The sequence below is a fragment of the Leeia aquatica genome, assembly GCF_012641365.1.
GTDB classification, from domain to species: Bacteria; Pseudomonadota; Gammaproteobacteria; order Burkholderiales; family Leeiaceae; genus Leeia; species Leeia aquatica.
The window spans coordinates 55700-168293 of sequence record NZ_JABAIM010000004.1; the positions used below are offsets into that span (position 1 = coordinate 55700).

Consider the following 112594-nt stretch of genomic DNA (forward strand, 5'->3'; position numbering starts at 1 on the left):
GGGCTGACATTGAAGCCGTACGCAGCCGTGACCCGGCTTGCAAGGATTTCTCCACGCCGCTGCTGTTCTTCAAGGGTTTCCAGGCCTTGCAGTGCTACCGCATTGGCAACTGGCTGTGGCGGCAGGGGCGGCACGCGCTGGCCATGCACATCCAGAACCGCATTTCGGAAGTGTTTGCGGTGGAAATCCACCCGGCGGCACGCATCGGTAAAGGCATACTGCTCGATCATGGTACCGGCTTCGTGGTCGGCGAAACGGCAGTAATCGAAGACGACGTGTCCATCTTGCAGGAAGTGACACTTGGCGGCACCGGCAAGGAATCCGGTGACCGCCACCCCAAGATTCGGCAGGGGGTGCTGATCGGGGCTGGCGCCAAAATTCTTGGCAATATCGAAGTGGGCAAAGGTGCCAAGGTCGGAGCCGGCAGCGTGGTGCTGAAAGCTGTGCCGCCGCACGTTACCGTGGCAGGGGTACCGGCACGGGTGGTGGGTGTCTGTGAAAACGACAGCCCGGCTGAGCAAATGGATCACCGCATTCAGGAACCGCTGGCATGATGCAGGCTTTGGGATTCATCCTCGATACCATTATTGGCTTTTTCATTCTGGTGCTGCTGCTGCGGTTTTCACTGCAGTGCGCCCGCGCCTCGTTCAATAACCCGCTGTCGCAGTTCTGCATCAGCTTCACCAACTGGCTGGTACGCCCGCTGCGGCGAGTCATCCCCGGCCTGTTCGGGCTGGATCTGGCCACGCTGGTGGCCGCCTTGCTGGTGGCCTGGGTGCTGAGTCTGCTCAGTGCCTGGATTCTGCAAAGCACAGGCTTTACCTTGCCCTTGAGTGTGTTGCTGCCCTTTACGCTGGGACTGGCAGTCATCAAGGTCATGCAGGTCGAGCTGTATCTGCTGATCGGCAGCGCCTTTGTATTGTGCATCCTCAGCTGGACCCGGGCCTACCATCACCCGATGGCCGGTTTGCTTAACGCTTTGGTCGCCCCGTTGTTGCGCCCGTTGCAACGGGTGATCCCACCAGTGTCCGGCTTTGACCTCTCCCCGCTGGTGCTGATCCTGGTCCTGCAAGTGATCCTGTATTTTGCGCTGCCCTCCTTGCAGCAAAGCCTGCTGCGAGCCGTGCTGCTTTGAACGCCAGCTGGCTGCGACAGGCCGCCCCGGGGGAATGGATACTCACCCTGCACATCCAGCCCGGCGCCAAACGCAGTGAGGTGGTTGGGGTGCATGGCGAGGCGCTGAAAATCCGCCTCGCCGCCCCACCGGTTGACGGCAAGGCCAATGCGGCCCTGTTGGCCTTTCTGGCGACGCAACTGAACATCCCGCAACGCCAGCTTGAACTGCTCAGCGGTGAGACCAGCCGCAGCAAGCGGGTGAAGGTATCCGGCCCGGACGAGACGCTCCGCCCTCGTCTGCAGGCCTTGGTGGCCGCCCTGGGCTGATTGCCCTTAATCCATGCGGCGAAACTCGCCTTCCAGCACATCCGGGTCAGCAGGCTGAGCGGCGGGCCCCTGCGAGGGGCTGACACTGGCTTGCCAGCGCTGCGGCATCGGCCACGGCAACAGCAGCAGCAAGGCCAGTACATCGGTGAACATGCCGGGGATGATCAGCAGCACCCCGGCCAGACCCTGCCGCAAGGCATACAGCAAGCCCCATACCGGCAATTGTTGCTGACGTGCAGACTGCAACATGACCCAGGCTGCCGTCAGGCGTACACTCTTCAGCAAGCCCCACCCCAGCAGCATAGCAACCAGCATATACAGCCAGACCCAGCTACCGATCTGCTGACCCAGCCAGACCAGACCCAAGACTTCCAGTACCGGCAGGGCCAGCACACATAACAGGGCAATACGCAACATGACAACACTTTCGACTGAAGGACTTCTGGTCCTGTGCAATATTCCGGCCAATGCCGACCCGGCAGGCATAGCCCAGCTTCTGGTGGAAGAGCAACTGGCGGCCTGCATCAACCTGCTGCCACCCGTTCGCTCGGTCTACCGCTGGCAAGCACAGGTGGTGCAGGATGAAGAAACGCCCTTGCTGATCAAAACCACCCACCAGGCCTACCCGGCGCTGGAAAAACGCTTGCAGGCCTTGCATCCGTATGAACTTCCGGAGATCATCGCAGTCCCTATATGCAAAGGGCTGCCGACTTACCTTGCTTGGATGGTCGATAGTGTCAAAGCGTTCCCTGAATAAAGTGAAACATGATAGCGCGTCTTTGCCTGTTACTGCTGATGCTGTCCTGCCTGCTGCGGCCGGCACAGGCCGAATTGCGGCCACCGGAGCAGGTATTCATTCCGCAGCTGCGCTTTGAACACCCGCAGCAACTGCGGCTGCAGATCCGCATCGAACCCGGCTATTACCTGTACCGCGACCGCTTCGCGGCCACGCTGGATGGGCAACCCGTCAGCCTGACCCTGCCCGCTGGCGAAACCAAGGATGATCCCAGCTTTGGACGGGTGCAGGTCTATCACAAGTCGGTCGACATCCTGCTGCCCCTGAGCCAGCCACTCACCGGTCCTGCCCAGTTGCAGATTCGTTCACAGGGCTGCTCGGAAACCTACAAGGTCTGCTTCCCGCCACACACCCGGAAATGGCAGCTTCGCCCCGGCGGCATCGTCCAGCCACTGGACAGCAAACTGCCCGGCCTGCTGGGGGCCCATACCAACGCCGCGCCCAGCGCGGCGTTGTCTTTCCCGAGCGCACAACATCCGGTGAGCCTGTGGCTAACCCTGGGCGGCTTCTTCCTGGCCGGGTTGCTGATGGCGGCCACCGTCTGCATGTACCCGCTGATTCCCATTGTTTCGGCCCTCATCATCGGCCAGCATGGGGAAACCACACGCCGCGCCCGCAGCTTCTGGCTCAGCATGGCCTATGTACAGGGCTTGGCCATCAGTTACACGCTGGCAGGGCTTGCCGCAGGCTCACTGGGGCTGCCGCTGACGCTGTGGCTGCAGCAGCCGTGGGTCATTGCCAGCTTTGCGCTGCTGATGGTGTTGCTGGCGTTGTCCCTGTTCGGCTTGTATGAATTGCAGCTGCCGTCGGGCTGGCAAACGCGATTCAATGCCTGGAGCAACCGCATGCCGGGCGGGCGTTTCCTGCCGGTACTGGTGATGGGGGCCTTGTCGGCCCTGATTGTCGGCCCTTGCGCCACGCCGGCGCTGGCGGCGGCCTTACTGTTCATCGCCAAGAGCGGCGATTTGTGGCTGGGCGGTCTGGCCTTGTATGCCATGGCGCTCGGCGTCGGCACGCCGCTGTTGCTGATCGGCGTATTTGGTGGCCATATTTTGCCGAAGACCGGGGCATGGATGCTGGCGGTGAAGCAGCTGTTCGGTACCCTGATGCTGCTGGTGGCCCTGTGGATGGCGTCGCCCATCCTGCCCCCCCGGCTGCTGATGCTGCTGCTGGCCACCTTGCTGATCGTATCCGCCATCTACCTGTCCGCGCTCGACCCCCTGCCCACGCACAACGCTTCAGGCTGGCGCAAGCTGTGGAAAGGCCTGGGGGTGGTGCTGCTGGTGATCGGCATCACGCAGCTGCTGGGAGCAGCCAATGGCGCCGATGATTTCCGCAAGCCACTGGGGGGGCTGTTCCGCAGTGCGCAGGCCGCGCCCGCGCCGACCTTGAGCTTCCGCCAGGTGCAATCCCCGGCGGAACTGGACCAGCTGCGACAGCAGCACCCCGGGCAGCCCGTACTGCTGGATTTCTATGCCGACTGGTGCAGCAGCTGCATCGAAATGGAGCATGAGACCTTCTCTGATCCGGCGGTGCAAAGGAAACTGCAAGGCGTGTTGCTGGTACGTGCCGATGTCACCGCCAACCTGCCGGGACACCGCGCGCTACTGGCCCGTTTCGGTCTGTTCGGTCCGCCCGGCATCATTCTGTATGACCGCAGCGGGCAGGCTCAGCCGCCCTTGATCGGCTTCATGCCGCCGGAAGTCTTCATTGCGGCACTCCGCCCGCTGGAGGCGTGATGCAGGCCAGCCGACGACAATGGTTGTGGGGTATCGGGGTGGGCATGGTCGCTGCCGGTGCGGGTTTCGCCCTGCGTCTGTGGCAAACCTCGCCGCATGTCCCGGCCGCATCCACTGCAAGCACGCCCCTCCCGGCCCCCACCCCGGCGGCCGGTCCTGGGCAGCAATTGTGGCAACGGCGCTGGCCCGACTTGCAAGGGGTAGTGCAGCCTTTGTCGCAATGGCGTGGCAAGGTGCTGGTGGTGAATTTCTGGGCCACCTGGTGCGCGCCGTGTCGTGAGGAAATACCCGCCTTCGTCCGCATCCAGAGCGATTTTGCGCTGCAAGGGGTGCAATTTGTCGGCATCGCGCTGGATCAGGCGGATCTGGTCGAATCGTTTGCGCATGAGCTGAACATCAACTACCCCTTGCTGCTGACCGGCGAAGAAGGGCTGAAACTGCTGCCTGAGCTCGGCAACCCGACCGGCGGTTTACCGTTTACCCTGGTCTATGACACGGATGGCCGCCTGCTGCACACCCATCTTGGCCCGATTGCCGAGGATGTGCTGCGTCAGGTGCTGGAACCGCTGTTGCCACGACCTTGAGGCCAACGGCACCCATCTTGCAGCAAACGCCGGTGTTTGCTGGCTCCATAAGGTAAACATACGTTCACTTGCCGCAAACTTGCGCGAATTGCTGGACAATTTCCGACATCTTGCGGCAAACTTGCGCCCATGCAAAAAACGACCCGTCCTGCAGATGAGGCCCGGTTGCCGACACACAGCGCCCGTATTCTGGTGCTGCATGGCCCGAACCTCAATCTGCTTGGTACCCGTGAACCGCAGCATTATGGCCATGCCACGCTGGCGGACATCAACGCCAGGCTGGCGGCCCGTGCCGCACAGGCTGGTGTGGTACTGGATGCCTTGCAGAGCAATGCCGAGCATGTGCTGATCGAGCGCATTCATCAGGCCCGCGAGGACGGGACCCGTTTCATCATCATCAACCCGGCAGCCTTCACCCATACCAGCGTCGCCCTGCGTGACGCCCTGTCTGCGGTGGACCTGCCCTTCATCGAAGTACATCTGTCCAACGTCCACGCCCGCGAACCGTTCCGCCAGCACTCGTATTTTTCCGACAAGGCGGTCGGCGTCATTTGCGGGTTGGGGCCGGATGGCTACCTGTACGCGCTGGATCAGGCGCTGACGCGCGTCACGTCCTGACCAGCTGCCCATACGGAGAACAAGACCCATGGATCTGCGCAAGCTGAAAAAGCTGATTGACCTCGTTCAGGAATCGGGTATCGCCGAACTGGAAGTGACCGAAGGCGAAGAAAAAGTCCGCATCACCCGCACTGTGAATGCCCCGGTCAACTACGTGCAGGCCCCAGCCTACGCAGCCGCACCGGCTGCTGCACCGGCACCGGCTGCTGCACCGGCGGTCGCCGCCGCCAGCGAAACCAGCGCCGCCCCGCAATGGGCAGACAGCAGCCTGGTGAAGTCACCCATGGTGGGCACCTTCTACCGCGCGGGTGCACCGGGTGCCAAGCCGTTTGTGGAAGTAGGCAGCAGTGTCGCCGTCGGCGACCGTCTGTGCATCATCGAAGCCATGAAGCTGATGAACGAAATCGAAGCCGACCGCGCAGGCGTGGTCAAGGCCATCCTGATGGAAAATGGTCAGCCGGTAGAATACGGCGAACCGCTGTTCGTGATCGAGTGAGGCCGGCCCTGCCGCGCAGGGCTGACTCGACGCCCATCATTCAGTCACAGGTGTCCTGACCATGTTTGAAAAAATCCTCATCGCCAACCGTGGCGAAATTGCCCTGCGTATCCAGCGCGCTTGCCGCGAAATGGGCATCAAGACGGTGGTGGTCCACTCCGAAGTGGACCGCGAGGCCAAGTACGTCAAGCTGGCCGATGAATCGGTCTGCATTGGCCCGGCCCCCAGCAACCAGAGCTATCTGAACGTCCCCGCCATCATTTCCGCGGCGGAAGTCACCGACGCGCAGGCCATTCACCCAGGTTACGGCTTCCTGTCCGAAAACGCGGACTTCGCCGAACGGGTGGAGCAAAGTGGTTTTGTGTTCATCGGCCCGCGCCCGGACACCATTCGCCTGATGGGCGACAAGGTGTCCGCCAAGCAGGCGATGATCGAAGCCGGGGTACCGTGCGTACCGGGTTCCGGCGGTGCTTTGCCGGACGACCCGAAAGAGATCGCCAAAATTGCCAAGCAGATTGGCTACCCGGTGATCATCAAGGCTGCCGGTGGCGGCGGTGGCCGTGGCATGCGGGTGGTACACACCGAAGGTGCGCTGATCAACTCGGTGCAGATGACACGTACCGAAGCCGGTGCCGCTTTTGGCAACCCGACCGTCTACATGGAGAAGTTCCTCGAGAACCCTCGCCACATTGAAATCCAGGTGATGGCCGACGAATACGGCAATGCCATCTATCTGGGCGAGCGGGATTGCTCCATGCAGCGCCGCCACCAGAAGGTGGTGGAAGAGGCTCCGGCTCCGGGCATCACCCCGGCACAGCGCAAGAAGATTGGTGAAGCATGTACCGCGGCCTGCCGTCGCATCGGCTACCGTGGGGCAGGCACCTTTGAATTCCTGTTTGAAAACGGCGAGTTCTACTTCATCGAGATGAACACCCGTGTGCAGGTGGAGCATCCGGTGACCGAGATGATCACTGGTATCGACATCGTGCAGGAGCAGATCCGGGTGGCGGCAGGCGAAAAACTGCGGCACCAGCAAAAGGATGTGCATCTGGTCGGCCATGCCATGGAGTGCCGCATCAACGCCGAGGACCCGTTCAACTTCATCCCGTCACCCGGCCTGATCACCAGCTACCATGCACCGGGCGGCCCTGGCATCCGGGTGGATTCGCACATCTATCAGGGCTACCGCGTGCCGTCGAACTACGACTCGATGATCGCCAAGCTGATTGCCTACGGTAAAACCCGTGAGCAGGCGATGGCCAAGATGCGCATTGCCCTGTCAGAAATGTCGATTGGCGGCATCAAGACCAATATCCCGCTGCATCAGGAGCTGATGCTGGACGCCGCCTTCGGCAAAGGCGGCACCAGCATCCACTATCTGGAGCACCGACTGGAAGAGCTGAAAAAGGGCAGCTAAGCCCGCAGCAGCAAACCGTACTGGCCGCAACCGGCACAACTGTGCCTGTTGCGGCTTTGCTTTGTCGGTTACGCTGCAACCATTCTACTGTCGGGCCCGACCATGACGCAGCGCCACCCGTTTACCTTGCCGGTTCTGCTGGCCCTGTTTGCCGTCTACATCATCTGGGGCTCCACTTACCTCGGCATTGCGCTGGCCATTGATGGCATCCCGCCCTTGCTGATGGCAGGCACCCGCTTCTGGAGCGCCGGGCTGTTGATGCTGCTGTGGCTGAAGTACCGTGGCCACGCCATGCCTACCTTGCGCCAGTGGGGCAATGCCTTGCTGATCGGCAGCTTGATGCTGGGGGTGGGCAATGGTGCGGTCACCATTGCCGAGCAGTGGGTCGCAACGGGTCTGGCGGCCGTCATGATTGCCACGGTGCCGCTGTTTTCCATCCTGTGCGCCCATTGGCTGCTGGGCCAGCGCGCCCATGGCGTGGAATGGCTGGGGCTGGCGGTGGGATTTGGCGGCATCCTGCTGCTCAACAGTGATCAGCGCCTGTCAGGTCAACCCTTGGGCGCCTTCCTGCTACTGGCAGCAGCGTTCTGCTGGGCACTGGGTTCGGCCCTCAGCCGGCGTATCAATATGCCCACCGGCCCCATGTCCACTGCTGCGCAGATGCTGTGTGCCGGGGTGTGCATGAGCCTGGCCGGCTTGCTGCATGGCGAGCGCATCCACCACATCCCGCCCACTAAAGCCATGCTGGCAACAGCCTATCTGGCCGTGTTTGGCTCGCTGATAGCCTATTCAGCCTACCAGTACCTGCTGAAGACCGTGCGGCCTGCCCTGGCCACCAGCTACGCGTATGTCAATCCACTGGTGGCAGTGGGCCTGGGTACCCTGTTCCTGAGCGAACCGGTGACCCCGCGCATGGTGCTGGCGATGACCATCATCCTCAGCGCCGTCCTGTTGGTGATGCTGGCACAGTGGCAACGGAGCCGTCAGCAGCGCTGACATGCCTTCCGCTTCCTGCCGGTGCATGGCATGATGTCGCCTGCATGGGGTGACCCCCTTTGGAATCACTGGAACAGGATGTGGCATGAGCTGGATTTCGCTGGCCCTGATGTCGTCAAGTCAGGAAGCTGAGGCGCTGTCGGATGCGCTGTTTGAACTGGGTGCCTTGTCGGTGTCGATCGAGGACGCCCACGCCGGCACCGACAAGGAACAACCCTTGTTCAACGAACCGGGTGAGGCGGTAGACAGCCTGTGGCATGATAGCCGGGTGCTGGCACTGCTCGGTGAAGACAGCGATGTTGAGGCGCTGCTGGCCCAGCTGCAGGCCCATTTCGATTGGCCCAAGCTGCCGCCCTATGAGGCCATTGAAGTCGCCGAGCAGGACTGGGTGCGGCTGACGCAAAGCCAGTTCGACCCGATCCGTATCTCCGACCGCCTGTGGATCACCCCCACCTGGCACGAAGCCCCACAGGATGGCAGCATCAACCTGTGGCTGGACCCGGGCCTGGCCTTTGGTACCGGCAGCCACCCGACCACGCGCCTGTGCCTGGAGTGGCTGGATCGCCACCTGCCGGTCGGCAGCAGCGTACTGGATTATGGTTGCGGCTCCGGCATTCTGGCGCTGGCCGCTCGCAAGCTGGGTGCTGCCCACGTGGTGGGCGTCGACATCGACCCGCAAGCGATCCAGGCCAGCCATGACAATGCCAGCCAGAATCAGGTCAGCATCGACTTCTACCTGCCGGATGCGTCACCCAACGGGCAGTACGACGTGGTGGTGGCCAACATCCTGACCAATCCCTTGCGTACACTGGCCCCGCTGCTGGCTGGCCATGTCCGCAGCGGCGGCCAACTGGTGCTGTCCGGCATTCTGGTCGAACAGGTGGCGCTGGTGCAAGAAGCCTACGCGCCATGGTTTGCGCTGCAACTGGCTGACCAGCGTGAAGGCTGGGCCTGCCTGTCCGGCGTCAAGCAAGGCTGAGCCGTGCGCTACGCCACCCGCTGCCCCAATTGCCGCACCGCCTTCCGCGTCCACAGCGACCAGCTGGCGGCGGTGAACGGCAAAGTGCGCTGCGGGCGCTGCGCGCATGTTTTCAATGCACTGGATCACCTGCTCCCTGAGCCTGAATCTGTAGCTGCACCTGCACCTGCACCTGCACCTGCACCTGCACCTGCACCTGCACCTGCACCTGCACCTGCACCTGCACCTGCACCTGCACCTGCACCTGCACCTGCACCTGCACCTGCACCTGCACCTGCACCTGCAGAAGAGGATAGCCCGGTGCCTGACGAGGTCAAGGCTGAACCTGAACCACATGAGGCACCTGAATCCGTGGCGGAGACCCACCCGGAGGACGAAGCGCCAACGGCTGAAGCCGAGGCCGAGGTTGTCCCTGAAGCCGTGGTCACCACGCCGCCGGTGGACTTGTTGAACCTGCTGGACCCGCAGCGCCCGCGTGACCGCTGGCGACCACTGTGGGCCTTGCTCAGCCTGTTGGCCTTAACGGGGCTGATCGGTCAGGCAGGATGGCTGTACCGCGAGCCGTTGTACAAGGCACTGCCGTTCACCCGCAGCATCTGGCCGCCGCTGTGCGCGCAATTGGGCTGCAAACCGCCCCTGCTGCGGGACGCCGACGTCCTGCGCATCGACAATGTGGTGCTGGAGGCACAACCCGGCCGGCCGGATCTGGTGCATTGGTCGCTGGAGCTCTCCAACAAGGCGGATTACCCGGTCGCCATGCCGTTGCTGGAGCTGAGCTTGACCAATACGCAGAATGAAGTGGTGGCGCGCCGTGTCCTCACGCCACAGCAGTACGCACCACAGCTGCCGGGGCATGCCACCCTGTCAGCGGGCAGCGCCATGGCCATTCAGCAGTGGCTGAAGCTCGATGGGGTAACCGCAACCGGTTACAAGGTGGATGTGGCCTACCAGCAGCCATGACATCGGGCTTGCCAAGGGACGTTTTCTGTCCCATCCTTACAAGATATGACCCCGCTGCCTGGCAAGCAGCCCGACTGAGGAGAGACGGACCATGGCAACCGTGATGCTGAAAGGCGAACCGGTCAATGTAGGCGGCACCTTCCCCCGTGAAGGCGACACCGCCAAGAGCTTCATGCTGGTGGACAAGAACCTGAACGATGTCTCTCTGTCGATGTATTACGGCAAGCGCAAGGTACTGAACATTGTGCCCAGCCTGGATACGTCGACCTGCATCGCCTCGGCGCGCCGCTTCAATGAGTTGGCTTCCAGCCTGCCCAACACCGTGGTGCTGGTGATTTCGGCGGACACCCCCTTTGCCCAGGCGCGTGCCTGCGCCACCGAGGGGCTGGACAACGTGGTCACCCTCTCCTCCATGCGGGGTCGCGATTTCTTCAAGGACTACGGTGTGATGATCACCGATGTACCCTTGTCGGGCCTGATGGCGCGTGCGGTGGTCGTGCTGGATGAAGAGGACAAGGTGCTGCACGCCGAACTGGTGAGCGACATCACCAGCGAACCCAACTACGCCGCCGCACTGCAGGTGCTGCTCCCCAAAGCTGAAGCCTGAGCCCACCTCCGGCCCGCCATGGCGGGCCGACCTGCTGTTTACCGCACCTTGGTCTACGCCCTTGTCCGCTTGGCAAGGCAGTGTGTCACGCTGCCAAGACTGGCCGGGGCTGGACTGGCTCAACCATCACGCCATGCTGCAAGACTTGCGTAATCAGCGTGGCATTCCACTGCGCTTTGTACAGCAAGATGCGCCACTGTCCGCGCTGGCCTTCGAGCAGCAGATCAACCAGTGCGGTACCATCCCTTGCCGCACCCGCCACTGGCATGACTGGTTCAATGCCCTGATCTGGCTACGCTTCCCACTGAGCAAAGCCATACTGAACCAGCTGCACATCCAGGCGGGAGATAGCGCCCGGCAGCGAGGCCGCCTGCGTGATGCGCTGACCCTGTTTGACGAATGTGGCATCATCATCCGCTACCGTGACCCGATCCTGGCCCGGGCGCTGCAACAACATCAATGGCATGAAGTGTGGTGGCAGCAACGCCAACAGGCGTCCACCCAGCTGGACTACACCCTGTTCGGTCACGCCGAATACGAGAAAGGGCTGGCCCCGTTCCGGGGCTGGACGGCCAAGGCACTCTACCTGCCAGACAGTCCGCTTCCGCTGGATCAGCAGCTTGCCGCAGCCTTGCGCGACGGCGCACTAAGCTCCCCGCGTGATCTGAAACCCTTGCCGGTCCTCGGGGTGCCGGGCTGGCACGCAGGGCAAGATGAGGCTTTTTACCAAGACCAAGACTACTTCCGGCCACTGCGCCAGCCACATCCTGCACCCGATGCTCGTCTTGGTCTGAAAACGAAACAGGCGGCCACAGCCGCCTGAATGTGCCAATCGACTTATTGTGGTGAACCCGGTGCCGGTGGCTGTACTGGCGCAGGTGTCCCGGAGCTTCCCGACTTAGCCGGCGTACCCGAACCGCCTCCCGCGGGCGCATTGCCGCCACTGCTTGAGGAGCCGCCTCCGGTTCCGCCTGCAGCCGGGGTTCCCGCCTTGCCCGGCTGCGGTGCCGCGGCGGGAGGGGGTGTTGCAGCCTTGGGCTGAGTACCCGGCAGACCCTTCATGCTGGTGCGGGGATAGCCCGCAGCATCCAGCGCCGCATTCCAGGATGCTTCATCAAAACCCTTGAGCACTTTCTCGCCCACCAGCAATACCGGCACCTCTTGCGAACCGATGCGCTTCTTCAGTTCAGCCGAGGCTGCTGCGTCACTCTCCGGATTCTTGCGGCTGTGCGGGATGCCTCGCTTTTCCAGCAATTGCTGGCCCTGCTTGCAGATATCGCAAGCATTGGCATACAGCGTGACCGGGTTACGCTTGACGGCATCCTGCACCGAAAATGGCAGCTCGCTGGTGGACACCACATTGGGCTTGTAGTCCTTGCTGGTTGCATTTTTGACATTCGGCGGCGGCGGCTGATCGGAATAGATCTTCTTGCCCGTCGCCGGGTCAATCCAGGAATACACCTGGGCCTGGGCCAGTCCACCGCATAGCAGGGCCAAAAGGCCAGCGGCAATATGTTTGCGACTAAATGCGTAAACCATGCAATTTCTTTCTGTAACGATGTTCCAGCCAGAGGATACCCAATAGCACCCCCAGCACGAATGCGCCCAATACCAGCACCAGCCAGACAATCGGGTTCAGTTGCACGGGCAACGGGTCCATCACCAGCGTCGACGCCGGTTTGGCCGGCGTCTGGCTGGCTTGCACCTGCAATCGCCGTATCTCCTGCTGCGCAAGCTTCAGTTGCTGCTGTACCGTCTGCAGCTCGGTCACCGTCGTCGGGGGCGCCACACTTGCCACCACCGGCGCAGATGCCGCGCTGGTCGGGGCGGCCGCATCAAGCTTCAGCAGGCGGTTCAACACCCAGCCCGTGGTACCATCCGGGGCCTTGATCTGGGTAAAACTGTCGCCCGTTTGCAACACTTCCAGCACGGTACCTGGCGGCAAGGACCGGATAATGCGGGCATGCTCGGAACTACCACTCCGGACATTGGCATTCACCGCCCCTTGCACCACTGCGCCTGCAGCCGCGGCTGCGCCACACAGGCAGGCCATGAGCAGGCTCATGCCAACGTACCATACGCGCTTGCTTGCTCGCATGCGTTCCTTCCACGCTGTCCGGAAATGCCGTTGTAATACAGGCAGGGGGGGCTTGGCAAGCGCTGTGTCAGTGCGGCTGCAGGCCGTTGTGCCTGAGCAAGGCATCCACTTGCGGCGCCCGCCCCCGAAAGGCCACGAACGACGCCATCGCCGGGCGACTGCCGCCCACCGCCAGAATCTGGTCACGGAAACGCTGCCCGGTCACCGGGTTGAGCACCCCCTCCTCCTCAAAGGCCGCAAATGCATCAGCAGACAGCACCTCGGCCCATTTATAACTGTAATACCCCGCCGCATATCCGCCACCAAAAATGTGGGAAAAGCTGTTGGGGAAGCGGTTATAAGCCGGCGGGATGGCAACCGCCACTTCCTGCCGCACCTGATCCAGCAGCGATTGTACCGACTGGCCAGCGCTGGGCAGAAAGCCTTCATGGATGGCCATGTCAAACAGCGAAAACTCCAGCTGCCGCACCATCTGCATGCCGCTCTGGAAATTGCGTGCGGCCACCATGCGGTCAAACAAGGCACGCGGCAGCGATTCGCCAGTGTCAACGTGACGGGTCATCGGCTGCAATACCTGCCATTCCCAACAAAAGTTTTCCATGAACTGGCTGGGCAACTCCACCGCATCCCACTCCACACCATGGATGCCGGACACCCCACGCACCGACACCTGCGTGAGCAGGTGATGCAAGCCGTGGCCGCACTCATGGAACAGGGTGGTCACTTCATCAAAGCTGAAGCAGGCGGGCTCATCCCCCACCGGCGCCGGGAAATTGCACACCAGATACGCTACTGGCGTCTGCAGTTTGCCGTCACGCTCGCTACGGCTACGGGCATCGTCCATCCACGCGCCACCTTGCTTGGCATTGCGGGCATACAGGTCCAGGTAGAACTGCCCCACCTGCTCGCCAGCATGGTTGCGCAAGGTAAAGAAACGGACGCTGGGGTGCCAGACCTCGGCCTCGGCAGGCTCTACCCGAATGGCGAACAGGCGGTCGATCAAGCCAAACAGCCCCTCCAGCACATTGTGCTCGGGCAGGTAGCGGCGCACCTCTTGCTCGGAGAAGGCATAGCGGTCCTGCCGCAGCTTTTCCGACACATAGGGCACATCCCACATCTGCAGGTCATGCAGATCCAGGCGCTCGGCAGCAAACTGGCGCAGCTCCACCATGTCCTGCGCGGCGAATGGCTTGGCGCGCTGTGCCAGATCACGCAGGAAATGCGCCACTTCCGCCGGGCTCTCGGCCATCTTGGTGGCCAGCGACAACTCGGCATAGTGCGCAAACCCCAGCAGCTGGGCCTCTTCTTGCCGCAACTGCAGCAAGCGGTCGATCAGCGGCTGGTTATCCCATTCGGCCGGGCCGAATTCCGAGGCACGGGTGACATAGGCTTGGTAGACCGACTCACGCAACGCACGATTATCGGCATACTGCATCACCGGCAGGTAGAACGGCATCTGCAAGGTCAGCCGGTAGCCGGTCTGCCCTTCGGCTTCCGCCGCGTGCTGAAACATGGCCAGCACCTCAGGCGGAATCCCGGCCAGTTCCTCCACATCGGTAATCAGGCGGCTCCAGGCGTCGGTAGCGTCCAGCAGGTGGTTGGAAAACTGGTTGGAGAGTTCGGCCAGTTCTTCCTGAATGGCCGCAAAGCGTTGCTTCTCCGTGTCCGGCAGCTCGGCCCCGGACAAGCGGAAATCCCGCAGCTCGTGCTCAATCAGGCGCTGCTGGGCCGGGCTCAGGCTGGCGTACTCATCAGACGTCGCCAGCGCCTTGTAGCGCTCGAACAGTGCCAGATTCTGCCCCAAAGCGGTATAGAACTGGGTCAGCCGTGGCAGGTTATGCTCATAGACCTCACGCAACTCCGGTGTATTCATCACACTGTTCAGGTGGCCGACCACGCCCCAAGCGCGCGACAGCGGCTCCAGTGCGGCGTCGAGCGGCTCGACGAAGGCCTGCCAGCCCTGGGCCTGCGGGTCTGCCAGCAGCTGGTCCACCGTGCGCTGGGCATCCGCCAGCAAGGTATCCATGGCGGGCGTCACGTGCTCGGGGCGAATGGCGGTAAAACGGGGCAGGTCGGCAAAATCCAGCAAGGGGTTCATCTCGGCTCTCATAGGCGATTCACAATAAAGACGATTATACTGCGGCACCCGTACTCTGCCCGGAAACCTGTCATGCCGATCGCCCCTTTTCAGCAACACTTGCCGCAACTGGCCGAGGGCTGTTACCTGCACGACAGCAGTCAGCTGATCGGTGATGTCCAGCTGGGCGAGCACAGCTCAGTCTGGTGCAACGCGGTACTGCGTGGCGACGTGAACCGGATCCGCGTCGGCCGCAACAGCAATATCCAGGACCTGGCCATGTGCCATGTCTCTCATAAGACGCCGGACAAGCCCGAGGGTTCACCGCTGGTCATTGGCGACCATGTCACCGTGGGCCACAGTGTCATCCTGCATGGCTGCCGCATTGGCAACGATGTACTGGTGGGGATGGGCAGCATCGTGATGGACGATGCGGTGGTGGAAGATCAAGTGATGATTGGCGCCGGCAGCCTGGTACCGCCGGGCAAGACCTTGCGCAGCGGCTGGCTGTATATCGGACGCCCGGTGCAGGCGGTACGCGAGCTGACCACGCAGGAGATCGCCTACCTGCGTTATTCGGCCGAACACTATGTGCGTGTGAAAAATCAGTATCTGGCGCAGGCGGAACAGCCGAAATAAAAAACCCCGGCCAGTGGCCGGGGTAAAAAGACCTTGATTGAGCAAGGTACCCGCTCAGGGAGGGAAGCGGGGAGCGCCGCAGCACTCACAAACTGAGAGTGGGGCTGTCACTAAAAAGTTCACGCCTCCGCTGAATTTTCCATCTCGTCGTCATACAACCAGCTCAGGATCTGCTTCTCCGCCTCGTCCACCCCCAGCTTTTTCAAGCTGGAGAACAGCTGCACACTGATCATGGGGCGGTCTTCCACCGCGGCCTTGACCATGGCCAATTGCTTGGCGGCTTCCAGCTTGGTGAGCTTGTCGTACTTGGTGAGCAGGATATGGATCGGCTTGCCGGTCACCGCAAACCAGTCCAGCATCTGCCAGTCCAGCTCCTTCAGCGGGTGGCGCGAATCCATGATCACCACCAGCCCGCGCAGAGTCTCCCGCGTCTGCAGATACTGGCTGAGCAGCACCTCCCAGTGCCGCCGCACGGCGGTTGGCACCTGCGCATAGCCATATCCGGGCAAATCCACTACAAATCGGTTGTCACTCACCTCAAAATAGTTGATATGCTGCGTACGGCCTGGCGTTTTACTGGTAAAGGCCAGCCGGGTATGCCGCGCCAGCGTGTTGATGGCGCTGGATTTACCCGCGTTGGATCGGCCGGCAAAGGCAACCTCGGCCACGGTTTGTGGCAAAGAGCGCAAATCATTGACGGTGGTGAAGAAATGGAGTTGTTGCAAACTGGGCATGGCCGTGGCGCCGCGAGGAAAAGGCGTTTAGAATAACGGGTTTAGAATAGAGGCGGAAGCCCGCAGCCTTCCGCAACCTGCCGATTGTCCGTTTTTTGTGTGCGAATCGCACCGGTCACGGCAGGCGCAGCATGACAAAACCACAAGGAGTTTCTGCATGAAACACACTCGTCTCGTGGCGCTTCTGTTGGCCACTGTGCTGGCTACCGCCGCCAGCGCCGAAGCCAGCAAGGCAGATCCGGCCAAAGGCCAGAAGATCGCCAGCACCGTCTGTGCCGCCTGTCATGCGGCAGACGGCAACAGCACCGTGCCGGCCAACCCGCGTCTGGCCGGGCAACCTGCTGATTATCTGGTCAAGCAGCTGCAAGCCTTCAAGGCACCGGTAGACCCGAAGAAGCCGGAAAGCTACCGCGACAATGCCACCATGCGTGGCATGGTGGCCAACCTGTCCGAAGAAGACATGCGCAATGTGGCCGCCTACTTCGAGTCACAGAAAGCCAAGTTTGGTGTGACCGATACCAAGCTGCGCGCGCAGGGCGAGAAAATTTACCGGGGTGGCATCGCCAGCAAGGGCGTACCGGCCTGTATGGCCTGTCATGGCCCGACCGGTGCCGGCATGCCGTCGCAGTTCCCGCGTCTGGGTGGTCAGCACCCGGCCTATGTGGAAGCGCAAATGAAGGCCTTCCGTGACGGCAAACGCGCCAACGACCCGGCCAAGATGATGCGCAGCGTGGCTGCCAAGCTGTCGGACGATGACATCAAGGCAGTAGCCGCCTTCGTGGCAGGCCTGCACTAAGCGCCTCACCGTACCGCCAGGTCGGTACGGACAGGCTGATGCAAGAGGCGGGCGTCCCGATGGGTCGCCCGTTTTGCTGTACGGGGCCAGGCTGCGACAAAAGGTCGCAGCAGCCCCGGTTGATTTGCAACAAGGTGAGCATCTGCGGCTTGCGGCATGCTGCAACCTGCCCGATGTTTGCCCTGAAATGAGTATTGCCCGTGCGTAAACCCTCCCTGTTGCGTGACGCCTATGACACCCTGAGCTCGATGCGTTTTGCCATCAGCCTGCTGGTGATCCTGGCGCTGGCAGCCATCATCGGCACGGTACTCAAGCAGAACGAATCCTATACCGGCTATCTGGTTGAGCTTGGCCCTTACTGGTTTGAGGCCTTCCGCCGCCTGGGCCTGTACGATGTCTATGGCAGTGGCTGGTTCATGACCATCCTCGGCTTTCTGGTGGTATCGACCACCCTGTGCATCTATCGTCATACCCCGCAATTTGTGCAGGACATGCGCAGCTTCCGCGAACACACCACCCTGAAGTCGTTACGCCTGTTCAAGCACCACACCCCACTGGACACGCCGCTGACCGAGGCCGAGCAGCAGCCGCTGCTGCAGCGCTACCTGCAAGGCAAGGGCTACCGCTTCAGGGTGGCCGACAACCGCCACACCCAGGAACCGCATACCCTGCTGGCTGCCAAGACGGGCACCTGGCAACGCGCAGGCTATTTTGCGGCGCATCTGGCCATTGTGATGATCTGTCTGGCCGCGCTGATGGACGGCAGCCTGTCGCTGCGACTGCAGCAATGGTTTAACGGCAAACAAGCGGAAACCCGTGATTTGCCGGTCAGCCAATTGTCTGCCGCCAGCCGCCTGGATGACAGTAACCGCTCCTTCCGCGGCAATGTCAGTATCGCGGAAGGCGAACAAACCGACGTGGTGTTCCTCACCCAGGACAACGGCTTCTATGCCCAGACCCTGCCGTTCACGCTGGAGCTGAAGCGCTTTCAGGTCGAGCATTACCCCACCGGGCAGCCCAAGTTGTTTGCCAGCGATATCGTGGTGACCCGCAAGGACACCGGCGAAAAAATCATCGGCCGCACCGAAGTAAACAAGCCGGTGATCGTGGATGGTGTGGCCATCTATCAGGCCAGCTTCAGCGACGGTGGCTCGGCACTGGACTTCCAGCTGTGGCCGCTGGCGCAGCCCGGCGCACCGGTCCTCAAAGGCAAGGGCACCTCCTTGCGCAGCCAGCAGCTGACCATCGCCGGCAAGCCCTATACGCTGGAATTCCAGGAATTCCGCCTGTTCAACATCGAGGATTTCAGCAACAGCCAGACCAAGCCCAAAGCCAAAACCACGGCAGACCAGCTGCAGGCCGAGATGGCCGATGCCCTGAAGGAAACCCGCGACCGTGCCTTGCGCAACGTGGGGCCCAGCATCACCTTCCGCCTGCGAGATGCCGCCGGCCAGGCGCGGGAATTCCAGAACTACATGCAGCCGATCCAGCTCGAAGGCGCCAGTTACTTCATCAGCGCCATGCGTACGGATGTCGGCGGTGCCCAGCAGTTTTTCCGCTTCCCGGCCGATACCGACGGCACGCTCACCGGCTATATGACACTGCGGCAGCGCCTGCTGGACCCGGCCAACCGTGATGCCCTGACCGAGCGGGTAGCGCGTGCCACGCTGGGCAATGGCGTACAGACCAGCCCGGCTCAGCAGCAATTTCAGGCCGCGACCCAGCGCATGCTGGAGAGCTTTGCCCGTAGCGGCTTTGCCGGTATGGATGAGCAGCTGCGCAAGAGCGTGCCGGAAGCCAAGCGAAGCGAAGTGGCCCAGCTTTATCTGCGCATCATGCGGGCTGCCGCCATGGAGGCCTTCTTGCAGGACAAACCGGAAGGCTACACCCCCACAGAGACCGATGGCCGCTTTGTCATCGACAGCATGGTGTCCATCAGCATCAGCAAGGACTACGGCATGCCCTACCTGCTGCAGCTGGAAGGCTTCCAGCAGCGGCAGGCCAGTGGTTTCCAGATTGCACGCGCGCCATTCCGCCCATTGGTGTATCTGGGCTGCCTGCTGCTGGTACTGGGCGTATTCGCCATGTTCTACCTGAGCGAGCGCCGCATCTGGCTGGTGTGTCGGGATGGCAAGGTAGAATTCAGCATGGCGGGCAATCGCCAGACCCTGCAGTTTGAAGCAGAATATCGGCAACACCAGACTGCGCTTGCCACCCTGTTGCGCAGCCCTACGCAAGGAGCCTGAACATGGAACTCAGCCGTGAACTGCCGCTGACGCCTCCCAGCCGCTGGCTGGACTGGAGCGGCATTGTATTTGCCCTGCTGGTGCTGGCAGGGGCAGGCTTGGTGTGGGCACGCTTTCCGATGGACAACTACGATCTGGGCATCCTGCTGCTGGTCACGCCGCTGTTGATGGCGTTTGGCCTGTACTGGCGTGCCATGCGCTGGGTGCTGCCGCTGGTGGGCGCGCTGAGCATGCTGTCGATCAGCCTGTATCAAGGCCAGGTGGCGCGGGCCGAAAACGTCTTCCTGCTCAAATACGTCCTGGCCAGCCAGAGCGGCATCATGTGGATGTGCACGCTGTTCATGTTCGCGCTGGTCATCGGTCTGGCCAGCCTGCCCTTGCGCTCGGCCTTTGCTGCCTCCTTCGCGCGCGGCCTGACCTGGGCTGCCGTGGTGATGGGCTTGACCGGCCTCTTGGTGCGCTGGCATGTCAGCTACCTGCTGCTGCCGGGCAATGGGCATATCCCGGTCAGCAACCTGTATGAAGTCTTCGTGCTGTTCTGCCTGATCGCGGCACTGGTGGCCTTGTTCTACTGCGAACGCTACCGCAGCCCGCAACTGCTGCCGCTCGCCTTGCTGGTGGTCAATGCCGCTGTGGCCTTCATCTTCTGGTACATCTTCAGCCGTGGTGCGCATGACATCCAGCCGCTGATCCCGGCCTTGCAGTCCTACTGGATGAAAATCCACGTCCCGGCCAACTTCATTGGCTATGGCGCCTTCTCGCTGGCCGCCATGTGCGGGCTGGCCATCTTGCTGAAAGAGCCCACCCAAACCAACGCCTGGCTGCCGGATGCCGAGGTGCTGGACGAAATCATGTACAAGGCCAACGCCATCGGCTTCTTCTTCTTCACCATCGCCACCATTTTGGGCGCGCTGTGGGCGGCAGAAGCCTGGGGTGGCTACTGGTCGTGGGACCCGAAGGAAACCTGGGCACTGATCGTATGGCTGAATTACGCCGCCTGGCTGCACATGCGGCTGGTGAAAGGCCTGCGTGGCCCAATCCTGGCCTGGTGGTCTTTGGTCGGTTTGCTGGTGGTGACCTTTGCCTTTGTCGGCGTCAACACCTACCTGAGCGGCCTGCATTCTTACGGCAAGCTGTAGCCGCCTGCAGAATACCTGTGCAGCAGCTACACTGTCTGATGAAGCAACTGTTTTCTGTTCACCCTGGAGTGTTGTCATGAAACGTTTTGCACTGCTGTTGGCGTCCTGTCTGGCCTTGAGCGCACTGAACGCGCAAGCCAGCATGGATCTGGCCAAGAAGCATAACTGCATGGCCTGTCACGCGATCGACAAGAAAGTGGTCGGTCCGGCATTCAAGGATGTGGCTGCCAAGTACAAGGGTGTCAAGGACGCGGAAACCACCCTGATCAACAAGGTGAAGAAGGGCGGCTCCGGCGTCTGGGGTCCGGTACCGATGCCGGCCAATTCGCCGCAGGTGTCGGATGCCGACATCAAGGCCCTGGTCAAATGGGTACTGACCCAGAAATAAGTCCAGCACACGGGCTGCCACTTGGCGGCCCGTGTACTTTCGGACCCTGTACCTTCGCGCTGCCAACAGATTGTCATGTTGGTCTTGCATCATCCGTGGCTTGTCCGTTACCCTCTCTTATTCACTTCGTTGCCAACCGACGGTAAAAGATCATGGAAAACCGCGCTCTGACTGAAGAAGACATCCGCAACGACAATGGCGACGACTACATGAACGCGCGCCATCTCGAGTTCTTTAAAGGCTACCTGCAGAAAATGAAACAGCAGCTGCTGGAAAATGCCAACGCCACCAGCCAGCACCTGCAGGAGCAGGAAGCCACGCCCGATCCGGCAGACCGCGCCACACTGGAAGAAGAGTACGCACTGGAGCTGCGCACCCGTGACCGTGAGCGCAAGTTGCTGATCAAGATCGACCAGGCGATTGCCCGCATTGATGCCAATGATTACGGCTATTGTGAAGACACCGGCGAGCCCATCGGCCTCAAGCGCCTGCTGGCCCGGCCGACCGCCACGCTGTCGATCGAGGCGCAAGAGCGCCGCGAGCGGATGAAGAAACAATACGCAGACTGATCCGCGTGTCTGCTGATCTGGATGCCGAGTCCCTGCTGCGGCGAACCGGGGAGCGGGTTACCCCCGCCCGACGCCGCATTCTGGCCTTGCTGCTGGCCTCGCCCACAGCGTTAAGTCAGCAGGAATTGTTGCATGCCCTGGCGGATGGCCCCGCCATTGACCGGGTCACCGTCTATCGTGTGCTGGAGTGGTTATCCGAAAAGGGGCTGGCCCACAAGATCGCTGGTGAAGACCGCATCTGGCGCTTCAATGCCGCCAGCCACCGCATTCACCAGCACGCCCACTTCCAGTGCCAGCGCTGCCAGCGCGTCTATTGCCTGGAGCATATCCAGATTGACTGGCAGCCCCAGCTGCCAGATGGCTTCCGCCTGCATCATGCCGACATCACCCTGAAAGGCGATTGTCCGTCCTGCTCTCGCTGATTCTTTTCGACTGAATCCGGAAATCATGCGCTTTAATGCAATCCGGTTGCATTTGAAAGGACTCGCATGATTTAATGCAACAAAGTTGCATAAGGATAGACCATGCCCATTCCTGTTACCGTGCTGTCCGGTTTTCTGGGGGCCGGCAAAACCACCCTGCTCAACCACATCCTCTCCAACACCCAGGGGATGCGCGTCGCCGTTATCGTCAACGACATGTCGCAGGTCAATATCGACGCCGCGCTGGTGGCCCAGCACCCGGACATGGTGACCCGCACCGATGCCCGCATGGTCGAGCTCAGCAATGGCTGCATCTGCTGCACCCTGCGTGAGGACCTGCTGATTGAAGTCCGCAAGCTGGCCGAAACCGGTCGCTTCGATTATCTGGTGATAGAGTCAACCGGCATTGCAGAACCCTTGCCGATTGCTGAGACCTTCACCTTTACCGATGAAGATGGTTGCAGCCTGTCGCAGTTTGCCCGGCTGGATACCCTGGTCACCGTGGTGGATGGCTTCAATTTCCTGCGTGACTATGCCGACGATGCGCTGTTGCGGGAGCGTCTGGATACCCCCGAGGACGATGATCGGGCGCTGGTCGAACTGCTGATTGAGCAGATCGAATTCTGCGATGTCCTGGTACTCAACAAGACGGACCTGATCAGCGAGGACGAACTGGCGCGCCTGCACCACATCCTGCAGCGCCTCAACCCGCGCGCGCAGCTGATCACCTCCCGCTTTGGGCGCATCCCGCTGGATACCATCCTCAATACCGGCCGCTTTGATTTTGACGCCGCTGCTGAAGCACCAGGGTGGATGGCCACCTTGCGCGGCGAGCTGCACCCGGAAACCGAGCGTTACGCGATCGGCAGCTTTGTATGGCAGGCACGGCGGCCGCTGCATCCACAACGCTTCTGGAACCTGCTGCATGGCGAATGGGCGGGTGTACTGCGCTCCAAAGGCTTCTTCTGGCTGGCCAGCCGTCCGCACCTGGCTGGTAGCTGGTCACAAGCTGGCGGGGCATGCCGCCATGGACCCGCTGGCTACTGGTGGGCTGATGTGCCTGAAGACCACTGGCCACAGGATGATTCTGCACGTGCCCACATTGCAGCCCGCATGGAAGCGGAAACCGGCGACCGGCGGCAGGAGCTGGTCTTTATCGGCATGGACATGGACGAAGCAGCCATCCGCACGGCACTGGACGACTGCCTGCTGACCGAGCCGGAATGGCAGGCCGGACCAGCGGCATGGCGCAGCTTGCCTGACCCGTTCCCGGTCTGGGAGCAGGATCTCACCCCTGAGGAAAGTCATGCTTGAGATTCGACAACTGCGTTACGCTTATCCAGGCCGGCCTGTGCTGCAGTGGCCCGACTTCGCTCTGGCCCGCGGTGAACAAGCCTTGCTGCTGGGCCCCAGCGGCAGCGGTAAAACCACCTTGCTGCATTTGCTGGCCGGCATGCTGACCCCGAGCGGGGGTGACATCCGTGTGGCAGACACCCTGCTCAACACCTTGTCCGGTTCAGCGCTGGATACCTTCCGGGGTCAACGCATTGGCGTGCTGCCCCAGCGGGTGAGCATGCTGGATAGCCTCAGCGTGCTGGATAATCTGCTGTTTGCACAATACTTTGCCGGTCAGCGTACGCAACCTTCACGCGCCCTGCACCTGCTGGAACAGCTGGACTTGCCCGAAGTGGCACCGCGCCTGCCAGCCCAGCTGAGCCAAGGCCAGCTGCAACGCGTGGCGCTGGCACGGGCGCTGATCAACCAACCCGCTGTACTGCTGGCGGATGAGCCTACCGCCAGCCTGGACGACACACGCGCAGCGCAGGTGGCCAACCTGCTGGCTGAGCATGGCCAGCAGCAAGGCTGCAGCTTGCTGATTGCCACACACGATGCCCGCCTTAAAGCCCGCTTCACGCGCCACCTGACACTGACAGAACCCATCCGGGGGCAAGCATGAAGCTGCTACATCTGAGCTGGCGCAATCTGTGGCACCGCCCCTTGCCCACCTTGTTGAGCCTGTTCTTGCTGGCCAGCGGTATCGCCACCCTGGTCGTGCTCTGGCTGGCCAGCCAGCAGCTAGGGGCGCGGCTGCAGCAAGAAGCCAAAGGCATTGATCTGGTGGTGGGGGCCAAGGGCAGCCCGCTGCAACTGGTACTCTCCAGTGTTTACCATCTGGATATTCCGACCGGCAATATCAGCCAGCAGGATGCTCAGCGCTGGATGCATCATCCCATGGTGGCACGCGCCATTCCGCTGGCACTGGGGGACAATCTGGGCGGCTTCCGCATTGTCGGCACCGACCCCGGCTATCTCGCTCTGTATCAAGGCCAGCTGGCCGCCGGACGACACTGGCAGCAGCCCATGGAGGTGGTGGTAGGGGCCGAAGTGGCCCGTGTCAAGCATATCCAGCTGGGCGATACCCTGGTGGGTAGCCACGGGCTGGAAGCCGGTGGTGAACTGCACAGCCATTCACCGTATCGGGTCGTCGGCATCCTGCAAGCCAATGGCAGCGTGCTGGATCGACTGATCCTGACGCCTGTTGCCAGCGTCTGGCAAGTGCACGCTCACGAGGCGGAAGAAGAGCGCGAACATGAGGCGGACGGGGAGCACGAGCATGAGGCGGAGGCTTCCCATGCCCAGGAGGCCGAAGCCAGCCATGCTGATGAACACCATCAGGAGACCCATACCCCGGCAGCTTCGCCCGCTTCCGAGCGAGAATTGACCGCACTGCTGCTGCAATTCCGCAGCCCGCTGGCGGTCGCCACCCTGCCGCGGGAGATCAACCGGCAGTCTGCGCTACAAGCGGCCTCCCCGGTCATGGAGGCTGCACGCCTGCAGCAACTGACCGCGCAGCTGTTGCAAGCGGTGCAGGCCATTGCCGGCTTGCTGGTGGTGGCCGCCCTGCTGAGCCTGTTTGCGACCTTGTATCAAGCCCTGGAGCAACGCCGTGGCCAATGGGCGCTGATGCGCATGCTGGGTGCCAGCCGCAGCAAACTGTTTGGCAGCATGGTGCTGGAAGGGGCTTTGCTGTCGACCTTGGGGACACTGCTGGGCCTGCTGCTGGCGCACGGTTTGCTGTGGGGGCTGTCGCTGTGGCTGGCAAGTACGCGCCATGTGCCGCTGCCCCTGTCAGCGTTTCATCCCGCCGAGCTATACTTGCTGGCATTGGCGCCTGCTGCGGGCATAGTGACAGCCCTGCTCCCGGCGTGGCGCGCCAGCCGTACGTCGGTGGCGCTGACCCTGACACAAGGATAAACCGTATGCGCATCCTGGTCTTGACGCTACTGATGCTGGGTCTGGCAGCACAAGCCGCCCCCGCCAGCAAACCGGCCCCCGCGTCCCCGCCTGCCCAGTCGGCCGTGGACCCCGGCCCCACCTTGCCAGCGCGCAGTGATGTGGTGTCGTGGTCCATCCTGAAGCGTATACAGGTGGTACAGCAAAACCGGGTGATGGTGCCTCGTTTTGACCCGGTGATCCTGGCGCTGGAGGGCAAGGTGGTCAAGGTGCAGGGCTTCATGCTGCCGCTGGACATGACCGAGCAGCAAAAACACTTCATTCTGTCTTCCGTCTCCCCCAGCTGCCCATACTGCCTGCCCGCCGGGCCGGAAGGGTTGATGGAGGTGGTCAGCCCCAGTGCGATCCGCTTCAGCCAGGATCCCGTGGTGGTAGAAGGCAAGCTGGTGCTGTTGCACAAGAATGAAAACGGCCTGCTGTACAAGCTGGTGGATGGCAAAGCGACGCGCTGAACCTAGCCCTTGGCCAGCTGCTTCAGTGCCAGACGGATACCATCCTCCACCTTGCAATCCGTTGGCAAGGCTTTGACCGCCAGTGCGGCCTCCTTCTCGCTATAACCCAGTGCCAGCAACGCTTGCAGCACATCATCACCGGTCGAGGCGGGCGGGGCAAACAGGCCGCCCACCGCGACACCGCCCGGGTTGAACTTGCCGCCCAGCTCCAGCAGCAGACGTTCGGCCGTCTTCTTGCCAATGCCTGGCGTCTTGGCCAGCCGTGCCGCGTCTCCATTGGCAATCACCAGCGTCAGCTCGTTCACCGACAAACCCGACAACACCGCCAGCGCCAGCTTGGGGCCTACACCGCTGACCTTGACCAACTGACGAAAGGCATCGCGTTCTGCCCGCGTCAGAAAACCATACAGCTGCTGCGCATCCTCACGCACCACCAGATGGGTAAACAGGCGAACTTCGCCACCGGTCGGCGGCAGGTCGTAGAAGGTGCTCATCGGCACATCCAGTTCATAACCCACTTGCCCTGCCAGCAGCAGGACGGCAGGCGGGGTCTTTTCCAGCACGGTGCCTTGTAGCAGACCAATCATGACGGTGACTTCCTTTCAGCAGTAAATACGGGGTTCATACCAGCCGACCACCGCGCACGCGGAAGCCTTGGGTGGAGAGGCGGCCCAGATGCCCGGCGTGGGCATGGCAGATGGCAGCGGCCAGCGCATCCGCCGCATCGGCTTGTGGACTGGCGGGCAGGCTCAGCAGACGCTTCACCATCTCCTGTACCTGCTCCTTGGCGGCGTGGCCATTGCCCACCACCGACTGCTTGACCTGCAGCGCAGTATATTCGGCCACCGTGATGTTCTGCGACACCAGCGCGCTGATGGCGGCGCCGCGCGCCTGCCCCAGCAGCAGGGTGGACTGCGGGTTAACGTTGACGAAAACCTTTTCCACCACCGCCACGTCCGGGCGCACCTGCTGCACAATCTGCACAATGCTGTCGAACAGTACCTTCAACCGTGCGGGCAGCAGCCCCTCGCCACTCTTGATGCAGCCACTGGTCACGTAGCTCAGCTGTTGCCCCTGCTGGTCCAGCACGCCAAAGCCGGTTACCCGCAGGCCAGGGTCGATACCGAGGATACGCATTACCAGCCCACCTGGGCGACCCAATCACGCGCGGCTTCCAGCCGCTCCGGCGTGCCGACATCCAGCCACTGCCCGGTATGCACCTCACCGCCCAACTGACCCGCATCCGCCGCCGCATGCAGCAGCGGCGCCAGTTTGGCCACTTGATGAGGGGGCGTGTCACGGAACATCGCCGGGTGATACACGCCGATCCCGGCATAGGTGTGGCGGTTCACCTCAGCCCGCCCCAGCAGGCCGTCCACCAGCGAGAAATCGCCGCTGGGGTGATGCGGCGGATTCGGCACCATCACCAGCCAGGCCAGCCGCTGCGCCAGCTGGGCCTGCGCCCGTTGCAGCAAGGCGGGTAAATGGATATCGGTCAGCACATCACCATTGAGCAGCAGGAAGGGCTGCTCACCCAGCAAGGGCAGGGCGGTGGCAATGCCGCCCGCGGTTTCCAGCGCGGTCCCCTCGTGCGAATAACGGATACGTACCCCATACACCGCCCCCTCGCCCAGCGCCGCTTCAATCTGTGCGCCCAGATGCGCCAGATTGATGACCACCTCGCGAATGCCCGCTGCCGCCAGATGACGCAGGTGCCAGCCGATCAGCGGCTCGCGTCCAACCTGCAGCAGCGGTTTCGGGGTATGGTCGGTCAGGGGACGCATGCGTTCGCCGCGCCCAGCAGCCAGGATCATGGCGCGGGTGATCAAAAGGTGTACCCCACTTGTTCCTGTTTGCCCTGCAGCTCATCGAGCAGGCGAGCGAGCGGCGTCAGCGCGGCATAGCGGCGGCAGGCACGCCCCAGGTAATCCAGTACCCGCGGCAGGTCATTCAGGTAAGCCGACTTGCCATCACGATGGTGCAGGCGAGCAAACAGGCCCACCACCTTGAGGTGACGCTGCACCCCGGCCCACTCGACATCCCGATAGAAGGTGTCGATATCGTCCGGCACCGCTACCCCGGCCTTGCGGGCGGCACTCCAGTAACGCACCACCCAGTCCAGCACCGCCTCTTCCGGCCAGTCGATGTACGCATCTTTCAGCAAGGAGGCGAGATCGTAAGCGACCGGCCCCCGCATGGCGCCCTGAAAGTCGATGATGCCCAAGCTACCATCGGCCAGCAGCATCAGGTTGCGGCAATGATAATCCCGGTGCATGAAGCATTGTGTCTGCGCGGTGAGGTTGTCCACCAGCGCCTGCTTGCACACCTGCAGCCGTTCCTGCCAGCGTGCATCCAGCGTCGCCCGCAGATGCTGGCCCAGATACCACTCGTCAAAAATGGCCATCTCGCGCAGCATCATGGCGGCATCAAACGGCGGCAAGCTGACAGGGTCTACCTGCTGCTGCATGCGGACCAGGCTGTCCATCGCCATGCGGTACAAGGCTGGGGCCTGCTCCGGCGTCAAGACATCCTGATAATGGGTACTGCCAAAATCCTCCAGCAGCATGAAGCCCTGCTCAAGGTCTACCTGATGGCGTAGCGGTACCCGTACCCCCGCCTGCTGCAGCAAGTCTGCCACCTGCACGAAGGGACGGCTGTCTTCCAGCTCAGGCGGCGCGTCCATGGCGACATAATGGCGGCCATCGCTCAACGTCAGCCGGAAGTAGCGGCGGAAGCTGGCATCACTGGAGGCAGGTGCCCAGTCAAATGAGGTGCCTGGCAAACAATGCTGCAGCCAGCTTTTCAAAGCCTGTTCGCGTATCGTATTGGACAAGATCCATCCCGTCTTCAGGGGCTGACATGTTGTCGACCCCCTAATCATGTTAAAGTGCTGCGATTCTACATCAGGTCGCCCTGCGGTTTTCATGCTACGCCTCACACCCATCGCCTGTGCCTTGTTGACGCTGTATGCCAGCCCACTGTGGGCTGCAGGTTCCGTGACGCCACAACCCGCCTCCAGTCAGGATGAGGGGCCGACGACCATCCAGGCAGGCCAGGTCAATGGCGTCTATGGGCAAACGCTGGAAGCGGATGGCCAGGTCGAGATGAAGCGCCCCGGCCAGACCATCGTGGCAGACTGGCTGCGCTACCAGCAAGTGACCGAGGACCTGTACGCCAAAGGCCACATCCGCTTGCTGCAGCATGGCGACGATGTACGAGGCGACGAACTCAAGCTCAACCTGAATAGCCGCATCGGCAACATCACCCAGACCGAGTACACCCTGGCCAACGGCAGTGCCCGGGGCAGGGCGGATGTGCTGGAGTTTGCCGGGCGTGACCGTTACCGCCTGAAGAATGCCACTTATACCTCCTGCGTCAACCCGGAGGCCGGTTGGTATCTGATCGCCAGCGACCTGTCGCTGGACTATACCCGCAACCTGGGCGAAGCCGAATCTGCCCGGCTGGTGTTCCAAGGGGTGCCGCTGGCTTATTTACCCTGGATTGATTTTTCACTCAATGGCGAGCGCAAGAGTGGCTGGCTGACCCCATCTATCGGTTCCAGCAACAAAGGCGGCGCCGAGCTGTCCACGCCCTACTACTGGAACATTGCCCCCAACCGCGACGCCACCTTCACACCACGCCTGATGGTGAAACGTGGCTTGCAATTGAAGGGCGAGTTCCGCTATCTGGAGCCTAGCTATGCCGGCGAGGTAACAGCCGAATGGCTGTCGGACCGCAAGAGTGACCGTAACCGCTCCGGCCTGAAATGGCTGCACCAGCAACGCTTTGGTGCCTGGAACAGCGGTGTACGCATTGAGCGGGTGTCGGATGACACTTACTTTGAGGATCTGGGCGACAAACTGGCGGTCAGCTCCACCGTCAACCTGCCACGCGAAGCCTGGATCTCGCGCAGTGAAAACGGCCTGTCTTTCTCGGCCCGTTTCCTCAAATACCAGACCCTGCAGCCTAACCCCAACAGCCTGGTAGATACGCCATACGCCAAGCTGCCGCAGCTGACATTGAACTGGCTGAAACCCAATCTGGGCGGTGGCAACCTCGATCTTGACCTGCAGAGTGAATTCACCGCCTTCCGCCACCCGACCAAGGTAGACGGGACCCGGCTGGTGACTTACCCCAGCGTCAGCTGGTTGCTCAGCAGCCAGTCTGCCTACTTCAAGCCGAAAGTCGGCGTGCACGTCACCCACTACAACATCAATGCGGGCAACAACCGTACGGGCTTGACCAGCTCGACCCGCACCTTGCCCATTCTCAGTGTGGATAGCGGCCTGTTCTTCGACCGCGAAACCACCCTGGGCGGACAAAACTACACACAGACGCTGGAGCCGCGTCTTTACTACGTCAATATCCCCTACCGCGACCAAAGCAAGCTGCCGAACTTCGACAGCGGCCTGGCCGACTTCAGCTTCTCCCAACTGTTCAGCGAGAACCGCTATACCGGCAGTGATCGTATCAATGAAGCCAATCAGATCACGGCCGCGGTCACCAGCCGGTTGATTGACGATGATACCGGGGTGGAACGTTTGCGGGGCAGTATTGGTCAACGCTATTACCTGCGCAAAACCCAGCGGGTGGCACTGGATGGCAGTACCACGCCACGCAATGAGCGGAGCTCGGACATTCTGGCCAGCCTGGAAGGCCAGTTGGGGAAGAACTGGCATTTGAGCAGCAGCTGGCAGTTCAACACCAGCAGCCCACGTTCGCAGAAAGCGTCGCTGGACCTGCAATACAGCCCAGCCCCCGGCAAAGTGCTGAACTTTGGCTACCGCATGGACCGCACACCTGCAGCGGACAAGGATAGACTCAAGCAATTCGACATCTCCGGCCAGTGGCCGATTGCTCCGGGGTGGTACGGCGTTGCCCGCTGGAACTACTCGATCAAGGACAAAAAACCACTGGAAGTACTGGCCGGTGTGGAATACAACGCAGGCTGCTGGCAATTGCGCATGGTGGCGCAACGTTACGTCACTTCCGGCGGCAACAAGTCCACCAATGTTTTCCTGTTGTTGCAGATGTCTGATGTGGCCAGCTTCGGCAGTAACCCGAGCGACACCCTCAAGCGTGGGGTCAAAGGCTATGCCGAACCAGAACGGCTGGAAAGCGCCAACCCGACTGAAGTCAAACCCTAAGCCTATGAACGAGAACCAACCATGGCTCTGATCTCCCGACTCTCCCTGACCGGCCTGTGCGCCGCCCTGATGTTGTCGCAACCGGCCTTTGCCGCCAAGGTGATTACAGTCGACCGCATCGTTGCCGTCATCAACAAGAATGTCATCACCGCCCGCGAGCTGGACGAGCGCCTGCGGCTGACCCAGGCCAACCTGAAGCGTCAGAATGTCACCCCACCCGCTGAGGACGTCTTGCGCGCCCAGTTGCTGGACCGGATGATCAATGACGAAGTGCAGCTGCAGTTTGCCAGCGATAACGGCATCCGGGTCGATGATGCTCAGCTGGACGCGGCCCTGAACCGTATCGCCGAGCAAAACCAGCTGACCCTGCCGCAGCTGAAGGAAGCACTGGCCAAGGATGGCATTCCGTTTGATCGTTTCCGTGACGACATCCGCCGTGAAATCCTGATGAACCGGGTCAAAGAGCGTGAAGTGGAAGACCGCATCTTCATCAGCGATGCCGAGGTCGACAGTTTCCTCAAGCAGCAAGCCGCTGAACAAGGCCATGGTAGCGAGTTCCTGCTGCAGAACATTGTGGTGACCGTCCCCGAGCAGGCCAGCCCGGAAGTGGTGCGCGAGCGCGAACAACGCGCCCAGGCCGCGCTGGCTGAACTGAAAGCGGGCAAGCCGTTTGCCGAAGTCGCCGCCGCTTACTCCAATGCCGGCAATGCCATGCAGGGTGGGCAGCTGGGCTGGCGCCCGGGCAATCGCCTGCCGGACATCTATGTGGAAGTGGCCAGCAAACTGGACAAGGGTCAGTTGTCCACGCTGGTGAAAACCGCCAACGGCTTTCACATCATCCAGTTGCTGGACAAACGCCAGAGCAATGATGCGCTGGTGGTGGAACAGGTACATGCCCGCCACATCCTGATCAAGACCAATGAAGCGGTGTCGGAAGGCGATGCCAAGGCCCGCCTCGTCGCCATCAAGGAGCGGCTGGACAACGGTGGCAAGTTTGAAGAACTGGCCCGCCTGCACTCAGAGGACAGCAGCGCCAGCAAGGGCGGTGACCTCGGCTGGCTGAACCCGGGCGATACCGTGCCGGAATTTGAAAAGGCCATGAACACGCTGAGCCTGAACCAGGTCAGTGGTCCGGTACGCAGTCAGTTCGGCTGGCACCTGATCCAGGTGCTGGAGCGCCGCAAGCAGGATGTCTCGGGCGACCGTGCCCGGCTGGAAGCTCGCCAGGCCCTGAAAGAACGCAAGGCGGATGAGCAGTATGAGGAATGGGTGCGCCAGCAACGCGACAGCGCCTTTGTCGAAGTCAAGCTGCAGGACGAGTAATCCCGGTGCAGCAGCGCCCCCTCCTGATCAGCAGCGGCGAGCCAGCAGGCATTGGTCCCGACCTCTGCCTGCAGCTACTGGACAGGACGCCGCCACGGCCCGTGGTGATTGCCGGTGACCGGCACCTGCTGACGCAGCGTGCCCGGCAGCTGGGGCTCACCGTGACGCTGCCGGATTACGATCCGGCCTTTGACGTGCCTTGGTCGCTGCTGCCAATCGCCACGGCCACCACGGTTGATGCCGGGCTGCTGGATGCTCGCAATGCCCGTTATGTCCTGCAGCTGCTGGATGCCGGCATAGACGGCTGCATGCAAGACCGCTTCGCCGCACTGGTCACCGCACCCGTGCACAAAGGCATCATCAATGATGCCGGAATCGCCTTTACCGGTCACACCGAGTATCTGGCCCAGCGCACGGCCACGCCCCGGGTGGTGATGATGCTGGCAGGTGGCGGCATGCGGGTGGCGCTGGCCACCACCCATCTGCCGCTCGCTGCGGTCAGCACGGCGCTGACAGCCGAGGTCTTGCAGGAAACCCTGACCATCCTGCACCACGCCTTGCAGCAACAGTTTGGCCTGCCGCAGCCCCGCATTCTGGTGGCGGGATTGAACCCGCATGCTGGCGAAGGGGGCCATATGGGCCGCGAGGAGATCGAGGTGATCGAGCCGGTGCTGCACACCTTGCGCGCCCAAGGCATGCAATTGCAAGGCCCGTTGCCTGCCGATACCCTGTTTCAGCTCAAGTATCTGGCAAACGCGGACGCCGTACTGGCGATGTACCACGACCAAGGCCTGCCAGTGCTGAAATACGCCAGCTTTGGTGAGGGCATCAACATTACCCTCGGTTTGCCAATGATCCGCACCTCGGTTGACCATGGCACCGCACTGGATCTGGCCGGGACCGGGCACGCCCGGGCAGAGAGCCTGTGGGCCGCCCTGCTGGAGGCCGACCAGCTGGCACGCCACAGGTATTCACCCGCTGATTGATGTATCGGTTTGCCCGATCGGGTGAAGTTTCGCATAATTGAAAACGCAATGACATGAGGTCGTCACACGACCCGCAGCTTCAGGGAAACCATGCACACCCCGCGCAAACGATTTGGCCAGCACTTTCTGGTCGACCACAGCATCATCGACGCCATTGTGCGTGACATTTACCCCCGCCCTGGCGAGCGGGTGGTGGAAATCGGGCCGGGTCTGGCAGCCTTGACGCAGCCTTTGCTGGCCCGTCTGCATCACCTGGATGTGGTGGAGATTGACCGTGACATCGTCGCCCGCCTGCAAAAACAGTATTCACCGGACCAGCTGACCATTCACGCCACCGACGCGCTGCGCTTTGACTTTTCCAGCATCGGTAGCGACCTGCGGGTGGTCGGCAACCTGCCCTACAACATTTCCTCGCCGCTGCTGTTCCATCTGGCTCAGTATCGTCACGCCATTCGTGACATGCATTTCATGCTGCAAAAGGAAGTGGTGGACCGTATGGTGGCCGAGCCCGGCAGCAGTGATTACGGGCGGCTGTCTGTCATGCTGCAGTACCAGTTTCATCTGGAGTGGCTGCTGGATGTGCCACCAGAATCGTTCGACCCGCCACCCAAGGTCGATTCTGCTGTGGTGCGCCTGATTCCCAAAACAGACACCGGGCTGGATGCCGCCAGCGAAGCGCGCCTCGGTCCACTGGTCACCGCCGCCTTCGCGCAACGCCGCAAGACCGTCCGCAACACCCTGTCGCAGTGGTTTGATGAAGCCACGCTACGCGACTTGGGCGTCGATCCGGGCGCCCGTGCCGAAACCCTGAGCGTGGCCACCTTCTGCCGGCTGGCCCAAGCCGCCACCTAGCGCCTGCCACCATGACCACGCCCCACGCGATCCAGACCGACCCCGACAGCGCCCTGAGCCTGTATCAGGTCTATCTGGAATTGCTGGATGCGGTCGCCAGCCTGCTGCTGGCGGATGCCTCCGCCGAGGGGCTGCAAGAAGTATTGGCCGAGATCGGCCAGCGCTGCAATGCTTCGGTCTGTGTGCTCTACCAGCACTGCAGCCCTAGCGAAGAGGCCGAGCTGGTCGCGGCCAAGGCGGCCTGGGTCACGGAATCCCTGCTGCCACGTTATAACGAGCTGCAGGTGTTACGGCATCTTCGCTATGACAGCTTCCCCGATCTGGCCGACCCGCTGCATGCCGGCATGGTGGCGCGTACACCGCTGAGCACGCTGCCACAGCTGGCTTCGGCCTATCAGATTCTGGGCGATAGCCAGCTGATGCTGATCCCGCTGCTGCCGCGTGGCGAGCTGTATGGTTTTGTCGCCCTGGTGCGGCCTACCCAGCTGCCGTGGCACAAGATCGAGATCAACATCCTGTGTGCCGTGGTCAATGATCTGGCGCTGGCGCTGGACCGTGACCATACGGCGCAGGATTTGGCCGTCAACCAGCAGCGTCTGCAAGCGCTGGTGGGCGCCACCGAAGACATTGTGGTGGAGTGTGATCTGCAGGGCCGAGTACTCAATCTGTGGTCCGATCACCCGCAATACCAGAAGCTGGATTACCGCCGTCTGATGCTGGAGGCCGTGCTCCCCGCCGGCATCGCCAATCCGCTACGCGACCTGCTGCCCCATCTGCTGCGCCACAAAGGCAGCCGGGTGCTACGCTGCATTGACAACGGCAGCTACCCGCCCAGCCACTACAATGTACGCCTGCAGGCGGTGCCGGATGCGGGGGGGCTGCAGCACAATCTGGTGGCCCTGATCCGCGATGTCACGCCGCTGGTACAGGAAGAGCAGCGCTGGCAAACCATGCTGCAAACGCTGGACCTGCTGGATGAAGCCGTGCTGGAACTCACCGCCTCCGGCATTCTGCGCCATGCCAGTACCGCTTGGGCGCGCCTGCGTGGCACCCCCGAGGAGTGGATCGGTGACGACTATGGTTACCCGTTAAGCCGTTGGGTACACCCGCAGGACCATGCCGAGCTGGCCCGTGCGCTGAATCAGCTCAGCCATGGTGAACGCAAGCAGACGGAGCTGCGCTTCCGCCTGCTGCATCCTAGCGAACCCTTGCTGTGGGTTGAAGCTCGCCTGCTGGCGCAGCGCCCACACCCAAGTGCACCCCTGGAGGTACATGGGGTGCTGCGCGACGTCACCACTGCGTACCAGAATGAACGACGCATCATGCAGATGGCCTTGTATGATGCCTTGACCGAATTACCCAACCGGTTGCTGCTGGATGACCGCTTGCACGAGGCCATCCATTACGCCAAGCGGCACAAATGCAAGGTGGCGCTGGGCTTCATCGACCTGGATCATTTCAAGCTGATCAACGATAGTCTGGGCCACAAGGCGGGCGATGAGGTGCTGGTATCCCTGGCGCAGCGGCTGAAAGCGGTGCTGCGAGAAGAAGATACGCTGGCACGCTGGGGTGGCGATGAATTTGTGGTGCTGCTGCCCGCACTGACCGACTTGTCCACCCTGGCCGCCATCAGTGAGCGCCTGCGTGAAGTCGCCCGGCAAGGTGTCACGGTGGACGGGTTGGAAACCAAACCCTCCATCAGTATCGGCATGGCGGTGTTTCCTGACGATGCTGACAGCGCACAAGGGCTGCTGTCGCTGGCGGACCACACCCTGTTCCACGCCAAGGCTTCCGGGCGCAACAACGTCCAGTTCTACCGCGACATTGCGGATCGTCAGGCGCTGGACCGCAATCATGTGGTGTTGCAAGGCTGGTTCGCTGATGCCGTACAAAAGCGGGATCTGCAGGTGTTCTATCAACCGGTGGTGGATGTAGCCAGTGGCCAGATCACCAGCTTTGAGGCGCTGGCACGCTGGTACGATGACCAGCTGGGCTGGGTCAGCCCCTCGGTGTTCATCCCGCTTGCCGAAAAAACCGGGCTGATTCGTGAGCTGGGTGAGGTGGTACTGGATACCGTGCTGCAACGTCTGGTGCAGTGGCGCCAGCGGGGCATCCTGCAACCGGTGGCGATCAATGTTGCCCGTGCCCAGCTGTTCACCGCCGGTTTCGTCGCCATGCTGCAGGACAAGGTGGCGCAACATCAGCTGCAGCCCGCTGACCTGATCATCGAAATCACCGAGAGCACGGCCCTGGCCGATGTCTCCCGCCAGACCCATTTCCTCAACCAGCTGGAATCCTCCGGCTTCATCATCGCGCTGGATGACTTCGGCACCGGCTATTCCTCGCTGTCACAACTGCACGAGATGCCGGTCAACGTACTGAAGATCGACCCCAGCTTTACCGCCAAACTGCATACCGAACGCGGACGACGCATCGTGCAGGCGGTGGTGCAGATGGGGCATGCGCTGGGCTTGCGCATCATTGCCGAGGGCGTGGAAGACGAAGCCACCTTGCGCCAGCTGGTGACACTGGGCGTCGCCCACATTCAGGGCCACTGGTTCAGCGAAGCTGTGCCCGCCGGGCTGGTGGATTCGCTGTTGAGCCAGCCCTTGCGGCTGGACCTGGTCTAGCCTACAGCAGCGAGCTGGCCATCTTGATGGCTCCCAGCAGCAGCAGCAGGGCAAATCCCCGCTTCAGGGCCGCTACCGGTGCCTTGAGTGCCCAATGCGCTCCCAGTGGCGCGCACAGCACGCTGGTCAGCACAATACCGGCCAGTGCAGGCAGATACACCAGCCCCAGGCTCGCGGCAGGCAGGCCTGGCTTGCCCCAGCCCGCCAGCACGTAACCCACGGCCCCCGCCAGTGCAATCGGCAGGCCAATCGCCGATGAGGTGCCAATGGCCCGCTTCAACGGTACCTGGCACCAGCTGAGGAAGGGCACCGACAGCGAACCGCCGCCAATCCCCACCCAGGACGACACCGCACCAATCACCCCGCCGGCCAGCCCCATGCCCGGCCAGCCCGGCAAGGCACCACGCGCGGGAGGACGTAAGCCAAAGCCCATCTGGATGGACACCAGCGTGGCGAACACCACAAAAAACACCTTGAGGAACACTGGCGACAACTGTGCCGCCAGCAGACTGCCACACAAGGTACCCAGCACAATGCCGGGACTGATGTGCCGTACCACACCCCAGTCCACATTTTGAGCGCGGTGGTGGGCGCGGCAGCTGGAGAGTGAGGTGAACACGATGCTGGCCAGCGAAGTGCCCAGTGCCAGATGCGGCACCCAGTCCGCAGGCAAGCCCTGCTGGTGAAACACGAACACCAGCGCCGGTACAATCACCAATCCGCCCCCCACACCCAGCAGCCCCGCCAGCACGCCTGCAACCGCACCAATCGCCAGATACCAACCCCAGGCCGTCATCATCATGCAGCGCCCTCCAGCAACGTCAAGACTGCTTGCCAATGTTGCGGGTCGACCGGAGTGATGGAAAGACGATTCCCCCGCTGCAGCACCCGCATGTCTGCCAGTTCCGGTCGCTCGCGCATCTCCTGCAAGGACAGCAAGCGGGTCTTGCGCACCAGCTTGACATCCACATTCAGCCAGCGTGGGTGTTGCAGGTCAGATTGCGGATCGTGATAGGGACTCGCTGGGTCGAACTGGGTAGCATCCGGGTAAGCCGCGCTGGCCACCTCGGCCAGACCCGCGATGCCGGGTTCGGCACAGCTGGAGTGATAAAACAACACCCCGTCGCCCAGCTGCATCTGGTCCCGCATGAAGTTGCGCGCCTGATAATTGCGCACGCCAAACCACGCTACCGTCTGTTGGGGCAAGGCAGCCAGATGGTCAATGCTGACTTCGTCTGGTTCCGACTTCATCAACCAGAATCGCATGGCAGGCCCCTGCAAGGACGAGGGCTTGATGATGGCGCAAGGTGACGGGCAGGGCAAGGCTTAGCGAGCGGGGAAACGCTGCCAGCCCTGCTCGGTGAGCAACGCGTCCAGCCGAATGTCCCATGAATCGACAGGCAAGGCCTCCACCTGCTGGCACGCATAGGCCAGCCCAACCAGCCAGGGACCGGCGGCACGCCGTCCACGCAGGGAGGCGAGGGTGGCATCGTAGAAGCCGCCGCCCATGCCCAACCGGTAACCCTGTCGGTCAACCCCCACCAGTGGCAGCAGCAGCAGGTCCAGCTTTTCGGCACGCCGCCGGTCCGGGTGACGGCACTCCGGTATCTGGTAACGATTGTGGTACCAGCGCGAGCGGGCATCACAGCGGGTGAACCAGAGCCTGCGCCCGTGCAGCGGCAACGCTGGCAGATAGCAGGCCACGCCGCGCTGCACCAAGGCCTGCAGCAGGGGGCGTGGGTCGATTTCATCCGGCATGGGCCAGAACAAGCCAACACGGCGCGCCTTGCCAGCACGGGCCTGCTGGGCAAAACGGGTGGGGAGCGCGCGGGCAATCCGCTGGCGTTGCGACGGGGACAAGGCCCGCCGCCGGGCTTTCAAACGTTTGCGCCAGGCCGACTTCTCAATCATGCCTTCATCCACAACGTTGCAAGTGGGCGAGATGCCCAAGGAGGTACCCCCGCAGGTGCCGTCCGATGCTAGTCTTGAACCTAAGGTTCAAGGGGCCACCTGGGCAAAGTTTCAGGCAATTTCGCATTGGAATTGCACACCACTTCGCGAGTCTGGCAGCCGGGGTGTTTATATTGGTTCAAAGATATCGCACCAAAACGAACACCGCAGGGATAAACCGGAAAATTCCGTGATGACAGCCGGATTGAAGGGCTCAGAACAGCGAGGTTTGCTGCTCTGACAACACCTCATCCATCACTGACTGCATGCGCGCCATTCTACGCTTAAAGTCGCCGATGTCAAAATCAGGCGAGACCTTGAGATGCAGGAATTCATGGGTAATATTGAGGGCCGCCATGATGGCAATGCGGTCGATACCGATGATCTTGCCGCCATCGCGGATCTCGCGCATGCGGGCATCCAGATAATGAACCGCTTCGAGCAGGCCCGCTTCTTCATCCGCCGGGCAGGCCACGCGAAACTCGCGGCCCATGATGTTCACGTCCAGCCCCTTCAGCTCGCTGCTCATGCGTCCTCCGGCAACTGTTCGATCAACTGCTCCAGCCTTTGGCTGGCCGTACTGATTTTCTGCAGCAACTGGCTGTTGTCCTGCTGTACGGAAGCCAGCTCCGTCCGCAGCTGCCGGTTTTCTTCCCGCAGTTGCTGACTCAGGCGCGCCAATGCGATGATGCGCTCTTCCAGTTGGTTCAGTTCGGCTTCCATCGGACCACTATAATCGGCAAAATCCTGCGTCGTCAAGGCTTAAGCTGCGATAGTGCAAGTATTACCGCAACACGGATTGATGCGCCTCATGACCCGATCGCTGCACCCACCGCCCCCCTTGCTGCGGCTGGCCCTGCTGGCTGGCCTCTTGCTGCTGGCCATGGTGCTGGCGCTGCTGCTGGGCAGCCTGCCACTGAGTCTGGCAGAGCTATGGGCGGTACTGCGCGGCCAGGGTAGCCCGCTGGCGCACAGCATTGTGTTTGAACTGCGGCTGCCACGCATGCTGCAGGCCATGCTGGTGGGCGGGCTGCTCAGCCTGGCTGGCTGGCAGATGCAGCTGCTGCTGCGTAACCCTCTGGCCGATCCGTATATTCTGGGCATCTCCAGTGGCGCAGCCTTGGCCGGTCTGCTGGGCCTGCTGCTGGGGGTCAGTGGGCTGTGGCTCAATCTGTGGTCGGGATTAGGCGCTGGTGTCAGTCTGCTGCTGCTGCTGTTGTTGGCCGGTCGCAGCAGCAGCGAGCGGCTGTTGCTCACCGGCGTGATGCTGTCCAGCCTGTGTGTCTCCGGGGTCAGCCTGATTTTGTCATTGGCACCCGGTGAACGCTTGCGCGGCATGCTGTTCTGGCTGATGGGCGACCTCAGCCAGCCCGTCCCATACTGGCCGCTGCTGCTGATCTTGCTGGTCAGCACCTTGCTCAGCGTCATTCTGCACCTGCCACTGGCGATCCTGTCACAGGGTGAAACCCTGGCTTATAGCCTGGGCGTGGCCATCCGCCCCTTGCGATTGCTGCTGTTACTGCTGGCCAGCCTGCTGACGGCCAGTGCGGTGATGACGGCAGGCAGCATCGGCTTTATCGGCATGGCGGTTCCGCATCTGGCCCGGCTGCTGTGTGGCACAGCCCTGCCCGCGCAACTGGCAGGTTCCCTGCTACTGGGCCCCACCTTGTTACTGTTGGCAGATACCGCATCCCGTACCTTGTTTGCCCCGCTGCAGATTCCGGTCGGGGTCTGTACCGCGCTGTTTGGCGCACCCGTCTTCTTGTGGCTACTGTACCGTCATGGCACCACTGCGCGTTGAACATCTGAGGTTACAGGCAGGCGGTCAGTGCTTACTGGCCGACTTGTCGCTGACCTTTCCGGCGGGAAGCTGCTGGGCCATCCTGGGCCGCAACGGTGCCGGCAAGACCAGTCTGCTGCGGGCATTGAGTGGTTTGCACGTCGCCACGCACGGTCAGGTGTGGCTGGCGGAACGGCCGATTGCGCAATGGCCTGCCCGCGAGCGGGCACAGCGACTGGGGCTGCTACCGCAACACCCGGACATGGCACGGGACGTGCGCGTGCTGGAATACCTGGCCCTGGGTGACTTCCTGCGCAGCCCGATGCCCGCCGCGCGGGCTGAGCTGCTGCTACAACAGTTTGAACTGACGAAGCTGATCGAGCGGCAGCTGCACCAGCTTTCCGGTGGCGAGCGGCAGCGGCTGGCGCTGGCCACGCTGGCAGCACAGGCGCCAGCAGTGATGCTGCTGGACGAGCCCCTGAACCATCTGGACCTGCCCCACCAGCTCCGTACGCTACACTGGTTGCAGCAGCGCGCCGGGTTGGGTGATCTGGTCTTGCTGACCTTGCACGATGTGAACTGGGCGCGTCGTTATTGCAGCCATGCGCTGCTGCTGGATGGCGCAGGCGGCTGGGCCGCGGGTACGGTCAGCGAGATGCTGACCCCGGAACATCTGTCACAGTTGCTGGGTCATCCGCTGCACGTAGCACAAGGTGACGAGGGCTGGCTGATTCCAGCCGCGACTTGAGACATCCTCAGATAAAACGGGCCTGCCACTGCCCCGCCTGCGCGTGTAACTGGAAGACCGGCTCGGGCCGGTTGGCATTCAGTAAATGACCATACTGGGCCACCGCCACCTTGGGGTTGGCGGCATAGGCGCGCTGGAAAGCCGCGGTTTCGTCCGCCGCACGCATAAATGCCTGCCCGCTGGCGACATCGGCAAACTGCTGTTGCAAGGCGCTATCGGCATCCAGTGCTTGCTGCACGGCATCCCCTTCCTGCGCGCCCGATAGCTGCAGTCGCCCATCGGCCCCCAGCTGCAGACGGGCGCCATCACTCGCCGCCACTCCTTGCTGCTGGAAGACATTGCCGATCGCTTGCTGCAAGGCGGCAAGTTTTGCCGCCGCCTGCTCGCGCACGCCATCCACCGGCACCGGTGCTGAGACGGGACTGGTGCTTGGTCGTGGCGCCAGCGGCGTGCCAGTGGCCGTGGGTCGCTGCAAGGCGCCCAGCAAAGCCTGCTGCCAGCCCTGCGCATCACTGCTGCTGGCGCGCGGCTGATCAGTCTGCGGTAGACCCTGACCGGGAAGAAGGGGGCGAATACTCATGCGCGTACATTAGTCCTGAGCGGTGGTCGGCCTTGTGCCAAGCCAATACAGCCACAGTACAGCAAATTCCGCGCCAGCCGCCAGATACTATTCCGGCTTGCGCTTGGCGCGGGGATGGGCGGCGTCATACACCGCCGCCAGTCGCTGAAAATCGAGATGGGTATACACCTGCGTACTGCTGATGCTGGCATGCCCCAGCAGCTCCTGCACCGCACGCAGATCACCCGAAGATTGCAGCACATGGCTGGCGCAGGAGTGTCGCAGCAAATGGGGGTATACCCCTTGTGGCACCCCTTGCTGTATCCCATGCTGGCGCAGCCGCTGCTGGATGCTGCGTACCCCCAGCCGCTGGCCCCGCGCGCTGGTGAACAAGGCGACCTCACCCGCTTGTGCATGACGCACCTGCAGCCACTGCTGCAAGGCCAGGGTAGCGGGTTTGCCGACCGGCACCACCCGCGATTTCCGCCCTTTGGCGAAGCGGACGTGCAATTCCTGTTCGTCCGCGCGCCAGTCCTGCAGATCCAGCGCCACCAGCTCGGAGACGCGCAGGCCACTGGAATACAGCAGCTCGTAGACGGCCTGATCCCGTTGCAGCAACGGGTCGTCTGTGGCTTCTGCCAGCGGTTGCAGCAGCTGGCTGGCCCGGTCCGGCGTCAACACTTCCGGCAAGGCGCGTTGTCGGCGCGGTGGGCGCACGCCGAGGCAGGGATTGCTCGACCAGCCCTGATGCAAGACCTGATACTGGTAGAAGCGCCGCCAGGCGGACAACATGCGTGCCAGACTGCGGGCGGACAGCCCTTGCCGAGCCCGATCGGCCAGCAGGCGACGAATCTGCAGCGGGGAAGCTTCTTGCAGGGGCCAGCCCGCGTCTTGCAACACCCGCAGGTCACGCTGGTACGCGGTCAGGGTGTGCGGGCTGGCTTGCCGGGCCTGGGCCATCCAGCCCAGAAAGGGCTGCAGCTCGGCCAGGTCCGGCGAGGTGCTCATGCCTCGGGCAGCGGTTCGGCCTCGTTGCGCTGGATGGCAGACGCCAGCAGCTCACCGAGGCGGCTGAGGTAGAGGGTACCCATGTCCGGGTAGAAGCGCTGCGCATCTTCGCTGCCCATCACCAGCAGGCCCAAGGTTTCACCATGCCGCAACGGGACTTGTGCGTAGGACTTGAGGGTGGCCGCCGCCTCACCAAACCAGCCTGCCACTTCCGGGCTGACGTGGGGGCCACAGTAGGGGTGTTGCAGGTCAAGGGCAAACGCTTTCAGCTCATCACTCACCGGCTCGCTGCCGGGTTGGTCATGGCCCCATCCGGGCACCCACAGGCGTACCGTCGCCTGCGGCACATTGAAGTTCTCGGTGATGTGAAACAGGAAGGTATGCAGCGTGGCTTCCACCGTCGGCGTGCGCAGCAAAGCCACCCCAATGCGGTGCACCTTGTCGCTGATGCCATCGTTTTCCTCACCAAACTGCAACAGTTCGCCCAGCTTGCCTTCCAGCAGGCGGTTTTTCTCGCGTAGCGTCAGCATCTGCCGCTCCGCCAGCGAGATGGCGTGCCCCCCATGCGGGTGCGGCACAAAAATCTCGGCCAGCAAGTCCGCATAGTGCTCAAAGAATTCCGGGTGATCTTTCAGGTACTGTGCCACATCATCCGCTTGCATCGGCGGTTCTCCTTGTTGCCCTGTACAGGGCGTGTCTCGCTCAGTCCAGCGACAGCTGGCCTTCGAATACGGTTACAGTGGGGCCGGTCATCCATACGGGTTGGCCGGGGCCCTCCCAGCGGATGCGCAGCTCGCCGCCACGGGTTTGCACCGTGACCGCGGCGTCCAGCCAGCCCTGGCGAATGCCCGCCACCACCGCAGCGCAAGCGCCGGTGCCACAGGCCAGGGTTTCACCTGCGGCACGCTCGTACACCCGCAAGCGGATATGCTGCCGATCCACCACCTGCAGAAACCCGGCGTTGACCTTTTGCGGGAAGCGCGGGTGCTGCTCGATCTGTGGGCCTTGCACGCTGACTGGCGCGGTATCGACATCGTCGACCCGTTGTACCGCATGCGGATTACCCATCGACACGATACTGACCTGCACCGTCTGGCCGTCTGCCAGGGCAAGCGGGTAGGTCAGGCTTTCCGCATCCGCCACAAAAGGCAGATTGGCTGGCGCAAAGACAGGGACACCCATGTCCACCGTGACCATGCCATCGGCTTCCAGCTGCGGCCGAATCAGGCCGCGCGCCGTCTCCACCCGCAGCGCGCGCTTCTCGGTCAGGCCGTGATCGTACACATAGCGGGCAAAGCAGCGTGCGCCGTTGCCGCACTGCTCCACCTCGCTGCCATCGCAATTGAAGATGCGATATTTGAAATCATTGTCCGGGTGGTCCGCGGGCTCCACCAGCAACAGCTGGTCAAAGCCGACGCCCAGCCGCCAGTCGCCCCACAAGCGCAGTTGCTCAGGGTTCAGCTGTATCGGCTGGCGCACCCCATCGAGCACCATGAAGTTGTTGCCCAGGCCGTGCATCTTGGTAAATGGTAAGGTCTTCATTGACCACTCACTTCATAGTCCACCAGTTGCCGGGTCAGGCGCACCTTGCCGACAAACTCGCCCGCCAGATGGTGGGCAGGGTGCTGCTGATAGGCGTCCAGCGAGGCCTGGTCGTCGAACTCGGAGTAGAGCACCACATCCGCGCTGGCCTCGGTACGCGAGGTGTCGATCCCCACTTCCAGCAGCCGCATGCCGGGTATTTGCCCGTTGAGGGCTTCGAGCACTTGCTTGACCTTGCGGGCATTGCTCGCCTTGTCGGCGCCTTCAGCCTCGTCCTTCAGAGTCCACATTACAATATGACGAATCATGCCTGATCCCGAAACAGCCTGACGTAATCCTTGTAAATGCAGCGATCCATCACCACCCAGATCCCCGCTGCCCGTGCCCGCTCTGCGGCCGCTTCGTTAATGATGCCTTCCTGTATCCACAACGCAGGCGCGCCGGTTTCGATGCAGGCATCCACAATCGGCTCCAGCAGGCTGGCATTGCGAAACACATTGACGATATCGACCCGTCCCGGCACCGCTTGCAGCGTCGGGTAGGCCGTTTCGCCCAGCACCTCGCTCACCGCAGGGCGTACCGGCACGATGCTGTAACCGAAGGCGCGCATGATCTTGGCCACGCCAAAGCTGGGACGCGCCGGGTTGGGCGACATGCCGACCACGGCAATGCGGCGGCTCTGCTTCAGGCGCTGACGGATATCGTCATCGGAAGGGTTGTTGAACATGCAGCAGTCCTGCTCGGGTCATGCGCAAAGTATCGCCGAAGCCGGGCGGCAATGCCAGCCCCGGCGCGGCTTCAGTCGTCCTGGTAAGGGTTGCGCTCCCCTGCTGGGCGGGTCTTGTATCGTTTGTGCAGCCAGAAATACTGGGCGGGATACTGCCGGATCATGTCCTCCAGCCAGGCATTCATGCGCCGCACATCCGCCTTAACGTCCTCGGTCGGGTAGTCGCTCCAGCCCGGGTGAAAGCGAATGGTATAACCGTGCGGCTCCATGGTGGTTACCATCGGCACCACCCTGGCGCGGGTGATTTTGGCCAGCCGCGGCAAGGCGGTTACCGTGGCCGCCAGCTGGCCGAAGAACGGTACGAACACAGCATCACGTGCACCATAGTCGAGATCAGGCGAATAGTGCAGCTGGAACCCATCCTTATAGGCCTGCAGGATGGCGCGCACCCCGGCCTGGCGTGACAGCATGCGGCAGTTGCCAAACCGCTCGCGGCGCTCTTGCATGAACCAGTCCAGCACCGGGTTTTTCTGCTGCACATACACTGCAGAGCAGGCCCGCTCCAGCACGATACGCTGCCCACCGGCGGCCAGACCGTTAAAGTGGGGGGCCAGCCACAGCTGCGGCCCCTCTGGCAGGGCGTCCAGCCCTTCAATACGGATCAGCTTGCGCAAGCGCGCCGGTGAGCCATACCAGAGATAGGCGTGATCCAGCAGCCCCAGCATGAACAGCTGGTAGTGCTGTCGTAACAGGCGGTTGCGCGCCCGCTCGTCCAGCTCGGGAAAAGCCTGACGCAGGTTGTAGCGCCCCACACGGCGGCGGGCGGGGGACAGCAGATACAACAGATTACCCAGCCCCCAGGCCAGCCCCTTGAACAGCCAGCGCGGCAGAAAGTGCAGCAGGTAGAACACGCCCAGTACGACGCGCATCAGGGCCTCCGTGCAGGCTTGTAGCGATTGGGGGTGCCGGGGGGGGAGGTACCAAAGCGACGGTGCACCCAGAAGTACTGCTCTGGCATCTCACGCACCCGTGCTTCCACAAACTGGTTCATGTAGACCGCGTCCGCCACCTCGTCGCCCGAAGGGAAGGCGTCCCAACCCGGATAGAAACGGGCTTCATAGCCTTTCCACCAGCCCAGTTGCCGCACCACCAGCGGCACCACCACCGCATCGGCGGCCTTGGCGATACGCGATACCGCCGTGATGGTGGCCGCCGGATGACCGAAGAAGGGAACGAACACCGAATCACGCGCCCCAAAATCCATATCCGGCAGGTAATACAGTGGCTTGCCTGCGCGCAGTGCTTTCAGGATCGGGCGCAGGCCCTGCTGGCGGCTGATCAGGCCCGGCGCACCAAAACGCGAGCGGGCTTTGAGCAGCAATTCATTGAAGGCAACATCTTTGTTGGCACTGTACATGGCCACCAGCGGTACCACCTCCGCCACCGCCGAACCGGCAAAGTTCATGCCGACAAAATGCGGGGTCAACAGGATGACCGGCTTGCCCTGCTGCGCACGCAGGTGCTCCATGCCGACAATCGTCACCGCATTCAGCAGGCGACGTTTGGGCTGAAACACCTGCACCCCCAGCTCCAGCAGGCTGCGTGCCAGCACCATATAGTGCTGCCGCGCTACCTTGCGCCGGGTGGCCTTGTCCCACTCCGGAAAGCACATCTGCAGGTTGATGTCGACCGCGCCACCGCGCCGGAACAGATGCACCAGCGCCCCCAGCGTGTAGGCAAGGGCCCACAGCAAGGGGAAGGGCAGCCAGGCCAGGCCGCGCAGCAGCAGGATCAGCGCGCGGCTGAGTCGCTGTCGCCGGTAGCGGGGATGGACTGGCCGGTCGGGTTCTTGTATCGGTTGTAACTCCACAAATACTGTTCCGGGCATTGGCGGACGAGGGCTTCGACCGCCTGGTTCAACACATGGGCATCTTGCTGCCGCTCACCGGTAAACGGCTGCGGCAGCGGGGACAAATGCAGGCGGTAGCCCCGCCCCCACGGCAGACGCTCACCATACAGCATCACCACCGTGGCACCGGTACTGCTGGCCAGCCGTGGCAGCAGGGTCATGGTGTAGGCGGGCTGTCCAAAAAACGGCGCCCACTCCCCGTCACCTTGCCCCGGCACCTGGTCGGGTAGCACAAAAATGGCCCGTCCGGTCTTGAGTGCCTTGAGCAGGGTACGCACCCCGGCCGTATCGGTGGCTGCCATATCGGTATTGGAACGCGCCCGACCCGCATTCATCAGGGGTTCCAGCCAGCGCAACTTGGGCGGGCGATACAGCGCGGCGAGCGGCATGCGGGTGGAGAGGTAACGCCCAGCAATGTCGTAACACCCCAGGTGCGGCGTAACGAAAATGATGCCACGGCCCGCCTGCTGCGCGGCTTCAACATGCTGCCAGCCCACCACCTCGCGCACCCAGCTGGCCACCACCTGCGGTGAGCGCACCCAGGCCGCCAGCAATTCGGTGACCGCTTTGCCGGATTCTCGCGCATTACGCCAGCACAACCGGCTATAATCACGGGGTGTTGTAGCCAGTTGTGTCGTCAGCAAGTTTGCCCGCTGCCGCTTGCGGTAGCGCGGGGCCAGCAGATAGGCCAGCAGGCCGAGCCCGCTGCCCGCCAGATGCAGCACCGGCAAAGGCAGATGCCCAACCAGTTGCAACAGGCGTAGCGCAATGGACAGTCTTGGTGTGGGTGCGGACATTCCGCCCGGCTCCCTGAGGCTCAAAATGGCGCATTTTACACGTGCCCGTCGTCGATACCCAGCCCATCTGAACAAGGCAGGTAGGCGGACGATCCGGCATACCCCATGAGGAACGATAATGAGTGAATATCTGTTTACCTCGGAATCCGTGTCGGAAGGTCATCCGGACAAAGTCGCTGACCAGATTTCCGATGCCATTCTGGACGCCATTCTGGCGGAAGACAAACATGCCCGGGTGGCCGCAGAAACGCTGGTGAATACCGGCTTGTGCGTGCTGGCGGGTGAGATTACCACCCACGCCAACGTGGATTACATCGAGATCGCCCGCAGCACCATCCGCCGCATCGGCTACGATCACTCCGATCTGGGCTTTGATGCCAAGGGTTGCGCGGTGCTGGTGGCCTACGACAAGCAGAGTCCGGACATTGCGCAAGGCGTGAACGAAGGCCAGGGGCTGGATCTGGACCAGGGCGCCGGTGACCAGGGCCTGATGTTTGGCTACGCGTGCGACGAAACGCCGAGCCTGATGCCCTTCCCGATCTACTACGCCCACCGTCTGGTACAGCGCCAGGCCGAACTGCGCAAGGATGGCCGACTGCCCTGGCTGCGCCCGGATGCCAAGAGCCAGGTGACCGTACGCTATAACGAACAGACCGGCCTGCCGGTCGCGATCGACACCATTGTGCTGTCGACCCAGCATCACCCGGACATCAGCTACGAGACGCTACGGGAAGCGGTGATCGAGGACATCATCAAGCCGGTGATGCCAGGCAATATGCTGACCGAAGACACCCGCTACCTGATCAACCCGACCGGACGCTTTGTGATTGGCGGCCCGATGGGGGATTGCGGCCTGACCGGTCGCAAGATCATCGTCGACACCTATGGTGGTGCCGCTCCGCACGGCGGGGGGGCCTTCTCCGGCAAGGACCCGTCCAAGGTAGACCGTTCCGCCGCCTATGCCGGCCGCTACGTCGCCAAGAACATTGTCGCCGCCGGGCTGGCCCGCGAGTGCCAGATCCAGGTGAGCTACGCCATTGGTGTGTCACAACCGACCAGCGTGATGGTGTTCACCAATGGTACCGGCAAGCTGCCGGACGACAAGATTGCCGAACTGGTGCGCCGCCACTTTGACCTGCGGCCCAAGGGCATCGTGCAGATGCTGGACCTGCTGCGCCCGATCTACGGCAAGACCGCCGCTTACGGCCACTTTGGCCGCGAAGAGCCGGAGTTCAGCTGGGAGCGGACTGACAAGGCCGAAGCGCTGCGTGCAGATGCAGGCCTGTAAGCTATAATGTTCACCGGGGCGCCTGCGGGCGCCCACCTGCCCACCGAGGGGCGCTGCGACGGATCCTTCCGCCAGGCTCGGCTGGGTGCAGCCTGATTCAACGGCGCCCGTTCCTGCAAAGACAAGGAGTTTACGCATGAACGCGCCGCGTTTTACCGATTTTCACGTTGCCGACCTGAGCCTGGCCGATTGGGGCCGCAAGGAAATCCGCATCGCCGAGACCGAAATGCCGGGCCTGATGGCGATCCGCGAAGAGTATGCCCACAGTCAGCCGCTGCGCGGTGCCCGCGTGGCCGGCTCGCTGCACATGACCATCCAGACCGCCGTGCTGATTGAAACCCTGCAAGCGCTGGGTGCGGAAGTGCGCTGGGCCTCCTGCAACATCTACTCCACGCAAGATCATGCTGCAGCCGCGATTGCGGCCAACGGTGCCAATGGCGTCGGCACCCCGGTGTTCGCCTACAAGGGCGAATCGCTGACGGATTATTGGGATTACACCCATCGCATCTTTGAGTGGCCGAACGACAACCACGCCAACATGATCCTGGATGATGGCGGCGATGCGACCCTGTTGCTGCATCTGGGAAGCAGGGCCGAGCAGGATTTGTCGGTGCTGAATCACCCGTCCAGCGAAGAAGAAACCGTGCTGTTTGCCGCCATTCGCGCCAAGCTGGCGACCTCACCGGGCTGGTACTCTGCCCGCCTGGCGCAGATCAAGGGGGTGACCGAAGAAACCACCACCGGCGTCAAGCGGCTGTACCAGATGCACAAGGAGGGCCGCCTGGCGTTCCCGGCCATCAACGTCAACGACTCGGTCACCAAGTCCAAGTTTGACAATCTGTATGGCTGCCGTGAATCGCTGGTCGACGGCATCAAGCGTGCCACCGACGTGATGATTGCGGGCAAGGTGGCGCTGGTGGCCGGCTATGGCGATGTGGGCAAGGGCTCGGCCCAGGCCCTGCGTGCGCTGTCGGCCCAGGTGTGGGTGACCGAGATCGACCCAATCTGCGCCTTGCAGGCGGCGATGGAAGGCTACCGCGTGGTGACCATGGAATACGCCGCCGACAAGGCGGACATCTTCGTCACCACCACCGGCAACTTCAATGTGATCACCCACGACCACATGAAGGCGATGAAGGATCAGGCGATTGTCTGCAACATCGGCCACTTCGACAATGAAATCGATGTGGCCTCGCTCAAGCAGTACGTCTGGGAAAACATCAAGCCGCAAGTCGACCATGTGATCTTCCCGGACGGCAAGCGCATCATCCTGCTGGCGGAAGGCCGCCTGGTCAATCTGGGGTGCGGTACTGGCCACCCGAGCTATGTGATGAGCTCCTCGTTTGCCAACCAGACCATTGCCCAGATCGAGCTGTTCACCCGTACGGCTGACTATCCGGTCGGGGTGTATGTGCTGCCCAAGCATCTGGACGAGAAAGTGGCCCGCCTGCAGCTGAAGAAGCTGGGGGTACAGCTGACCGAGCTGACCGATGCGCAAGCGCAGTATATTGGCGTGAGCAAGGCCGGCCCGTACAAGCCGGATCACTACCGCTACTGATCAGCATGCGGACACCAGAGGGTGTCCGCTTTTTTTGTGGAAAGGCATGGCGTGCGTTTACTGAGCGGCTGGTTGATCAACTCTCTGAGCCTGATTGTGATATCCCTGCTGCTGCCCTTCATTCACCTGTCGCATCCTTTGGCGGCCTTCAAGGTCACCTTGATGCTGGGCCTGCTGTACCACGTGGCCAAGCCCGTTGTGATGGTGTTGATTGCGCCCGCCATTGTCCTGTCCCTGGGCCTGCTGATCCCGGTGCTGGATGTGATCATTTTCCAGGCTGCCGGGCAAAGCAATTTCGGCATGGAGATCGGCACCTTCTGGCAAGCGCTGGCCGGCTATGCGGCTTACCGGCTGCTGGCGCGCGCGACCTCGGTCACCGTTCTCGGCATCCGTCCCTGAATCGAGAATCCCATGAGTCCTTCCCGTACATTCAGTTTTGAATTCTTCCCGCCCAAAACCGCAGAAGGCATGGACAAGCTGCGGGTCACCCGCCGCCAACTGGCGCAGTACCAGCCGCACTTCTTTTCGGTGACCTATGGTGCGGGTGGCTCTACCCAGGAAGGCACCTTGCGCACCGTGCGCGAGATCAAGGCCGATGGCTACAATGTGGCGCCGCACCTGTCCTGCATCGGCAGTACCCGCGACGGTATTCGCGGGCTACTGCAGGGTTTTCAGCAAGAAGGCATACGCCATATCGTCGCGCTGCGCGGTGATTTGCCGTCCGGCATGGCGGTGGCCGGTGAGTTTCGCTACGCCAACGAGCTGGTCAGCTTCATCCGTGAATGCTGCGGTGACCACTTCCACATTGAAGTGGCGGCCTACCCGGAATACCACCCGCAAGCCCGCAGCGCACAGGACGATCTGAACAACTTTGTGCGCAAGGTACAGGCCGGGGCCAACTCGGCCATTACCCAGTATTTCTACAATGCCGATGCCTATTTTGCCTTTGTGGATGCGGTGCAGGCACAAGGGGTCAGTATTCCCATCGTGCCGGGCATCATGCCGATCAGCAACTTCAGTCAGCTGGCTCGCTTTTCCGATGTCTGCGGTGCCGAAATTCCACGCTGGCTGCGCCTGAAACTGCAAGGCTACGGTGATGATGTGGCTTCCATTCGCTCCTTTGGGCTGGATGTCGTCACCGAACTGAGTGATCGGCTGCTGGCGGGCGGCGCACCCGGCCTGCACTTCTACACCCTGAATCAGGCAGGGCTCGTCTCCACCGTCTGGCAGCGGCTGGGCCTGTAAACCCTGTTGCTACTCAAGCGCTGACCACCCGGTTACGCCCCAGCGCTTTGGCCTCGTACAGCGCCCGGTCTGCGGCAGTATAGAGGGTATCGACATCCGGGTGCCGCTCCGGGTCCAGCGTCACCAGCCCCGCGCTCACCGTCAGGCTATCGGCGACCGGTGAGTTGGGGTGGTGGACCTGACGCGCCTGCAAGGTGGCACGTAGGCGCTCCGCCAAAGCCACCCCCTGCGGGGTGGCGGTGGCGGGCAGCAGCACGGCAAACTCTTCGCCGCCCACCCGCGCCACCAGATCGGTGCCGCGCTCGAAGGTCTGTTTCAGGCAGTCGGCAAACACCTTGAGCGCATCGTCGCCCGCCGCATGGCCAAGGCTATCGTTGTAAGCCTTGAAGTAATCCAGATCGAACAACAGCAGGGTCAAGGGCAGGTTATCGCGGAGTGCCCGCCGAAACTCCTGCGCCCGCACTTCGTTGAAGTGCCTCCGGTTGGCGAGGCCCGTCAGTTCATCGCTACGTGACAACATCTCCAGCTTGCGGTTGTATTGTTCCAGGCTGCGCCGGGCGGCTTCCAGCTGCAGTTCACGGCGCTGGTAGAGCAAGATACTGAGGAACAAGGTATTGGTGATGCCCAGCAGGGTCAGCTCTTCTTGAGACCAGCGACGGGGCTGACGCAAGGCATCATAGGTAATGTAGCCCATCAAACCCTCGCTGCTCAGCAGCGGCATGCAGATCAGGCTACGTACCCCGTGTGCCATCAAGGTATCCCGCTCGGCCCGAGCTTCAGGCGGCAACTGCAGCGGGTCATCCACCTGCAGGACTCGGCCTTGCTGCAACTGCGCCATCCACCATGGAAAATTACGGGTATTGACCTCGTCCAGCAATTCAATGGTGGGCAAGAAGCCTTCTTCCACCCACTCATGGGTGTAGCGCATGTGGCTCAGCTCCGGGTCATGCTGGAACAGCGAGACCCGTTCTACACAGAGAAAGCGGCCTACTTCAGCCAGCGCCTGCTGCAACCCGGCCTCAACCGCCGACATCGGCATCACGGCAAAGCGTTGAAACAGGTTGCCAATCAAGCGCTGGAAACGGCTCAGGTAATCCAGCTCATGCGTACGCGCCACCACCTGGCTGCGCAAACGATCCCGCTCTTCGGCCAGCACACTCTGGCCCATCTTTTCCTGCTGCACATGCTGATAGGCGGTCTGCTTCAGGGCCACCAGCTCTCGCGCCAGCACATCCAGCTCATCCTCACTGCTGCCACCATGCCGCTGCCAACTGAACGGCTCCGGCTTATCCTGCAGCCCGCCTTTTTCCACATACCGTGACAACTGCAACAGGGGTTGGCACACCCAGCTGCGAAAGCGCCAGTTCAGCACGATCAGCAGCACCAACCAGGTTGCAACAATCCACACCACCCCTTCCCGCAGCTCCCGCCACGGATTCTGCGGCATCGCTGCAAGATCGGTGTAAATGTCGATCCGGCCGATTTGCTCGCCCTGCTCATTGAGCAACGCTTCCTGATGAGCCGCCTTGTCGGGGACGACAAACCCGGCACGCTGTATGACCCCGCGCTGCTGTTCCCGGTCCAGCCACGACACCGCCACCACCCCATCCACCAGCAGGATACGGTCAATCTGGTCGTGCAGGGCTGCCACATCATTCAGCCTCCAGGCCTTCTGCATCATCGGCACCAGCTGTTTGGCTTTATGCAGCTGACGTTCCAGTGCCTCCTTGCTTTCCACATACCAGAAGGAGCCATAGGCCAGCATGACCAGCAGGAGCGGCAACACGCTGATCATGGTCACAGACAAGATGAAACGACGGGCAAACTGACCGTGCCGCAAGCCACACTCCTGCAAGGGTTAAGCCCCCGTCCATTCACACGCTGCTCGGGCTATGTGGTGAATTTGTTTTTTCGGGGATGCTTGCACTATAGTCAAGACTGTCCGTTATTGCCGAGCCTTGCCATGCCTTTGCAGGACTACCAGGCCTTTGCTGCCACATTGGGGTTGCCGGAGGACATGCTGCCGGACATGGCCGGCATCCTGCTGGAGCAGCTCCCCGAGCAGTGGCGACTGCTGCAACACAGTGTGTCGTCGCATGATCATGTCGGCACCTTCCAGCATGCGCATAGCTACAAGGGTAGCGTGGGCAGCTTGACGGATGGCCCGCTGTGGCAACTGGCGAGGACGCTGGAAAGCACCGGTCGGCAGCAGGGAGAATGGCCTGAGATTGAGGCGCTGCTGGCGCAGATGGTGCTGCTGCACCAGCAGTTTATGGCGGAGATGCGGCAACTGGCAGACGGCACGCTGCGCTGAGCGCGCCGTCTATCCTGCTCAGCCGTTCAGGCGCTGCCGTGCGCGGCCAATCGCCAAACGCACCTGCTGCGGCGCGGTACCGCCAATGTGGTTACGGCTGGCGAGCGCTCCTTCCGGGGTCAGCACCTGATACACCGTATCGTCGATCAGCGCCGAGAAGCTTTGCAGCACCGGCAGCGACAAATCGGCCAGATCACAACCCTGCTTTTCGGCGTGCCGCACCGCCAGTGCCACCGCTTCGTGTGCATCGCGGAACGGCAGGCCACGCTTGACCAGATAGTCGGCCAGGTCGGTTGCCGTGGCAAAGCCTTGCAACACCGCCGCTCGCATCGCTTCCGGCTTGACCACCACCCCGCGCATCATGTCGGCATAGATGGTCAGGGTCATCGACAGGGTGTCTGCGGTATCAAACAGCGGCTCCTTGTCTTCCTGATTGTCCTTGTTGTACGCCAGCGGCTGACCTTTCATCAGGGTCAGCAGGCCCATCAGGTGACCATTAACCCGCCCGGTCTTGCCACGCACCAGCTCCGGCACATCCGGGTTTTTCTTTTGCGGCATGATGGAGCTACCGGTACAGAAGCGATCAGCCAGGTCAATAAAACCAAAGCGCGGGCTCATCCACAGGATCAACTCTTCGGACAGGCGTGACAGGTGGGTCATGATCAGGGCGGCAGCGGCCGTGTACTCAATGGCAAAATCGCGGTCCGACACCGAGTCCAGCGAATTCTCGGTGACGCCATCAAAGCCCAGTTGCTCGGCCACAAAATGGCGGTCGATCGGGTAGCTGGTACCGGCCAGTGCAGCCGCCCCCAGTGGCAACCGGTTCACCCGACGGCGGCAATCCTGCATCCGCTCCAGGTCCCGCTGCAACATTTCCACATAGGCCAGCAAGTGGTGGCCAAAGGTCACCGGCTGGGCCACCTGCAGATGGGTAAAGCCCGGCATCACCGTGTCCGCATGGGCTTCTGCCAGGTCCAGCAACGCGGTTTGCAGTGCACGAATTTCCTGCAGGTGCTGGTCGATGCTGTGACGCAGCCACAGGCGGATGTCGGTCGCGACCTGATCATTGCGTGAACGCCCGGTGTGCAGGCGCTTGCCTGCGTCGCCGATCTTCTCGGTCAGGCGACGCTCGATGTTCATGTGCACGTCTTCCAGATCCAGCGACCAGACAAACTGGCCTTCCTCGATCTCCGCCAGAATGTCACTCATGCCCTGCTGAATGGCCTGAAGGTCGGCAGGCGTCAGGATACCGGCACGTTGCAGCATGGCGGCGTGCGCCAGTGAGCCCTGAATGTCGAAACGCGCCATGCGTTGATCAAAGGTCACGGAAGCGGTGTAGCGTTTGACCAGCTCGGTCACCGGCTCGTTGAAGCGGCCAGACCACAATTTGTCGGTCGCAGATTGCATGTCATTGTCCTTCAATACACAATGCGCGAAAACACGCGGGGAGGCAAAACGCCTGATATGCTGAAACAACCATGGCAAGTATAAAGCAAAACCTGCACCCAGCCAGCTTGCCCGGCTTTGACCAGCTGGGGGTCTTGCTGCGCATCCTGACCCTGTGCAACGGCTTTGCCCTGGTGTATGCCCTGATGCAAAGTGAGCGCTGGCGTGAACTGGGTGGACGCATGAGCAGTGTCGCCGCCCAGCTGGAACCGCCTTTGCTATGCACCCTGTTACTGCTGTCACTGTTGCACCGCTGGTTGCGGCGGCTACCCTATATGCACGGCGCGCTGCTGGTGGTGGTGATCAGCGTCGGCAGCAGTGGCTTGTTCAGCTTGCTGAACCATGCTTCCGGCTTCACCTTGCAACGCAACGTGCTGGTCAGCTTGCTGGGTAGCAGTGCCATGCTGGGCTACTTCCTGCTGCGCCAGCAGGCCCTGTCTCCCGCCGTCAGCGAAGCCCGGCTGCAAGCGCTACAAGCGCGTATCCGCCCGCACTTCCTGTTCAACAGCCTGAATGCCGTGCTGAGCCTGATCCGCCCTGAGCCCAAGCGCGCCGAGCGGGTGCTGGAAAATCTGGCTGAGTTGTTCCGTGTGTTGATGGCGGACAATCGGCAGCTGGTGCCCCTCAGCCGGGAAATTGAACTGGCGCAGCAGTATCTGGAAATCGAGCAGGTGCGGCTGGGGGAGCGCCTGCGGCTGGACTGGCATATCGACCGCATGCCTGCAGACGCACTGATTCCCCCACTGGTATTGCAGCCCCTGCTGGAAAACGCGGTCTACCATGGCATCGAACAAAGCATCCGCCCCGGCACCATCACCATCAATGCCTACAGCCGTCGCCACGAAGTCTTTGTGGTAATACGCAACCCGTATAACGGGCAAGGCACCCACCATGCAGGCAACAAGATGGCGCTGTCCAACATCAAGGAGCGTCTGCTGCTGCACTTCGATGTTGATGCCGAACTTAGCACAAATGTCGGTAACGACTATTATCAAGTGATGATACGCATGCCATATCAACGGGGGCCGCAATGACGCATCCCTTGCGAATTTTTCTAGTGGACGATGAGGCACCGGCGCGCACCCGGTTGCGCACCCTGCTGGAAGACTGCGCAGCCAGTCTGAGTCTGACCTGCCTGGGCGAGGCCGAGAATGGCTTTGCGGCACTGGAGGCCTTGCAACACCATCACGCCGATGTGGTGTTGCTCGATATCCGCATGCCGGAAATGGACGGGCTGGAGCTGGCGCAGCACCTGCAGCAGCTCAGCCACCCTCCGATGATCATCTTCACCACCGCCTACGACGAATACGCCGTACAAGCATTTGAACTGGCCGCGATTGATTATCTGCTGAAACCGGTCCGGCAAGAGCGCCTGCTGGCGGCGCTACAGCGTGCACAGGAACGGCAGGGGCGGCCACAGAACCTGCCCGCGGCGCCAGAGCGGCGCTTCCTCTCGGTCACCGAACGCGGCAAGGTGCGCCTGATCCCGCTGGACCAGATCCGCTATATGAAAGCGGAGCTGAAATACATCACCATCGTCACCAGTGACAAGGAATACCTGCTGGAGGGTGCGCTGACCCAGCTGGAGCAGGAGTTTACCAGCCGCTTTGTCCGTATCCACCGCAATTGTCTGGTGGCCACCAAGGAGCTGGCAGGCTTTGAGAAGGGCACCGATGAAGAAGGCGAAACCCACTGGCTTGCCGTGTTACAGCCCGGCGACCGCCTGCCGGTCAGTCGTCGGCAGTGGCATGTCCTGCGCGATCGCTTTCGCCACCTGTGAAGGCATTGTGTTGGCATATTTGCCGATTTTTGAATCGCACTTCGCAATGCAACATGCATGAGGCTTTACCGGCGCTGGTTTATTTCTCTACAATTTCTTACAATCCTGGACGAATGGGCCTGATCCGCCTCAGACTTCGACGCATCCAGACCAATTTCTGACAAGGGGACAATGTGGAAGGGGGACGCAGCCTAACCGGGGTAAAGGTCATGGTTATTGACGACAGCAACACCATCCGTCGCAGTGCCGAGATCTTCCTCAAGCAGGCCGGCTGTGATGTGATCCTTGCCGAGGATGGCTTTGATGCCTTGGCCAAGATCACCGACCACTTGCCGGACATTATTTTTGTCGATGTCATGATGCCCAGGCTGGACGGCTACCAGACCTGCTCGCTCATCAAGAAAAATCCGCGTTTCCACGGTACGCCCGTGGTCATGCTGTCTTCCAAGGACGGTTTGTTTGATCGCGCACGTGGGCGCATGGTCGGCTCTGACGAATACCTGACCAAGCCTTTTACCAAAGACAGCCTGTTATCGGTTGTTGGCAGCCATGCTGTCAGTCTGACCAGCCATCACCAGCAAGGGTAGGAAACCATGCCAATCAAAAAAATCCTGATCGTTGACGACTCCCCCACCGAGCGCCATTTTCTGGGCGAAATCCTCACCAAGAACGGCTTTCAGGTGGTGATGCTGGAAAGTGGCGAGCAGGCCGTGCAACAGGCCAAGGACATCCAGCCGGATCTGATCCTGATGGATGTGGTGATGCCGGGGCTCAATGGCTTCCAGGCCACCCGCACCATCAGCCGTGAAGAAGCCACCAAGCACATCCCGATCTTCATGTGTACCAGCAAGGGCCAGGAAACCGACAAGATCTGGGGCCTGCGCCAAGGTGCGCGTGACTATCTGGTCAAGCCGGTTGATCAGGCGGAGCTGCTCTCCAAGATCGCGGCGCTCGGCTAATGGCAAAACGGATCAGCCTGCGCGAATTCCAGGAACGCGTATCCCAGCGCCTGCAATCCGCCACCAGCGGGCAGGCGGGCTTGTCGCGCCTGGGGGTACGGATTGGTGACCAGCACTGTCTGCTGGAGCTGACCCAGGTCAGTGAAGTGGTGTCGGTTCCGCCCATTCTGGAAGTGCCGCTTACCCGCGAATGGTTCCGCGGTGTCAGCAACATCCGGGGGACGCTGTACAGCGTCACGGACCTGTCCCATTTTCTGTTCCGCACACCAACCGGCAGCCTGCCTGGCAACCGGCTGCTGCTGCTGCAATCGCGCCTGATCGACAATGCCGCCCTGATGGTGTCGCAGATCATTGGCTTGCGCCAGCCCAATCAGCTGGAAGCAGTGAGCATGGCGCAGGATGACAGCAAGCCTTGGCTGGGCGAGCAGTTCCGGGACAGTCAGGGGGTGCATTGGCAAATGCTGCACATTGACCAGTTGGTTCGCCAACCTGAGTTCTTACAAATCAACCGTTATCAGTAATACCGACCAAAGTTGACTGGCCGACCCGACCATACGGCGGTCCAGCAGGGGGAATCACCATGAAGCTCAGCTTCGGCAAACGCAAGTCCGACAAGAACGCCAACGCCGGCGATGCACAAGGCGCATCCCGGTTTGAACCGATGAGCACCACATCCATCATGGATAGCCTGGTCACACCCAAGTCGGAACAGAAGGGCGCTTCGCTGTTGTCCCGCCTGCCGACCGGTCTGCAAGGCATCTCCCTGACCCTGCTGGCCGTCGGCCTGATTGGCTTTGGTGCGGCGGTGGTGGTTGACCGGATTCGTTCCAACAACTACGCCAACTACATCACCACCTCCACCGAGATGCAGATGTTGTCGCAACGTCTGGCGGTGGCGTCGTCTGAAGCCACCAAGGGTAACGCGGTGGCCTTCGACCAGCTGGACGCGGCCTTCAAGGAATTCAAGTGCGAACTGCAAAAGCTGAAGGATGGTGGCTCAGCCTGCAGCAAGGACAAGAGCGAAGCCGTACCGGCATCTCCGGAAGCGGACCAGCAGGCGGCACTGAAGCAGATTGAAGAGATCTGGAAGAAGTCGTTCGCGGAATCCGATAGCCCGAACGTGTCGACCATCTTGAAGGAAAAGAAGGTGCTGCGTCAGATGACGCAGTCGGTGTCCTACATCAACACCTCGGATACCGAACTGCTGGAGCTGTCGCAACAGCTGGTGGCCCTGCTGCAACAAAACAATGCCGATGCCCGTCACCTGTCGCTGGCCAACCAGCAGGTGATGCTGACCCAGCGGATGTCCAAGAACGCCAACGCGATGTTGGCTGAGCCGACCATCAGCCCGGAAATCGTGTTCATGCTGGGCAAGGACACCAACACCTTCCGTGATACGCTGGAAGGCTTCATGGCCGGTAACGAAGACCTGAAGCTGGTGGCAGCGGACAACCCGGATGTGGTGGAAAAGCTGAACGATATCAAGCGGGTGTTCCAGCCGTATGAAGCGGCGGTGACCTTGTTCTCGCAAAACATGCAGAACCTGGTGAACTCCAAGCTCGCCTCCCAGCAAGTGTTTACCAGCTCGGAACCCCTGCTGAACAAGCTGCGCGAACTGACTGCCCTGTATGAGGCCAACAGCTCCAGCCAGCCGCTGTTTGCAGCCCAGATTGCCGGGGTGCTGGTGGCCCTGCTGGGCCTGATTCTGTTCGGTATCGCTTACAGCCGTGAAATTCAGAAGCGTGCGGATGAAACCGAAGCCGAAAACAAGCGTAACCAGGAAGCCATTTTGCGCTTGCTGAACGAAATGTCCGACCTCGCTGATGGTGACCTGACGGTGCGCGCTTCGGTGACGGAAGACCTGACCGGCGCCATCGCCGACTCCATGAACTACACGATTGACGAGCTGCGTTCGCTGATTACCGGTATCAACCGCGCCACCGACCAGGTGACCTCGGCGACCCAGCAAGCCCGCTCGATTTCCGACCAGCTGCTGAACGCCACGGAAACGCAGGCCAACGAAATCATGGATACCAACATCTCGGTGCGCTACATGGCCGAGTCCATCCAGAACGTGGCCAGCAACGCGGTGGAATCTGCCCGTGTGGCCCAGATGTCGCTGAGTGCAGCAGAAAAAGGCACCCAGGCGGTGGAAAACTCCATCAAGGGCATGAACGAAATTCGTGAGCAGATCCAGGAAACCTCCAAGCGGATCAAGCGGCTGGGTGAAAGCTCGCAGGAAATTGGTGAAATCGTGGAACTGATTTCCGACATTACCGAGCAGACCAACGTGCTGGCGCTGAACGCCGCCATTCAGGCCGCATCCGCCGGTGAAGCGGGTCGAGGCTTCACGGTGGTGGCCGAAGAAGTGCAGCGGCTGGCTGAACGTTCCGCCGAAGCAACCAAGCAGATCTCGGCGATTGTGAAGACCATTCAGACCGATACCCAGGACGCAGTGGCCGCCATGGAACTGTCCACCCAGGGTGTGGTGGAAGGGGCCAAGCTGTCCGACGCCGCCGGTCAGGCGCTGCAGGAAATCGGCCGCGTGTCGAACAACCTGGCCTCGCTGATTGACTCCATCTCGTCTGCCACCAAGGAACAAACGCAGATGGCGGAACAGGTGTCCGGCAACATGCAGCACATTCTGACCATTACTGAACAAACCACGGACGGCACCAAACAGACCGCCGAGTCCATCGGCCAGCTGTCCGGACTGGCAGCTGAACTGAAGGGCTCGGTGGCTGGCTTCAAGCTCGCCTGATGCCATGGCGCACCCCTGCTTCGGCGGGGTGCACCCATAACCTGCCGGAACCACTCGCATGAGTACACTCGACTTCGACGTGGGTTCGTTGATCTGGGTCAAGGCCGAGATTGACAGCGCCATTGGTCACGCTCGCCAGCATTTGCACAATTACAGCAGCAACCCCGGCGACGATACCCAACTGAAATTTGCCCAAACCCACGTGCATCAGGTCACCGGTGCGCTGGAAATGGTAGGGCTGGCTGGTCTGACCAGCTTCACTCAGGCCATTGAAGGCCTGCTCGCCCAGTTGCCAGAGCAAGACTCCGCCCGCGCCAGCAGCCTGGATTTGCTGCAAACCGCGCTGGGCCAGGTCACCGAATTCATCGCTGCGCTGGTTGATGGGGCGCCCAATTCCACGCTGCACCTGTTTGACAGCTACAAAGCCCTGCATGACGCTCGTGGCAGCCAGCAGTTCAGCGAGAGCGACCTGTTTTATCCGGACCTGTCGGTGAGCTTGCCAGACCAGGTCCCCAACCAGGCAGCCTCTGCCGAGGTCGCCCGTGAACGCAGCCGTACCTGCCGTGCCCGTTATCAGCAAGGCCTGTTGCGCTGGCTGAAGAACCCGACTACGGAAGCCCTGCAAGAGCTAGCCAGCCCCCTAGCACAATTGTCTGCCATCCAGTCTGGCAGTGCTCAGCGCGCCTTCTGGTGGGTGGCCAGTGGTTTTGTGCAAGCCATGGCCGGACACAACCATTTACTGCAACAAGGCAAACCGCTACTGTCCCGCCTGGATCAGCAGATCCGGCGTGTCACCGAGGGCAGCAACAAGGTTTCCGATACCCTGATGCGGCAGATGCTGTACCTGATCGGGGTGTCTCCCAGCCAGGACAGCACGGTACAACTGATTCGTGACACCTATCAGCTTGGCAGCCTGCTGTCAGCCGCCGATGGGCAAGCACTGCAGACCTTGAGCGCCCAGCAACTGCGTACCCTGCGCGAGCAGCTGGAGCAGGCCAAAGATTTGTGGATGCGCGTCACCACGGGCCAACAAGACCGTTTGCCGCTGTTCCGTCAGCAACTGGACAAACTGGCCAGCAGCCACCGTGAAGCATCGCTGGAAGAGCTGACCCAGCTGTTCAGCGGCCTGGCCGAGGTCATGGGCGGTCATGACAGCCTGAATGAGCGCCAGTCGATGGACATGGCGACAGCCTTGCTGCTGGCGGAGAACGCGCTGCAGCAGTACCCGCAGCTGTCGTCCGACCTGTCGCAGCATGTCGCCCACATCCTCAAGCGCCTGCACAGTCCGGATGCCCAGGACGACGATGCGCCGATGCTGGACGACCTGAGCCGTCGTGCGCAGGAAAAATTGCTGATGGCGCAAGTCGCGCATGAAATCCTCAGCAATCTGCAGCAGGTTGAGCAGCACCTCGACCACTTCTTCCGTGACCCGGCCAAGCGTGATGCGCTGCCGGGTGTCGACCCCTTGCTGCATCAGATCGACGGTGCCCTGCTGATGATGGGCGCAACCGAAGGGGGTGGCCTGCTGCAACAAAGCCGTGCGCTGCTGCGCCAATGGCTGGCAAGTGAGCAAACGCCGCCCGCGCAGGAAATGGAATGGCTGGCGGAGTCGCTGTCGGCCCTCGGTTTCTATGTTGAAGCGCTGCAGAACCAGCGCAGTGACGCTGCCAGCATTCTGGCACCGTTCCTGCAGCCCGCAGCGCCCGTGACCACTGAGCCTGCCGCCGCAGCCCATACGCCGGAGGTTCTGGACGAATTGCCCGCCTTGTCGCTGGATATTCCGTCCGAACCCGAAGCCCCTGCAGAAGATATCCTGCTGGCGCCGTTGCCCGATCTCGCCGCCGAGCCGGTCGTGGTCGAGAGCCCTGCACCTGCGGTGGAGGTGGTGTGGGACGAAGCGCCAGATGCCGAGTTGCTGGAAATCTATCTGGAAGAGGCTGGTGAAATTCTGGACAGCCTCGACGAGCATATTGCAACTTGCCGCAGTGACCCGCACAACCGCGACAGCTTGACCGTGATCCGCCGCAGCTTCCATACCCTGAAGGGCAGTGGTCGCATGGTGGGCCTGACCCAGCTGGGCGATGTCGCCTGGGCGGTAGAAGGGGTCATGAACAAGTGGCTGCAGGAAGACCGCCCGGCTAATGAGCCCTTGCTGGATTTCATCACCCTGAACCGGCATGCCTTTGCGGGCTGGGTAGCTGAGCTGCAAGCCGAAGGCCGCGCTGCGGTTGAGGCCAGCGAAATCCTCGCCTTGGCAGACGCCTTCCGTAACTGGCAAGGCGGCCCCTTGCCGGAAGTGCCGGTACACGAGGCAACTGCCAGCGATAGCGCATTGCCCTCGCTGGATCACCTGCCCTCGCTGGAGCTGGATGAGGAACCGGAGGAAACGCTTCCTGCCGTGGAAGCAGATGCGCCGCCCGTGGTTACGGAAGACAGTGGCGACGAGCCGTCTGAGCCGAGTGAATTCCAGATTGGCAGCGTCACCATCTCTGCCTCCCTGTTCTACATTTTCACCGTTGAGGCCAAGCGTCACCTGCAGACCCTGGATCAACAACTGGCCGCCATGAGCAATGGTGCGCCTGTCGCCAGTGAAGCCAGCCATGCCGCGCATACCTTGCGTGGCATTGGCCATACCGCCGGTTTTGGCGATATTGGCAGTCTGGCCGACGCGCTGGAACAATTCTTCCTGTCGCAGCAGCGGCTGGGAGAGGGCTTGGGTCAAGGCCAGCTGTCGCTGGTGGCGGAAAGCATTGCCTCACTGCACCAGATGGTTGGCGAGGTAGAGGAAAAGCAGGCCCCCACCCCGGCCGACTGGCTGATTGCGCACTTGCGCGCGCAGCAGGGTGAGGACAGCGTCCCCTCGCTGGAAGCACAGCTGCAAACCAGCGATGGTTTCGAGCTTGAGCTGCCTGTGGACACAGAGGCAAGCCCCACGGAAGAAGAACTGCATTTCGAGCTGCCGGACACGGCGCCATTGCTGGCGCAGGATACCGCCCCGGTACAGGATGCACCGGAGCTGAGCGACGAAGCAGCGGAACTGCATTTTGAACTGGACGAAGCAGCACCCGTCCTGCAGCTGGACGACACCGTCAGCCTGGACGCACCGGCCTTGGCTACTGATGCGGATGACTTCCAGTTCGACCTGCCCGATACCGCACCGCTCCTCAGTGCTGCGGAAGATGCCCCCACTCTGGACGCACCCGTCCTGCCGGATGAGGCGGTTGAAGCGCTGCACTTCGAGCTGGATGACGACGGAACCGATGCCGTACAGGACATCCACACAGAGGTACCGGGTCTGGACATCCCCGAGCGGGTGGATGTCCCCGTGGACTCCTCGCTGGCACAGCTGGAAGCAGAGCTGGATTCGCTGGAATTGCAACTGGATAGCCCGGAACAGGATCACGTTCAGGTCGAAACCATTCAGCTGGACAGCGACCTGCCCGCCCTGGAGTCGACTACCGCCGATCTGGCGGTCGACGCCACGGCATCGACTGCCGATACAGCTGCCGAAATCGTCGAGCTGTCGGATATGACACTCGGCGACGAGCTCGAAACCGGGCTGCTGGCAGATGACCTGCTGCCTGAGCTCGACGCAGCAGTCAGCCCGGAAGCCACCGACGTCGAGCCGGTCGTGGATGAAGCGCTGGAGATGGACGCCCTGAGCCTGCCTGATGCGGTGGAGATGGCGGTTGCGGAGCCCATGGAGCCGACAGCAGAGGCCTCGCCCGCGCCTGTCGTCGCCGAAACCGAGCAATCGCTGATCGCCGTTACCGCAGCGCTCGCGGCAGCAGCGCGCCCTGAACACATCCCGCATAGCGAGGATGCCCCCTCCGCCATTGACGATATCGACGAGCAGCTGCTGCCCATCTTCCTGGAAGAAGGACACGAACTGTTGCCGCAAATTGGCGATGCCTTGCGGCAATGGCGCGCAGCCCCTCAGGACAAGACCCATCCTCAGCAATTGCTGCGTACCCTGCATACGGTCAAGGGCAGCGCCCGGATGGCCGGTGCCATGCAGATGGGTGAGCTGGCCCACGGTCTGGAAACCCGGGTGCAGCAGGCGGAGCAGATCGGCCTGTACGATACCGCGCTGTTTGATGCGCTGGACACCGAGTTCGATACACTGTCGGCCATGCTGGACCGCCTGCAGCGCGGTGAAAGCACGACACCGGAAGTGCCAGCATCCGCAACAGAAACGGGTGCCGTCGTGGCCAGTGCCACGGCCACCGCATCGCAGCAGGACAGTGCAGCTGATACCGAAGCACGCAACCTGCGGGTGCGTGCCGACCTGATTGACCGCCTGGTGAATGAGGCCGGTGAGGTCAGTATCGCTCGCGCCCGGATCGATGCAGAAGTGCGTTCGCTGCGCGGTTCGCTGCTGGAACTGACCGATAACGTCAACCGTCTGCGCAGCCAGCTGCGTGAGCTGGAAATTCAAGCCGAGTCGCAAATGCAGTCGCGGCTGTCTCTGCTGCACGATCAGGATGAATCGTTCGACCCGCTGGAGTTTGACCGCTTTACCCGCCTGCAGGAGCTGACCCGCTTGCTGGCCGAATCGGTAAACGACGTGTCCACCGTGCAGCACAACTTGCTGAAAAACGTGGACGACAGTGAAGCCGCACTGCTAGCGCAGGCACGGCAAACCCGTGACCTGCAGCAGTCACTGATGCGGATTCGTACGGTGCCGCTGGCCACGCTGACCGACCGTCTGTACCGTATCGTGCGGCAGACCGCCAAGGATCTAGGCAAGAAGGCCAACCTGGAAATCAAGGGTGCGCGGGTGGAGCTGGACCGTTCAGTGCTGGAAAAGATGACCGGCCCGTTCGAGCACATGCTGCGTAACGCCATTGACCATGGTCTGGAGTCCCGCGAGGCACGGCAGGCTGCGGGCAAGCCGGAGATCGGTGAGATCCTGATCCAGGCCCGCCAGGAAGGCAATGAAATGATTCTGACCCTGTCGGACGACGGGGCCGGGATGGATCCGCAGCGCCTGCGACAAAAGGGGCTGGAGCAGGGTCTGATTGAAGCGGATCGTAGCTACAGCGACAGTGAATTGCTGGGTTTGATTTTCCACCCGGGCTTCTCGACCGCCAGCCAGATTACCCAGCTGTCGGGTCGTGGCGTCGGCATGGATGTGGTGAAAACCGAAATCGAAGACCTCGGCGGGCGGGTGGAAGTCAGCTCCCGCCTGGGTCAAGGTACCACCTTCACCCTGCACTTGCCGCTGACCCTGGCGGTGACGCAAACGGTAATGGTGACCGTAGGCAGCCAGCGCTATGCCATTCCATCCGGCCTGGTCGCCCAAGTGCAGGAACTGAAAGTGGATGCGCTGAACAAGGCTTATGCCGAGCAAAGCATCCACTGGCAGGACAAGGATTATCCGTTCTGGTACTTGCCGCGCCTGCTGGGTGATGAAACCACGCTGCCCGAGCTGCACCGCTACAACACCGTGGTGCTGCTGCAAAGCGCCAACCGTACCGTGGCCTTGCACGTAGACCAGCTGACACGTAACCAGGAAGTGGTGGTGAAGAACATCGGGCCACAGCTGGCTCGGGTGATCGGCGTATCCGGTGCAACCGTGCTGGGTTCCGGCGAGATCCTGCTGATCATCAACCCGGTGGATCTGGCCACCCATGCCGACCGCCTGGCCCGTCATCAGGCCAGCATCGACAGCAGCACTGTAGTGGTGGAAGCCCCGCTGCAGACGCAACCGCATGTGCTGGTGGTCGATGATTCGCTGACGGTACGCAAAATCACTGGCCGCCTGCTGGAGCGCCAGGGTTATGCGGTGATGACCGCCAAGGACGGGGTCGATGCCCTGCAGCAGATTCAGGACTACAAGCCGGATGTGATGCTGGTGGACATCGAAATGCCGCGCATGGATGGCTTTGAACTGACCCGGAACGTGCGCAGCAACGCGGAAACGCAAGGTATCCCGATCATCATGATCTCCTCGCGCACCGCCGACAAACACCGCAAGGTGGCACAAGAGCTGGGCGTAAATCTGTTCCTGGGCAAGCCTTATCAGGAAGAAGAATTGCTGGGTTACATCCAGCAGTTCCTCAAGCAGAAGGAAGCCGCATTGGCGTGATCCGCTTTGCCGGATCCTCCAGTCACAACGGGGCCGTCAGGCCCCGTTGTGTTTCAACCGCCACACACGCGCACCGACGATCCCGCGTGGCCCTCACCGCCGCTGCCCTCTTGTAGCTGAAACACAAAGCGCAGCAACACGGTGCCACCCTCGGCCCGCCCTTGCTGTCGGGCAGGCTCAAACTGCCACAGAGGCACACTGTCCAGCAGCGTCCGGTCCAGCCGGGCGGCACCGCTGGATTGCTGCAAGCGGACCTCCTGCACCCCGCCCTGCGCGTCTACCCGCACACTGGCGACCACCACCCCTTGTTCCTCCAGCTCACGGGACACCACAGGGTAACGGATCACAGGTCGACAACGAGCCCGTGCCGGGTGATCCGGCATATCCTCAGTCAAAGGGTCTGCAGCTGGTGAGAGCGGTGTGGCCGCGCCATGGCCCGTTGGTCGGCTTTCCGGCGCTGTCTCGGCCTGTGGCGCGGGCGCAGGTACAGTCGCACCCGCTACCACAACAGGCCCCTTCGACTGCTGTACCAGCGGAGGTGAAGAATGCCGTGACAGATGGGTAGCAGCCCCCCTCGGATGCTCGGCCTGCTGCGCTACTTTGGGTATATGGCGTGCTGGTGTCTGTGACGGCGGGTCAGGATGAACGGGTAGCGTCGCCGGTGCACTGGCCGTGCGCAGCTGCAATTCAACATGCAGGCGTGGACCCGGTGCAGGCAGCGACCATAGCAGCAGCAGGCCATGCAACAGCAAGGCCAGTAGCAGCGCCAGACACAGACGGGAACGGGAGGACATGCGACATTGTAACTGAGTCAGTATGTCGCAGCCGGTATCCGCGTAGCGCGGTAGAATAGGCGCATGAAGCTGCTTTCCTTGCTCTCCATCCACAGCAACCGGCCCAACGAGGCCAACCTGGCGCGGCTGGTCTGGCTGCGCTGGCTGAATCTGGGCCTGTTGTTGCTGGTCAGCAGCCTGGTGAGCTGGCAATGGCGATTACAGTTGCCTTATGCCCCGCTGCTGGTCATTGGTGTGCTGCTGACCCTGTTCAATATCCTGACCTGGCTGCGCCTGCAAGGCGCTCGCAGGGGTTGGGCGGTACGGGAAAGCGAGCTGCTGTTGCAGCTGGTCATCGACGAAACTGCCCTGGGGATGGTGCTGTTCTTTGCCGATGGCGCCAGCAACCCGTTGGCCTCCCTGCTGCTGCTGCCGGTTACCCTCGGGGCCACCTTGCTGTCCACCTGGCGCGCCAGCTTGCTGCTGTTGCTGGCGGTCATCAGCTATGGCCTGCTGGTGTTTTACCATGTGCCACTGATCCAGGCTCAGGCCGAGCCCTTGCAGGCATGGCTGCTGCACCGGCTGGGCATGGGGCTGACCTTCCTGTTCAGCGCCGTACTGCTGGTGTGGTTTGTGTCGCGCATGGCCCGCAGCCTGCGCCAGCGCGATGCCCAGCTGGCAGCGGCCCGGGAAAAGACCTTGCGCGACGAGCAATTGATTGCATTGGGTACGCTGGCGGCCGGTGCAGCACACGAGCTGGGCACACCGCTCAATACCCTGCAATTGCTGGCGGACGAACTGGCGGAGACGGTACCCGCAGCGCTGCAGACCGATGTGCAGCTGATGCAGCAGCAACTGGCCCAATGCCGGCAAAGCCTGTCCACCCTCAGCCGCCGCGCCAGCCATCCCCGTGAGGCCGCGCAAGATGGCAGCGTCACACAAGCCATTCTGCAACTGGCAGAACGCTGGGCCTTGCTGCGCCCCACCGTGGCACTGACCTTGCATTGGCCCGAGCCACGCCCTGACCAGCAGGTACACTGGCCAGAAACCCTGAACCAGGCCCTGCTCAATCTGCTCAACAATGCGGCAGATGCCCAGCATGGCTTGAGCAACAACCCCATTGAGCTGCGACTGGATGTCAGTGCAGATGCCCTGCTGCTGCATATTCGCGATCATGGTCCCGGTCTGGACGACGAGGCCAGAGAACGGGCCGGGCAGGGGATCTACAGCAGCAAGGGCGGCATGGGCGTCGGCCTGTTGCTGTCCAACGCCAGCATTGAGCAGCTGGGCGGCGAAGTCCGGCTGACCAGCCCACCCGAAGGGGGTGTTTGTTGTGACATTCACTTGCCGTGGAGGCGGCTGGCCCTCATGGGAGAACCCACATGAAATCACCCATCAAACAGCTCCTGCTGGTGGATGATGACGATGCCTTCCGCATGGTGGCTGAACGCGGTCTGAGCAAGCGTGGCTATCAGGTCTACAGCTGCAACAGCTGTGAGGCCGCCGAGCAGTGGCTGCTCAGCAGTGGCATCAAGCCTGACCACGTGCTGCTCGACCTGAAAATGGGGGGCGAAAGTGGCCTCACCTTGATTCCACGGCTGCGCATCCTGCATCCGGATTGCCGTATCGTGATGCTGACCGGCTTTGCCAGCATCAGTACCGCAGTGGAAGCCATCAAGCTGGGTGCCACCCATTACCTGCCCAAGCCTGCCAGCCTGGACGACATCATCGCGGCCTTTGGCAAAATACATGGTGACGAGCAGCAGGAAGTTACCCACCAGCCGATGTCGGTCGACCGGCTGGAGTGGGAGCACATCCAGAAGGTGCTGGCCGAGCATGAGGGCAATATCTCAGCCACCGCGCGGGCGCTGAACATGCACCGCCGCACCCTGCAACGCAAACTTGGCAAGCGCCCGGTACGTCAGTAGCTCCCTGCGCACCTAAGTGTGGTCCTCCGTGGAACCGGACGGGTGCTCGGCAGCCAGCAAGTGATCAATCAGTACACGGACCTTGAGCGGCACATGTCGTCCCGCCGGATAAACTGCATAGATGGTGCGTGGAGCGTAGTCGTCCTGCAAAGCACACGCCGACAGTACCTCGACCAGCTCTCCCCGCTGCAGCGCGGGTGCCGCTGCAAACTCCGGCACCAGAGCCAGCGCGTCCATCTGTGGCAAAGCGTTCAATAACGCCAGGCTGTTGTTGATGGTCAAACGGCTATGCAGCTGCACCTGCCGGGCTTGCCCCGCATGCAGCACGTTCAGCTGATTCCGATAAGGGCCTTCACCCAGATGCAGGGTCGGCCACTGGGTGAGGATGCTCGGGTCTTGCCGAGCCTCGGCAGACAGCCAGCCGACACGCGCGACCAGCAGGTAGCGAAATTGCCGGATGGGCCTGGCCACCACCCCTTGCGGTAGCTGCCGCGCAATGCGGATGGCCACGTCCACCCCATCGTTCAGCAAGTCCACATAACGATCCTGCAAGGACACATGCAGGTCCAGCTGCGGATAGCGTGCCAGCAGCGGTGGCAACAGCGGGGCCAGCCAGTACTCCCCCAGCACGGCGGGTGCACTCACCTGCAAACGCCCGCGTGGCACCTCCGCATACGCCCCGGCGAGCGACAGTACATTTTGCGCGGCATTCGCCATATCGGCACAGCCCTGGTACACCGACTGCCCGATCTCGGTCACCGCCAGACTGCGAGTGGTCCGGTGCAACAACTTGACACCCAGCTGCCGCTCCAGCCTCGACACACTCTTGCTGATCGCGGGCGGCTGCACACCCAGATGGTCCGCCGCTTTGTGGAAGCTGCCCAGCTCCACCACCCGGGCAAATACCAGCATGTCACTCAGGTACTGCACGTTTTATGTCTCCATGAGAAACAATATTGTTCCTGAAAATGGATTTTTCACCACAGGGAAACAAAAGACAATACCGCATCTTCTCGACGAGTGACCATCATGCCTGCTACTACCCTGACCGACCGCCTGTGCATGGTCCTGTCCATGCTGCTCTCCGGCACCATTGGCTGGGCGGTCACCGTTTCCGGGCACCCCCCCGCGACGGTCGTGCTGTTCCGTTGCCTGATCGGCGCCCTGGCCCTGGCCTGCTGGCTGCTGCTACGCCGCCAGTGGCAACCTTTGAGCCGCGCCGCACTGGGCTGGATCCTGCTGGGTGGGCTCGCGCTCAGCCTCAACTGGCTGGCGCTGTTCAGTGCCTACCGTTACAGCAGCCTGTCCGTGGTGACCCTGGTCTACCATCTGCAACCCCTGCTGCTGTTGATACTGGCCGCGCGCTGGCAAGGCGAACGGTTGCCTGCGGGCATCTGGGGCAGCTTGTTGCTGGCCTTGAGCGGTGTGCTGCTGACCTGTGACCTGAATCCGGGTGACTGGCAGCATACCCAGTGGCAAGGGCCACTGCTGGCCGCACTGGCCGCCTTGCTGTATGCCTTGGCGACGTTGCTGATCCGGCAAGTCAAGCAGGTCCCTCCGGCACAGATTGCCACCCTGCAGCTCGGCTTCAGTGGCGTGATGTTCCTTCCGGCTGCAGCGGGCCTGTCAACGATGGCCCTTGCGGCCAGCCTGCCGGTGCTGCTGATCCTGGGGCTGGTGCACACCGCAGGCATGTACCTGCTGATGTACCGCGCCTTCCAGCGGCTCACCGCCGCTGAAATCGCCATGCTGTCCTACCTGTATCCGGTCACCACCTTGCTGGTGGATCGCCAGGTCTTTCACGTACAGCTCCACACCGGACAGTGGCTGGGCGTCGCGCTGATCCTGCTTGCCCTGCTGCGCCAACAACAGCTGCAACGAAAAGCACGACCGCAGGCTTAGACTTCGGTAAAATTCAGTCACAAAAGCGCTCGTACCATAACAACAAAACCCGGTCTGCACGACCACACCGATCAGGATGGACAAACCGATGAAAATCAGCAGTTGTTTTGACGCCGGCAGCATCGTGGTAGACAGCATGGAACACGCAGGCGATATCCGCCTGCAGGTCCGCCACGACAGCAATTCCGAATTCGCCCAGTGGTTCTACTTCCGCTTGCAAGGTGCTGCCGGGCAGGCCTGCCAGATGCGTTTCCTCAATGCAGCGCAGTGCGCCTATCCGAAAGGCTGGGTGGACTATCAGGCGGTGGCCAGTTATGACCGTCAGCACTGGTTCCGTGTGCCCACCCAGTTCGATGGCCAGGTGCTGACCATTCAGCATACCCCGGAAGAAGACAGTATTTACTACGCCTATTTCGAGCCGTACAGCTGGGAGCGTCACCTGCAATTAATCGGCCAGGCGCAAAGCTCGCCGCGCTGCAAGGTTCGTGATCTGGGCAATACGCTGGATGGCCGCGACCTCAATCTGCTGGTGATCGGCGATGAAGCACCGGGCAAGCGCAAGGTGTGGCTAACCGCCCGCCAGCATCCGGGCGAAACCATGGCCGAGTGGTTTGTTGAAGGCACCCTGTCACGCCTGCTGGATGAGCAGGATGCCCTGGCCGGTGCCTTGCTCGACAAAGCCACCTTCTACGTGGTGCCCAATATGAATCCGGATGGCAGCTGCCGTGGCAACCTGCGAACCAATGCCGCTGGCACCAATCTGAACCGTGAGTGGGCCAACCCGACGATGGAAAAGAGCCCGGAGGTGTGGCTGGTGCGCGAAGCCATGCGCGAGATTGGCGTGGACCTGTATCTGGACGCCCACGGTGATGAAGCCTTGCCGTACAACTTCGTGGCGGGCAGCGAAGGCAACCCGGGCTATAACGCCCGCCGTGAAGCGCTGGAAAACAGCTTCAAGGCCGCCTGGCTGGTACATAACCCGGATTTTCAGGATACCTATGGCTACGAGCGGGATCATTTTGGTGAAGCCAATATGACCCTGGCAACCAACCATATTGCGGATTACTTTGACTGCCTCGCCTACACCATCGAGATGCCATTCAAGGATAACGCCAACCGGCCAAGCGCCTTGTATGGCTGGAACGGCGAACGCAGCAAACAGCTGGGTGCGTCCGTACTGCACCCGATCGCGGCGGTCATCGACCAGCTACGCTGAGTCCACAGCCCGCCATAGCCAACCCGGCGGGCCTCGCCCGACCGGGTTTACTGGAGATGACCTCCTGACATGGCGTACCGCTCTGGCCATAGCCTGACCCTGCTGCGTGACGGGACGGCGTTTTTCCCGGCGCTGCTGGCTGCCATCGACGCAGCAAAGCACAGCGTGTGGCTGGAAAGCTATCTGTATGAGGCGGACGACACCGGCCTGCGGGTGGCCGATGCCCTGATGGCTGCCGCACGGCGCGGGGTGCAGGTCAATCTGCTGCTGGATGGCTTTGGGGCGTATGCCTTGCCGGAGTCGCTGCGGCAAACGCTGGCAGCGGCAGGGGTACGCCTGCTGTTTTTCCGACCGGAGATCAACCGCTGGGGGCTGCATCTGCAGCGTTTGCGCCGCCTGCACCGCAAGCTGGCGCTGGTGGATGGCCATACCGGCTTCATCGGTGGCATCAATATCCTCAACGACTGCGACGAGCCAGATGACCCGCCGCGCTACGATTATGCAGTACGGGTGCGCGGCCCGGTCTGCCTCGATATCAGCCGGGTGATGCGGCAGTTGTGGCAGCGCGAGTGCTGGTTGCAGTTCCGCATGCACTGGCTGCACCGGCTCCCTCGTCATGGCCGCAGCGACAGTCCGGGCCAGCAGCTGGCGGCACTGGTGGTGCGCGACAATGTTCGGCATCGCCGCGCCATTGAAGCCGCTTATCTGCATGCGCTGCGGCAGGCCCGTCAGGAGATCATCCTCGCCAATGCCTACTTCCTGCCCGGCTTCCAGTTTCGTCGTGCCTTGCTGGCGGCGGCACGTCGAGGTGTGAAGGTCACCCTGCTGCTACAGGGGCGGCTGGATCAGGCTTTGCTGCAGTTTGCCTGTCGAGGCCTGTATCGGCAGCTGCTGGCAGCGGGTATCGAGGTGGTGGAGTACCGGCGCGGCTATATGCACGCCAAGGTGGCGGTGGTGGACGGCCGCTGGGCCACCGTCGGCTCCAGCAATATTGACCCTTTCTCCATTTTTCTGGCGCGGGAAGCCAATCTGCTGGTACAGGATCATGGCTTTGCGCGCAGCTTGCGCGATGACCTGCGGCAGATGATTGCCGCGCATGGCGTACGCATTGATCAGCACACCCTCCAGCAATCCCGCTGCTGGTACCGTATCGTACCTTGGCTGGCTTATCAGTGTGTCCGCATGTTGATGGGTCTGGCGGGCATTGGCGGTCGACAGCAGGAATAGGGCATGGCAATACCTTCCAGTATCATGGCTTGCACCTGCCAGACGCAAAAGATGCAACCCTCGCGGCAACGCTGCCGCTTCATTCACCAACCCGTACAATCGCCATCATGATGATGTATCCCGTTTTGCTGCCCAATGGCTACGAACCTTCGCTGACTGAGGTCATGGTGGGCGGTGTGGTTTTTTTCGGCACCATTTATTTCGGTTTTGCCCTGCTCAACCTGCTGCTGCAAAAGGGGCTGCGCACTCTGGGCATCGGGCGCGTGCTGGACCCGCGTCCCCTGCGGCCACAGCAGGTCTGGCGGGAGATCGGCTGGTCCTCCCTGTCCATCCTGCTGTTTGGCACCGGCATGGTCTTCCCGTGGATGGTGCTGAAGCTGGGCTGGTCACACGCTGTGATGGATGCCGGGATACCCCGTATTCTGCTGGAAATGCTGGCCTTGCTGCTGTGGAACGACATCCATTTCTACCTGAACCACCGCTTGCTGCATACCCGCTGGATGTTGCCGCGTTTTCATGTGCAGCATCACCGCAGCCATGTCACGACGCCGTTCTCCACCTACGCCTTCCACCCGGTGGAAGCCTTGCTGCTGGGGAATGTGCTGCTGTTGCCCATGATCGTGCATGACTTCAGCTGGCAAGCCATGCTGTCGCTGCCTTTGCTCAGCCTGTTGCTGAACAATATCGGCCACGCCAACTATGACCCGTTTCCTGCCCAGGGGGGGCGCAGCTGGTTGACCTCCAGCCGCCGCCATCACCTGCACCATGCCTGCTCGCGGGGCAATTTCGGATTCCTGCTGCCTTTCATGGATCAGCTGTTCCATACCGATTTGCCGGATGACGCTGCGGATCGCGTGCTGCAGGCGCACCAGTCACGCCATGCTGCGTAACCGGCGCGATGTGCAGAGCCTGGCCTACCTGCTGGCCGCCCCCCTGCTGGTGGCCTGGCAGTGGCAACACGGCTTCAGCCTGCCACTGTACCTGCTGCTCTTGTTCCTGACACTGGGTATCGGGGTGATCAACCACAACCACTCGCATCTACCGATGTGGCGTCATCGTGGCCTCAATCGCTTGACCACGCTGTGGGTCAGCCTGCTGCAAGGCCACCCGGCCTTTGTGTTCCACCCGGCCCACGTGGCCAACCATCATCGCTACCACCACGGCGAGCAGGATGTAGCCCGCACCTACCGCTTTGGCGGCGACCACAATCACCTGCTCGGCTACCTGCTGCATCCGGTGGTGGTGATTCCGGTCCTCTATCCCTTGTTCTGGCATTATCTGGGCCGCTTGCAGCATCGCCGTCCGGCGCTGTGGCGCGCCTGCCTGCTCCAGTACGGCTGGCTACTGTTGCTATGGGGGGTGCTGCTCTGGCTGTCACCTGGCAAAACCCTGCTCTATGTGCTGCTGCCGCAGCTGCATGGCCTGCACTGGCTACTGGCCACCAACTACCTGCAGCATGCCCACGCGGATGGACATTCGCCGCTCAACTTTGCCCGCAACTTTGACGGCCTGATCAACCCGCTGTTACTCAATATCGGCCTGCATACCAGCCACCACCGTCACCCGAAGGCGCACTGGTCACAACTGACGCACTTGCAACAACAGTACCGCGATCAGATCGACCCGCGCCTGAACGAGCGGGGGCTGCTGCCCTATATGTTCCGCGTCTACCTGCTGGGGCTGATCTGGCCTCGCTATCGTAGCCAAAGCCTGATGACGTTCACCCCTCACTGAGGACCGACATGCCCACACCTTTCCAACGTGTCTATCTCGATGCGGCCAGCCACTATCTGCCAGGCGAGCCGGTCGATAACACGGCCATGGACCAGTACATCGCGCCGCTGAACCGGCTGTCCAACCGCATCAAGCAACGCATTCTGGCGGAAAACGGCATTGAGCAACGCCACTACGCCATCAACCCGCAAGGGGAAACGGTACAGTCCCACGCCGCCATGGCGGCAGAGGCCATCCGTCGGGCTGTACAGCAAACAGAACTCTCACTCAGCGACATTACTTTGCTGGCCGCAGGCTCCTCAGGTGGCGATGCACTGATGCCCGGCTTTGCCAACCTGATCCAGGGTGAATTGTCGGCCCCGCCGATGGAAACCCTCAGCAGTCAGGGCGTGTGTGCATCCGGTGTCACGGCGCTGAGCCATGCTGCCATGGCACTCGAACTGGGCAGCCATGAGCGGGCGCTGGTGGTGGCCAGCGAGCTGCCGTCACGCATGTTCAAGAAGAGCCGCTTTGCCCCGCGCGACTATCACGCCGACTTTGATGCCCATTTCCTGCGCTGGATGCTCTCTGACGGCGCGGGAGCGATGCTGCTCAGCCGCACCCCACGCACGCGAAACGGCATCCGCCTGCGCCTGAAATGGGTACACCAGCGCTCCTTTTCCGGCGATTACCCGGTATGCATGCAGCTAGGACTACCGCAAGGCGGCAGCAAGAGCTTCCTCGACTATGATTCCTGCGCCGATGCCGAACGTGATGGCGCACTCTCCTTGCGACAGGATATCCGCCTGCTCCCGCATCTGTTTGACATCGGCATTCATGAATATGTGAAGCTGGTACAGGAAGGCTGGCTGCATCCGGACCGCGTCAGCCACTTCCTCTGCCATTACTCCTCCGAGCGCTTCATCCCGGTGGTGGAAGAGCTGATGGCCAAGGCACAGCTGTCCATTCCGCGCGAGCGCTGGTACAGCAATCTGAAATGGCGCGGCAATACCGGCTCGGCCTCCATCTTCATCATGCTGGCCGAGTTTCTGGAGACGCATACCCTGCAGCCCGGCGACACTTTGTTCTGTTACATCCCGGAATCTGGCCGCTTCACTACGGCTTTCCTGCTGCTGGAGGCCGAAGCGGCCGACCAGCCGCTACCCGAGCCGGTTGCTCAACCCATCGCCCAGCCCACGCGTGACGCGGAGGTCCCCGCCCCGCATGACCCCCAACACAGCGATCCACGGCTTGCCCGCCTATTGCAGGCACTGGCGGTGATCTGGCATGACTACCGGTCACGGGCCTGGCGCACCCCGATGATCCGCAAGTTGCGTGAGCAGCGTTTCACGTGGAACGATTACCGGCAATGGATGGCCTGCTGGATTCCTCAAGTACGGGAAGGCAGCCTGTGGATGCGCGAAGCGGTCGCCTCGCTGCAAGCCCCGTTTGAAGCGCTGGGCGAGCTGGTAACCGAGCATGCCAATGATGAGCAGTTTGACTTCAACATCCTGTTTCAGGACTATCAGGCCGCCGGTGGCGAAGCCCGCCGCATTGAGGACTTGCGTCGCAACGCGGGCGGGGAAGCCTTGAACAGCTATATGCACGCGCTGGCCAGCACGCCGAATCCCATCGGCCTGCTGGGTGCCATCTACATCATCGAAGGCACTGGACAACGCATCATCCCCGCACTGCTGCCGCTGCTGAAAAACCAGCTGCAGCTGCCGCCCAATACCTACCGCTTTCTCGATTATCATGGCAGCAACGACGAACATCACCTGCAACGCTGGCTGCGGGCGGTGATGCTGGCGCTGCAGGCGGAACCGGGCGAACGGGTGGCGGAGCAGATCATCCGCACCACAGAGCGCACCGCGCAGCTGTACCTGATGCAGTTTGAACATGTACTGGAGGATGTGGACGCATGAAGCAGCTACCGGATTTTCTGGACACCGAGTACGACCCGCGCGACCCCTCACCGTGGCTCTCGCTGTATCTGGACCAGAGCACCCCGCTGCCGGACCCGGTCAAGCGGGCCTGGCTGCGTGACTCCAGCTCCCGCTCACGACAATTTGTGCTGCCCTTCCTGCGGCCGCTGGCCCGCACCCTGATCATCCTGATTCAGGTGCTGAAGGTGGTGCTGCCACGGCGCTGGGCGGCCTCCCGGCTGCTGCACTGGCTACTGGCCTTTGGCCTCAAGCGCTTTGTCACGCCGGAAGCCAACTGGCTGATCCTGCGCCACTTTCACCTCGGCGCACAGATCCTCGAGTTCATCGCCCGAAATTCGCCACAGCCGGTCAGTACCAACCCGCTCAAGCCGGTGACCATCGATGATCTGAAGGATGAGCTGTTTCTCAAGCACGACCTCAACCTGTTCAACTTCGTGATCCGTCTCAACCAGGCGCTGCGCGAGCACGGCCAGCAACTGGGGCCGGTGGCCCAGCCGGATTTCAGCATGCTGCACGAACCGCCGGTACCGCTGGAGAGCATGCCACGTCGCTGGCACAACTTCCTCGACCTGCAGAGCGCCATCGAACTGTTCACCCCGATGTACCAGCTGTTCCTCACCGACAACGACTTCTGGCGCGCCAGCAACTCGCTGCAGCTGGACGAAACCATCGGCCTCTACGCCGCCCGCATTCTCGGCGCCCCCGAGCATCTGGTCCTGCTCAACAACAAGCACCCACTGGTACCACTCAGCACCCTGCGCGCCGGTTTCCGCCTGGTACTGCACGGCCTGAGTACTGAAATGCTGCATGCCCTTTTGGTCATGCGCCAGCAGCAAACCACGGGTCAAGGCGCGGCCGCCGGTGGTTCTGCGGCCAGTGCGGGCTCTTCGTCGTAACGGCGCATGATGGCGGCGCGCAGCGGGGCGAGTTCGGTGGTGTTGTCGAATTCCAGCAGGTCGTCGTCAAAGCGCAGGCCGAGTTGCAGCCAGATCAGCGGCAGGTCCGGGCTCACCGGTTCTTCGCGCATCTCCTGATACAGCTCGCGGAAGGTGGCGCCGCCGTCAACCCCATCCAGTGTGGTCAGCACCCGATCTAGGCTGGTGTAGTCGGCAATGCCGCGCGTCTCACGGTTGAGGTGACGCAGGGCATCCATGAAACCGATCTGGTTGTCGCTCTGCTGCCGCAGGCGCAGGTCGGCCTGCATGCAGTAGTAGACGCCGGCCCAGTACACCCGGCTGCCGCTCATCGGGTAATCCAGCCCGCGCTCGCCCATTTTGGGGATGGCTTGCCACATGCTGCGCACCAGCCCGCGCCAGGCCTGGGCTTCGTTGATCGCGCCAATTTTGGCACGCACCAGGGTGGCACTGTAGTCGGCCACGCCTTCCAGAAACCAGAACGCCTTGTTGGGCAGCATGGGGGTGCCAAGGTGGACCATCTCGTGGATCAGCAAACCATCCCGATTCAGCGCGTCCAGCGTGGCCTTGCGGCCCAGGGTCACCCGTAGTGCCGGGTACGGTTGGCCCCAGGCAATCCCGGCCAGCACCCGGTCCCCCTCGGCACTATCGACCAGCACCTCGACCCGGTCGACCGGGAAACGTCCATAGAAGGCGGAGACCCATTGCGCACGCTGCTCAATCCAGGCCACGACCTCCGCTTGGGATAAGCTCAGGTCCTGCGCCTGGAAGGCCACGTCCATCACCGCACCTTGCACCTCCAGCCGGGTTTTAGGCAACGGCGCCAGTGCGCGGTAGAGGTTAGCCGGGTTCAGGTCCTGTGCCTGGGCGGTGCCACAGCACAGCAGCAGTATGAGCAGGAGGCGGGAGAGAAGAGGGTGCATGGGGCGAGTCTACCGCCTTTGTGGCGGCAGACCCAGCCCTGGGGCAGGAAGAAGTCTTCCGTCAGAGGCTAGCCGCGAGGCGCGAGCCTTGGTCAATGGCGCGCTTGGCGTCCAGCTCGGCGGCCACATCTGCGCCACCAATCAGGTGCACCGGCTTACCGCTCGCCGCCAGCGCCGCATGCAGCGCTCGTTGGGGTTCTTGCCCGGCACAAATCACAACGTGATCCACCGGCAGCAGTTGCGGCTGACCGTTGACAGTGATGTGCAGTCCTTCATCGTCCACCTTGTCATACTGCACGCCGGAGAGCATCTGCACGCCCTTGTTTTTCAGGCTGGTACGGTGAATCCAGCCGGTGGTCTTGCCCAGCCCGTCGCCCACCTTGCTGCTCTTGCGTTGCAGCAGGTAAATCTGGCGCGGGCTGTGCGAGGCTGCCGGGCCACCGGCACGCAGGCCACCACGGTGCGACAGCTCGCCATCAATGCCCCACTCCTGCAGGAAGGCGGGCAGGTCCAGACTGGTGGGCGTGCCCTCATGGGACAGGTATTCCGCCGTATCAAAGCCAATCCCACCGGCACCGATAATGGCCACCCGCTCGCCTACCGGCTGCTTGTCCCGCAGCACATCCAGATAGCTCAGCACCTTCGGGTGATCACTGCCGGGAAAGCTGATCTGCCGTGGCAGGATGCCGGTTGCCAGTACCACTTCGTCAAAGTCCAGCAGCTGTTCTGCGCTGGCACGCTGACCCAGCCTGACCTCGACCTGATGGCGCGCCAGCTGGGTACGGAAGTAGCGCAGGGTTTCATAGAACTCCTCTTTGCCCGGCACCTGCTTGGCGACATTGAACTGCCCGCCAATCTCGCTGCTGGCCTCAAACAGGGTCACCTGATGGCCGCGCTGGGCGGCGACGGTGGCACAGGCCAGACCCGCCGGTCCCGCCCCCACCACCGCAATGCGCTTGGGCTGCGCAGTGGGCAGGTAGTTCAGCTCGGTTTCATGGCAGGCACGCGGGTTAACCAGACAGCTGGTCATCTTGGCCTGGAAGATATGGTCCAGACAGGCCTGGTTGCAGCCGATACAGGTATTGATCTCGTCCGCACGCTGTTCCGCCGCCTTGCGCACAAACTCCGGGTCCGCCAGGAAGGGGCGTGCCATCGACACCATGTCGGCACTGCCTTCCGACAGGATCTGCTCGGCTACTTCCGGCGTGTTGATGCGGTTGGTGGTCACCAGCGGGATACGTACGCTGCCCTTGAGCTTGCGCGTCACCCAGGCAAAGCCACCGCGCGGCACCATGGTGGCAATGGTCGGAATGCGGGCTTCGTGCCAGCCAATGCCGGTGTTGATCAGCGTGGCACCGGCCTGCTCGACGGCTTGTGCCAGCGCCACAATCTCGTCCCAGTTGCTGCCTTGGTCGACCAGATCCAGCATGGACAGGCGGTAGATAATGATGAAGTCGGACCCCACCGCTGCACGCACCCGGCGCAGGATCTCCAGCGGGAAACGAATGCGGTTTTCGAAACTACCCCCCCACTGGTCGGTGCGGTGATTGGTCTTCGGCGCAATGAACTGGTTGATCAGGTAGCCTTCCGAGCCCATGACCTCGACGCCATCGTAACCAGCCTGCTGCGCCAGCCGGGCACAACGGGCAAAGTCGGCAATGGTTTGCTCGATACCGGCTTCATCCAGCGCAACGGGCGGGAAGGGATTGATCGGCGCTTGCAAGGCACTGGGCGCCACCGGGTCCAGCTGGTAGGAATAGCGCCCGGTATGCAGGATCTGCAAGCATATCTTGCCACCCTCAGCGTGCACCGCATCGGTAACGATACGGTGATGCGGCACTTCCTGCTCATCGACCAGCTTGCTGGCCCCGGCCATCACCACGCCTTTGTCGTTGGGGGCCACGCCACCGGTCACAATCAGGCCGACACCGCCCCGGGCCCGCTCGGCGTAAAACGCGGCCATGCGCTCGAAACCCTGCTCGGCTTCTTCCAGCCCGGTATGCATGGAGCCCATCAGGGTTCGGTTGCGCAAGGTGGTAAAGCCCAGGTCCAGCGGGGCCAACAGGTGCGGGTAAGCGGTGGTCATGGCGAGCTCCGGCAATCTATCAAGCAAACGCTTGGTAGTTTAAACGGGTCGCCGACACCCTGCAATGGGTGTCGGGTCAAACCTGGAGAGGCGGTATCAGTCGTCGCTGCTGTTGTGACGGCGGCCTACCTGCACGCCCAGCTGCTTGAGCTTGCGGTACAGGTGGGTGCGCTCCAGCCCTACGCGTTCGGCCACCTGGCTCATGTTGCCGCCGGCCTGCTTCAGATGGTATTCCAGATACAGGCGCTCGAACTCATCGCGTGCTTCACGCAGGGGCTGGTCGAACGACACGCCGGTCATCGGCAGGGCCGGTGCAGCCTCAGGCGCGCGCGGCGCACTGCTGGACAGGCGCAGCAGCGCCTGCACATCGTCCGCACTGATCTCTTCTTCGCTGGCGGTCAGGGCGGCGGACTGCACCACCTGCAGCAGCTCCTGATGGTTGCCTTGCCAGCCGTGCTGCCGCAGCTGGTTGAGCGCGGCAGTGGCAAAGCGGCGTTGCGGTGCCTTGCGGGCTTCGATCAGCTGCGTGAGCAATTGATTGGCCAGGTCTGGCACATCGTCCGCATGCAGACGCAGCGGCGGCACCACCACGGTCAGCCCTGCCAGCGCCTGATACAACGCAGCATCAAACTGCCGCTCGGTCACCAGTGGCAGCAGCGGCTGGCTGGAGGTGACCACCAAGCGGGCGTGAAACTTCTCCAGCTTGTTGACCACCAGCATCAGGCCCTGCTGTGCCCGCCGCGGCAATTCAGCCACTTCCGGCACATACAGCAAACCGTCTCGCGCCTGCTCCAGCAGGCTGAGCGGGGCGTCAATCAGGGTTTGTGGGTTGCTGACGGTCACCCACGGTGAATTCGGGGTATACAGGTAGCGGGCACACGGTTCAAACGCCACGCCATACTCGCCGGTCAGCAGCACCGGCCGCCGCTGTTGCAATACCTGATCCAGCTTGGCCTTGAGGTCCACAATGGCCTCGCCTTTGCCCAAGCTGGCCAGTGTTTGCTCCGGGTGGTGCTGGGCACCGCCGCGCTTCAAGGCCCGCTGCACGGTCGACAGCAGCTTTTGCAAGGCAATCGGCTTTTCCATGAAGTCCAGCGCGCCGATGCGGGTGGCTTCCACCGCCGTATCAATGGTGGCATGGCCCGACATCATGACCACCGGCATGGTCAGTTGCCCGGCGCGTGCCCATTCCTTGAGCAAGGTGATGCCATCACAGTCCGGCATCCAGATGTCGAGCAGCACCAGGTCCGGACGCTGCTGATTCCGGTAAGTCCGCGCCTGGGCGGCATTCTCGGCCAGCTTGACCCGATAACCCTCGTCTTGCAGGATTTCCGACAACAATTCCCGGATGCCCATTTCGTCATCGACGATCAGGATTTCGTTTCCGCTCATACGTCTCCCTCTGGCGGCGTGGTGACTCTTGGCAGTACCAGCGTCACACTGGCCCCCTGTGGCTCACGGTTCTGTATGCTCACGCTGCCGTGATGCTCTTCGCAAATCTTTTTGACAATGGCCAGCCCCAGCCCGGTCCCCTTGGCCTTGGTGGTCACATATGGCTCAAACACCCGGGCCAGCATGTCCGGCGGAAAACCCGCGCCATTGTCCTGCACCACCAGCGTGGCCGAAGTCTCAGCCCCCTGCAGGCGCACTTCAATGCAAGGCGCTTCCGCGCCCGATACCGCATCTTGTGCATTTTGCAACAAATTATGCAACACCTGTCGTAATCTTGTCGCATCCCCCATCACCAGCACGGCACGATCACATAGCCTTGCCTGCACCCAGCCGCTGCTCTCATACAGGGTGAGTACCTCGCGCACCAGCGCATTCAGGTCCAGCATCTGCAGCACCGTCTTCGGCGCACGCGCATATTCCTTGAAGTCTTCCACCATGTTTTTCAGGGCAGCCACCTGATTGACAATAGTCTGCGTACTGCGCGCCAGCATGTCGGCATCCGGCTGCGCCAGCTTGTCAGACAGCTTGTGCTGTAGCCGCTCGGCCGACAGCTGGATGGGCGTCAGCGGGTTCTTGATTTCATGGGCCAGCCGCCGTGCCACCTCACCCCAGGCCGCTTGGCGCTGGGCCTGCATCAGGTCGGTAATGTCGTCAAACACCAACACAAAGCCATGGCCAGCCCCCGGCATGCGACTGCCGCGCAACAGCAGCACCTGGCTACCACGAGGGCCGACCAGCTCCAGCTGTGCATGCCAGCTGTCCTGACCCACACCGTTGAAACCCTCCACCACCCGCTGGGCAAATTCAGCCAGCTGCGGCATGCGACGGCCCCATGCCGCCAGCGCCGTGCCCTGCAATTCATGCATCGGCACCCCGAGAATGGCGTCGGCACCGGCATTGCTGGAGCGCAGACCAAACCCGGCATCGAAGGCCAGTACGCCGGCGGTCAGGTTGGCCAGCAGGCTGGCAAGGTATTCATTGGCGGCGGCGAGCGCTTGCTGCTGCTGCTCCACGCTGTCACGCGCCTCGGCCAGCTGCCGGGTCATGCGGTTGAATTGCAGCGTCAGCACCCCCAGCTCGTCCTTGCTCAGCACCGTCTGCCGCTGGCTGAAGTCGCCCTGCGCCACCGCGCGGGTCCCCGCCGCCAATACCGACAGCGGAGCGGACAAGCGGCTGGAGAGGTAAAACGCCAGCGCCATCACCAGCAGCAGGATCAGCAACAGTGATAGCGTCAGCGTCACCGAATAGATCAGCTGCAGGTTGCCGCGCGAGAGTGCCAGCGTCTTGTAATCACGGCGGATGTTTTCCAGCACCTCGGCATCATCGGCCAGCTGGCGGGATACCGGTTGCTGCAGCAGCAGCATGCGGCCATCACCGCCCAACCCGCCTGGCTTCAACGCCACCAGCACCCGCACCTTGAGCTCGTGCTCATTCTCGGCAGCGTTTTCCACCACCGACCACGGCCCGCTGCGCGCCTGCAGCAATTCATTCTGCGCCGGCTGAGCGGGCGACTCGCTGCCCGCATACGCCAGCAAGGAGCCCCGGCTGGTGAAAATCCCCAGCTGGGCAATATCCTGCTGTTCACGCAGTCGCCCCAGCAGGCTCAGCAGGTCCGCATCCTTCGCCTCGTTCAGCTGCCGGGCAATGCTGAGGGCCACCCGCTCCTGTTCCTGCCGGACGTGGTCCAGCGCCACCTGCCCCAGGTTCAAGCCCCGGTCCAGCGCCGTATCCACCCGCACATCAAACCAGGTTTCAATACTGCGGGTCAGGAACTGGAAGGACACGGTATACACCAGCGCGCCAGGCAATACAGCCACCAGTCCAAACATCAGCACCAGCCGCAGGGTCAGCTTGGAGCCAAACACCCCGGCTTTCAGCTTCTTGCGCAGGTCCCACAACTGCCAGCCAACCAGCGCCAGCAAGCCGACCGCCACCACACCGTTGAGCAACAACAACAGGTTGTAGTGGTTGGACAGCCGGCTGCCATTGGCGGCCGCGCTGGCCAGCAGATACAGCATGATCCCGGTTACCAGTGCAGCCAGTATCACCAGGCGCTTCATGGTGCCGCCTCCGGGGAGAAGGAAAAGCTTTGCCAGTCGGAACCCAGGTTCCAGTCCGACGAGGTCAGGGTGCGGATCTGGAAGGTTTGCGGCAGCTGCTGACTATCCAGTTGCAGGCGGATGCGGCCTTGCAGGTCACCCAGTTCCCGCAGCCCGCCTTTTTCCAGCACCAGCCAGCCACCGGGAGTACACAAGGCGCCCAGCGCAGCATCCAGCCGTGGATAGCCGCGGTATAGCCCGCCATAGCTGAGGCGGTACTGCCGGGTCAAGGCAGAATAGCTGAGTTTGTAGTTGCGCTGCAGGGTCACCACGGTGCTGTCAAACCACAACTTCCGATGGCGTATCAGCTCAAAATCCAGCACAAAACCCAGCGTCATTCCCTGCTGCAGGGCATCTTCCAGCGTGGGCGGCAGGCTGCAGGCAAAGCGGGCGGACAGCAAATAACCCTCGTCGCCCAGTTGCACCTTCGCCTGGCGGAAGGCGATATCCGCCTGCGCCAGTGTGCTCACCAGCAGCAGGCCAACGAGCAGCGCCCGCTTAAGCAAGCTTGCGCAGCCGGGCATAAAAGAAACCGTCCTGCTGCGCGTCCGGCAGCAGTTGCAGGGTGGCCACGTCATCGCCCAGCGGTATCAGCATCGCATGGGGCTGCCGCTCCAGAAAGGCCACCACCTGCTGCTGGTTTTCCGCCCGGAAAATGGAGCAGGTGGCATACAGCAGCTCCCCGCCCACCGCCAGACAGGGCCAGATGGCATCCAGCAGGGCGGCTTGCTGGCGGGCAAACTGCTCGATATCCGCCGGGCGACGGTGCAGCTTGATGTCCGGATTGCGCCGCACCACCCCCGAGGCGCTGCATGGAACATCCAGCAGGATGCGGTCAAACGGCTGCCCGTCCCACCAGGCTGATGGCTGACTGGCATCACCGCACAGCAGCGTGGCCTGTCCCCCCAGTCGGTCCAGATTGTCCTGCACCCTTTGCAGACGGCTGGCATCCACATCCAGCGCCGTCAGCTGCAAACGATGCCGTTCCAGCAGGTGCCCGGTCTTGCCACCCGGTGCCGCGCAGGCATCCAATACCCGCATACCGTCTCGTGCATCCAGCAAGAGGGCGGCCTGTTGTGCGCCCAAGTCTTGCACGGACACCGCGCCCTCGCTAAAGCCCGGCAGGCGGCTAACCGGCACGGGTGTCTGCAACAACAAGCCCGCTTCACCCACGGCTGTCGCACTGAGCCCCTCGTCAGCCAGTCGCTGCTGATACGCAACCAGCGTCTGCTGGCGCAGGTTGACGCGCAAACCCATCGGTGGATGCAGCAGCCCGGCTTCGGCAATCTGCTTCCAGCGCTCCGGGTAGCTTTGCCGTAGCTGGTTTACCCACCAGCCGGGCAGGGCATAGCGGCTGGCGGGGTCATTCCCGGCCTGCTCCAGCAGACTGCGACGCTCACGCTGGAAACGACGCAGAATGGCATTGGCCATCCCCTTGGCGGGCGGCAGCCAGCGCGCCACCTGCCGTACGGCATGGTCAACGATGGCGTAAGGCGCCGCTGCCGTATGCTGCAGCTGGTACAAGGCCACCAGCAGGACCAGCCGCACGCGTGGATCTTCCGGCGGGCGGGTCATCATCTGCTTGAGCACAGCATCCAGTGTGCCGTAATGACGCAAGGTGCCATAGCACAGGTCGCGGATGCCACCCCGCTGCTGCGGGGTCAGCTCGGTGTCGTGTTGCAGGGTTTCGCTGAGCACCTCGGTGAGGTTGCGTCCGGCCAAGACCTGGCCGATCACCTCGGTAGCAACACGCTGTATCTGAAACATGGGATCACTGACTTCTGTTCTGGTCAGCGTGGATACTAACAAAAAACCGCCCCGGCGGGGCGGTGGTGTCCCATGCTTACCAGCCGGACGACGCCGATGGCCGCAACATGGCCAGCAAACGGGCCACGCGCTCCTCCGTCACCGGGTGCGTACGGAACAGCCCGGCCAAGCCCCCGCCATGCAAGGGGTTGATGATCATCATCTGCGCAGTTTCCGGATGCTGCTCGGCGCTGGGCATGACATAGCCTTGCGCGTAGCGTTCGATCCGCTGCAAGGCACTGGCCAGAGCTTGCGGGTCCCCACTGAGCAGGGCCCCGACCCGGTCCGCCTCAAACTCACGGGCCCGTGAAATCGCCATCTGGATCAACATGGCCGCCAGCGGCGCGAACAGGGCAATCACCAGGGCGAGCAGCGGATGAATCGGCCGCTCGTCGTCCCGCCCCCCGCTGCCGCCAAAAAACAGCAGGAATTGCGACAGGTTGCTGACTGCACCAGCAATGGTGGCGGTCAGGGTCGACAGCAGGGTGTCCCGGTGCAGGATGTGCGCCAGCTCGTGCGCCAGTACGCCGCGCAGCTCACGCTCGCTCAACAGCTGCAGCAAACCGCTGGTGACCGCCACCGCAGCATGCTGCGGATCTCGACCGGTGGCAAAAGCGTTGGGTTGCGCACTGTGGATCAGGTAAACCGCGGGCATCGGCAATCCGGCTTTCTGTGCCAGCTCCGCCACCATGCGGTACAGCGGTGCGCCACTGCGGCTGTCCACCGGCTGGGCATGGTGCATGCGCAGCACCAGCTTGTCGGACTGCCACCACGCCCACAGATTGACGGCCCCAGCCAGCAACAGCATGATCAGCATGCCTGCAGCCCCCCCGAAGGCCATCCCCAATACCCCGAACAGCGCTGTCAAACCGGCCAGCAACGTGGCCGTCTTCAGCCAATTGCCCCACATCGCCCTCATCCTTGTGTCCATACGGAGAAACGCTCCGTGCGTAACCCTTAGATGAGGGGCTGGGCAAAAAATTCAATGTCTGATCAAAGGCCTAGCGTCACGCCATCGGCCAGACCCTGCACCCATTGCGCTGCGGGCTGGCGCTTGCCACCGGCGCGCTGCACCTCCAGCAAGCGCAAGCTGCCCTCGCCACACGCCACCATCAGATGGCCAGCCTCATCCCGGTGCAACTGCCCGGCGGGCAGGTTCAGTGCGCCGGCCTCGGTAGCCGCCCACACTTTCAGCACTTCGCCCTGGTGGCGAGTCCAGCAACCTGGCGCAGGATGAAAGGCACGAATGCGCCGCGCCAGCTCTGAGGCTGGCCGCTGCCACAGGAGCTCAGCCTCGGTCTTGTCGATCTTGCTGGCGTAGTTCACCCCTTCCGCCGGTTGCGGCACCGCAGCCAGTTGCCCCGCAACCCAGCGCGGCAGGTCGGCCACGATGGCCTGTGCGCCCATCTCCGCCAACCGGTCGTGCAGGCTGCCGGTGGTGTCTTCCGGCAGGATGGCGCAGCGATGCACGGATAGCATGGGCCCGGTATCCAGCCCGGCCTCCATCTGCATGATGGTGATACCCGTCTCCGCATCGCCCGCTTCGATAGCACGATGGATCGGTGCCGCCCCGCGCCAGCGTGGCAGCAGCGAGGCGTGGATGTTGAGACAGCCATAACGCGGGATGTCCAGCACCCCCTGCGGCAGGATCAGCCCATAGGCGGCCACCACCATCACGTCTGCCTGCAGTTCGCGCAAGGCGTGCTGGACCTCGGCATCACGCAAGGTCGTGGGTTGCCACACCGGCAGGCCGTGCGCCAGCGCACACTGCTTGACCGGGCTGGGGGTCAGCTTCATGCCGCGCCCCGCCGGTCGATCCGGCTGGGTCAGCACCACAGGAATGTCGAATCCGGCGGTCACCAGCGCTTGCAGCGCCCGCTCGGCAAATACCGGTGTCCCGGCAAAGATCACACGCATGGGATTACCCTGAATCATGGAAATAGCAACGGCGAACAAGCGTGTTCTGATGGCTTACAGATTCTGCCGTTCACGCTTCTTCAGTTTCTTCAGGATGCGGTCCTGCTTCATGCGCGACAGATGTTCGACAAACACCTTGCCGTCCAGATGGTCGATTTCATGCTGGATGCAGATGGCCAGCAGCTCGTCCGCCTCCAGCTCATACGCTTCGCCCTGCAAATTGAGCGCGCGTACCGTCACCCGCTCCGCCCGGGTGACCTTGTCGTAGACGCCCGGCACCGACAGGCAGCCTTCTTCAGTCTCGCAGCGGCCATCCCGCTTGAGGATTTCCGGGTTGATGAAATACTGCGGCTGTTGCCGGTCTTCGCTGATGTCGATCACCACCACCCGCTCGTGAACATTGACCTGAGTGGCTGCCAGACCAATGCCGCGCGCCTCGTACATGGTTTCCAGCATGTCGGCACACAGGGTGCGAATACGGTCGTCTACCACCGCAACGGGTTTGGCCACCGTGTGCAGTCGTGGGTCGGGATAATGCAAGATATTGAGGAGCGCCATGTTGCCTGCCTGTTGAAAACCTGATGTCATACGCCGATATCTGTTGCCAGCCTGAGAAAATGGATGCAGAATTTTCTCTATTTATCTGACATACTTGATGAAATTGCGTTCCATGCACCGTCAGCCCTGAGGAGTTCGGCGCGGACGCCCGAGTGACGACACAGTCGAGGTTGTAATATGCGTAAGGCCATTATATCGCTTCTCATGCTTGCCGCACTGGGCTTGGCAAAAGCGGATACCCTGCAACTGCAGGACAATCACCCGAATACCTATACCGTTCGTCGGGGAGACACCTTGTGGGACATCTCCGGCAAGTTCCTGAAACAACCCTGGCGCTGGCCGGAAATCTGGAACATGAACCGGGATGAAATCAAGAACCCGCACTGGATCTATCCGGGTGATCTGATCGTACTGGACATGGTGGATGGTCAGCCGCGCCTTTCCGTCTCGCGTGGCGCCACTATGAAGGGTGGCACCATCAAGGTTCGTCCGCAGGTGCGGATTGAGGGGCTGGATGGCGACGCCATTCCCACCATTGCCTCGTCGATCATCGACCCCTTCCTGTCGCAACCCAAGGTCATTACCAACGAGCAGTTGCTGACCTCGCCACGCATTGGTGCCGGTGGTGAGCTGCGCGTGGTGTTCGGTGCGGGCGACTACGTCTACGCCGAGGGCCTGGACGGCCAGAAGCAGGGTAGTGTCTGGCAAATCTACCGTCAGGGCAAAGCCCTGAAAGACCCGGCGGACAAGGACGAGAAAATCATCCTCGGCCATGAAGCCCTCTATCTGGGAGATGCCCGGCTGGACGTGGTGGGCAAGGTCAGCAAGCTGACCATCCTGCGTGCCGAGCGCGAAATCACCTATCACGACCGGCTGCTTGCCGCCCCGGAGCCTTCGCTGCGTAACTACCAGCCGCACGCGCCATCATTCCAGCTGAACGCACAAGTCGTCTCCAGCTATGGCGATATGGCAGAAGTCGGCCAGTACTTCATGGTGGTGCTGAACAAGGGCGCGCTGGACGGTATTGAAGTAGGCCATGTGCTGCAGGCCCTGAAAGCCCCGCGCCTGATGCAAAAGGTCAATTCGTCCGACCCGGACCTGTACACCTTGCCGGAAGTGGCCGGAGAAGTGATGGTGTTCCGGGTGTTTGATCACCTGTCCTACGCGCTGGTGATGCGCTCGACCGACGTGATCAAGGCGCGTGATGTGGTTGTCAGCCCTTAAGGGAAACCCATGACCGAACACGAGGCCTGGTTGCGCCTCACATTGACGCCGGGCCTGGGCCCGGCGTCTTTGTTGGCACTGCTGCAACGCTTCCATGAACCGCAGCATATCCTCACCCAGCGGGAAGCCGTACTGGCTGAGGTTGTCCCGCGCAAGGTCGCGGCAGCTTTGCAGCACACGCCGGTCGATTTGCCTGCGCATCTGGACTGGCTGCAGCAGGCTGGCAACAGTCTGCTGACGCTGGCCGATGCCGACTACCCGCCGCAGCTGCTGGAGATTCCCACCCCACCACCGGTGCTGTTCGTCAAAGGCAGGCGCGACTTGCTGGCCCAGCCTGCGCTGGCGGTGGTGGGTAGCCGCCACGCCACCACCGGTGGCTTTGATACCGCACACAGTTTTGCCCGCAGCCTGTCACAGGCGGGCTGGACCATCGTCAGTGGGCTGGCCGATGGCATCGACCGTGCCGCCCATCTGGGGGGGCTGGAGGGGCAAGGCAGCACCATTGCGGTGGTGGGCACCGGGCTGGATCGGGTGTATCCGGCGGGCAACCGGGAGTTGGCCCACCGGGTCGCCGCTCACGGGGTGTTGCTCTCAGAGTATGCGCTGGGTGCGCCGCCACTGGCTGGGCATTTCCCGCAGCGTAACCGTATCATTGCGGGCCTGGCGCGTGGCTGCCTGGTGGTAGAGGCTACCCTCAACAGTGGCTCGCTGATCACCGCCCGGCACGCTCTGGAGCAGGGGCGCGATGTGTTTGCCATCCCCGGCTCGATCCATGCCCCGCAAAGCAAGGGCTGTCATCGCCTGATCAAGGAAGGCGCCAAACTGGTGGAGTGTGCCGATGACATCCTGCAGGAATTACCCGCCCACCCAGCCGTCACGCTCGCACCCTCCGCTGCACCAGCAGACTTGGCGCCCCCTGCAGCAAACTGGCCACAGGGTCTGGAATATGACCCGATCGACCTGGATCAACTGAGCCTGCGCAGTGGTCGCAGTGCCGCAGAATTGCTGCCGCTGCTGCTGCAGCTGGAGCTGGAGGGGCAGGTGGAAACGCTGCCGGGTGGACGTTACCGTCGTCGCGGCTGATTGCGACGACAATTTGCAATCGCGGCCTTTCCCGTTACACTGGAAAAAATACGTAACACGCCTCACCTTGGTGGGGCGTTTGTTTGAAAGCTTAGAAGAGACTATGGCAGCCAATCTGCTGATCGTGGAATCGCCCGCCAAGGCGAAGACCATCAAGAAATACCTCGGTGCCGACTTTGAGGTGCTGGCCTCCTATGGCCATGTGCGCGGACTGGTGCGCAAGGACGGTTCGGTAGACGTCGACAACGACTTCGCCATGAAATACCAGGTGATTGCACGCAACAGCAAGCATGTGGATGCCATTGCCAAGGCGGTGAAAGACGCCGACAACGTCTATCTGGCGACTGACCCGGACCGCGAAGGCGAGGCGATTTCCTGGCATATTCTGGAAATCCTCAAAGGCAAGCGGCTCACCGTCAACAAGACCATTCGCCGGGTGGTGTTCCACGAAATCACCCAGAGCGCGGTCAAAGACGCGGTGGCCAACCCGCGCGACATCGCATCCGATCTGGTCAACGCCCAGCAGGCACGGTCAGCGCTGGACTATCTGGTGGGTTTCAACCTGTCACCGCTGCTGTGGCGCAAGATTCGCCAAGGGCTCTCTGCCGGTCGGGTACAAAGCCCGGCGCTGCGCCTGATCTGCGAGCGTGAGCTGGAAATCCGCGCCTTCCAGAGCCAGGAGTACTGGTCCATCCATCTGGATAGCCACAAGAGCCGCACCCGCTTCTCCGCCAAGCTGTTCCAGTATCAAGGCAAGAAGCTGGAGCAGTTCGACATCAACAATGATGTCCGCCACAGCGAGGTGCTGGCCAGCCTCAATGGCCACCCGGCCAACGTGGTACAGGTGGAGAAAAAGCGCAAGTCGCGCAGCCCGGTGGCACCATTCACCACCTCCACCATGCTGCAGGAGGCGGGCCGCAAGCTGGGCCTGACGGCCGACCGTACCACCCGTGCCGCCCAGCAGCTGTACGAGGGGATCGACATTGGCAGCGGCCCGGTGGGTCTGATCACCTATATGCGTACCGACTCGGTAGCACTGGCGGCTGAGGCCGTCACCGAGATCCGCCACTACATCAGCAAAAACTTTGAGGCTGACAGCCTGCCTGCGCAGCCGGTGCAATACAAAAACAAGGCCAAGAATGCGCAGGAGGCGCACGAGGCGATTCGCCCGACCTCCATCTTCCGCACCCCGGAAGCGATGAAGGGCTTTCTGACGCCGGACCAGTTCAAGCTGTATGAAATGATCTGGAAGCGCACGGTATCCAGCCAGATGGCCCCGGCCCGCTTTGATGTGACCAGTGTTGATATCGAAGTGGGCAGTGGCAACCTGTTCCGCGCCAGCGGCCAGGTACTGACCTTTGCCGGTTTCATGGCGGTCTATCTGGAAGACGAGGACGACGCCGAGGATGAGGACAACGCCCGTCTGCCGGTGCTGGAACAAGGCGATGTGCTGCCGGTCGACCGCCTGTACGGTGACCAGCACTTTACCCAGCCACCACCGCGCTATACCGAAGCCAGCCTGATCAAGGCACTGGAAGAGTTCGGCATTGGCCGCCCGTCCACCTACCCCAGCATCATTACCACGCTCAAAGACCGTGAGTATGTGCTGGTGGACAAGAAGCGGCTGACTCCGACGGACACCGGTGAAGTGGTCAACAAATTCCTCACCGAGCACTTCACCCAGTACGTGGACTACCACTTCACCGCCAAGCTGGAAGACAAGCTGGACGAGATCTCCAATGGCGATCGCGACTGGATTCCGGTGATGCAGGAATTCTGGAAAGGCTTCCACAAGCAGGTGGAGGAGAAGAAGAACCTGACTCGTGCCGAAGTCACGCATGAGGCGCTGGACGAAGCCTGTCCCAAGTGCGGCAAGCAGCTCACCATCCGCTTTGGCAAGCGGGGCCGTTTTGTCGGCTGCTCGGGCTACCCGGAATGCGACTACACCCGCAACCTCAACGGCAACGCCGAAGAGGAAGAAGTGGAACCCTCGCTGGTGGAAGGCCGTATCTGCCCGAAATGTGGCGGCGGCATGGTGCTAAAGAATGGCCCGTATGGCAAGTTTGTCGGCTGCGCCAACTATCCGACCTGCAAGCACATCGAGCCGCTGGAAAAGCCCAAGGACACCGGTGTCACCTGCCCGGAGTGCAACAAAGGCACGCTGATCGAGCGCAAGAGCCGCTATGGCAAGCTGTTCTACAGCTGCAATACCTACCCGGCCTGCAAATACGCGACGTGGAATCCACCGCTGGCTGAAGCCTGCCCGCAGTGCAAGTGGCCGATTCTGACCCTGAAGACCACCAAGCGCCGTGGCACCGAAAAAGTGTGCCCGCAAAAGGAATGTGGTTACAGCGAAGTGGTGACGCCGCCCGAGCCCAAAGCCTGACGGTCGCATCCTGTGTCACCCCGGGTCGCACAAGCTGCTACCCGGCAAACCCGCCGCCTGGCCCCCTAGGCAGGCGGGTTTTTCTTGTGCGATGATAAGACATCAGCATGCCTCCGCCCGAGGCGATTAACCTTGCCGGAAAACCCATGACCTTAGTTCGAATCAGCCTGTTGGCTGCCCTGTGCCTCGCAGGCGCGGCCCACGCCGAGAAAGCTCCCGTCGCCAGCGACCCTTGCTTCAAATCGGTATTCAAAAAGACCGTTCAGCAGCAACAGTGGCAAGTGTTTGAATGTATGCCGGAAAACCCGATGGGGGTGACGGTGTACTACCGCGCCAGCCTGAAGCGCGCGGATGGCAGTCTGCAGGAGAGTGGCGTCATCGCTGCTGAGCCGCAACTACAGACCGATTACCACCTGCACGGTGGCGACCTGCTGCAACTCGATTTCGTCAGCGAACGTAATGGCAGCACCGCCTTTCTGCACCCGATGGCGGGGGACGGCAAAGCGTTATCCATGGTGCGCTTCGACTACCAAACGGGTGACGAAGAGTCTCTGCAAGTGGTGCGCAAAGGCCAGCAACTCAGCTTCAAACCCGCCCGCAACAAGATGAAGGTCAACATCCTGCCGGATGGCCAGCTACAGCTGCTAAAGAAGTAAAAAACGGGCAGCCTGGCTGCCCGTTTTGCTGGATGGTTTCACGTGAAACCATGTCACGTTCATCTCGCTTCGCTACGCGCCCGCACCTCGGCCAAAGTATGGCGATGGCACAGTGCGCCATTCTCAAACACCGTCAGCATGGCATCCTCATCACCCGGCAAGGGGGTGGCGGTGGTGACATAGGCGCCATTTCGACGATACAGCGCCACACGGCCCTTCTTGGAGACCTTGCCATGATCGGTGACAGGGTCCTTGTACACATCGCGCCAGCTACCATTGACCTGCATGGCACTGCACTTCATGGCAAACTTTTGCGTATCACGGTTGCATTGCTGCAGCAGCGCTCCGCCCATGCCAAACGCGATATTGTCAGCGGCAAAGCCCTTGGCCTGCAGGCCCGCCAGGATCGCCTCAATGGCTTGCAGATTGATGCCATCGCCCTGAATCAGGCGCACATGGTTGAGTAGCTTGTAGCCTTTGCTGTTGAGGGTCACGCCAAACTGCTCGGCCAGCATCTCGGCACTCTTGCGCACGATTTCCACCGGGTCGCCGGAATCGGGGCGCACCACCAGCGTGGCACCTGAGGCTACCACCTGCTCGCGCAGCTCGCCGCCCCAGCCCTGCTCGATGGCGTGGAACAGGTCATAGCTGTCGGACACCACCGCCAGCAATGCACCCGGCTTGGCGAACTGCTGCAACATGTTGCGATAAGCATCAAACTCATGCTCGCGCCCCCAGCTGGTGACGGTCGAGTGCTCCGCCGCCGGGATCGAGAAGCCCGCCATTGGCTCATCGTAATAACGGCGCGCAGCTACCAGCGACAGCACGGTGTCGGTGCCCATGAAATTGACCAGATGGGCGAGGCCACCGAGCGCCGAGCTCTCGGTACTGGATACCCCGCGCGCCCCGAAATCATGCAGCTTGAAAGGCAATTGCCCAGCCGGGTCATCCGAGGTCGCTTGCAGATAACGGCGGATGATCTGCTTGGCGTGCCACGATACCGTCGCCACCGTGGTGGTATACCACAGCCGCAGCAGCACCGGCTCCAGATAGCTGACCAGCCAGAACGCCGCCGGGTCGGTCGATTCTACCGTCACCAGACACTGGTGGGTCGGTACCACACTGCCTTCCGCCACCGCGCGAATGCGCAAGGGCAGCCGCCCCTGGTGTACGTCCAGAATGTGCTGCCAGCCCGCTTCGTTGAACGGTTCGCCGTGGGCGGCAAACAGCTCGCGCGCCTCGGCAATCATCCCGGCAGTGATCGGCTTGGACAGATAGTCCTGCAGGATGCTTTGCAGGCCGAAAAACACGGTACGGTCAAAACGCCCGCCACGCGATTCGATATAGGAATACATGGCCGAAGCGCCTGGCGGATATTGCAGGTAATGGCTGGCCTTGTAGGAATCGGTATTGAGGATCAGATTGTCAAACATGGTGCACCCCTTCCGGTTGCAATGATGGATCGCACCGGTCTTTCCGGTGCGCTGGGTGTTCAGGCCACACCCAGCAGGCCGTTGATGATTTCCAGATGATCTTCGTACAGGTGATGCTCCAGCTCCGGCAGATCACCCAGCGGAAACCAGCGGGCTTTTTCCGCATCGTCCCCGCCTTTGACCTTGGGCAGTTCAAACCACGGCAGTTCAATCAGGAAGGCTTCGGTCAGCGTGCGGCCACGCAAGGAGCGTTCCGGATGGTCGAACAGACGGCGATCCTTGATCGAGGTCTGCAAGATGGCGCGCATCTCGTCGATGCCGGTTTCCTCTCGCAGTTCGCGCAGCATGGCCTCTTCCGCCCGCTCATCCTGCCCGACAAAACCACCCGGCAGCGCCCACAGCCCTTTGCCCGGCTGTGCGCGCCGCTTCACCAGCAGCACATGCCCCTGACACACCACCACCGCATCGACGGTAAAGAAGGTGGGTGGGTAGGGCGCATCAGCCCAGGCGGCACGGTACTGCTGGGTAAAGGCTTGCTCCTGCTTCAGCAACAGATAATCGCGGGTTTCAGCAAAGGCGCGCAGGTAATCCAGCACCGGCAGCGGTACCCGGGTACGCAGCAGCATGTCCCAGCGCGGCGTACCACTCTCGTTGCTGTCATCACCGAAATACCATTGCCGCAACGTAGTGGCATCCAGACCGTCGATATTCTCAACATCTTCCAGCGTCCACTGCGGAAAGGTTTTCAGGTAATAGGAGCTGTGATCCTTCAGGTGGCCGATCAAGCCGATGCGCGCAGGCTCCTGCAGGTGTGCCACCTGCTGCGCAACCGTCGCGTGTACTTGTGCCAGCCATTGGTGTTCGTTATACAGGTAATCGCGTAGCGGCAGGATGCTGACCCGCTCGCGCTCTTCGTTACTCAGGCAGTCCAGCAGCATCATGCGCCGCTCTTCATAGCTGAACGGGTTTTTGATGGTTCGAGGTTTGAAGGCGGTACCGACCAGCACAATCACATGGTCAGCCAGGCGTAGCGCACGCTGCAGGGTTTTGAGGTGTGCGGCATGCATCGGCTGAAAACGGCCGATGTACACCAGATGGGTGTAATGATTCATGGCAGCGATTCTCCATCGCAGGTTCAACACAAGGGTCCGTCTCTCGGACCTGTGATGACTATGCCACTGTCGCGCAGGGTTGGCAAGCCGGCGGCCCGGCTTGCCTGGTCGCTTCAGATACGGGCAAACGCTCGCCGCGCCGCGGCCAGCGTGGCGTCAATCACCGCATCATCGTGCACAATGGAGACAAAACCGGCCTCATAGGCGCTCGGCGCCAGATAGACGCCTTCGTCCAGCATGGCGTGGAAAAAGGCGTTGAAGCGGGCGATATCGCTGCGGGTCACTTCGGCAAAATTCTGCGGGACTTCCGCAGTGAAGTAGAGGCCAAACATGCTGCCCATGCTCTGCGCCGAAAACACCACACCCGCTTCGCGGGCCGCGTCCTGCAAGCCCGCAGCCAGCCGTGCGGCACGCTGACTCAGCGTCTCGTAGAAGCCGGGTTGACGAATCTTGTTCAGCGTTACCAGACCGGCCGTCACGGCCAGCGGGTTGCCGGAGAGGGTACCGGCCTGGTACACCCCGCCCAGCGGCGCAATATGCGCCATGATGTCGCGGCGGCCACCAAATGCCCCCACCGGCATGCCGCCGCCGATCACCTTGCCCAGCGTGGTCAGGTCTGGCGTGATGCCATAGCGTCCTTGCACCCCGGTGAGCCCCACACGGAAACCGGTCATCACTTCGTCAAAAATCAGCACGGCGCCAGAGGCTGTGCACAGCTCACGCAAACGACGATGGTAGGCTTCACCGGGTGCAATCAGGTTCATGTTACCGGCAAAGGGCTCGATGATCACTGCCGCGATCTCGGCGCCTTTTTCCGCAAATACCGCTTCCAGTGCAGGCAGGTCATTGAACGGCAGCACCAGGGTATGCCGAGCGATTTCTTCCGGCACCCCTGCCGAGCTGGTTTGGCCAAACGTCAGCAAGCCAGAGCCCGCCTTGACCAGCAGCGAGTCGCTGTGACCATGATAGCAGCCCTCAAACTTGATCAGCAGGCTGCGCCCGGTGAAGCCCCGCGCCAGACGAATGGCACTCATGGTCGCCTCAGTACCGCTCGACACCAGCCGCACCTGCTCCATGCTGGGCAGCAGCTCGCAGATCAGTTCCGCCAGCTCGACCTCGCCCTCGGTGGGCGCGCCAAAGGAGAAGCCGCGTGTCGCCGCTTGCTGCACCGCTGCCACCACATCAGCATCGCCATGGCCGAGGATCATCGGCCCCCAGGACTGGATATAGTCGATGTATTGCTTGCCGTCCGCGTCCCACATATAAGGGCCTTGGGCGCGGTCAATAAAGCGCGGCGTGCCGCCGACGGATTTGAAAGCACGAACGGGTGAATTCACACCGCCGGGAATACTGCGCTGGGCGCGCTCAAACAATTGCTGGTTACGGTTCATGGGCTTATCCAGTCACAGGGGTAGGGCACAGCCCGCAGGCTGCGCAGAATCAGGGGCCACTATGGCGCAGGCGGCACCGGGCTGCCTTGCGCAGGATCAGCCCATTGCGTATACGGGTGTTGCGACAGCCAGGCATTGGTATAGCGGCCATCCTCGGTCACTTCCTCGCCCAGCCAGTCCGGGCGGGTGAACGGCGTGTGCTCGTCGGGTAGCTCTATCTCAGCCAGAATCAAACCGGCATTATCCCCGAAGAACTCGTCCACTTCCCAGATAAAGCCATCCAGTTCGATGCGGTAGCGCTTTTTCTCCACCTGCATGGCACACAGGTGGGTCAGCATGGCTTCGGCATCCGCCAAGGGGACCGGGTACTCGAATTCGTGGCGGCGCATGCTGGAAATCTGCCCTTTCAGGGTCAACCAGGCCAGCTCACCCACCACCCGCACCCGCACGGTGCGCTGCGGCTCCACCGAGACATAGCCCTGGCGATACCAGATGCCAGGGGCCAAACCACGCCAGCGCTCGCCGTTGACCTTGAAACGGCGTTCGATTTCATACGCCATGATGTGACCTTTCAGAACGGCTTGAGCACCACCAGAAACACCACTGCAAACAGCAGCAGCACCGGGATTTCATTGAATACCCGGTACCAGCGGTGGCTACGCTGGTTGCGGCCTTCAACAAAGGATTTGAGCAACTGGCGACAGCAGCCGTGATACACCAGCAGCAGCAGCACCAGCGCCAGCTTGGCGTGCAGCCAGCCGCCGCTGATGCCGAAGCCCAGCCACAACCAGCAACCGAACGTCACCGCCAGTAGCGCCAGCGGCGTCATGAAGCGGTAAAGCTTGCTGGCCATCAGCGTCAGCCGCAGGGTGGCCTTGGCGTCGGTTTCCATCGCCAGATTGACGAAAATACGTGGCAAGTAGAACAGCCCGGCAAACCAGCTGATCACAAAAACCAGGTGCAGTGCCTTGAGAATGCCGTAACTGTTCACCCTGCCTCCTTAGCGCTTGCGGGCGGCTTCGTACAGCGGCACCACCTTGGGCATGGCATCGCGCAGGGTCTGGGCACGGGTCTTGTCGGACGGATGGGTGGAGAGGATCTCCGGTGGTTTGCCGCCACCCAGATTACCCATCTTCTCCCACAGCGACACCGCAGCACGCGGGTCATACCCCGCACGTGCCGTCAGCTCCAGCCCCATCAGATCCGCCTCACTCTCGTGCTCACGGCTGTGCGGCAGGGTGTATGCCACCGTAAAGGCCTGTCCCAGCAGATCCTGCTGCTGGGTATTGAGCTTGGCCGCAGCACCGAGGATCGACAGGGTCAGCGATGCCCCATAGGCTTGCGACAGGCGCTCACGTGAATGCTCGCGCAACGCGTGGGCAATTTCGTGACCAATTACTGCAGCCAGCTCATCGTCCGTCGCTTTCAGCCGGTCGATCAGCCCAGTGTAGACCATGATCTTGCCACCGGCCATGCAGTAGGCGTTCACTTCATCCTTGCGCTGGACATTCACTTCCCAGTTCCAGCGCTGTGCATCCTGACGGAACACGCCCACCTGGGCAATCAGGCGATTGCTGATGGTCCGCACCCGCTCATACGCCTTGCGATCGGCGTTCAGGGCACTTCCGGCTTCCTGCTTTTCCTGCAGATAGGCAGCCAGCGCCATGTCTTCGGTCTGCTTGGCGCTGACCATCATGCTCTGCTTGCGGTTGACGCCGACCACACCGCTATCCGTAGTCTTGACCGACTTGCAGGCCACCAGCGACAAACTGGCGACCACCGCCAGCGCGATGCCTTTGCGCAACCATGGGCGGGCCATGCTCAGATCTCCACCATTTCAAAATCATCCTTGCGCGCACCGCAGTCTGGGCAGGTCCAGTTCATCGGCACATCCTCCCAGCGGGTACCTGGCGCAATATTGTCTTCCGGACGGCCTTCAGCCTCATCGTAAATCAGCCCACAAATCAGGCACATATAGGTTTTCATGCGATTCCTCACTGATGACTTGCAGCGTGGTACAGGCAGTAGCACGCAGCATGGGGTAGAATGCCATTTTACTGTGAAGCCAGCCCCTCTGCACCATGTCCGACAGCCCACCCATCGTTCTCTCCTTTGCCGCCAGTGACAGCACCGGTGGCGGTGGCCTGCAAGCCGACGTTCTGACCATTGCCAGCATGGGCGGCCACCCTTTATCGGTGGTGACCGCGCTTACCGTGCAGGATACCCTCGGCGTGGAAAGCGTGCTGCCAATAGAGGCAGACTGGATTGCCGAGCAAGCCCGCGCGGTGCTGGAAGATATACCGGTGACGGCCTTCAAGGTGGGCATGGTGGGTAGCGTAGAGGGCATCGCCGCCATTGCCGAAATCGTGGCCGACTATCCGGATATTCCGCTGATTCTGGACCCTTGCCTGGCGTCACGCCGCGGTGACCAGCTGGCGGACGATGACATCATCGACGCCCTGCGCGAAATGCTGATCCCGCAAGCCACGCTGATTACGCCGAACCTGCTGGAAGCCCGCCGCCTGCTGCAGGCCGAGCAGGACGAGGAAGAAGAGGAATACGGACTGGACGATCTGGCCGCTCGTCTGCTCGCGCTGGGCACCGAATATGTGATGATCACCGGCACGCTGGACCCGACCAGCGACGTAATCAACCGCCTGTATCATGAACAGGATGGCAAGCTGCTGGAATCGAGCTGGCCGCGCTTTCCGCATAGCTATCACGGTGCCGGCGCCACCCTCTCCGCCGGTATTGCCACCGGACTGGCCAGCGGGTTGGTACTGAAAGAGGCGGTGCAGGATGCGCAAGATTACACCTGGCAGACCCTGCAGCATGCCTTCCGTCCCGGCATGGGCCAACATCTGCCGGACCGGCTGTACTGGGCAGTGGAAGAAGAGGGTGGCAGCGAAGACTAAGCCACCCAAGCTCCATCAACGCAGCTTATGTTTCGCCATGCACGCCAGCATGGCATCACGCCCCTTGAAGCCGCCTTCGGTGGCCGCCACCAGCACGGTTTTGCCATCAAGCATCATTTCAAAATCGCCCCGGTCAACAATGCTTTTCACCGTTTCCTGCAGCTTGATCGGGGTGATCAGGTAGGCTCCCGGCATCCACGCAAATGGTGCCCGCCCACTCTGCTCATTCAGTCGCATCGACACTTCTACCTTTTGAGGAGACGTCGGGGAATCCATTCCAGGACCGGCGTAAACGGCAACGGGTGACCCGGTGCCCTTGGGGCTGGCAAAGAAGAACTTGTTGTCATTCTGGGCGAACAACAGCGTGCATTTGCTGTCTTTGGGGTTGCGACCTTCAATCAGAAACCAGAGGCCTTTATTGCTGCCTCGGTGCACCAGTGTCCAACCTGGTGGCAGCTTGACTTTAGCTGCAGGATCATCCCCTTGCAGCGTCACTTGGCCGGTCTGCATCTTGCTTAGAAGGTCGGCATAGTCTTGCAGGGCCGCATCATTATCTTCCGCATGGGCAAGACCCATCGTCAGTATGACGCCGGTGATCAGCATGCGAGTACCCCAGCCGGTAAAAAGTGCCTTCATATGGTTTCTCCAGAGGAAAATACGCCATTCGGCAGTCAGGCCGGGATCTCTTCGTAGAAATGGATGGTCATGTCGCATGCCTGATCCCGCAAAGGGACCAGCGCTTGGTAGCGCACATCGCCATAAAAGCGGTCTGCATGCGCCGCATCACGGAAACGAAATACAGCGCCCACCTCAGCGCCAGGCGCTTCTCCACGCAGGGCATGGGCATAACGTCCGCGGACAACCACCTCGACACCCAGCTCGACCATCAGCGGGGCAGCAGCACCGACATACGCCTTGAAAGCGTCCATGTCTTTCAGCTTGGCATAGGAATAATTCAACAGCGTCATACTCACCTTCCTCGTTTCAACGGCCGGTTGAGTTCAGGCAGAGTAGCCAAAACGCTCAAGCAAGCCATCCAGTTGTTCCAGGCTCAGGTACTCGATTACGATCTTGCCACGACCTTTGCTGCCGCCGCGGACTTCAACACGGGCACCCAGCCGGTCCGACAGGCCTTCTGACAGGCGCGCCACATCAGCATCCACCTTTTTCTCGGTTTTGACCGGCGGGTTCAGTACCTGTTTGACCAAGGCTTCGGTCTGCCGCACCGACAAGCCCTTATCCGCCACCGACTGCGCCACCGCACTTTGCTGCGGCAGTGGCAAGGCCAGCAGCGCCCGTGCATGCCCCATGTCGATGCCGCCTTCGCTCAACAGCGCCTGCACCGGGCGCGACAGCTGCAGCAGGCGCAGCAGGTTGCTTACTGCACTGCGTGAACGGCCAACGGCCGTTGCAGCGCTGTCGTGCGTCATGCCAAATTCATCAATCAGGCGTTGCAGGCCTTGGGCTTCTTCCAGTGCGTTTAGTTCCTGCCGCTGGATGTTCTCGATCAGCGCGATGGCGAGTGCTGCCTCATCCGGCACATCCCGCACCAGCACCGGCACCTCGGTGAGCCCTGCCAGCTGCGAAGCACGCCAGCGACGCTCACCGGCAATGATTTCGTAATCGGTATCCGATACCGCCCGCACCAGAATCGGCTGAATCAGACCCTGAGCCTTGATCGATGCCGCCAGCTCGTCCAGCGCCGCCACATCCATATGGCTGCGCGGCTGGTATTTGCCGGGGCGCAAGCGCGACACCGGCAGCGTCATCAAGGTATCGCGGCTACTGTCCAGATCGCCGCCCAGCAGGGCATCCAGCCCGCGGCCCAGACCTTTCAGTTTGGCCATGATCGGTTTCCTTTCGTGATAGCAGGGGGTCAGGCGCTGGCGGTTTCCGCAATCTGCAGGCCCAGCCGGGCCATCAGTTCGTCGGTGAAAGCCAGATAGGCTTGCGCGCCACGTGAGGTCTTGTCGTACAGCATGCCCGGAATGCCGTAGCTGGGCGCTTCAGCCAGCCGTACATTGCGTGGGATGACGGTATCAAACACTTTGTTGCCAAAGTGCTTTTGCAGCTGCTCGGCCACCTGCTGGCTCAGCGTACTGCGGCTGTCCACCATGGTGCGCAGCAGACCGAGAATGTCGATTTTCGGATTGAGGTGCTTCTTCACCATGCGTACGGTGTTGACCAGATCGGTGAGCCCTTCCAGCGCGTAGTATTCGCACTGCATCGGGATCAGCACCGAATCGGCCGCCACCAGCCCATTGAGCGTCAGCAGGTTGAGCGCCGGCGGGCAATCCAGCAAGATCAGATCGTAGTCCGCCTTGATGTCTGCCAGCGCGCCTTTCAGGCGCTGCTCGCGCGCCATCATCGACACCATCTCGACTTCCGCCCCGGCCAGGTCACGGTTGGCGGGCAGCACGTCAAAACCGCCGCTGTCCGAATGCTGGCGCACGCTGGCAAGCTCGGCATCCTCGACCAGAATCTGGTAGATGGTCTGCTGCAGGTGCTGTTTGTCCACCCCGGCACCCATGGTGGCGTTGGCCTGCGGGTCAAGGTCAATCAGCAGCACGCGCAGGCCGCGGCTGGACAGCCCGGCAGCCAGATTGACTGCGGTGGTGGTCTTGCCGACGCCACCCTTCTGGTTGGCAATTGCCAGCGTCAAAGCCATGCGTGCTTCCCCCGCCTCAGATCAGGCCGTCACCTTGAGGGTGACCAGATGTCGTTCTGCGCCCAGCCCCGGCACCTCCAGCGGCTGAACATGTTCTACCTCAAACCCGGCTGGCAGATGGGCTATTTCCTCGAAAGGGTACACCCCTTTCATGGCCTGGAAGCGGCCACCCGCTGCCAGCGCGCTCTTGGCCAGTTTGACGAAGTCCGCCAGCTCAGAGAAAGCACGCGAGATGATGGTATCAAACGCCAGACCACTCAGCGCTTCGACGCGTGAGGTATGCACCGTGACATTCGCCAGCTTCAGCTCGATGGCCGCTTGCTGCAGGAACGCGGTTTTCTTGTGGTTGCTGTCCACCAGATGCACCTGCCACTCGGGACGGGAAATGGCCAGCAACAAACCCGGAATGCCACCGCCGCTGCCCACATCCAGCAGGCGCTGGGTGGTGGTGAGGCAGGGCAGTACGGCCAGCGCGTCCAGCAGATGGTGGGTGACCATCTGTTCCGGGTCGCGCACGGCGGTGAGGTTATGCACCTTGTTCCACTTCACCAGCAAGGCGAGGTAATCCATCAATTGCTGCTGCACCGCCGGGGAAAGGTCGAGGCCCAGTTGGCGAATGCCGTCAGCCAGTTGTTCTGCCAGTTGCGGGTGGGTCATGGTAACCGTATGCAATCCAAAAAGGTGGGTAGGGAGCGCCTGCTATGTGCAGCAGGCCGCCATCATGCCGACTTGCGCTCTGCCGCCAGCCGCTTCAAATGCACCAGCAACAGGGAAATTGCAGCCGGGGTCATGCCGGAAATGCGCGATGCCTGACCAATGGTTTCCGGCCGGTGCTGACTCAGCTTCTGCTGCACTTCCTTGGAGAGGCCGCGCACCGTGCTGTAATCCAGATCGTCCGGCAGGCGCACGCCTTCCAGTCCTTCGGCACGCGCCACTTCCAGTTGCTGGCGGTCGATGTAGCCTTGGTACTTGATCTGGATTTCCACTTGCTCTTTGACCGCCGGATCGGTCTGCGCCTGCTCAGGCAGCGCCTCCAGCCCGCTCACCTGCAAGGTGTGCAACAAGTCGTAATCCATATTGGGGCGACGCAGCAGGTCGGCCAGCGTGTATTCGCGCTCAATGCGCTGGCCCAGTACCCGCTCGGATTCGTGTGCCGCCAGAATGCGCGGATTCACCCAGGTGGCTTTCAGCCGCTCGATGTCAGTGGCCACCGCATCCCGTTTGCGGCTGAAGGCATCCCAGCGGGCATCATCCACCACGCCCAGTGCGCGGCCTTGCTCGGTCAGGCGCAGGTCGGCATTGTCCTCGCGCAGTTGCAGCCGGAATTCGGCACGGCTGGTAAACATGCGGTAAGGCTCGGTCACGCCCCGGGTAATCAGGTCGTCCACCAGCACACCCAGATAGGCTTCATCACGCCCCGGGCACCAGCCGTCCAGTTCGCGCGCCAGCCGGGCGGCGTTGATCCCCGCCAGCAGACCCTGCGCGGCCGCTTCTTCGTAACCGGTGGTGCCGTTGATCTGCCCCGCAAAGAACAGGCCTCGGATGGCCTTGGTCTCCAGTGTCTGCTTCAGGCCACGCGGGTCGAAATAATCGTATTCGATGGCATAGCCGGGGCGCAGGATGTGTGCCTGCTCCAGCCCCGGCAAACTGCGGATGATCTGCCACTGCACATCAAACGGCAGGCTGGTGGAGACGCCATTCGGGTAAATCTCGTGCGTGGTCAGCCCTTCCGGCTCCAGGAACACCTGATGGCTGTCCTTGTCGGCAAAGCGGGTGACCTTGTCCTCAATCGACGGGCAGTAGCGCGGGCCGACGCCTTCAATCACGCCCGCGTACATCGGCGAGCGGTCCAGATTGGCGCGGATCAGATCATGCGTGGCAGTACTGGTATGCGTAATCCAGCACGGCAGCTGCTGCGGGTGCAGGGCACGGCTGCCCATGAAGGAGAACACCGGAGCCGGATCATCGCCGGGCTGTACTTCCAGCCGTGAAAAATCAATGGTACGGCCATCAATGCGCGGCGGCGTGCCGGTTTTCAGCCGCCCCACCGGCAGCTGCAATTCCCGCAGCCGCTGCGACAGCGTCACCGCCGCCGGATCGCCCGCACGGCCTGCGGTGTAGTGCTGCATGCCGACATGCACCAGCCCATTGAGGAAGGTACCCGCCGTCAGCACCACGGTACGCGCCGTAAAGCGCAGGCCGATTTGCGTGACCACCCCGCTGACCCGATCCCCCTCCAGCAGCAGGTCATCCACCGCTTGCTGGAACAGGGTCAGATGCGGCTGGTTCTCCAGCCGGTGGCGAATCGCCGCCTTGTACAGCACGCGGTCTGCCTGCGCGCGGGTGGCGCGCACCGCCGGGCCTTTGGAGGAATTCAGGGTACGGAACTGGATACCGGCCTCGTCCGTGGCGATTGCCATGGCGCCACCCAGTGCATCCACTTCGCGCACCAGATGGCCCTTGCCAATGCCGCCGATCGACGGGTTGCACGACATCTGCCCCAAGGTCTCGATATTATGGGTGAGCAGCAGCGTCTCGCAGCCCATACGGGCTGCGGCCAGCGCGGCTTCGGTACCGGCATGACCGCCGCCGACCACGATCACATCAAAAGACTTGGGGAACTGCATGAACATCGCACCTGCAAAAAGCATTCAGAGCGGTATTCTACAGGAAATCAGACACTTGGCGTAAGCCACTGCCCAAAGGGCAGGGTGTTTCACGTGGAACATGAGCCCTCCAGCGGGATGCCACAATATGGTCATGTCATTGATTATTAAAAACAAACGGCGCAGACCCGTTGGCCTGCGCCGCTGCAGAGCACCACTCAGCGGGTAAACTGCTCGATGGCCTGACGCCCCACCACCGGATCATCACTGAAGAAGCCGTCGATGCCGGTTTTCAGGTAGGCCACAATCTCCGCCTGCGCATCCCCCCGCTCGGTCAGCGAGCCCGCATTGCCCTTGCGCAACTCCACCGGCAGGAACGGGTTTTCCGGGCGCAGGGTCCAGATATGCACTTTCAGCCCGACTGCGTGTGCATCCTGCACGAAGCGGGTCGGTTGACCCAGGCGATTATCCGCCGTGCGCGGAATGATGATTTCCTTGTACGGCCCCACCCCATCGGCGTAGCGGGCAATCTCCCGCAGCCCCTCCGCAGTGGTCAGATCGGCATAGGTGCGCTTGTCACCTGAAGCGATGAAGTCATACGGCGTGTTTTGCGGGGTGCCATTGGCCGCGGGTTTATTCAGCGGATTGTTGATCAGCTGAACCAGCGACAGATCCGTCATCTTGCGCAGCTGCTTCAGGTTGGCTACCTCGAAGGACTGGATCAGGATAGGATCACTGCGCTTGGTATAACCCGCTTCGTGCAAGGTTTTCACCAGCGGTTCTTCCAGCGGAAGACCAATGCTGCGGAAATAGCTCGGGTGCTTGGTTTCCGGATAGATGCCGATGCGGCGGCCCTGAATCTTCTCATAGCGACGCACCGTGGCAATCACCTCGGAGAGCGTCGGGATCGGATACTGGCCGTTTTGCGCCACATTCTCCGGGCGGTTGGCCGGAATACGCTCACGGGCGCGCAAGGTCTTCAGCTCAGCGAGGGTAAAATCTTCGGTAAACCAGCCGGTGACCGGCACACCATCAATCTGCTTGGTGGCCTTGCGGCTGGCAAACTCTGGGTGATCCGCCACATCGGTGGTACCGGAAATCTCGTTCTCATGCCGCGCCAGCAGTACCCCATCCTTGCTGGACACCAGATCCGGCTCCACATAATCCGCCCCAGCCAGGATCGCCCGCTCATAAGCCGCCAGCGTATGCTCCGGCGCGAGCGCACTCGCACCACGATGCGCAATCATCAAAGGCTTCGCTTTGACCATGACCGGCCCCTGCGCCGCACACCCCACCAAGGCCACCACCACTAAACCCACCAGTAAACGCATGTCCTGCTCCCCGAGACAGTGAAAACGGCAGAATGGCAGAGGGATGTTACGGCGAAGTGACCCGACAACCAACACTGATGAGAACCTCATCATGGTGCGGTTTTTAGTGCCGTACTTCGGCACTTGCTGATAAAACACATTGATTTGGATAAGGCCTCCAATTTGGAGACCTTATCTAAGTGATTGATAGCAATTCGGCTCTCATAGGAGCCTAAAATACAGGAAAAACCCGCATTTATCGCGATTTTACATACTCAAACATCAATATTCCTTGCCCCCAGTGCATTGGTTTCAATGAAGGCACGACGGGGTTCGACGTTGTCGCCCATCAGGGTGGTGAAGATTTCGTCAGCGCCCATGGCGTCTTCGATCTGTACCTTGAGCAGGCGGCGCACGGTGACGTCCATGGTGGTTTCCCACAGTTGCTCGGGGTTCATTTCGCCCAAGCCTTTGTAGCGCTGGAAGCTCATGCCTTTGCTGGCTTCCTGTTGCAGCCAGGCCAGCGCTTCGGCAAAGCTGCTCACCTTGCGCTCGTGTTCACCCCGTTTCACCCAGGCGTCTTGTTTCAAGAGGCCAGAGAGTACCTGGCTGGTTTTCAACAGCTGGCGGTAGTCGCCGCTGTTGAGGAAGCTGTTGTCGAGGTAAGTGATGCTGTAATTGCCGTGCAGGCACTTGGTGATCTTCAGGTACCAGCTTTGGTCGGCTTCGTCGAATTCGGCGGTAACGGTGAGCTCTTTGTTAGCCACCTGGGCTTGCAGGCGCTGGGCCGCATCTTCGGCGGTGGCTTGGCTGCTTAGATCCACCTGTGCATCTTCCAGCAAGGCATGCAGCACATCCGGCTCGATCACCCGGCTTTCGCGGTCGATCACGGCTTCGGCCAGCAGGTAGTCATTAGCGATGCTCTCCAATGCACTGCCACTGATCGGCTCTGCACTGGCAGAAGCATGCAGGCTGGCATCGCGCAAGCAGGCACCGAGCAGGAAACGCTTCTTCTCGTGCTCATCCTTCAAGTAGCGTTCTTCCTTGCCTTGCTTGACCTTGTACAGCGGCGGCTGCGCAATGTAGATGTGACCCCGCTCCACCAGCTCCGGCATTTGCCGGTAGAAGAAGGTGAGCAGCAGGGTACGGATGTGCGCACCATCAACGTCAGCATCGGTCATGATGATGATGCGGTGGTAGCGCAGTTTTTCCGGATTGTATTCGTCCTTGCCGATGCCGCAACCCAGCGCGGTAATCAGGGTGGCAATTTCCTGTGAGGCAATCAGCTTGTCGAAACGGGCTTTCTCGACGTTGAGGATCTTGCCCTTCAATGGCAGGATGGCCTGGAAGCGGCGATCACGCCCTTGTTTGGCGGAGCCGCCTGCGGAATCACCCTCAACCAGGTAGATTTCACACAAGGCCGGGTCTTTTTCCTGGCAGTCGGCCAGTTTGCCAGGCAAACCGACCCCATCCAGCACGCCTTTACGGCGGGTGAGCTCACGTGCCTTGCGGGCAGCATCACGAGCACGGGCCGCTTCTACAATCTTGCTGGTAATCGTTTTCGCATCCAGCGGGTTTTCCAGCAGATACTCAGCGAGCTTGGCGGCGACGATTTCCTGTACTACGGGCTGTACTTCACTGGACACCAGTTTGTCCTTGGTCTGGCTGGAGAACTTGGGCTCCGGCACCTTGACCGACAGGACGCAGGTCAGCCCTTCGCGCATGTCGTCACCGGTGGTTTCGACCTTGGCTTTCTTGGCGACTTCACTTTCTTCGATGTACTTGTTGATGACGCGGGTCATCGCCGTACGCAGACCAGTCAGGTGAGTGCCACCGTCACGCTGCGGAATATTGTTGGTGAAGCATTGCACCAGCTCGGAATAGCTGTCGTTCCATTGCATGGCGACTTCAACCGTAATGCCATCCTTTTCGCCTACCGCATGGAAAGGCTTGGGATGCAGCACGGTCTTGCTGCGGTTCATGTATTCCACGAAACCACGTACGCCACCGGAATGGGCAAAGTTCTCGCTACGGCCATCACGCTGGTCGATCAACTCAACCTTGACGCCATTATTGAGGAAAGACAGCTCGCGCAGGCGCTTGGCCAGCACGTCGTAGTGGTATTCCACCGTCCCAAAGATTTGGTCGTCAGCAAGGAAGTGGACTTCGGTACCCCGGTTTTGGGTATCGCCTACCACTCGCAGTGGTGACACTTCCACACCATTCTGTACTTCGATGGGTCGGTTTGGCACATGCCCACGCTCGAATTCCAGCACATGCTTTTTGCCATCACGACGGATGACCAGCTTTAGCCAGCGCGATAGCGCATTCACACAAGACACGCCGACACCATGCAGGCCGCCGGATACCTTGTAGCTGTTCTGGTTGAACTTGCCACCCGCGTGCAACACGGTCAGTACGATTTCAGCGGCTGAGCGCTTGGGTTCGTGCTTGTCATCAAACTTGATGCCGGTAGGGATGCCACGCCCATTGTCATGCACTGAGATGGAGTTATCCGGGTGGATCATCACTTTGATGTCATCGCAGTGTCCAGCTAGGGCTTCATCAATGGCGTTGTCCACCACCTCAAACACCATGTGGTGCAGACCAGTGCCGTCGGACGTATCACCGATGTACATGCCTGGCCGCTTGCGGACTGCTTCCAGACCTTCCAGTTGTTGAATGCTGGATTCGTCGTAGTCCTGGCCACCAGGTGCCGGTGCGTGTTCTTCACTCATGTGCGTGCTTCTTGTGGTATCGATCGGGGTTTACAACGGGTGCATTAGCCTTAAATGCGCATCGGCATCACCACATAGCGGAAGCTGGCATTGCCGGGTTCACTGACCAGGGCACTGCCATTGCTGTCACCCAAAGCCAGCTGGATGTCATCGCAGCTGCTGTGGTTCAGCACATCCAGCAAGTAGTTGATGTTGAAACCGATGTCCAAAGCATCGTAAGGATACTGGATATCCAGCTCTTCCTGTGCTTCTTCCTGTTCACTGTTGGCAGACTGGATGCGCAGCAGGTGATCGGACAGCATGACACGGACACCACGGAATTTCTCGTTGGAGAGAATGGCGACGCGCTGCAGCGCTTGCAGCAGCAACACCCGGTTGATGCTGAAAATCTTGTTGTTATGTGCTGGCAATACCCGGTTGTAGTCGGGGAATTTGCCTTCGATCACCTTGGAGACCAGGTCAATGCTGCCAAACTGGAAGCGGATCTGGTTGCTGCAAATGTCGATGTGTACCGGTTCGTCGTTATCCGCCAGTTGTTTGCCTAGCTCCAGTACAGTTTTGCGTGGAATGATGGCTTCGCAGCGTTGCTGGTCGCTACTGTTGCTGCTGGTCTCGATATAGGCCAAACGGTGTCCATCGGTGGCCACTAGCTTCAGCATGCCGGATTCGCTCACCAGATAGAGCCCGTTCAGATAGTAGCGGATGTCCTGGTTGGCCATTGCGTACTGCACTTTTTGCAGCAAAGCCCGCAGTTCGCGTTGTTGCAGGGTAATCCGGTTGAGCACCTGCGTGTTCAGCTGTACCTGTGGCAGGTCTTCTGCAGGCAGCGTATGCAGGTTAAAGCGGCTCTTGCCACTGCGAATCAGCAGTTTGTTGCTGTCGGTTTCCAGCCGAATGGGCTGGTTGTCCGGCAAGGCGCGCAGGATGTCGAGCAGCTTCTTGGCGCTGGTGGTAAAGCGAACATCGTCACCTGTGGTTTCCAGGGTCTCGCTGGTCTGGATCTGGATTTCCAGGTCAGTGCCCAGCATGCGCAAACTGCTGCCCTGTTTTTCGATCAGCACATTGGAGAGGATGGGCATGGTATGCCGCTTCTCCACGATACCGGTAACGGTAGACAAGGGTTTGATCAGATTGTCTTTGCCCGCTTCGATGAGAGCCATATCAAATAACCTTTTAAAGATTTTGATAGTAGATAATAGAGGCGATCCATCCTGTGGAAAAGCCGTTTTTATTCCATTTAATCAATGCTTTGCAACAACAATAACCCGACTGTTCAGCCCCGGTGCTACCTGTGGACAAATTGTGACTGCTTTTTCGTGTAAACCGCAATCACGGGCTTATACACAATCTGTACCGGGTGTTGTTCAATTCTTCAGGATCTGCAGCAGCACATTGAAATCATGCGCCATCTCCGGCTCCGCAGCGCGTAACTCATTGATTTTACGGCAAGCATGCAAGACGGTGGTATGGTCACGACCGCCAAAGGCCTCGCCGATATCCGGCAGTGACAGCTGTGTCAGTTCCTTCGCCAGAGCCATCGCCACCTGCCGTGGCCGGGCAATGGTACGGGAGCGACGGGCTGAATACATGTCTGCCACCTTGATCTTGTAGAAGTCCGCCACCGTCTTCTGGATATTATCCACGGACACCTGACGGTTCTGCACGGCCAGCAAATCTTTCAGCGCTTCTTTGGCCAGCTCCAGTGTGACTTTTTGCCCGGTGA

112 protein-coding genes, 1 other RNA gene, 1 pseudogene and 1 riboswitch (2 of these 115 cut by a window edge) are annotated in these 112594 nt (G+C 61.6%); of the genes and pseudogenes, 59 read left to right on the top strand and 55 right to left on the bottom strand.

All coding sequences use genetic code 11. The features are described from left to right. The 3 genes in view from cysE to HF682_RS15090 are tightly spaced (each overlapping or abutting the next) and all read left to right on the top strand, a layout consistent with a single transcriptional unit that may run on beyond the window. Positions 1 to 554: the 3' portion of a serine O-acetyltransferase gene (gene cysE, locus HF682_RS15080; RefSeq protein ID WP_168878164.1), read on the top strand. 235 nt of this gene lie to the left of the window's left edge; only the last 554 of its 789 coding nucleotides appear in the window; its start codon lies off the left edge, out of view; its stop codon occupies positions 552 to 554. Beyond that, positions 551 to 1135: a YggT family protein gene (locus tag HF682_RS15085; RefSeq protein WP_168878165.1), complete on the top strand. Its 585-nt coding sequence runs from the start codon at positions 551 to 553 to the stop codon at positions 1133 to 1135. The genes cysE and HF682_RS15085 overlap by 4 nt, the downstream gene beginning before the upstream one ends. After that, the gene (locus tag HF682_RS15090; protein ID WP_168878166.1) at positions 1132 to 1443 is read left to right on the top strand and encodes a DUF167 domain-containing protein; all 312 of its coding nucleotides are present in this window, start codon (positions 1132 to 1134) and stop codon (positions 1441 to 1443) included. Before HF682_RS15085 ends, HF682_RS15090 begins: the two co-directional genes overlap by 4 nt. Positions 1444 to 1449: 6 nt before the next feature. Here HF682_RS15090 and HF682_RS15095 read toward each other — a convergent pair whose 3' ends face one another. After that, positions 1450 to 1860 carry an FxsA family protein gene (locus tag HF682_RS15095; protein ID WP_168878167.1) on the bottom strand — a complete coding sequence of 137 codons (411 nt, stop codon included), beginning with the start codon at positions 1858 to 1860 and terminating at the stop codon, positions 1450 to 1452. Here HF682_RS15095 and cutA point away from each other — a divergent pair. The 9 genes and pseudogenes from cutA to HF682_RS18120 form a co-directional block, all read left to right on the top strand. Continuing rightward, on the top strand, positions 1859 to 2200 hold the full coding sequence (cutA, locus tag HF682_RS15100) for a divalent-cation tolerance protein CutA (protein WP_168878168.1): 342 nt from the start codon (positions 1859 to 1861) through the stop codon (positions 2198 to 2200). The genes HF682_RS15095 and cutA overlap by 2 nt on opposite strands. Positions 2201 to 2208: 8 nt before the next feature. Continuing rightward, complete coding sequence (gene dsbD, locus HF682_RS15105) at positions 2209 to 3978, top strand: protein-disulfide reductase DsbD (protein ID WP_168878169.1); 1770 nt, start codon at positions 2209 to 2211, stop codon at positions 3976 to 3978. Continuing rightward, the gene (locus HF682_RS15110; protein WP_168878170.1) at positions 3978 to 4562 is read left to right on the top strand and encodes a TlpA family protein disulfide reductase; all 585 of its coding nucleotides are present in this window, start codon (positions 3978 to 3980) and stop codon (positions 4560 to 4562) included. The genes dsbD and HF682_RS15110 overlap by 1 nt, the downstream gene beginning before the upstream one ends. Before the next feature lie 129 nt (positions 4563 to 4691). After that, on the top strand, positions 4692 to 5180 hold the full coding sequence (aroQ, locus tag HF682_RS15115; RefSeq protein WP_168878171.1) for a type II 3-dehydroquinate dehydratase: 489 nt from the start codon (positions 4692 to 4694) through the stop codon (positions 5178 to 5180). 28 nt (positions 5181 to 5208) lie between these two features. After that, a complete protein-coding gene (accB, locus tag HF682_RS15120) occupies positions 5209 to 5676 on the top strand; it encodes an acetyl-CoA carboxylase biotin carboxyl carrier protein (RefSeq protein WP_168878172.1) in 468 nt (155 codons plus the stop codon). Positions 5677 to 5737: 61 nt separating this feature from the next. Continuing rightward, entirely contained in the window at positions 5738 to 7093 is a 1356-nt protein-coding gene (accC, locus tag HF682_RS15125; protein WP_168878173.1) for an acetyl-CoA carboxylase biotin carboxylase subunit, read from the top strand. Positions 7094 to 7195: 102 nt separating this feature from the next. After that, entirely contained in the window at positions 7196 to 8089 is an 894-nt protein-coding gene (yedA, locus tag HF682_RS15130) for a drug/metabolite exporter YedA (RefSeq protein WP_168878174.1), read from the top strand. A gap of 85 nt (positions 8090 to 8174) precedes the next feature. Next, positions 8175 to 9068: a 50S ribosomal protein L11 methyltransferase gene (prmA, locus tag HF682_RS15135; protein ID WP_168878175.1), complete on the top strand. Its 894-nt coding sequence runs from the start codon at positions 8175 to 8177 to the stop codon at positions 9066 to 9068. Between the two features lie 3 nt (positions 9069 to 9071). Continuing rightward, positions 9072 to 9140, top strand: a pseudogene (locus tag HF682_RS18120) (MJ0042-type zinc finger domain-containing protein); the annotation flags it as partial. Between the two features lie 40 nt (positions 9141 to 9180). Here HF682_RS18120 and HF682_RS17880 read toward each other — a convergent pair. After that, positions 9181 to 9342, bottom strand: coding sequence for a hypothetical protein (locus tag HF682_RS17880; protein ID WP_240947308.1), 162 nt, complete (start codon positions 9340 to 9342; stop codon positions 9181 to 9183). Between the two features lie 26 nt (positions 9343 to 9368). On the opposite strand from HF682_RS17880, the gene HF682_RS17885 reads away from it, so the two are divergent. From HF682_RS17885 to HF682_RS15150, 3 genes are all read left to right on the top strand, one after another. After that, positions 9369 to 10028 carry a DUF3426 domain-containing protein gene (locus HF682_RS17885; RefSeq protein WP_308418749.1) on the top strand — a complete coding sequence of 220 codons (660 nt, stop codon included), beginning with the start codon at positions 9369 to 9371 and terminating at the stop codon, positions 10026 to 10028. A 91-nt stretch (positions 10029 to 10119) separates the two neighbouring features. After that, on the top strand, positions 10120 to 10635 hold the full coding sequence (tpx, locus tag HF682_RS15145) for a thiol peroxidase (RefSeq protein ID WP_168878177.1): 516 nt from the start codon (positions 10120 to 10122) through the stop codon (positions 10633 to 10635). Positions 10636 to 10696: 61 nt separating this feature from the next. Continuing rightward, on the top strand, positions 10697 to 11458 hold the full coding sequence (locus HF682_RS15150; RefSeq protein ID WP_168878178.1) for a DUF3025 domain-containing protein: 762 nt from the start codon (positions 10697 to 10699) through the stop codon (positions 11456 to 11458). A gap of 14 nt (positions 11459 to 11472) precedes the next feature. On the opposite strand, the gene HF682_RS15155 is transcribed toward HF682_RS15150, so the two are convergent. The 3 genes from HF682_RS15155 to HF682_RS15165 form a co-directional block, all read right to left on the bottom strand. Continuing rightward, a complete protein-coding gene (locus HF682_RS15155; RefSeq protein WP_168878179.1) occupies positions 11473 to 12174 on the bottom strand; it encodes a DUF4124 domain-containing protein in 702 nt (233 codons plus the stop codon). Continuing rightward, complete coding sequence (locus HF682_RS15160; RefSeq protein ID WP_168878180.1) at positions 12158 to 12700, bottom strand: SH3 domain-containing protein; 543 nt, start codon at positions 12698 to 12700, stop codon at positions 12158 to 12160. Before HF682_RS15160 ends, HF682_RS15155 begins: the two co-directional genes overlap by 17 nt. A gap of 100 nt (positions 12701 to 12800) precedes the next feature. Beyond that, positions 12801 to 14831, bottom strand: coding sequence for a M3 family metallopeptidase (locus tag HF682_RS15165; protein ID WP_168878181.1), 2031 nt, complete (start codon positions 14829 to 14831; stop codon positions 12801 to 12803). Between the two features lie 72 nt (positions 14832 to 14903). Between HF682_RS15165 and HF682_RS15170 the strand changes: the two genes are divergently transcribed. Next, entirely contained in the window at positions 14904 to 15449 is a 546-nt protein-coding gene (locus HF682_RS15170) for a gamma carbonic anhydrase family protein (protein WP_168878182.1), read from the top strand. Positions 15450 to 15568: 119 nt separating this feature from the next. On the opposite strand, the gene yihA is transcribed toward HF682_RS15170, so the two are convergent. Continuing rightward, entirely contained in the window at positions 15569 to 16183 is a 615-nt protein-coding gene (gene yihA / locus HF682_RS15175; protein ID WP_168878183.1) for a ribosome biogenesis GTP-binding protein YihA/YsxC, read from the bottom strand. A gap of 157 nt (positions 16184 to 16340) precedes the next feature. Between yihA and HF682_RS15180 the strand changes: the two genes are divergently transcribed. The 10 genes from HF682_RS15180 to HF682_RS15225 all read left to right on the top strand — a co-directional run bounded on the left by HF682_RS15180 (position 16341) and on the right by HF682_RS15225 (position 25489). After that, positions 16341 to 16979, top strand: coding sequence for a c-type cytochrome (locus HF682_RS15180; protein WP_168878184.1), 639 nt, complete (start codon positions 16341 to 16343; stop codon positions 16977 to 16979). A gap of 200 nt (positions 16980 to 17179) precedes the next feature. Then, complete coding sequence (locus tag HF682_RS15185; RefSeq protein WP_168878185.1) at positions 17180 to 19225, top strand: cytochrome c biogenesis protein ResB; 2046 nt, start codon at positions 17180 to 17182, stop codon at positions 19223 to 19225. Between the two features lie 2 nt (positions 19226 to 19227). Then, the gene (gene ccsB / locus HF682_RS15190) at positions 19228 to 20364 is read left to right on the top strand and encodes a c-type cytochrome biogenesis protein CcsB (protein WP_168878186.1); all 1137 of its coding nucleotides are present in this window, start codon (positions 19228 to 19230) and stop codon (positions 20362 to 20364) included. A gap of 76 nt (positions 20365 to 20440) precedes the next feature. Beyond that, entirely contained in the window at positions 20441 to 20752 is a 312-nt protein-coding gene (locus HF682_RS15195) for a c-type cytochrome (protein ID WP_168878187.1), read from the top strand. Positions 20753 to 20904: 152 nt separating this feature from the next. After that, positions 20905 to 21321 (top strand): RNA polymerase-binding protein DksA, encoded by a 417-nt coding sequence (dksA, locus tag HF682_RS15200; protein ID WP_168878188.1) that lies wholly within the window; start codon positions 20905 to 20907, stop codon positions 21319 to 21321. 5 nt (positions 21322 to 21326) lie between these two features. Beyond that, positions 21327 to 21743, top strand: coding sequence for a Fur family transcriptional regulator (locus HF682_RS15205; protein ID WP_205882116.1), 417 nt, complete (start codon positions 21327 to 21329; stop codon positions 21741 to 21743). A 102-nt stretch (positions 21744 to 21845) separates the two neighbouring features. Continuing rightward, positions 21846 to 23057, top strand: a complete 1212-nt coding sequence (gene zigA / locus HF682_RS15210) for a zinc metallochaperone GTPase ZigA (protein WP_168878189.1) — start codon at positions 21846 to 21848, stop codon at positions 23055 to 23057. Beyond that, positions 23050 to 23700: an ABC transporter ATP-binding protein gene (locus HF682_RS15215; RefSeq protein WP_168878190.1), complete on the top strand. Its 651-nt coding sequence runs from the start codon at positions 23050 to 23052 to the stop codon at positions 23698 to 23700. The genes zigA and HF682_RS15215 overlap by 8 nt, the downstream gene beginning before the upstream one ends. Further along, a complete protein-coding gene (locus tag HF682_RS15220; protein WP_168878191.1) occupies positions 23697 to 24998 on the top strand; it encodes an ABC transporter permease in 1302 nt (433 codons plus the stop codon). The genes HF682_RS15215 and HF682_RS15220 overlap by 4 nt, the downstream gene beginning before the upstream one ends. A 5-nt stretch (positions 24999 to 25003) precedes the next feature. Continuing rightward, positions 25004 to 25489, top strand: coding sequence for a DUF3299 domain-containing protein (locus HF682_RS15225; RefSeq protein WP_168878192.1), 486 nt, complete (start codon positions 25004 to 25006; stop codon positions 25487 to 25489). Between the two features lie 2 nt (positions 25490 to 25491). On the opposite strand, the gene ruvA is transcribed toward HF682_RS15225, so the two are convergent. Genes ruvA through HF682_RS15245 form a run of 4 tightly spaced genes read right to left on the bottom strand, consistent with a single transcriptional unit; the run spans position 25492 to position 28322 of the window. Further along, complete coding sequence (gene ruvA, locus HF682_RS15230) at positions 25492 to 26076, bottom strand: Holliday junction branch migration protein RuvA (RefSeq protein WP_168878193.1); 585 nt, start codon at positions 26074 to 26076, stop codon at positions 25492 to 25494. A gap of 34 nt (positions 26077 to 26110) precedes the next feature. Beyond that, positions 26111 to 26626, bottom strand: a complete 516-nt coding sequence (ruvC, locus tag HF682_RS15235; protein ID WP_168878194.1) for a crossover junction endodeoxyribonuclease RuvC — start codon at positions 26624 to 26626, stop codon at positions 26111 to 26113. Further along, entirely contained in the window at positions 26626 to 27303 is a 678-nt protein-coding gene (gene murU / locus HF682_RS15240) for an N-acetylmuramate alpha-1-phosphate uridylyltransferase MurU (RefSeq protein WP_168878195.1), read from the bottom strand. Before murU ends, ruvC begins: the two co-directional genes overlap by 1 nt. An 11-nt stretch (positions 27304 to 27314) precedes the next feature. Further along, complete coding sequence (locus tag HF682_RS15245) at positions 27315 to 28322, bottom strand: aminoglycoside phosphotransferase family protein (RefSeq protein ID WP_168878196.1); 1008 nt, start codon at positions 28320 to 28322, stop codon at positions 27315 to 27317. Between the two features lie 91 nt (positions 28323 to 28413). On the opposite strand from HF682_RS15245, the gene HF682_RS15250 reads away from it, so the two are divergent. The 5 genes from HF682_RS15250 (at position 28414) to HF682_RS15270 (ending at position 36427) form a co-directional block, all read left to right on the top strand. Further along, positions 28414 to 30636 (top strand): LPS-assembly protein LptD, encoded by a 2223-nt coding sequence (locus tag HF682_RS15250; RefSeq protein ID WP_168878197.1) that lies wholly within the window; start codon positions 28414 to 28416, stop codon positions 30634 to 30636. A gap of 21 nt (positions 30637 to 30657) precedes the next feature. Then, positions 30658 to 31959 carry a peptidylprolyl isomerase gene (locus HF682_RS15255; RefSeq protein ID WP_168878198.1) on the top strand — a complete coding sequence of 434 codons (1302 nt, stop codon included), beginning with the start codon at positions 30658 to 30660 and terminating at the stop codon, positions 31957 to 31959. Positions 31960 to 31964: 5 nt separating this feature from the next. Further along, positions 31965 to 32945 (top strand): 4-hydroxythreonine-4-phosphate dehydrogenase PdxA, encoded by a 981-nt coding sequence (gene pdxA / locus HF682_RS15260; RefSeq protein WP_308418750.1) that lies wholly within the window; start codon positions 31965 to 31967, stop codon positions 32943 to 32945. Between the two features lie 90 nt (positions 32946 to 33035). Then, positions 33036 to 33797, top strand: coding sequence for a 16S rRNA (adenine(1518)-N(6)/adenine(1519)-N(6))-dimethyltransferase RsmA (gene rsmA / locus HF682_RS15265; protein ID WP_168878200.1), 762 nt, complete (start codon positions 33036 to 33038; stop codon positions 33795 to 33797). Between the two features lie 11 nt (positions 33798 to 33808). Then, a complete protein-coding gene (locus HF682_RS15270) occupies positions 33809 to 36427 on the top strand; it encodes a sensor domain-containing phosphodiesterase (protein ID WP_168878201.1) in 2619 nt (872 codons plus the stop codon). A gap of 1 nt (position 36428) precedes the next feature. On the opposite strand, the gene HF682_RS15275 is transcribed toward HF682_RS15270, so the two are convergent. The 6 genes from HF682_RS15275 to HF682_RS15300 all read right to left on the bottom strand — a co-directional run bounded on the left by HF682_RS15275 (position 36429) and on the right by HF682_RS15300 (position 39136). Next, the gene (locus HF682_RS15275; protein ID WP_168878202.1) at positions 36429 to 37229 is read right to left on the bottom strand and encodes a sulfite exporter TauE/SafE family protein; all 801 of its coding nucleotides are present in this window, start codon (positions 37227 to 37229) and stop codon (positions 36429 to 36431) included. After that, positions 37226 to 37693, bottom strand: coding sequence for an EVE domain-containing protein (locus HF682_RS15280; protein WP_168878203.1), 468 nt, complete (start codon positions 37691 to 37693; stop codon positions 37226 to 37228). Before HF682_RS15280 ends, HF682_RS15275 begins: the two co-directional genes overlap by 4 nt. Before the next feature lie 60 nt (positions 37694 to 37753). Then, the gene (locus tag HF682_RS15285; protein WP_205882118.1) at positions 37754 to 38338 is read right to left on the bottom strand and encodes a 5-formyltetrahydrofolate cyclo-ligase; all 585 of its coding nucleotides are present in this window, start codon (positions 38336 to 38338) and stop codon (positions 37754 to 37756) included. Positions 38339 to 38380: 42 nt separating this feature from the next. After that, positions 38381 to 38554, bottom strand: a non-coding RNA gene (gene ssrS / locus HF682_RS15290) — 6S RNA. Between the two features lie 37 nt (positions 38555 to 38591). After that, positions 38592 to 38906: a cell division protein ZapA gene (locus HF682_RS15295; protein ID WP_168878204.1), complete on the bottom strand. Its 315-nt coding sequence runs from the start codon at positions 38904 to 38906 to the stop codon at positions 38592 to 38594. Continuing rightward, positions 38903 to 39136, bottom strand: a complete 234-nt coding sequence (locus HF682_RS15300; protein ID WP_205882119.1) for a hypothetical protein — start codon at positions 39134 to 39136, stop codon at positions 38903 to 38905. Before HF682_RS15300 ends, HF682_RS15295 begins: the two co-directional genes overlap by 4 nt. 52 nt (positions 39137 to 39188) lie before the next feature. Here HF682_RS15300 and HF682_RS15305 point away from each other — a divergent pair, with 52 nt between their 5' ends. Together HF682_RS15305 and HF682_RS15310 are read left to right on the top strand one after the other, a co-directional pair. Next, complete coding sequence (locus HF682_RS15305) at positions 39189 to 40178, top strand: FecCD family ABC transporter permease (RefSeq protein ID WP_168878205.1); 990 nt, start codon at positions 39189 to 39191, stop codon at positions 40176 to 40178. After that, entirely contained in the window at positions 40159 to 40905 is a 747-nt protein-coding gene (locus tag HF682_RS15310) for an ABC transporter ATP-binding protein (RefSeq protein ID WP_168878206.1), read from the top strand. The genes HF682_RS15305 and HF682_RS15310 overlap by 20 nt, the downstream gene beginning before the upstream one ends. 7 nt (positions 40906 to 40912) lie before the next feature. Here the strand turns inward: HF682_RS15310 and HF682_RS15315 are convergent, their stop codons facing one another. The 9 genes from HF682_RS15315 to HF682_RS15355 all read right to left on the bottom strand — a co-directional run bounded on the left by HF682_RS15315 (position 40913) and on the right by HF682_RS15355 (position 47447). Then, the gene (locus HF682_RS15315) at positions 40913 to 41485 is read right to left on the bottom strand and encodes a hypothetical protein (RefSeq protein ID WP_168878207.1); all 573 of its coding nucleotides are present in this window, start codon (positions 41483 to 41485) and stop codon (positions 40913 to 40915) included. An 87-nt stretch (positions 41486 to 41572) separates the two neighbouring features. Further along, a complete protein-coding gene (locus HF682_RS15320; RefSeq protein ID WP_168878208.1) occupies positions 41573 to 42472 on the bottom strand; it encodes a tyrosine recombinase XerC in 900 nt (299 codons plus the stop codon). Beyond that, a complete protein-coding gene (locus tag HF682_RS15325) occupies positions 42469 to 43134 on the bottom strand; it encodes a DUF484 family protein (protein ID WP_168878209.1) in 666 nt (221 codons plus the stop codon). The genes HF682_RS15320 and HF682_RS15325 overlap by 4 nt, the downstream gene beginning before the upstream one ends. Before the next feature lie 40 nt (positions 43135 to 43174). Further along, the gene (gene dapF, locus HF682_RS15330) at positions 43175 to 44014 is read right to left on the bottom strand and encodes a diaminopimelate epimerase (RefSeq protein ID WP_168878210.1); all 840 of its coding nucleotides are present in this window, start codon (positions 44012 to 44014) and stop codon (positions 43175 to 43177) included. Further along, positions 44011 to 44322 (bottom strand): Dabb family protein, encoded by a 312-nt coding sequence (locus HF682_RS15335; RefSeq protein ID WP_168878211.1) that lies wholly within the window; start codon positions 44320 to 44322, stop codon positions 44011 to 44013. The genes dapF and HF682_RS15335 overlap by 4 nt, the downstream gene beginning before the upstream one ends. Continuing rightward, positions 44319 to 44741, bottom strand: a complete 423-nt coding sequence (locus tag HF682_RS15340) for a CoA-binding protein (protein ID WP_168878212.1) — start codon at positions 44739 to 44741, stop codon at positions 44319 to 44321. The genes HF682_RS15335 and HF682_RS15340 overlap by 4 nt, the downstream gene beginning before the upstream one ends. A 71-nt stretch (positions 44742 to 44812) precedes the next feature. Beyond that, the gene (locus HF682_RS15345; RefSeq protein ID WP_168878213.1) at positions 44813 to 45670 is read right to left on the bottom strand and encodes an LpxL/LpxP family acyltransferase; all 858 of its coding nucleotides are present in this window, start codon (positions 45668 to 45670) and stop codon (positions 44813 to 44815) included. Continuing rightward, the gene (locus tag HF682_RS15350; RefSeq protein WP_205882120.1) at positions 45670 to 46611 is read right to left on the bottom strand and encodes a lysophospholipid acyltransferase family protein; all 942 of its coding nucleotides are present in this window, start codon (positions 46609 to 46611) and stop codon (positions 45670 to 45672) included. Before HF682_RS15350 ends, HF682_RS15345 begins: the two co-directional genes overlap by 1 nt. Next, positions 46533 to 47447, bottom strand: a complete 915-nt coding sequence (locus HF682_RS15355; protein ID WP_168878215.1) for a lysophospholipid acyltransferase family protein — start codon at positions 47445 to 47447, stop codon at positions 46533 to 46535. The genes HF682_RS15350 and HF682_RS15355 overlap by 79 nt, the downstream gene beginning before the upstream one ends. A gap of 118 nt (positions 47448 to 47565) precedes the next feature. On the opposite strand from HF682_RS15355, the gene metK reads away from it, so the two are divergent. The 4 genes from metK (at position 47566) to metF (ending at position 51538) form a co-directional block, all read left to right on the top strand. Continuing rightward, positions 47566 to 48735, top strand: coding sequence for a methionine adenosyltransferase (gene metK / locus HF682_RS15360; protein ID WP_168878216.1), 1170 nt, complete (start codon positions 47566 to 47568; stop codon positions 48733 to 48735). 39 nt (positions 48736 to 48774) lie between these two features. After that, a riboswitch (S-adenosyl-L-homocysteine riboswitch) is annotated at positions 48775 to 48851 on the top strand. Positions 48852 to 48871: 20 nt separating this feature from the next. Continuing rightward, a complete protein-coding gene (gene ahcY, locus HF682_RS15365; RefSeq protein ID WP_168878217.1) occupies positions 48872 to 50293 on the top strand; it encodes an adenosylhomocysteinase in 1422 nt (473 codons plus the stop codon). Between the two features lie 51 nt (positions 50294 to 50344). Further along, entirely contained in the window at positions 50345 to 50692 is a 348-nt protein-coding gene (locus HF682_RS15370; protein ID WP_168878218.1) for a phage holin family protein, read from the top strand. A 12-nt stretch (positions 50693 to 50704) separates the two neighbouring features. Further along, on the top strand, positions 50705 to 51538 hold the full coding sequence (gene metF / locus HF682_RS15375; protein WP_168878219.1) for a methylenetetrahydrofolate reductase [NAD(P)H]: 834 nt from the start codon (positions 50705 to 50707) through the stop codon (positions 51536 to 51538). A 13-nt stretch (positions 51539 to 51551) separates the two neighbouring features. Here the strand turns inward: metF and HF682_RS15380 are convergent, their stop codons facing one another. Continuing rightward, positions 51552 to 53378 (bottom strand): sensor domain-containing diguanylate cyclase, encoded by a 1827-nt coding sequence (locus HF682_RS15380; protein ID WP_168878220.1) that lies wholly within the window; start codon positions 53376 to 53378, stop codon positions 51552 to 51554. Positions 53379 to 53501: 123 nt separating this feature from the next. Here HF682_RS15380 and HF682_RS15385 point away from each other — a divergent pair, with 123 nt between their 5' ends. Then, on the top strand, positions 53502 to 53852 hold the full coding sequence (locus tag HF682_RS15385; RefSeq protein WP_168878221.1) for an Hpt domain-containing protein: 351 nt from the start codon (positions 53502 to 53504) through the stop codon (positions 53850 to 53852). Between the two features lie 18 nt (positions 53853 to 53870). On the opposite strand, the gene argH is transcribed toward HF682_RS15385, so the two are convergent. Further along, the gene (argH, locus tag HF682_RS15390; RefSeq protein WP_168878222.1) at positions 53871 to 55259 is read right to left on the bottom strand and encodes an argininosuccinate lyase; all 1389 of its coding nucleotides are present in this window, start codon (positions 55257 to 55259) and stop codon (positions 53871 to 53873) included. 71 nt (positions 55260 to 55330) lie between these two features. Here argH and HF682_RS15395 point away from each other — a divergent pair, with 71 nt between their 5' ends. From HF682_RS15395 to HF682_RS15425, 7 genes are all read left to right on the top strand, one after another. Then, entirely contained in the window at positions 55331 to 56332 is a 1002-nt protein-coding gene (locus HF682_RS15395; protein ID WP_205882121.1) for a sensor histidine kinase, read from the top strand. Positions 56333 to 56340: 8 nt separating this feature from the next. Then, a complete protein-coding gene (locus tag HF682_RS15400; protein WP_240947310.1) occupies positions 56341 to 57078 on the top strand; it encodes a LytR/AlgR family response regulator transcription factor in 738 nt (245 codons plus the stop codon). Between the two features lie 209 nt (positions 57079 to 57287). Further along, on the top strand, positions 57288 to 57665 hold the full coding sequence (gene pilG, locus HF682_RS15405; protein ID WP_168878224.1) for a twitching motility response regulator PilG: 378 nt from the start codon (positions 57288 to 57290) through the stop codon (positions 57663 to 57665). Positions 57666 to 57671: 6 nt separating this feature from the next. Beyond that, positions 57672 to 58037 (top strand): response regulator, encoded by a 366-nt coding sequence (locus HF682_RS15410; protein ID WP_168878225.1) that lies wholly within the window; start codon positions 57672 to 57674, stop codon positions 58035 to 58037. Further along, on the top strand, positions 58037 to 58558 hold the full coding sequence (locus HF682_RS15415) for a chemotaxis protein CheW (RefSeq protein ID WP_168878226.1): 522 nt from the start codon (positions 58037 to 58039) through the stop codon (positions 58556 to 58558). The genes HF682_RS15410 and HF682_RS15415 overlap by 1 nt, the downstream gene beginning before the upstream one ends. A gap of 59 nt (positions 58559 to 58617) precedes the next feature. Next, entirely contained in the window at positions 58618 to 60798 is a 2181-nt protein-coding gene (locus tag HF682_RS15420) for a methyl-accepting chemotaxis protein (RefSeq protein WP_168878227.1), read from the top strand. A gap of 58 nt (positions 60799 to 60856) precedes the next feature. Then, positions 60857 to 66889: an Hpt domain-containing protein gene (locus HF682_RS15425; RefSeq protein ID WP_168878228.1), complete on the top strand. Its 6033-nt coding sequence runs from the start codon at positions 60857 to 60859 to the stop codon at positions 66887 to 66889. A gap of 53 nt (positions 66890 to 66942) precedes the next feature. On the opposite strand, the gene HF682_RS15430 is transcribed toward HF682_RS15425, so the two are convergent. Next, the gene (locus HF682_RS15430) at positions 66943 to 67683 is read right to left on the bottom strand and encodes an energy transducer TonB (RefSeq protein WP_168878229.1); all 741 of its coding nucleotides are present in this window, start codon (positions 67681 to 67683) and stop codon (positions 66943 to 66945) included. A 63-nt stretch (positions 67684 to 67746) separates the two neighbouring features. On the opposite strand from HF682_RS15430, the gene HF682_RS15435 reads away from it, so the two are divergent. Both HF682_RS15435 and HF682_RS15440 read left to right on the top strand, forming a co-directional pair. After that, positions 67747 to 69048, top strand: coding sequence for an ATP-binding protein (locus tag HF682_RS15435; protein ID WP_168878230.1), 1302 nt, complete (start codon positions 67747 to 67749; stop codon positions 69046 to 69048). Next, a complete protein-coding gene (locus HF682_RS15440; RefSeq protein WP_168878231.1) occupies positions 69045 to 69590 on the top strand; it encodes a response regulator transcription factor in 546 nt (181 codons plus the stop codon). Before HF682_RS15435 ends, HF682_RS15440 begins: the two co-directional genes overlap by 4 nt. A 12-nt stretch (positions 69591 to 69602) precedes the next feature. Here HF682_RS15440 and HF682_RS15445 read toward each other — a convergent pair whose 3' ends face one another. Further along, positions 69603 to 70520 carry a LysR family transcriptional regulator gene (locus HF682_RS15445; protein WP_168878232.1) on the bottom strand — a complete coding sequence of 306 codons (918 nt, stop codon included), beginning with the start codon at positions 70518 to 70520 and terminating at the stop codon, positions 69603 to 69605. A gap of 99 nt (positions 70521 to 70619) precedes the next feature. Here HF682_RS15445 and HF682_RS15450 point away from each other — a divergent pair, with 99 nt between their 5' ends. The 7 genes from HF682_RS15450 (at position 70620) to HF682_RS15480 (ending at position 78490) form a co-directional block, all read left to right on the top strand. Then, on the top strand, positions 70620 to 71492 hold the full coding sequence (locus HF682_RS15450) for a DMT family transporter (protein ID WP_205882122.1): 873 nt from the start codon (positions 70620 to 70622) through the stop codon (positions 71490 to 71492). An 88-nt stretch (positions 71493 to 71580) separates the two neighbouring features. Further along, on the top strand, positions 71581 to 72708 hold the full coding sequence (locus HF682_RS15455) for a M14 family metallopeptidase (protein ID WP_168878233.1): 1128 nt from the start codon (positions 71581 to 71583) through the stop codon (positions 72706 to 72708). Between the two features lie 69 nt (positions 72709 to 72777). After that, positions 72778 to 73935, top strand: a complete 1158-nt coding sequence (clsB, locus tag HF682_RS15460) for a cardiolipin synthase ClsB (RefSeq protein ID WP_168878234.1) — start codon at positions 72778 to 72780, stop codon at positions 73933 to 73935. Between the two features lie 107 nt (positions 73936 to 74042). Next, positions 74043 to 74825 (top strand): sterol desaturase family protein, encoded by a 783-nt coding sequence (locus tag HF682_RS15465; protein WP_205882123.1) that lies wholly within the window; start codon positions 74043 to 74045, stop codon positions 74823 to 74825. Continuing rightward, on the top strand, positions 74815 to 75669 hold the full coding sequence (locus tag HF682_RS15470) for a fatty acid desaturase (protein ID WP_168878235.1): 855 nt from the start codon (positions 74815 to 74817) through the stop codon (positions 75667 to 75669). The genes HF682_RS15465 and HF682_RS15470 overlap by 11 nt, the downstream gene beginning before the upstream one ends. A gap of 8 nt (positions 75670 to 75677) precedes the next feature. Then, positions 75678 to 77573 (top strand): iron-containing redox enzyme family protein, encoded by a 1896-nt coding sequence (locus HF682_RS15475; protein WP_168878236.1) that lies wholly within the window; start codon positions 75678 to 75680, stop codon positions 77571 to 77573. Next, positions 77570 to 78490, top strand: a complete 921-nt coding sequence (locus tag HF682_RS15480; RefSeq protein WP_168878237.1) for a DUF6999 family protein — start codon at positions 77570 to 77572, stop codon at positions 78488 to 78490. The genes HF682_RS15475 and HF682_RS15480 overlap by 4 nt, the downstream gene beginning before the upstream one ends. Here HF682_RS15480 and HF682_RS15485 read toward each other — a convergent pair. The 9 genes from HF682_RS15485 to def all read right to left on the bottom strand — a co-directional run bounded on the left by HF682_RS15485 (position 78439) and on the right by def (position 89349). After that, positions 78439 to 79431: a hypothetical protein gene (locus HF682_RS15485; RefSeq protein WP_168878238.1), complete on the bottom strand. Its 993-nt coding sequence runs from the start codon at positions 79429 to 79431 to the stop codon at positions 78439 to 78441. The two genes, HF682_RS15480 and HF682_RS15485, sit on opposite strands and share 52 nt — an antisense overlap. A 61-nt stretch (positions 79432 to 79492) precedes the next feature. Further along, on the bottom strand, positions 79493 to 81517 hold the full coding sequence (locus tag HF682_RS15490; RefSeq protein ID WP_168878239.1) for an NADPH-dependent 2,4-dienoyl-CoA reductase: 2025 nt from the start codon (positions 81515 to 81517) through the stop codon (positions 79493 to 79495). 96 nt (positions 81518 to 81613) lie between these two features. Continuing rightward, entirely contained in the window at positions 81614 to 82909 is a 1296-nt protein-coding gene (locus tag HF682_RS15495; protein ID WP_168878240.1) for a sigma-54-dependent transcriptional regulator, read from the bottom strand. Beyond that, entirely contained in the window at positions 82906 to 85029 is a 2124-nt protein-coding gene (locus HF682_RS15500) for a sensor histidine kinase (RefSeq protein WP_168878241.1), read from the bottom strand. The genes HF682_RS15495 and HF682_RS15500 overlap by 4 nt, the downstream gene beginning before the upstream one ends. Then, positions 85026 to 85592 carry a DUF4390 domain-containing protein gene (locus HF682_RS15505; protein ID WP_168878242.1) on the bottom strand — a complete coding sequence of 189 codons (567 nt, stop codon included), beginning with the start codon at positions 85590 to 85592 and terminating at the stop codon, positions 85026 to 85028. The genes HF682_RS15500 and HF682_RS15505 overlap by 4 nt, the downstream gene beginning before the upstream one ends. Beyond that, positions 85567 to 86835, bottom strand: a complete 1269-nt coding sequence (gene rsmB, locus HF682_RS15510) for a 16S rRNA (cytosine(967)-C(5))-methyltransferase RsmB (protein WP_168878243.1) — start codon at positions 86833 to 86835, stop codon at positions 85567 to 85569. Before rsmB ends, HF682_RS15505 begins: the two co-directional genes overlap by 26 nt. A gap of 76 nt (positions 86836 to 86911) precedes the next feature. Then, positions 86912 to 87784 (bottom strand): zinc metalloprotease HtpX, encoded by an 873-nt coding sequence (gene htpX / locus HF682_RS15515; protein ID WP_168878244.1) that lies wholly within the window; start codon positions 87782 to 87784, stop codon positions 86912 to 86914. 83 nt (positions 87785 to 87867) lie between these two features. Further along, positions 87868 to 88791, bottom strand: coding sequence for a methionyl-tRNA formyltransferase (fmt, locus tag HF682_RS15520; RefSeq protein ID WP_168878245.1), 924 nt, complete (start codon positions 88789 to 88791; stop codon positions 87868 to 87870). Positions 88792 to 88845: 54 nt separating this feature from the next. Further along, entirely contained in the window at positions 88846 to 89349 is a 504-nt protein-coding gene (def, locus tag HF682_RS15525; RefSeq protein ID WP_168878246.1) for a peptide deformylase, read from the bottom strand. Positions 89350 to 89553: 204 nt separating this feature from the next. Here def and HF682_RS15530 point away from each other — a divergent pair, with 204 nt between their 5' ends. The 4 genes from HF682_RS15530 (at position 89554) to HF682_RS15545 (ending at position 94698) form a co-directional block, all read left to right on the top strand. Beyond that, complete coding sequence (locus HF682_RS15530) at positions 89554 to 90573, top strand: LysM peptidoglycan-binding domain-containing protein (protein ID WP_168878247.1); 1020 nt, start codon at positions 89554 to 89556, stop codon at positions 90571 to 90573. A 9-nt stretch (positions 90574 to 90582) separates the two neighbouring features. Then, a complete protein-coding gene (dprA, locus tag HF682_RS15535; RefSeq protein WP_168878248.1) occupies positions 90583 to 91656 on the top strand; it encodes a DNA-processing protein DprA in 1074 nt (357 codons plus the stop codon). Positions 91657 to 91759: 103 nt separating this feature from the next. Continuing rightward, complete coding sequence (gene topA, locus HF682_RS15540; RefSeq protein WP_168878249.1) at positions 91760 to 94042, top strand: type I DNA topoisomerase; 2283 nt, start codon at positions 91760 to 91762, stop codon at positions 94040 to 94042. A 146-nt stretch (positions 94043 to 94188) separates the two neighbouring features. Next, a complete protein-coding gene (locus tag HF682_RS15545; RefSeq protein WP_168878250.1) occupies positions 94189 to 94698 on the top strand; it encodes a hypothetical protein in 510 nt (169 codons plus the stop codon). Between the two features lie 59 nt (positions 94699 to 94757). On the opposite strand, the gene HF682_RS15550 is transcribed toward HF682_RS15545, so the two are convergent. The 7 genes from HF682_RS15550 to HF682_RS15580 form a co-directional block, all read right to left on the bottom strand. Beyond that, positions 94758 to 96131, bottom strand: a complete 1374-nt coding sequence (locus HF682_RS15550) for a nicotinate phosphoribosyltransferase (RefSeq protein WP_168878251.1) — start codon at positions 96129 to 96131, stop codon at positions 94758 to 94760. 59 nt (positions 96132 to 96190) lie between these two features. Further along, positions 96191 to 97243, bottom strand: coding sequence for a bifunctional nicotinamide-nucleotide adenylyltransferase/Nudix hydroxylase (locus HF682_RS15555; RefSeq protein ID WP_168878252.1), 1053 nt, complete (start codon positions 97241 to 97243; stop codon positions 96191 to 96193). A 113-nt stretch (positions 97244 to 97356) separates the two neighbouring features. After that, the gene (gene hemL, locus HF682_RS15560; RefSeq protein WP_168878253.1) at positions 97357 to 98634 is read right to left on the bottom strand and encodes a glutamate-1-semialdehyde 2,1-aminomutase; all 1278 of its coding nucleotides are present in this window, start codon (positions 98632 to 98634) and stop codon (positions 97357 to 97359) included. A 59-nt stretch (positions 98635 to 98693) separates the two neighbouring features. Beyond that, complete coding sequence (locus tag HF682_RS15565) at positions 98694 to 99194, bottom strand: CYTH domain-containing protein (protein WP_168878254.1); 501 nt, start codon at positions 99192 to 99194, stop codon at positions 98694 to 98696. Between the two features lie 11 nt (positions 99195 to 99205). After that, positions 99206 to 99625 carry a CopD family protein gene (locus HF682_RS15570; protein ID WP_168878255.1) on the bottom strand — a complete coding sequence of 140 codons (420 nt, stop codon included), beginning with the start codon at positions 99623 to 99625 and terminating at the stop codon, positions 99206 to 99208. 9 nt (positions 99626 to 99634) lie between these two features. Beyond that, on the bottom strand, positions 99635 to 100453 hold the full coding sequence (locus HF682_RS15575; protein ID WP_168878256.1) for a M48 family metallopeptidase: 819 nt from the start codon (positions 100451 to 100453) through the stop codon (positions 99635 to 99637). A gap of 2 nt (positions 100454 to 100455) precedes the next feature. Then, complete coding sequence (locus tag HF682_RS15580; RefSeq protein ID WP_168878257.1) at positions 100456 to 100620, bottom strand: rubredoxin; 165 nt, start codon at positions 100618 to 100620, stop codon at positions 100456 to 100458. Between the two features lie 95 nt (positions 100621 to 100715). Between HF682_RS15580 and thiD the strand changes: the two genes are divergently transcribed. Then, entirely contained in the window at positions 100716 to 101549 is an 834-nt protein-coding gene (thiD, locus tag HF682_RS15585; RefSeq protein ID WP_168878258.1) for a bifunctional hydroxymethylpyrimidine kinase/phosphomethylpyrimidine kinase, read from the top strand. Between the two features lie 15 nt (positions 101550 to 101564). On the opposite strand, the gene HF682_RS15590 is transcribed toward thiD, so the two are convergent. From HF682_RS15590 to dnaA, 10 genes are all read right to left on the bottom strand, one after another. Then, positions 101565 to 102185 (bottom strand): hypothetical protein, encoded by a 621-nt coding sequence (locus HF682_RS15590; RefSeq protein ID WP_168878259.1) that lies wholly within the window; start codon positions 102183 to 102185, stop codon positions 101565 to 101567. 35 nt (positions 102186 to 102220) lie between these two features. Then, complete coding sequence (locus HF682_RS15595; RefSeq protein WP_168878260.1) at positions 102221 to 102517, bottom strand: DUF1330 domain-containing protein; 297 nt, start codon at positions 102515 to 102517, stop codon at positions 102221 to 102223. 33 nt (positions 102518 to 102550) lie between these two features. Continuing rightward, the gene (locus tag HF682_RS15600; RefSeq protein WP_168878261.1) at positions 102551 to 103396 is read right to left on the bottom strand and encodes a ParB/RepB/Spo0J family partition protein; all 846 of its coding nucleotides are present in this window, start codon (positions 103394 to 103396) and stop codon (positions 102551 to 102553) included. 29 nt (positions 103397 to 103425) lie between these two features. Continuing rightward, positions 103426 to 104217, bottom strand: a complete 792-nt coding sequence (locus HF682_RS15605) for a ParA family protein (protein ID WP_168878262.1) — start codon at positions 104215 to 104217, stop codon at positions 103426 to 103428. 21 nt (positions 104218 to 104238) lie between these two features. After that, positions 104239 to 104874 carry a 16S rRNA (guanine(527)-N(7))-methyltransferase RsmG gene (gene rsmG, locus HF682_RS15610; RefSeq protein WP_168878263.1) on the bottom strand — a complete coding sequence of 212 codons (636 nt, stop codon included), beginning with the start codon at positions 104872 to 104874 and terminating at the stop codon, positions 104239 to 104241. Positions 104875 to 104936: 62 nt separating this feature from the next. Continuing rightward, positions 104937 to 106844 carry a tRNA uridine-5-carboxymethylaminomethyl(34) synthesis enzyme MnmG gene (mnmG, locus tag HF682_RS15615; RefSeq protein WP_168878264.1) on the bottom strand — a complete coding sequence of 636 codons (1908 nt, stop codon included), beginning with the start codon at positions 106842 to 106844 and terminating at the stop codon, positions 104937 to 104939. A 197-nt stretch (positions 106845 to 107041) separates the two neighbouring features. After that, entirely contained in the window at positions 107042 to 108154 is a 1113-nt protein-coding gene (locus HF682_RS15620) for a glycerophosphodiester phosphodiesterase (protein ID WP_168878265.1), read from the bottom strand. Between the two features lie 254 nt (positions 108155 to 108408). Continuing rightward, complete coding sequence (gene gyrB, locus HF682_RS15625; RefSeq protein WP_168878266.1) at positions 108409 to 110871, bottom strand: DNA topoisomerase (ATP-hydrolyzing) subunit B; 2463 nt, start codon at positions 110869 to 110871, stop codon at positions 108409 to 108411. Between the two features lie 50 nt (positions 110872 to 110921). Further along, on the bottom strand, positions 110922 to 112031 hold the full coding sequence (dnaN, locus tag HF682_RS15630) for a DNA polymerase III subunit beta (protein WP_168878267.1): 1110 nt from the start codon (positions 112029 to 112031) through the stop codon (positions 110922 to 110924). 204 nt (positions 112032 to 112235) lie between these two features. Beyond that, positions 112236 to 112594, bottom strand: partial view of a chromosomal replication initiator protein DnaA gene (dnaA, locus tag HF682_RS15635; RefSeq protein WP_168878268.1) — the 3' end only. 1060 nt of this gene lie beyond the right edge of the window; only the last 359 of its 1419 coding nucleotides appear in the window; its start codon lies off the right edge, out of view — the gene reads right to left on this strand; the stop codon is at positions 112236 to 112238.

Bases quoted from the DNA above. Each gene is read 5' to 3' on its own strand.
- HF682_RS15085 (WP_168878165.1), top strand. From the start codon at position 551: ATGATGCAGGCTTTGGGATTCATCCTCGATACCATTATTGGCTTTTTC.
- cutA (WP_168878168.1), top strand. From the start codon at position 1,859: ATGACAACACTTTCGACTGAAGGACTTCTGGTCCTGTGCAATATTCCG.
- HF682_RS15095 (WP_168878167.1), bottom strand. From the start codon at position 1,860: ATGTTGCGTATTGCCCTGTTATGTGTGCTGGCCCTGCCGGTACTGGAA.
- dsbD (WP_168878169.1), top strand. From the start codon at position 2,209: ATGATAGCGCGTCTTTGCCTGTTACTGCTGATGCTGTCCTGCCTGCTG.
- HF682_RS15110 (WP_168878170.1), top strand. From the start codon at position 3,978: ATGCAGGCCAGCCGACGACAATGGTTGTGGGGTATCGGGGTGGGCATG.
- aroQ (WP_168878171.1), top strand. From the start codon at position 4,692: ATGCAAAAAACGACCCGTCCTGCAGATGAGGCCCGGTTGCCGACACAC.
- accB (WP_168878172.1), top strand. From the start codon at position 5,209: ATGGATCTGCGCAAGCTGAAAAAGCTGATTGACCTCGTTCAGGAATCG.
- accC (WP_168878173.1), top strand. From the start codon at position 5,738: ATGTTTGAAAAAATCCTCATCGCCAACCGTGGCGAAATTGCCCTGCGT.
- yedA (WP_168878174.1), top strand. From the start codon at position 7,196: ATGACGCAGCGCCACCCGTTTACCTTGCCGGTTCTGCTGGCCCTGTTT.
- prmA (WP_168878175.1), top strand. From the start codon at position 8,175: ATGAGCTGGATTTCGCTGGCCCTGATGTCGTCAAGTCAGGAAGCTGAG.
- tpx (WP_168878177.1), top strand. From the start codon at position 10,120: ATGGCAACCGTGATGCTGAAAGGCGAACCGGTCAATGTAGGCGGCACC.
- HF682_RS15155 (WP_168878179.1), bottom strand. From the start codon at position 12,174: ATGGTTTACGCATTTAGTCGCAAACATATTGCCGCTGGCCTTTTGGCC.
- HF682_RS15160 (WP_168878180.1), bottom strand. From the start codon at position 12,700: ATGAGCCTGCTCATGGCCTGCCTGTGTGGCGCAGCCGCGGCTGCAGGC.
- HF682_RS15165 (WP_168878181.1), bottom strand. From the start codon at position 14,831: ATGAACCCCTTGCTGGATTTTGCCGACCTGCCCCGTTTTACCGCCATT.
- HF682_RS15170 (WP_168878182.1), top strand. From the start codon at position 14,904: ATGCCGATCGCCCCTTTTCAGCAACACTTGCCGCAACTGGCCGAGGGC.
- yihA (WP_168878183.1), bottom strand. From the start codon at position 16,183: ATGCCCAGTTTGCAACAACTCCATTTCTTCACCACCGTCAATGATTTG.
- HF682_RS15180 (WP_168878184.1), top strand. From the start codon at position 16,341: ATGAAACACACTCGTCTCGTGGCGCTTCTGTTGGCCACTGTGCTGGCT.
- ccsB (WP_168878186.1), top strand. From the start codon at position 19,228: ATGGAACTCAGCCGTGAACTGCCGCTGACGCCTCCCAGCCGCTGGCTG.
- HF682_RS15195 (WP_168878187.1), top strand. From the start codon at position 20,441: ATGAAACGTTTTGCACTGCTGTTGGCGTCCTGTCTGGCCTTGAGCGCA.
- dksA (WP_168878188.1), top strand. From the start codon at position 20,905: ATGGAAAACCGCGCTCTGACTGAAGAAGACATCCGCAACGACAATGGC.
- zigA (WP_168878189.1), top strand. From the start codon at position 21,846: ATGCCCATTCCTGTTACCGTGCTGTCCGGTTTTCTGGGGGCCGGCAAA.
- HF682_RS15215 (WP_168878190.1), top strand. From the start codon at position 23,050: ATGCTTGAGATTCGACAACTGCGTTACGCTTATCCAGGCCGGCCTGTG.
- HF682_RS15220 (WP_168878191.1), top strand. From the start codon at position 23,697: ATGAAGCTGCTACATCTGAGCTGGCGCAATCTGTGGCACCGCCCCTTG.
- HF682_RS15225 (WP_168878192.1), top strand. From the start codon at position 25,004: ATGCGCATCCTGGTCTTGACGCTACTGATGCTGGGTCTGGCAGCACAA.
- ruvA (WP_168878193.1), bottom strand. From the start codon at position 26,076: ATGATTGGTCTGCTACAAGGCACCGTGCTGGAAAAGACCCCGCCTGCC.
- ruvC (WP_168878194.1), bottom strand. From the start codon at position 26,626: ATGCGTATCCTCGGTATCGACCCTGGCCTGCGGGTAACCGGCTTTGGC.
- murU (WP_168878195.1), bottom strand. From the start codon at position 27,303: ATGATCCTGGCTGCTGGGCGCGGCGAACGCATGCGTCCCCTGACCGAC.
- HF682_RS15250 (WP_168878197.1), top strand. From the start codon at position 28,414: ATGCTACGCCTCACACCCATCGCCTGTGCCTTGTTGACGCTGTATGCC.
- HF682_RS15255 (WP_168878198.1), top strand. From the start codon at position 30,658: ATGGCTCTGATCTCCCGACTCTCCCTGACCGGCCTGTGCGCCGCCCTG.
- rsmA (WP_168878200.1), top strand. From the start codon at position 33,036: ATGCACACCCCGCGCAAACGATTTGGCCAGCACTTTCTGGTCGACCAC.
- HF682_RS15270 (WP_168878201.1), top strand. From the start codon at position 33,809: ATGACCACGCCCCACGCGATCCAGACCGACCCCGACAGCGCCCTGAGC.
- HF682_RS15275 (WP_168878202.1), bottom strand. From the start codon at position 37,229: ATGATGATGACGGCCTGGGGTTGGTATCTGGCGATTGGTGCGGTTGCA.
- HF682_RS15280 (WP_168878203.1), bottom strand. From the start codon at position 37,693: ATGCGATTCTGGTTGATGAAGTCGGAACCAGACGAAGTCAGCATTGAC.
- HF682_RS15285 (WP_205882118.1), bottom strand. From the start codon at position 38,338: ATGATTGAGAAGTCGGCCTGGCGCAAACGTTTGAAAGCCCGGCGGCGG.
- HF682_RS15295 (WP_168878204.1), bottom strand. From the start codon at position 38,906: ATGAGCAGCGAGCTGAAGGGGCTGGACGTGAACATCATGGGCCGCGAG.
- HF682_RS15305 (WP_168878205.1), top strand. From the start codon at position 39,189: ATGACCCGATCGCTGCACCCACCGCCCCCCTTGCTGCGGCTGGCCCTG.
- HF682_RS15310 (WP_168878206.1), top strand. From the start codon at position 40,159: ATGGCACCACTGCGCGTTGAACATCTGAGGTTACAGGCAGGCGGTCAG.
- HF682_RS15315 (WP_168878207.1), bottom strand. From the start codon at position 41,485: ATGAGTATTCGCCCCCTTCTTCCCGGTCAGGGTCTACCGCAGACTGAT.
- HF682_RS15320 (WP_168878208.1), bottom strand. From the start codon at position 42,472: ATGAGCACCTCGCCGGACCTGGCCGAGCTGCAGCCCTTTCTGGGCTGG.
- HF682_RS15325 (WP_168878209.1), bottom strand. From the start codon at position 43,134: ATGCAAGCGGATGATGTGGCACAGTACCTGAAAGATCACCCGGAATTC.
- dapF (WP_168878210.1), bottom strand. From the start codon at position 44,014: ATGAAGACCTTACCATTTACCAAGATGCACGGCCTGGGCAACAACTTC.
- HF682_RS15335 (WP_168878211.1), bottom strand. From the start codon at position 44,322: ATGATTCGTCATATTGTAATGTGGACTCTGAAGGACGAGGCTGAAGGC.
- HF682_RS15340 (WP_168878212.1), bottom strand. From the start codon at position 44,741: ATGTTCAACAACCCTTCCGATGACGATATCCGTCAGCGCCTGAAGCAG.
- HF682_RS15345 (WP_168878213.1), bottom strand. From the start codon at position 45,670: ATGCGCGTCGTACTGGGCGTGTTCTACCTGCTGCACTTTCTGCCGCGC.
- HF682_RS15355 (WP_168878215.1), bottom strand. From the start codon at position 47,447: ATGTCCGCACCCACACCAAGACTGTCCATTGCGCTACGCCTGTTGCAA.
- metK (WP_168878216.1), top strand. From the start codon at position 47,566: ATGAGTGAATATCTGTTTACCTCGGAATCCGTGTCGGAAGGTCATCCG.
- ahcY (WP_168878217.1), top strand. From the start codon at position 48,872: ATGAACGCGCCGCGTTTTACCGATTTTCACGTTGCCGACCTGAGCCTG.
- metF (WP_168878219.1), top strand. From the start codon at position 50,705: ATGAGTCCTTCCCGTACATTCAGTTTTGAATTCTTCCCGCCCAAAACC.
- HF682_RS15385 (WP_168878221.1), top strand. From the start codon at position 53,502: ATGCCTTTGCAGGACTACCAGGCCTTTGCTGCCACATTGGGGTTGCCG.
- argH (WP_168878222.1), bottom strand. From the start codon at position 55,259: ATGCAATCTGCGACCGACAAATTGTGGTCTGGCCGCTTCAACGAGCCG.
- HF682_RS15395 (WP_205882121.1), top strand. From the start codon at position 55,331: ATGGCAAGTATAAAGCAAAACCTGCACCCAGCCAGCTTGCCCGGCTTT.
- pilG (WP_168878224.1), top strand. From the start codon at position 57,288: ATGGTTATTGACGACAGCAACACCATCCGTCGCAGTGCCGAGATCTTC.
- HF682_RS15410 (WP_168878225.1), top strand. From the start codon at position 57,672: ATGCCAATCAAAAAAATCCTGATCGTTGACGACTCCCCCACCGAGCGC.
- HF682_RS15415 (WP_168878226.1), top strand. From the start codon at position 58,037: ATGGCAAAACGGATCAGCCTGCGCGAATTCCAGGAACGCGTATCCCAG.
- HF682_RS15420 (WP_168878227.1), top strand. From the start codon at position 58,618: ATGAAGCTCAGCTTCGGCAAACGCAAGTCCGACAAGAACGCCAACGCC.
- HF682_RS15425 (WP_168878228.1), top strand. From the start codon at position 60,857: ATGAGTACACTCGACTTCGACGTGGGTTCGTTGATCTGGGTCAAGGCC.
- HF682_RS15430 (WP_168878229.1), bottom strand. From the start codon at position 67,683: ATGTCCTCCCGTTCCCGTCTGTGTCTGGCGCTGCTACTGGCCTTGCTG.
- HF682_RS15435 (WP_168878230.1), top strand. From the start codon at position 67,747: ATGAAGCTGCTTTCCTTGCTCTCCATCCACAGCAACCGGCCCAACGAG.
- HF682_RS15440 (WP_168878231.1), top strand. From the start codon at position 69,045: ATGAAATCACCCATCAAACAGCTCCTGCTGGTGGATGATGACGATGCC.
- HF682_RS15450 (WP_205882122.1), top strand. From the start codon at position 70,620: ATGCCTGCTACTACCCTGACCGACCGCCTGTGCATGGTCCTGTCCATG.
- HF682_RS15455 (WP_168878233.1), top strand. From the start codon at position 71,581: ATGAAAATCAGCAGTTGTTTTGACGCCGGCAGCATCGTGGTAGACAGC.
- clsB (WP_168878234.1), top strand. From the start codon at position 72,778: ATGGCGTACCGCTCTGGCCATAGCCTGACCCTGCTGCGTGACGGGACG.
- HF682_RS15465 (WP_205882123.1), top strand. From the start codon at position 74,043: ATGATGATGTATCCCGTTTTGCTGCCCAATGGCTACGAACCTTCGCTG.
- HF682_RS15470 (WP_168878235.1), top strand. From the start codon at position 74,815: ATGCTGCGTAACCGGCGCGATGTGCAGAGCCTGGCCTACCTGCTGGCC.
- HF682_RS15475 (WP_168878236.1), top strand. From the start codon at position 75,678: ATGCCCACACCTTTCCAACGTGTCTATCTCGATGCGGCCAGCCACTAT.
- HF682_RS15480 (WP_168878237.1), top strand. From the start codon at position 77,570: ATGAAGCAGCTACCGGATTTTCTGGACACCGAGTACGACCCGCGCGAC.
- HF682_RS15485 (WP_168878238.1), bottom strand. From the start codon at position 79,431: ATGCACCCTCTTCTCTCCCGCCTCCTGCTCATACTGCTGCTGTGCTGT.
- HF682_RS15490 (WP_168878239.1), bottom strand. From the start codon at position 81,517: ATGACCACCGCTTACCCGCACCTGTTGGCCCCGCTGGACCTGGGCTTT.
- HF682_RS15495 (WP_168878240.1), bottom strand. From the start codon at position 82,909: ATGAGCGGAAACGAAATCCTGATCGTCGATGACGAAATGGGCATCCGG.
- HF682_RS15500 (WP_168878241.1), bottom strand. From the start codon at position 85,029: ATGAAGCGCCTGGTGATACTGGCTGCACTGGTAACCGGGATCATGCTG.
- HF682_RS15505 (WP_168878242.1), bottom strand. From the start codon at position 85,592: ATGCCCGGCTGCGCAAGCTTGCTTAAGCGGGCGCTGCTCGTTGGCCTG.
- rsmB (WP_168878243.1), bottom strand. From the start codon at position 86,835: ATGTTTCAGATACAGCGTGTTGCTACCGAGGTGATCGGCCAGGTCTTG.
- htpX (WP_168878244.1), bottom strand. From the start codon at position 87,784: ATGTGGGGCAATTGGCTGAAGACGGCCACGTTGCTGGCCGGTTTGACA.
- fmt (WP_168878245.1), bottom strand. From the start codon at position 88,791: ATGCGTGTGATCTTTGCCGGGACACCGGTATTTGCCGAGCGGGCGCTG.
- def (WP_168878246.1), bottom strand. From the start codon at position 89,349: ATGGCGCTCCTCAATATCTTGCATTATCCCGACCCACGACTGCACACG.
- HF682_RS15530 (WP_168878247.1), top strand. From the start codon at position 89,554: ATGCTTGCCGCACTGGGCTTGGCAAAAGCGGATACCCTGCAACTGCAG.
- dprA (WP_168878248.1), top strand. From the start codon at position 90,583: ATGACCGAACACGAGGCCTGGTTGCGCCTCACATTGACGCCGGGCCTG.
- topA (WP_168878249.1), top strand. From the start codon at position 91,760: ATGGCAGCCAATCTGCTGATCGTGGAATCGCCCGCCAAGGCGAAGACC.
- HF682_RS15545 (WP_168878250.1), top strand. From the start codon at position 94,189: ATGACCTTAGTTCGAATCAGCCTGTTGGCTGCCCTGTGCCTCGCAGGC.
- HF682_RS15550 (WP_168878251.1), bottom strand. From the start codon at position 96,131: ATGTTTGACAATCTGATCCTCAATACCGATTCCTACAAGGCCAGCCAT.
- HF682_RS15555 (WP_168878252.1), bottom strand. From the start codon at position 97,243: ATGAATCATTACACCCATCTGGTGTACATCGGCCGTTTTCAGCCGATG.
- hemL (WP_168878253.1), bottom strand. From the start codon at position 98,634: ATGAACCGTAACCAGCAATTGTTTGAGCGCGCCCAGCGCAGTATTCCC.
- HF682_RS15565 (WP_168878254.1), bottom strand. From the start codon at position 99,194: ATGGCGTATGAAATCGAACGCCGTTTCAAGGTCAACGGCGAGCGCTGG.
- HF682_RS15575 (WP_168878256.1), bottom strand. From the start codon at position 100,453: ATGGCCCGCCCATGGTTGCGCAAAGGCATCGCGCTGGCGGTGGTCGCC.
- HF682_RS15580 (WP_168878257.1), bottom strand. From the start codon at position 100,620: ATGAAAACCTATATGTGCCTGATTTGTGGGCTGATTTACGATGAGGCT.
- thiD (WP_168878258.1), top strand. From the start codon at position 100,716: ATGTCCGACAGCCCACCCATCGTTCTCTCCTTTGCCGCCAGTGACAGC.
- HF682_RS15590 (WP_168878259.1), bottom strand. From the start codon at position 102,185: ATGAAGGCACTTTTTACCGGCTGGGGTACTCGCATGCTGATCACCGGC.
- HF682_RS15595 (WP_168878260.1), bottom strand. From the start codon at position 102,517: ATGACGCTGTTGAATTATTCCTATGCCAAGCTGAAAGACATGGACGCT.
- HF682_RS15600 (WP_168878261.1), bottom strand. From the start codon at position 103,396: ATGGCCAAACTGAAAGGTCTGGGCCGCGGGCTGGATGCCCTGCTGGGC.
- HF682_RS15605 (WP_168878262.1), bottom strand. From the start codon at position 104,217: ATGGCTTTGACGCTGGCAATTGCCAACCAGAAGGGTGGCGTCGGCAAG.
- rsmG (WP_168878263.1), bottom strand. From the start codon at position 104,874: ATGACCCACCCGCAACTGGCAGAACAACTGGCTGACGGCATTCGCCAA.
- mnmG (WP_168878264.1), bottom strand. From the start codon at position 106,844: ATGCAGTTCCCCAAGTCTTTTGATGTGATCGTGGTCGGCGGCGGTCAT.
- HF682_RS15620 (WP_168878265.1), bottom strand. From the start codon at position 108,154: ATGCGTTTACTGGTGGGTTTAGTGGTGGTGGCCTTGGTGGGGTGTGCG.
- gyrB (WP_168878266.1), bottom strand. From the start codon at position 110,871: ATGAGTGAAGAACACGCACCGGCACCTGGTGGCCAGGACTACGACGAA.
- dnaN (WP_168878267.1), bottom strand. From the start codon at position 112,031: ATGGCTCTCATCGAAGCGGGCAAAGACAATCTGATCAAACCCTTGTCT.